Here is a 114,457-nt window from a genome sequence, read left to right as displayed (position 1 = left end):
CTTCTTGGTGTCGACCAACCGCTCCGCGAGCGACTTGGCCAGCGCCGACGAGGCGATCACCATGGCAGTCGACAACGCCGGTACGCCGAACACCGTCAGTGCTCCGGCCACCGCCGTCGTTGCCAGCGTCGGCGTGGTGTAGCGGACCAGGTAGTTGCTCCAATTGGTTGCCCTTGGCATCTTGACCAGTGCCGGCCGGACCGGCTCCGGACCGTCGAGCAGACCGTGGATGCCGGGGTAGTCGAATTCGCGCTGATCCCGTTCGGCGACGTACGCGGGCTTCTTGCCGGGCTGCTTCAGCGCATCCAGGTACCGCTCGGACAGCGAGCCGACGAAAGCGTTGACCATCGTCGGGATCGCGATCCCCAGGCCCACCAGCGGATTGCCGGTGAAGACGGCGGCCGCGGCTCCGATCACGACCGAGGACCACCCCGAGCTGAGGGCAGCCTTGACCAGATAGCCGCCCCGACTGACCTGGATGTCGTCCAGCGACTCGGCCCGGACCTCGGCCCGGTCGAGGACGTCGCGTTCCTGCTGGCTCAGCAGCGACCGCAGCAGCTCGGCGTTCGGCTGGCCGCTCACCACTCCCATCGCCAGAGCGAGTTTCTGGATCTCCGCCTTCACCATGGCCCGCCGATCGTGGTTCGTTGCGGACAACTGGCCTTGAACGGAGCCGCGTTGCCGAAGTTCGGCCTGATCCGCGAGGTCTGCCGGCGTTCGAACGGCGTCGACTTCAGGTGATCCGTCAGGCCGGAAGACCTGCGGACCGTCCACCTCGCCGCCGCGGATGATCGCCACCGATTCGGCCAGTAGACGGGCCAGCATCGGTGCGATCTCGTCCTGCGTCAGCCGGTCCGACAGTGTCAGCTCGACGACGGGCGTTCCATCCAGCTGGACGGAGTACTCCAGAAGGATCTCCGGCTGGAGTGGGCCGACTCGCTTCACCAGCCGGAAAATTTCACCGGACCAGGTCCGGATCTTGTAGACGCCGTTGCCTTCGTGAGCGATCGACGCGAGGTCGGCCGGGAGCATGGGGGCCTCGGCACCGCCTGGGCCGTCGGCGCGTCCGAGTTGCTCTCCGAAACTCTCCAGCAACTTGCTGGACTGGAAGCTGACCAGTACCCAGCCGGGAACGAACCGCTCGACTCGTGGGCCGGTCGGCGGATCGGTGGGTGGTTCGAAGAGGTTGTCGGTGCCCGGCGCGAACGTTCCGATCTTGCCGGCGTCCGTAGTCGCAGGAGTTGATCGTGGAGCCGAACTGACTTCGAGTTCGACCGAATCGAGCTCCTGTCCGGGGACCAGCACGCGCCTCGCGGTGATGACCACCTCGTTGCCGGCTGCGATCTCGGCGAGCCATTGCTGTTCCAGCCGGCCGTAGGTCGCGGCATCGAGAACCGTCCCGGGCGGGAGCAACTGAGCAGTTCCACCAGGCCCCAACGGCCGATGCCCCAGAACGTTGCCTTCAGCATCAGCCGGTACGCCGTACCGTCGCGCCATCACCGGCCCGACCGCGGCAGCCAGCTGATTGACCCGCGGGGCGGCGTCGCGGATCACCGTGACGACGGTGTCCACGGCCCCGCTTTGGCCGACCGTTCGGGTGAACTGGTTGGCACCGACCTTGGTGGTGCCAACCGACTCCACGGCGTTCAGTGCCTGGGCGGCCACAAAACCGAGGAACCTCTGCTGCCCGGCGTTGACGAACGTCCGGCCACCGCTCCAGACGACCTGCTCTTGCGCGGTGCGCGTGTCGACGACGGTGTAGCTGACGGTGAGCTCGTCAGGCCTGGCGTTTCCCGGGCGCGGAGTGATGACGACCGCCACTTCGTAGCCGGCGTCGACCCAGGCCGCCCACTCGTTCTCCACCTCGCGGTAGGCGTTGTTGTTGAAGTCCTGGTTCTGGGCGAAGAGATTGCCGGCGCTGTCGTCGTCGAAGAACCGCTTGGCGAGGTAGTGGCCGCCATTGTCGACGCCCGGAGTGCCGTCCCTCCTGGTGACGGCCTGGCGCTCAGTTCTTCCCTGGTCGCCACGACCTTCCTTGAAGTCCTCGCGAAGGCGAGCCATGATCCGGCGTACGCGACCGTCCTCGCCGACGGCGAGCGTGGCTTCGTTGCGACCACGGGACAGGAACTTGGAGGCAGTGAGAGCTCCCGGCTTGCCAGATTCGACCGGGCCGAAGGGAACCGAGGCGTCGAACCACGGGTTCCTCGTCGGCGCTGGCTCCGGGCCTGGTTCGCTCGGAGGATCGGCCGGTCCCCGAGGACCGACCGGCCCGCTCGGATCGACCGGAACGACCGGAACGACCGGAACGACCGGATCGACCGGATCTTCAGGCGTCAGACCGGGCTGATCAACACCGTCCCCGCGACGATCGGTGCCGCGTCCGCCCGCTCGATCACCAGCGTCACCTTGCTGGTGGCCGGCGTCGATCCTGCGGAAGAGGGGAACTCCAGTCCCAGGATCCGGACCGGCTGGTCCGTGTCCTCGATCCGCAGCGTCGTCCCGCCCTGGATCACGCCCGTCAGCAACCGCCCCGGCACCAGGATCCCGCCCCGGCCCGGCAGGTCGAACGTCGTCTCGACCTCGAACCTCACCGCTGTCATGTGCCCTCAGCCTCTCCAGTGCGGGAATCTCACTCGCATACGCTGCCGCTTCCAGATCCTGAAGGATCTCGGTGTCCACGTCGATCCCCGACCGGAGCTGATCGACATGCACCTTCTCGTGAGCCAGTGTCGCCGCCAACGTCTCCCGATCGGTGAAACTCGCCGGACCGAGCCGGATCTGCCGCCCACCGAGCTCCCCCGGCGTACAGGCACAGGCACCTTGGTAGTCCAGATAGCTGATCTCGTCCTGCTCCGTCACGATGACGACCTCGACGCCGCTCAGATCAACTCCCGCCGCGGCCGCCACCTCAGCAACCACCTCCGCCGTCAACGGCAGACCATCGCCGGCCTCCAAAGCCTCCCGGTTGGTCCGCGACGTCTCCCGCGAGAACAACTCAGGTCCCGACGAGTACGGTGTAGCCGCTGGCGCTCCCGGTGTGTACGCCGTGGTCGCACCCGGCCCTGGGAAGTGCGACTTGGTCTCCCCCGCTCCCGGCGAGTGCGACGTACTCCCTCCCGCCCCCGGCGAGGACGACATGCTCTCCCCCGCTCCCGGCGAGTGCGACGTACTCGCTCCCACCCCTGGCGAGTGCGACGTACTCCCTCCCACCCCTGGCGAGTACGACGTACTCCCTCCCACCCCTGGCGAGGGCGACGTGGTCTCTCCCGCCCCCGGCGAGTGCGAGGTGCTCCCTCCCGCTTCCGGCGAGGACGGCGTGCCATCTCCCATCCCTGGCGAGGACGACGTGGTCTCCCCCGCTCCCGGCGAGTACGACGTACTCCCTCCCGCTCCCGGCGAGGACGGCGTACCCCCTCCCGCTCCCGGCGAGTACGACGTACTCCCTCCCGCTCCCGGCGAGGACGGCGTACCCCCTCCCACCCCGGGCGAGTGCGACGTGGTCTCCCCCGCCTGCGGGGCGGCCGGCTGCTGTTCCGTCGACGCCGCAGAGGCCGTGGCGCCGGAACTCTTGGTGTGTGTTGGAGTTGCCGGTCGAGTGCCGCTCCCCTGCTGGCTGGCCGAGATCGTACGAGCCGAAGCAGCCTGGTCCGCAGCTGCCGCCAGAGTTCCAGCCGCTGCACCTGCCGCCAGAGGTCCCACGTTGCCGCCGACGGAGTTGGTCGAGCCGCTCCCGGCGCTAACCGGCGATCCGGCCTCACCTGTCGAGGTTCCGTCCGCAGCTACTGCGCTGCCGACGGAACCGCTGCCTGCAGGCGCATCGTTGTCGCCGAGAACAACGTCGCCTGCCGCACGGTCGCCGGTACCAGCGCCGGCGTTGGCGTCGGCGGGCGCGACGCTGGTACCCACGTTGGTGTCGGCGGGCGCGACGCTGGTACCCACGTTGGTGTCGGCAGGCGCGACGCTGCTGCCCGCACTGGCGTCGGCGGATGCATCGTCGGTACCCGCGTTCGTGCCGCCTGGTGCACGGTCGCCCGTACCCGTCCCCTTACCCGCGCCAGCGGGCGCGATGCTGGTGCTCACGCTGATGTCGATGGGCGCGGCGCTGGTGTCCGCGTTGAAGTTGGCGAGTGCGCCGTCGGCGGGCGTGACGCTGGCGTCGGTGGGTGCGTCGTCGGTGTCCGCGTTGGTGTCGCTTACCGCATGGTGACCGGTAGCCGTGCTGGTATCGGTTGCCGCTTCGCTGGCATTCGCGTCGTTGGCAGGCGCGACGGTTGTATCCGCGTTGGTGTCGGTCAGTGCGTCGTCAGTAGCAGAATTCTGGCTGGTGGGGTTCGTGGCTCGATCGCCGCGTGCTGGGCCTGACTGTGTCGTGTTCTGAGCGGGTGGGCCGACGGAGTTTTGAGGAGAAGCCGGCTGCGGCGTGGAGCTGGTTTGGGTTGTGGCGGAGGACTGTGCAGGCGCGCCGGGCGCTGTGCCAGTAGCCGAATGAGCAGCCGTTGTCTGGGGAGCGACTGCGACCGACTGGCTGTTCACCGAGCCGCTCTGGGTGGCAATCGGCGTACCGGCGGGCTGAGCGGACGAGGTCTCGGTGTGGGTCGCGGTGGGATCGACCGCGGAGGACGATGGGGCATGAGAGATCGCAGTACCCGCGCCCGCGCCGGGCGCACCTAGCGGCGGGCCAACGGACTCCGAGCCGTGCGCGTCATCGCTGGTATCCGTGAAGCCGCTGGCATCCGCGACGTCACCGCTCGAACCAGTCACACCGCCGTTTGTGCCTGCCGGGCTGCCGCTCGTGCTCGCCGCGCCGTCGTTCGTACCTGCCGCGCTGTTGTTCGTGCCCGCCGCGCCATCGTTCGCATCTATCGCACTGCTGCTCGTGCTCGCCGCGCTGTCGTTCGCATCTGTCGCACTGCTGCTCGTGCTCGCTGCGCTGTCGTTCGCATCTGTTGCACCGCTGCTCGTGCTGGCCGTGCCGTCGTTCGTGTCCGTCGCCCTGCTGCTCGTGCTTGCCGTGCCGTCGTTCGTGCCCGCCGTGCTGCCGTTCGTGCTCGCCATGCCGTCGTTCATGCTCGCCGCGTCGTTGGTGGTGGCTGTTGCGTTGGTATCGCCGTCCGCCGCGTTGTCACCGACCGGGCTCTGCCGGCCAGCCCCGGCATCGCCCTGCTGGTCGGACGCGCCGACTCTTGCGATCTCATCCGCGGCGTCCTGCCGACCAGGTCCCTCGACCTGACCACCTTGATCGACCCGACCACCTTGGTTGTTCTGCCCGCCTTGGCCGCCGTTCTGACCACCTTGGCCGTTCTGACCACCTTGGCCGCCGTTCTGACCACCTTGCCCGTTCTGCCCAGCAACCCTCTCCGCTGGACGATCCCGGCCCACCCCCGGATCCGCCCGCTGCTCGGCACCCGGCTGCTGACTCCCGCCCCGCTCTCCACCCCCGACCGGCTGCCCACCCTTCGTCGCACCAGGCTGCCCGCCCGACTGATCAGGCCCGACCACCTGTTCACCCGACTGATCGACACCACCGTCACCCAGCACAGGCGGCCTACCAGCCGGATCAGTCCCAAGCAGCGAGTTCAGGCTGGGCACCGGCCGACCGCCGAGAGCCTCGATCCGGGAAGCCGTGGCGGCGCCCAGCGCCTGACCAGCGTGGACCGACGGCGATCGCGTCGCGCCGAGCGCGCCAGAGAGCGCTCCCTGGTCGACCAGCGCCTTGCCGAACGTTCCCCAGGTCAGCTCGCCCAGTCTGCCGTCGGCCGTGGCCTGCGCCAGCACACCCGCTACCGGCGACGTGATGCCGTTGACGACGAAGGCGTGGCCCATCTCGTTGAGGACGGCGCGCGGCCGGCCTCGGTCGCTCAGGCGGAGAGCGTCGGCCAGCCGGTTGGCGGGGGCCGAACCGATCCTTCCGACCGGCGCTATCCCCCGGGCCATCCCGGCGCCGATCACCTCGGCGCCCGCTGAGACCCACATGCGCTGGGTGTCGTAGCCGTTGCGATAGCCCTGCAAGTTGCTGAGCGTCTGCGAGATGTACTCCGACCCGAGTCCTTCGGCACCTTCCCGAAGCCCACCGATCAGCCCCCGGCCGGTAGCGCCGCCGGCTCTCAGCAGACCGGCCGGGATCGTGGCCGTTGCCCGGCCCGACAGCGAGGTCATGGCCCGGCCGACGAGGGCACCGAGCCGAGTAGCCATCCCGGCGAAGATCCGGGCCTGCCAGAAAAGTGCCACACCGGCCGGGAAAGCCAGCGTGGCGGCGAAAAACACCGCGTTGAGCGCCAACTCGGCGTAGATCCCGTTGCGGACGTCGGCGATCGTCTGGGCGTAGTCGAAACACAGCTTCGCCATGTCGTGATACACCTGGATCGCGCTCCGCAGCTCGGTCACGGTGGTGCCCAGGTTGGTGGTGAAGATCCCGCCGACGGCGTCCCGCCAGTACTGCGGGATCTCCTGGTTGGTCCGCTCCGCCTCGTCGACCACCGCCTGCAACTGGTGGCCGAGGTCCTGCCACCCCTCGCCCATCGCCTTGATCATCGCTTCGTCGGTCGACGGCCAGATGTTCTGGTCCCACCACGCCCGAAAGGCCAGCCACAAGGGGTCCGACGGTTCGGGGATGCTCACTCGAGTCGGCGCAGTCGCTCGACATCCCGCTGGGAGTGCGCCACGTACTCCGAGACGATCTGGTTGCCGTTGGCACCGGCTCCTTCGAAGATCTTCGCCACCTGCGACGACAGCTCGTTGATCTGGTCGACACTGGCGTTGTAGTTGGCGCGGAACGTCTTGGCCAGCTCGCTGTAGTCGGTGCGCGCCTCCTCCTCACCGGCGGCGATGATGGGGTTGTTCCTGGCCAGACCCTCGCTGAAGGGTTCCGGCGCGGCGGTCAGTCTGCGCATCAGCCCTCCGGTCTGCTCCGGGAACATGTCGACGTCCCCGACGTTGCCGAAGTTGATCGGACCCTGGCTCATCGCGCGGCCGCCTTTCCTGCCTTGGAGATCTCCGCGAGCATCGGACCGAAAGCGATCTCCGAGGGATCGCCGGTACCGTCCGGGAACAGCGCGGACAACTGCCGGACCGCGGCTTGCTGCGCTTCGCGAGCCGCCTCGTTGAGAACGTCGCGGAGGCGCTCTCCCAGCGCGCCGGCGTCGGCATCGCGATAGATCCGCGGGTCGAGCGTCAGCTCCCTGACATCGCCGTACAGGCCGACGGTGACCGTGATGAGACCGTCGTCGGACTCCGCGGACCCGGTCGTCTCGGCGCTCATCGCCTGGTACCGGCGCAACTGACGGCCGGCGTGCTCCAGCTCGGTCGCCCACAACTGGCCTCCGGGAAAGTCGCCGCCGGACATCATGCCGCCTCCCTCGGTCGCTGGTCCTCGACCACTATTCCCGTCGGGTAGCGGCCGGACGGAGGGCTGACCGCTTCCGGCCACCCTGCCCCTCCGGCCGCCGCTGTCCGTGAACCTCGGAGTGTGAAGAAGAGGTGGTGGCGAGTACCCGTCCTGATGCTGTCGATCGCCGGCGTGGCCGCCGGCTGGTCACCCGCGTCCGCCTCGGCTGCGCCGCCTCGTGGCGCGTGCTCCAACCCCGAGCCCGCCAGGCCCGTGGAGCGATTGTTGCCCTGGGCCCAGGAACTGCTCAAACCGCAGCGGGCGTGGCCGTTCAGTACCGGAAGCGGCGTCACCGTTGCCGTGGTGGACTCCGGTGTCGACGCGGACCATCCTCAACTCCGGCGTACCGGCAAAGTGCTGGCAGGCCGTGACTTCTATCTGGTCGGCTCGCTGCCAGGCAACTTCGACTGCGTCTCCCACGGCACCGGAGTGGCCGGCATCATCGCGGCCGACCAAGCCACCGGGATCGGCTTCCAGGGCGTCGCGCCCGGCGCCCGGATCCTGCCCGTCCGGGTGAGCGAACGAGAAACCGGACGAACCGGACAGGCCGAGCGGATCGACCCTCAGATCCTTGCCCGAGGCATCCGGTACGCCGTCGACCAGGGCGCGCGGGTGATCAACCTGTCGATGGCCGGTGACCAGGACCAGCCGGCGGTGCGGGCCGCGGTCGCCTACGCGGTCCGCAAGGACATCGTGGTGATCGCCGCGGTGGGCAACCGGCAGGGCGACTCCCCCGTCAGTTTGCCGTCCTATCCGGCCCAGTACCCGGGCGTCGTCGGCGTCGGCGCGATCGACAACCTTGGCGCCAGATTGTCCGCGTCGCAGTACGGGCCGTACGTCGATCTGGTGGCACCGGGCGGATCGGTGCTCACGGCGAGCCGGCAGGCCGGTCACGTCTATTCCGACGGCACGAGCTTCGCGGTCCCCTTCGTCACCGCCAGCGCCGCACTGGTCCGGGCGGCGTACCCGCAGCTGACGGCGGCCCAGGTTGTCCAACGCCTCAAGGCGACCGCGACCCCGGCCCGCGGCGGCGCGGACAGCCTGCAGTACGGCGCCGGCATCGTCGACCCCTACCGGGCGGTGACCGAGGGAATGATCGGTACGGCGGCCCACGAACTGCCCTCGATGCAGGCTCCGCCACCGGACCAGCACGCGCTGGCGCTCGCCGCGTGGTGGCGCGCTGCTGGTTCCGACGCACGCTGGATGACCGGCCTCGCCGCCGGGGCAACCGCTCTGACCGTGCTGCTCAGCGCCCTGTTGATCGCCGGCCGTCGGCGGCGCTGGGCCGCAGGCAGGACGACCATCGTTCGCCGGCGGGATACACCACCGGCTGAACTCCTGCCGGAACGCCTCTTCGCCGGAGTCGACTGAGCTCCGTCTCAACCTTCGATGCCTGCAGCAACGAACGGGAGGGCCCACAGAAGAGGCCCTGGCCGGATCGCTCCGGCCAGGGCCTCCTCTTCTGAGGGGTGTCGCGGCTACAGACTGGCGGCGATTCCCCGGCAGGTCGCCAGCGTGCTGGCACCGTCGGCGGAACACTGGTTCCAGGCCGTCGACTGACGCTGTGCGTGGTCGGCGGCCTCCAGGGTTCCGTTGACCTCCTGGTGGGTGACCGCGAAGTGCTGGTCCGACGCGCTGTCCATCCACTCGCCGCTGGCCAGGTTGCTCGCCGCTCGCAACTCGTCCTCGGCCATCATGGTCCGGTCCGTCGAGACGCCGCGCAGGGCCTGCGACGACATGTCCATACCGCTGAATGCCTGGTAGATCTCCGGCATCGGGACTGCTCCTTCCTCTGGCTGGCTCGGACGCTCAGGCGGTCAAGGCACCGACGCTGTTGACCGTCTGAACGTTGTTGGAGATGTTGTTGTCGTACTGCGAGCCGATGTTCGAGACGCCGGCCGACCGGTTCTCCACCCGCGCGTGGTGCGGACGGACACCGCCCTGCCAGCCGTCACCGACGGCGGCCGCCGCGATGTACCCCGGTCCACGCCACGAACCGTTCAGATCCAGCGTGGTGGCTGCCGCCCGGCCCGCGTTGCCGGTCAGGTCCTGGCCGTAGGCACCGGTCCGCATGGCGTGCTGGGCCATGCTCTCGGTGAAACCCTGGATGAAGTCACTCATCCCCTGCTCCTTCCTGGTGGTGGAACGTCCACCTCAACGTAGGGAGCGCCGGGGCTGTCCCGGTCCGGACGGCACGTTCCTGCCACCAGCGGCCGACGCTGCGCGAGGCGCGTGATGATCGAGCGAACCGGATCGAATCCCGAGGAGGCCGCGATGGCGACAGTGGTGGTGCGCCGCCCGATGCGGCGGCCGGCTCCCGAGCTGCCCGGCGGCGAATTGTTGCTGGAGGCACCGCCCGAGGTCCCCGAGCCCGCCGGGCGTCAGTGGGCCCAGATGCTGATGGTGCTGCCGATGGTGGCGATGATGGGCGCGATGATGCTGATGTTCTCCGGCAGCATCGCCAGCAGCCTGCGGTACGTGATCTTCGGCCTCTTCGGTCTGGCCATGATCGGGATGATCATCGCCGGACTCTTCACCCGCAACGGCGGCGGCAAGACCGAGATGGGTCAGGCCCGGCGGACCTATCTGCGGCACCTGGCCCAGCAGCGGCTGCGACTCAGCCGCTCGGTCAGCCGGCAACGAGAGACTCTGCACTACCTGCACCCCGACCCGAGCTCGCTGTGGGCACTCGCCGGCAGCTACCGCCTCTGGGAGCGACGTCAGGACGATCCGGACTTCGGGGTGACCCGGATCGGCGTCGGCAAGCAGGTGCCCGCGACGACGATCGTTCCGCCGGACACCCAGCCGCTGGAGCGGTTGGAGCCCTTGTCCGCGCTGGCGCTGCGCCGGTTCGTCTCGACGTACTCCACGGTGTCCAACCTGCCGTTGGCGATCGCCGTCACCGGCTTCGCCCGGATCTACCTGCCGGGCGACGTACGACGCTCGCAAGCACTCGCCCGGGCCATGGTCGCCCAGCTCGTCAGCCTGCACGCCCCGGACAACGTCCGCATCGCCATCTGTGTCAGCGACGATCGCCGGGAGGACTGGGACTGGGCCAAGTGGCTGCCGCACGTGCTGCACCCGGAGCGTAGTGACGCCCTGGGACCGATCCGGCTGATCGCGCCCTCGATCACCGCACTGGAAGCGATGCTCGACGACCTGCTCACGAACCGGCCGCGGTTCGACCCCGACGCCGCCGGCGCGGTCAGCGGCCCTCACCTGGTGGTCGTCCTCGACGGTGGCGACGCGGACGGCTCCGATCACCTGCTGGTGGGTCCCGGTCTGGAGGGCGTCACCGTTCTCGATCTCACCTTCTCGCCGCCGCGAGCGATCGACACCACCGCGATCAGCCTGGACCTCGAAGCCGACGGCACCCTCCACGCGGAGACGATGGAAGGCTCGGAGCGGATCGGCCGAGCGGATGCTCTGGATCAGCTCACCGCCGAGGGCCTGGCCCGCCAGCTGGCTCCGCTGCGCCTGACCGCCGGGGCACAGGGTGAGCAACCCCTGAGCGCCGACCTGGGTCTGGCGGATCTCCTCGACCTCGGCGACCCCTTCGACTTCGACCCCGACGAAACCTGGCTGCCGCGGCCGAGCCGCGACCGGCTCCGCGTCAGGTTCGGGCTACGGCCGGACGGCCAGCCGATCGAGCTGGACCTGAAGGAGTCCGCGCAGGAGGGAATGGGGCCGCACGGTCTGCTGATCGGCGCCACCGGTTCGGGCAAGAGCGAACTGCTGCGCACCCTCGTACTGGCGCTGGCCATCACGCACCCACCCCGGTCACTGAACTTCGCGCTGGTGGACTTCAAGGGCGGTGCGACCTTCACCCGGCTGGACAAGCTGCCGCACACCAGCGCGGTGATCACCAACCTGGCCGAGGAGCTCCACCTGGTCGACCGGATGGCCGACGCGATCAACGGTGAGCTGCTGCGCCGCCAGGAACTGTTACGGGCCGCAGGCAACTTTTCCTCCCTGCGGGACTACGAGAAGGCCAGGGCAGCGGGCGCGCCGCTGGACGAAGTACCGACGCTGCTGGTCATCTGCGACGAGTTCAGCGAACTGCTGACCGCCCGCCCGGACTTCATCGACATGTTCGTCCAGATCGGCCGGGTCGGGCGATCGCTCGGGGTGCACCTGCTGCTGGCCAGCCAGCGGCTGGAAGAGGGCCGGCTCCGCGGCCTGGAGACGCACCTGTCGTACCGGATCGGTCTGCGCACCTTCTCCGACATCGACAGCCGCACGGTGCTCGGCGTGAACGACGCGTTCCATCTGCCGCGCGCACCGGGGCACGGGTACCTGCGGGTGGGAACAGAGCAGATGGACCGGTTCCGGTCGGCGTACGTCTCCGGTGTGCATCGGCGTCCGATCCCGGGGGCCATGCCGGCGGTGAGCGGCCGAACGGTGGAGCTGCTCGACTACTCCAGCAGCTATGTGGCACCGGCGGTCGAAGGCGACGAGGAGGAGACTCCCGCCGATGCCGACGGCGCGTTCGACGAGGCGGTCGGCGAATCCTTGATGGACGTCCTGGTCGACCGGTTCGAGGGGAAGGGCACGGCGGCACACCAGATCTGGCTGCCCCCACTGGACCAGGCTCCCGCCCTCGGCACGGTGCTGCCCAACGGGCCCTCGGAGTACCTGAACGGACAGTTCCGGCCCGGGCGGCTGCAGACCGTCGCCGGCATCGTGGACCGTCCCCTCGAGCAGCGGCGCGACCCGCTGCTGCTCGATCTGTCGGCCGGCGGTGGACATGTCGCGGTCGCCGGTTCGGTGCAGAGCGGCAAGAGCACGACCCTGGTCACCCTGATCACCGGTCTGGCACTGACACACTCGCCGCGCGAGGTGCAGTTTTACTGCCTCGACTTCGGCGGTGGGGTGCTGACCGGCGTCCGCGATCTGCCGCACGTCGGCTCGGTGGCCGGCCGGCAGGACGTCAACGCCGTACGGCGCAGCGTGATCGAGGTGCTCGGCATCGTGGCCGAACGTGAGAAGAGTTTCGCCCAGCTCGGCATCGACAGCATGGAGACCTATCGGGAACGCCGTCGCCAAGGCGACCTTGCCGACCTCCCGTACGGCGACGTGTTCCTGGTCGTCGACGGCTGGGCGACGATCCGCAACGACTTCGAGGACCTGGAGCAACTGCTCGCCGACATCGCGACCCGGGGTCTGGCGTACGGCGTGCACCTGATGGTCAGTGTGGCGCGCTGGTTCGATCTGCGGACCAACGTCCGCGACCTGTGCGGGACCAAGCTGGAGCTACGGATCGGCGACCCGATCGACTCCATGGTCGACCGCCGGGCGGCGGCGCTGGTTCCGGAACGTGCGCCGGGGCGCGGGATCTTCACCGGCCGGCACCACTTCCTGATCGCGGCGCCGCGGCTGACCGAACCCGACGGCGACGAGCGGGTCTCGGCCGGGCTGGCGGAACTGGTGCGGACGGTGACCGCGGCCTGGCCTGGAACGGCAGCGCCGGAGGTCCGCCTGCTGCCGGCCGACGTACCGTACGAGGCCGGCAACGGCGCGAGCTCGAAGGAAGCCGGTCTGGCGGTCGGCGTGGCCGAGCGCAGCCTCGAGCCGGTGCTGCTGGACCCGAACGCCAACCCGACCTTCATCCTGCTCGGTGACACCGGATCGGGAAAGACCGGCTTCCTGCGGACGTTGTGCCGGCGGATCTCGGAGACCTACTCCCCCGCCGAGGCCTGTGTGCTGGTCGTCGACCATCGCCGCGGCCTGCTCGGGTCGGTCGAAGGCGACAACCTGCTGGGCTACGGCACCGGGCACCAGGTCACCGAGAACCTGATCAACCGGCTCGTCCAGGTGCTGGAGGAGCGGTTGCCCGGACCCGACGTGACCCCGCAGCAGTTGCGGGACCGGTCCTGGTGGCAAGGCCCGGACGTGTTCGTCCTGATCGACGACTACGACCTGGTCGCCACCGGCGAAGGGCATCCGTTGATGCCGCTGCTGCCCTACATCCCGCAGGCCGCCGACCTCGGGTTGCGGATCTACGTCGCCCGGCGGACAGGCGGCGCGATGCGCGGTCTGTTCGAGCCGGTGCTGGCCAAGATCCGCGCGGTCGGGTCGCCTGGTCTGCAGCTGTCCGGCAGCCGGGACGAGGGCATCCTGCTGGGCGGGCTGAGAGCGCAGCCGCTCCCGGCCGGCCGCGGCTTCCTGGTCAACCGCCAGGGCAACAGCCAGTTGATTCAGCTGACGCACCCGCCGTCGGACGAGCATCCCGCCGAATGAACTCAGTTCCAGGTGCGGCAGCGGCCGTACCTCGTCAGAAGGAGGATCGATGGCAGCAGGTCCAGGTGATCTCGATGCCCAGACCGAGGGGTTCGCGTACTTCAGTACGCAGATGGGTGGTGTGGTCGCGGATTTCGACGACAAGTTGCGAACGTCCGCGGACAGTTCCGCGGTCGCCCCGAGCGACGGGCTGATGCAGGAGGGCGACGAGTTCATGCTGGCCGAGCGCGGCGCCCGCGACCAGCTCGGCCAGGTGATGGCCAACGCCTCCCGTGGACTGAAGGGGTACCAGGGCGCGGTCGGTGAGATCGGCGTCCAGTACGACGAGGTGATCGTGCGCAACAGCGCGACCATGCGGGCGCTGCTCAGGACGGACACCTCACCGGCGGCCGTCGATCCGGCGTACGCGCGGCCGGGCGTTCTTCCGCCGACCGAAGGAGGGATCTGATGCCAGGAACGGACTACAACGCCGAGGCCGGTGTGACCACGGCGACCACGCTGGCCCAGCTCGAGTTCGCGCTCGGCCGGCTGGTCGTGATCGCGATGACCGAACAGAACCGGATCGGCCCGCTGGAAACGGCGATGACCATGTGGACCAGCGCGGGTCAGGCGGTCGGTACGGCGGCGGAAGGGCTGAACCGGACCTCGTCCGAACTCGTGTCGGCGTCCTGGCGCAGTCCGTCGGACTCGTCGCTGTTCGAGGCCGCCAGCCAGCGCTCGGTCAACTCGTTGCGGGACGCGGAAGGAAGGATCTCCGGTGGTACGGGCTTCGGCGGTCAGGGAGGAGGTGTCACCACGCTGCTGGCGCCGGTGATCGGCAACATCCGGACGGCCATGACAGACATCGAGCAGATCAAGGCGGAGGCCGAGGCGCAGATCCAGAGCGCGCGGTCGATCGCGAGCAGTCTCTTCCTGGATGCCCAGCTGTCAGGCGTGCCGCCGCAGCAGAGCGAGGCCGAGATCGCCGACCAGTACACCGACCAGATCAGGCCGACCGTGGCCCGGGCCGGTCAGGAGCTGAATCTGCTCGCTGCGATCTATCAATCGATCGGTCCGCGGATCACGGCCGCGGCGCAGGGCATGAGGTGGGACGGTCCGGGAGGTGAGAACGCCGGAAGCCCCGGTGGACCGGGAGCGGCAGCTGCCGCACCAGGCGGCGCTCCTGCGGGAGCGCCTGCCGGTGGCCCGGCTGGAGGTCTGGCGGGTGGTCCGGCTGGAGGTCCGGTGGACGCGGCCGCGGCGCTTGCCGGCAGTCCGGCCGGCTCGCTGGCCGACGGTGCTCCCGGTGCTCTCGCCGGAGCGCCTGGCGGCCTAGGAGGTCTGCCGGGCGGGCCGGGCGGTGCGCCCGGAGGTTTGCCGGGTGGCGCGGGTGAAGGTTTGCCGGGCGGTGCGCCTGGTGGTGTTGGTGGTCTACCCGGTGGCACTGGAGGCTTGCCCGGTGGGCCAGGCGGTGGGCCCGGAGGCCTCGGAGGTTCGCCCGGCGGGCCAGGCGGTCTGCCTGGTGGCCTCGGAGGTTTGCCCGGCGGGCCAGGCGGTCTGCCCGGTCTGCCTGGGGACCTGGCCGGCGGCACAGAGCTGTCCCGCATCTCTCCGGGAGGGCTCCCCGCTCTCCCGGTTCCGCCCGGCGGGATTCCGACCCCACCCCCGCTTCCGAACACCGGGCTTCCGGTACCACCACCGGCCGGCCTGCCACCCCTCTTGCCCATCAACGCGGGCACAAGTCAACCGAACCCGATCACCAACCGGCCAGGCTTACCGCCGGGCTCGCTGCCTCCGCTGGGCAAGAACGGCCTCGGCCTCCCCAGCCGTGGCGGTCTCGACTCCGGCCTGATCAACAGCCTCGGAAGGGGCGGCGATCTCGACCTCGGCAAGATCACCGGGAGCCAGCAGACGACGCCGCGGCTCGGTGATCAGCTGATCCCGCGCGTCGGTGACCAGACAGTCGCCCCGAATCAGGCGGGCGTGGGCCGGCCCCCGGCGACCCCGTCCTCACCGTTCGGGACGACGGCAGCCGGCACCGGACCAGGCGGTGCCGGCGCCCCGCCGATGATGCCACCGATGGCCGGCGCTGGTGCCGGTGCCGGCGGCGGTCGTGGCACCAAGCCGGGCGCCGCAAGCATCCGGCCGGTGAATCGCCGGCGCAAGGGACAGAACGACGAAACCCCGGGGGTACCGGTCGGACTGCGCGGCAAGGCCGGGCGAGACCTGCCGGGCGCGTTCCCGATGGTCCCGTCGGCGAGCCGGCGTCGCAGGAACGACCGCGACCAGCCGGTCGAGACACTGCAGCTCCTGGACGAGGAGCTGTGGAAGGTCGAGGAGGCTGAGGCCGCCAAGGCCAAGAAGCAGGTCGGCCGCCTGGCCACCTGAAACAAGAAAGGCCCGGACCTCCCTTGGAGGTCCGGGCCTTTCGTTGTGCAGCCGGGGCGGTCAGACGACCGGCCGTACCGCGGCGGCGAGGTCGAGGCCACTGCCTTGCGGGATCCGGGCGACCAACTGCGCCGGGATGCGGATCGGTACGACGCCCTTGTATCCCAGGGTTTCCAGCAACTGCGGGTCGGCCAGCGGGTAGGCGCGGCCGAGGTCGGTGATCACCAGCACGGTGCCGGCCCGAGCCTGGTCCGACGGCATGGCTTCGACGATCGCGGCAGCGCCGGGCTCGACCAGGATCCGGTCGGCCAGGGCCGTGCCGAGTTTGCCGCGCTTGACCGTCATGGCGGCCTGGTCGCGGGCGGGCATCGCGGCGTCGATCGAGATCGCCGGGACCGCGCTCCCCGGCTGGTACGCCGCACAGACCGTCCCCCGTCCGTTGCGAGGGGCAACGAACTGGGGCAGCGTACGCGGCGCCTGTCCCTCGTCGGCACGGGTCGACGGCGCCTCGGCGCGACCCAGGCTCACCAGGCCGAGAGGAAGCGCGGTCGGCGCTCTCCCGCCGTACGCCGCGGTGATCGGCCGGTACAGCGACTGGATGCCGTACTGCAGTTCCGTGATCGGCCGGAGCCGGTCCTTGAGCGCGACGTAGTACTGCCGGGACCCGCTGGGGGTGGTGACCACGAACAGTTGCCCGATGAGTGTCCCCTTGCGCCCCGGCACCGCCGTCGACGGCTTCCCGAGGCCCGGAGTGATGATCGGCGCGATGGGATCACCGTCCGGCAGTGCCGCGACGAAGGCCGCTCCGACCCGGGCCCACGGTTCCGGCCCGAGCAGTGGGCCGAAATCGATGGCTGCGGATCGCTGGAGCCGGTGCCGGTAGCCCTTCCAGATGAGGTACTGCTCACCGGTGTTCAGTACCTCCACCAGCATCGCGTCGTCCAGCATCTGCTGGTCCCGCGCGGGCCGGGAACCCACCATCAGAACGGATTCGCTGACGGCCGCGCCGCTGACGTCCAGCGCGGGCTCGGAGCACAGCGTCCACGCTCCGGTCAGCAGCCGCTTGCGGTCCGGGAGGGCGTCGGGGGCATCGTTGATGCCGATCAGCGGGCCGCGGGGAATCGACGCCAGGGAGCGGCGTGAGACCCGCTTCGACTCCCCATACTTGCCCAGGGCAAGCAAGGCGGAGGAGTAGTTGGTGACCGGGTGCAGATGGCCGTCGACGTACACGAAGCGGGTGCCTGTCTCCTTCTCGACCACCACCACGTCGCCGCTGCGGCCGACCTTGCTGCCGCCGGGAGCGACCATGCCGTAGACACCGGCCACCACCAGGGCGAGTGCCAGGATCGCGATACTGCCGAACGCGGCGGCCAGCGGCCTCTTGAACGGCGGCTGTTCCGGGTCGGTCTCCCGGGTCACCAGCGCCGAAGTCATCCGCTGGACGGAGAACTGATGGGCCTGGAGTTGATCTTTCCTGGTCGCCATCTCAGCCTCCCCAGCCCCGGACCGCGCCGTACAGACCGAGCACGGCGGCCGCCACCGGGATCAGCGCCAAGGCCACCATCAGTTCCAGGATCTCGGCGTACCGGCTGAGGTACGGGCTGGGCCGGCGATCGCTGTACCGCAGTCCGAAGAAGACGGCCAGCGCGGCGAGCAACAGCACGACCGGCACGATCACCTGCACCGGCTCGGTGAGCCGGCGACTCACCGGACCCAGGATCAGCCCGGCCGTGCCGACCACACCGGGGATCAGCAGCAACAGACGTTGCTTCACGATCGGGTACAGCCGGGTGCGCAGGAACGCGCCGGCGCTCAGCAGGCAGACCAGGATCGTGGCGGATCGCGTCTCGGCCAGCACCAGCAGAACCTGGCAGGCCGACAACACGAGCATCAGCCCGACCAGCATTCCGGTGAGGAGACCGTCAGCACGGACCACCAGGCCGTACACGTGGTTGCGCGGCGGCAACGGATCGTCCCGGACCAGGTCGGCGGTCGTCCTCGGCAGGATCGGCATCGGCAGCCGACCGAGCCGAAGTGCCAGCGAGGCGAGCAACGGCGAGAAGCCGAGCAGGGCGGGTGCCAGGATCGCGGCGACCTCCGAGCCGCCGAGCGAGTCGGAGATGCCGATCCAGCCGCCGATGATGCCCAGGACGCCGACGCTGGTAGCACCGACGAAGAGGACCGCGCCGTCCACGACGCCGAGATGGCAGGCGGCGCCCGCCAGAATCAGGGCCGCGCTGGCGGCGAGGATCTGCGGCGCGCCGACAGCCGGCCAGCTCGCCGTACCGGCCAGGAGCAGGCCGCCGCCGAGTACCGCGCAGGGAAGCGCCGTACCTCCGATCATGACACCAGCTCCCGAGTCCCCCACCACTCTGGCCAGAGTGACAGCACCGGCGACCAGCAACAGAGCCGTGATCAGCAACCATCCTGCCGGTCCCTGCCAGGGCGCTCCCAGCCGAAGGATCGAGGTGATGACCACCAGCAAGGCAACTGCCGCACAAGCCAGGCCGGCCAGTCTCGTGTGCCAGGGAGACCAGGCGGCGCCGAGCCGGCCGGAACCGGACGCGACCGCGTCGACCAGGTCGTCGTACTCGAGCTCGGGCCACTCGAGCCGGCGCGGGACGAGGTGCAGGATCTCCCCGTCGCGGATCCGGTGCGAACCGAGCGTGCGGCCGAGCAGGAGTTCGGTGCCGTCGTCCCGGCGCAGTACCCAACCGCCGCCCGGCGCACCCTCGTCGGCGAGGTGCTCGCCGGCCTTGGTCAGCACGCCGGGCAGCACCTCGGCGACCGAGGACTGCTCCGGCAGCGCGAGGTCGAGCCGGCGCTGCGGCGTGGCAATGGTGACGCGGAGGAGACCGGTGATGTTCATGGCGCCCTTCTTTTCTTGCTGTGGAGGCCGGTGAAGGCACTGCCAGCTTCCGTCCTCGGCCGGTACGACGGACCGCCCTGGCCGTTTGCGGCCATCGCGTCCGCACCGGTCCGGGCCGGTGCTGAACTCGACCCGAGACGAAGGAGTTGCCGTGGAGACGACGAACCCGCTGCTGGTGCCGGTCGGCCACGACGTCGGCGCGTTGCACGGACGGCAGGGCGGCCGATGTCAGCAGATCCGCGCGGGAACGTCGCTGGTCGAACTGTCCGGGCCGGAGTACGTGGTCTGGTTGCTTGCCCACGGCAATGATGACGCCGAGCGGCCGACCCACACCTCGGTGCTGGCGGTGGCCGAGCAGGCCGGGCTGAGCATCGAGGACGCCGCGACGATCATCGATCAGCTGATCTCGGACGGCCTGCTGGCCGAGGTCGCGCCCGAGGCCTCGTCGGCGGTCGAGTTCGCGCAGCGGCATCAGCTGGTGCCGTTGATGATGGGGCTCGGCCCCGATCAGGACGAGCCCGGGCTGCAGACCGTCGGCCTGCTCGGCCGGCCGATCGCGCAGGTCTCCGGCGCGGTGTACGACGTCTGGGCCTGGGCCCATCTCACCCCGCAACTCTGGGTGGCGTGCCAGGACGCCGCGGAGGTTGCCCGGCGGGTCGGAGTGACCGCGCCCGAGGAGACGGAAGCCCGGAACGTACTGACCGGGATCCTGCGGTCGCTGCACGGCCTGCTGTGCGTCCGCGCCGCGTACGTCGATCGCCGGGGTCTGGCCTGATGAGCGCGACGATCTTCCCGGTCGGGCACTACACCGGTCTCCGCAGCAGCGACGACGGGCCGGCCCACACGGTCCGGATCGGCTGGCGTCAGCACCGGCTGGACGAGAACGCCTTCGGCACGTGGGTGCTGGCGCACGGACTGCCGGCCAACGGCAAGGCGGCCTGGGCCGAGGCCGACCTCCGAGCGCAGGCGGGCGACTCGCTTGACGTCACCGCGGCGCTGCGAAAGCTGGCCGGGGAAGACCTGATCACGACTGTCGACGGCGATGCCGAGACGTTCGCGCGAACCCACCGCCTCGGGATCTACTTCGTCGGCCTGGGCAACAGCCCGCAGGAGCCGGACCAGTTCGCGATCGGGCTGCCCGGCCTGGGGACCGCCGCCACAGTGGACTCCGACTCCTACGAGCTGTGGCAGTGGGGCTCCATCGCCCCGACGCTCTGGCACAGCTGCGAGCTTCGCGCCTCGGTGACCAGCCGGGACGACCGGACAGTGTCCGCCCACGACGCGGCCGGCGAGATCCTCGGCGACCTCCGGCTGCTGGTCGCGAGCGGGTGCGCCTACCTCGACGCGGTCGTCTCCGATTGACCGGAATGCGATGATGACCGCGATGGCCGAGATCTCCCTCCAGTCGCTGGTCCCGCACGCCGAGGGACCGGTCGCGTCGCTGTACCTGGTGGCGCCACCGGCCGGCGGGCGGACCGCAGTACTGAAGGTCTACCCGCAGCCACTCGACCGGCGGACGTACAACGCCGTCGAGGCCGAGCAGGCCCGGCTTGCCGGACTGCGTACCGCGAGTTCCGTCGTACTGGTGGACTCGCTCGACGACCTGCCCGACGGCCGGACCGGACTGCGAACGGAGTTCTGCCCGCAGTCGCTGCCCGGCCTCGTCGCCGAGGGTCCGTTGCCGATCGGGGACGTCGTCATCCTCGGCCAGATTCTCGCCTCGGTACTTTCCGATGCCCACGAGATCGGTCTGGTGCACGGCGGAATCACGCCGGCCAACGTGCTGGAACGCGCTTCCGGGCAACCGGCGCTGAGCGACTTCGGTGTCGCGCTGCGGCTGCGCTTCCCCCGCGACCTGATGGGCGATGCGGCGTACACGGCGCCCGAGGTCCTGCGAAACGGCGAGCTCTCCGAACAGGCCGATGTCTACGGGCTCGGAGCTGTACTGCAACTCGCCTTGACCGCCCGCTCGCCCTTCCCGGCCAGGACCGGGGAGACCGCGGACGACGTCGTACTGCGGGTCCTGCGCGAGCCGGTGCCGCCGGTCTCCGGCCGCGACGTACCGTCGGCGCTGACCAGCTTGCTGCAACGCATGATGGCCAAGGAGCCGGCCGATCGGCCCGAAGCCGCGGAGGTGGTCCGAGAACTGGAGGCGCTGATCCAGGCGCCCGATCCGGCGTCGGACGACGACCTCGACTTCGACGACTTCCGCGACGAGCTGGCGTCCGCTCGCATCACCCCGGCTTCGGCCCCACCCACGCCGCTCGCCAAACCCGTTCGTAAGCCGAGCCGGAAGTGGAAGAAGCCCTCCAAGTCGGTGGTGATCGTTGCCGCGGCCGTAGTCTCGTTGCTGGCTGTCGTGCCGGTGATGATGCAGCCCGGCCACCAGCGATCGGCACCGAAGGCCAGCCCTCCGGCATCCGTGCCACCTGTCCCGGCCCCCACCCAGCCTTCGGTGGCACCCGCCGTCCAGCTGGAACTCAAGCCACCGAAGGACAACGGAACGTCGGTGCTGCTCGAGTGGACCAGCTCGAAACCGCTGATCTTCGCGGTCTACCTGGCCGAGCAGGGCGGCAAGGGAGCGCAGACGACGTACCGGGGTCGCGGGACGTCGATGACGGTCAAGGTCACTCCTGGCCTGAAGTACTGCTTCGAGGTCCAGGGCACCGACGCCACCGCCATCTACGTCAGCAAGCCGCAACCCATCCGCGGCGCGACCTGCGACAACTGATCGGCGTCTAGATCAGGCTGCGGAGCTCCAGGGCGGCGAAGAGGCGGTCCTGCCAAGGGCGCGACCGCAGGCCACGACGAAGTTCCCGTACGCCGGTCCACGCCGTCCGCCCCAACTCGTCACTGGCCGGGCCGCCCGACCACAGCGCCTGGTCGACCGCTGCCGCGACCACACCCAGCCCTTGCCGAGCCCGCTCGTCGGTCACGTCCGCCGAGGCCGAGGCCAGGTCTCGCACCGTCATCCCCGAGGTCACCGGGACACCGTGTGCTCGCAGGCGATCCCGCGCCTCCGCCCAGGCTCCGACGACCGCCGCGCTCCCCGTACGACGCCTGCGCCGCCACGCTCTGGCGAGCTTCAGCAGCGGCACCCCGACCACCCACAGCACCAGCAAGGACGCGGCGACCACGAGAATCTCCAGGAACGGAATCCGGAAGCCGCCCCAGCTCCGGTCCGCGGACGACTCCGCGGCAGGCGGCGGGACGACGGGGTCCTCGATCTCGTTGATCGGCGGCACCTCGGCCCGTGCCTGATCGGTGACGTCGGTGTCGCTGCCCGGGACGACGGGCTTCCCCACCTGCGCCTGGCCGGCCGGATCCAGCGGCCACCAGCCGACGCCTTCCACCGCGACCTCCGGCCAGGCCAGTGCATCGCCGTTGCGAACCGTGTACCAGCCGTCCGCATCGGGTTTCACCGGTGCCCGGAAGCCGACGACCAGGCGGGCCGGGATGCCGCTGAGGCGGGCCAGGGCGACGTACCCGGCGGCGAACTGTTCGCTGGTCCCCGGCACCTTATCCTCCAGGAACCGCCGCAGCCGCGGCCAGCCGTGTCCGGTCGGCAGGGGTTCACCGACCGCGAGCTTGTACTCCTTGCGCATAAAGCTTTCCAGCGCGAGTGCCGTGGCGAAGGTCGCGCGCCGGTCGGCGAGCGCCTGCCCCGCCAGCGCTGAGACCTCGTTGGGCACCGCCCCCAGATCGCCCAGTCCGCCGGGTGCGTCCGGGTCGACCCCGGCCCGCAACAGGAACTTGGCGTCCACGACGGGTTTGGACCAGGTCAGCCCGTAGCTGCCGGGAAGCTCGGCCACTGCCAGCGTTCCGCCGATCGGCTCGACCTTCGGTTCGTCCACCCCGCTCACCGACGACGGCAGCAGTTGTCCCGGCAACCACGGGCCGGAGAGCCCGGCCAGCTCGACCTCGGCCTGGCTGGTCTCGACCGGAACCGTCACCTCGGGTCCGGGTGGCAACTTCGACCCGAGCCGGAGGAACGGGTGGCTCGTGTTCCAGTTGGCACCGTCGAAGTCGTCGAGCGAGACCTGGCGCCAGCGTCCGACCGATCCCGACGAGCGGTAGCGGAAGACCACCTTCTCGCTGTTGGCCCGGCTGAGCCGTCCCGCCAGCTCGTCCAACGGGTTGGCCGGCCGGTTCCTGGGCGCGGCCGCGCTCTGCTCCTGCTGCAACGTGTACGGCGTACTGTCAGCGAGGTTGAGCGCGCTGACGGCGAAACTGCCCAGGACCGCGATCACCGTCACGATCGCCCCGGCCGCCAACGGCGTCAACGCCCCGGTACTGCGGGCCTTGTCCGAAGCCGCAGCGCGATCCGGCAACAGCAACCCGGCGACCACCACGCCGTACCCGAGGGCGACCGCCACTGCCGGAAAACCCGAAAGCGCGATGTACAGCTGGCTGACTCCGAGCACCGCCAAGCCGGGAAGCATCGCTGCCAGCGGTGGCAACCGGTCCAGAAGCTCCAACCCCAGCAGGCAGGCCAGTAGGACCAGCAGAGGAACGAAGAGCACCAGATCGGGGTCGGGTCTGGCCGGCCAGGTGGACTCGAGCGTCAACTGCCAGGAGGTCAGTCCCCGGCCGAGTGCACCGATCGAATCGGCAGTCGGCAGACCCACGACCGTCGTCTCCCGCAGGACGGCTTCGATGATCGCCACGAGGCCCGCGACGACCACCAGAATCGGACGCCAGGCCAGCAGGGCAGGGACTGCACGGCACAGCTCGGTGATCAGGTAGCTGACCAGGCATACCGCCGCGACCGGCACCAACAGTGATCTGACACCGAACACAGGCCCGAAGCAGAGCCCGGCGATCAGAGCCGAGCCCAGCACGGCCGCAGTACGGCGACGAGTGCTCACTCGATCACCCCACTCCACTGCTTCAGCGCTTCGGCCGCATCGGAGGCCAAGATGACCCGGGCACCGAGAATCGGGGCGATGCCGTGAACCGGACCCAGGCCGAGCACCGTCACCGAGCTGTAGCGCACCAGCAGCGGCGCGAGGTCACTGGCGGTGCCACGGACTCCGGTCACCACGACGATCGCGCCACCGCTCGACGGTCCGGTGGTCAGCGAAGCCGGTAGCAGCCCCGCGCGATCGTCCGTCCGCTGGGCGATGCAGAGCTCGTCCAGGAACTGCCGGGAGGCCAGCGCGCCTCCGGGCGCGGCCAGGTCGGCACCGGCCGAGGTCAGCAGCCGGCAGCGGTGCCCCGCCATCGAGGCCGCGAACAGAATCGACGCGGCCACCTCGGCCGCCTCCTCAAAAGGTGCCTCCGGCAACGACTCGGCGCGGGTGTCCAGCAGGACGGTCAACCGGGGCTGGTCGGGGTCGACGAAGTCGCGGACCATCAACTGCCCGGTCCGGGCGGTGGCCTTCCAGTGCAGGTGCCGCACCTCGTCGCCGACGACGTACGGGCGGACGTCGCGCAGGTCGGCCGAGCCGCGCAGCGAGTCGTCCGCCGTCCTGCCGATGTGATGGTGACGGGGCCGGCCGGCCACGACCGTGCGGGTCGGGTGCCGCTTGGGGTGCACCCACAGCGTCGCCGTCTCGCCGGTGGGCAGCCGGTTCACCGCCAGGCCGAGCGGGTCGGTGCGTTCCAGGGTGAGCGGTCCGACCTGGATCCGTCCGCGCCGCGCAGTGGGCAGTTCGTACCGGTACGTCGCTTCGCCGGCCGGCGCGATCCGGCGGATCCGGACCAGTTGGCGTTCGTCGCCGGCGGAGTCGTGAGCACTGAACGCCGGTTGCCACCGGGCGCCGGTGTTGCGGACCCGGAGAGTGGCGAGCGCGGGTCGTCCACGCTCCACCCGGTCAGGAGTGAGCCCGCGCCGGACCGACACGTGGGGCTGCCGAACCGTCAACAGGGTCGCGGCGATCAACGCGCCCAAGCCGATCCCGGCCAGGGCACGGAAGACGGCGTAGCCGCCCAACTCGCCCAGCACATAGGCGGCAATCGATGCCAGCAGCACCGCGACACCGCGTCCTGTCAGTCGCATCGCAGCCTCACCAGTCCATCGCCGTCGAGGCTGATTGCCTCGCCGGCCGCTCGACGCGGCCGAGCGGTGATCTCGATCATGACGTTCAAAGTAGAGCCCAGGTGTCCAGCTCGGATCCGGAACCGGTCCAGGCCTAGGCCAGTCCGACGCTTGCGGTCGGCGCCGGAGTCGCCGCGAGCACCTCGTCCACCACCGACGAAGGTGGACGCTGGCTCAGCTCGGCGTCCGGGGTGAGGACCAGCCGGTGGGCGAGCACTGCCATGGCCACCTCCTTGACGTCGTCCGGTGTGGTGAAGGCCCGGCCGTCGGTCGCGGCGAAGGCCCGGGCAGCCCGGACGAGCGCGATGCTGCCTCGCGGGCTGGCGCCGTACCGGACGGCCGTGTGCTCCCGCGTCGCCGCCGCGAGCTTCACGGCGTACGAGCTGATCGCGGGGTCGACATGGACCGAACGGACGGCCGCGATCGCGTTGCGCAGCGCCGGGGTGTCGATCACCGGGCCGAGCGAGTCGGGTCCGATCCGGCCGGTGTCGCCGAGCACGATCCGTACTTCGGCGTCGTGGTCGGGGTAGCCGATCTCGATCCGCATCAGGAACCGGTCCAGCTGCGCCTCGGGCAGCCGGTAGGTGCCCTCCATCTCGATCGGGTTCTGGGTGCCGATCACCAGGAACGGGTCGGGCACGGCCCGGGTGATCGAGTCGACCGTCACCCGGCGCTCGGCCATCACCTCGAGCAGCGCGGACTGCGTCTTCGGCGTACCGCGGTTGATCTCGTCGGCGACCACCACGTTGGCGAAGATGCCGCCCGGGTGGAACTCGAACGACTCGTTGCCCTGGTGGTAGACCATCACGCCGGTGATGTCACCGGGCAGCAGGTCGGGGGTGAACTGGATCCGGTTCCAGGTCGCGTCGATGCTGCGGGCGATGCAGCGGGCCAGCGTCGTCTTGCCCAGCCCCGGCACGTCCTCGATCAGCAGGTGCCCCTCGGCGAACAACGCGGTCAGCGCGAGCCGGACCACCTCGGGCTTGCCGTGGATCACCTTCTGCAGGTTGTCCGCGACCAGCCGGTAGGCCTCGCCGGGGGGAATCGTCGCGCTCATGAGCTTCTCCAGGTGAACTTGTTGGACGTGACCGTCGGCTCGCCGTCGGCGGTGGCGACCACCCACACCTCTTGCCCCGGCGCGTCGGTCGCGAACCGGTCGTCGATCTCGATGTTGCCGGCGGAGTCGGTGGTGAGGTCCGCTCCGCCGTTGGACGGTTGCCATCTGGTCGTGAACGGTTCGAAGTGGTACGTGGTGTTCGGTTTCAGGCCGCGGCCGACGATCCTGATGAACGCGCACCCCGGCGGATCGCAACTGCGTTCGCCACTGCCGTGAGTGGTGTCCGCTCCGCGGGAAGCCGTCAACGTGGCGTCCGAGCCACCGCCACCGCCTCCGACCTGGATGGTCCTGCTCGCGGTCCTCCCGAGCACCAGCCGGCCCTGAGCATCGGTGACGACAGCGCGGACCGTCACCCGGTACGTCGCTCCGTTGGTCAGCCCGGTGAAGGTCCAGGACGTCGCCGTCGCCGTGCCGGCCTTGCTGGTGCCGCTGCCGCCCGTCACGTTGGCGGCCACGTCGTAACCGCGCAGCGTTCCGCCCTTCAGGTCAGGCCGCGCCCAGGTCATCGTCACCCTGCCGGTGCCGGCTCGCACAGTGAAGTTCCCCGGCGCGTCAGGAGCGCCACCGTTGGGCACCAGCCGGCCCGTGCTGCTGCCTGGTCCCGCACCGACCCGGTTGACCGCTCGGACGGTGAACGTGTACGCGGTGCCGTTGGCCAGACCGGTGATGTTGATGGTTCGCACGGTCGCACCGACGTCTCGCCGGCCGCCGGTCCAGCTGATCTGGTACCCCGTGACGGCTGCGCCGTTGGGCGTGGCAGCGTCCCAGTTGATCACCGCCGAGCCGACTCCGGCCTTTCCGGAGACGCTTCGCGGCGCGCCCGGACGGCTCGCCTGAACCGGCGGTCTGGGATTCGCCTTGGGCGGTGCGGGCGGTACGGGCGGCTCCGTCGTCCGGGGCGGGCGGGTACTGGGTCTTTCGCTGGTCTGCTTCTCGGTCGGTCTTGCCGTCGGCCGGTCCGGCTTGCTGGTCGGTCTGGTCGTCCGGGGGTTCTGCGGCTTCCGCGGCTCGGGCGGCTTCGTCTGCTGCTCGGTCGGCTGCTGCGGCAGAGGCTGAGTCGGCTCTTGGCTCGGCTGCTGAGTGGGACGCTGGCGCGGCTGCGGCTGCTGCGGTGGCTGGGATGGGCGCTGCGTCGGCTTGCCGGTCGGCTTCGACTCCGGCTTCTTCGGCTTCTCGGGCAGCGGCGTACCGGTGTCGACCGACGTCACCTGGCCGGTCTCGTCGACGACCATCACCTGCTCGCCCGACCGGCTCGCGACATAGAGACGCGTGTCGCCGCCGCGGTACAGGCCGGAGCGATCGCTCTTGCCGACCGTCGCCTTCTTGGACGGGGCGGGGATCTGGCGCTTGGTCTTCTCCCGGCCGTCGCGGTCCACCGTGACCAGGGTGTCGGTGCTGTCGTCGATCAACCCGAGACTGTTGCCGGACGAGGCGATGCGCTCGTACCGGCCCTTGCTCAGAGTGGTCTCGATCGGCGCCGCGTCCGACTTGCCGCCGGTCAGCTGCGCGGTGTCGACCAGGTGCAGCACGCTGCGCTGGGGATCGACGATCGCGACCCGGCCACCCACGTCGTTCTGGGCGATCACGGCTGTCGTGGGAAGCTGCCGGACCGGCAGGTCGACCTGGCGTCCGAGTCCGTCGTCGCCGACGGTGGACATCACCCGGCCGGTGGTGTCGACGAAGACGACCTGGTCGTCACCGATCACAGTCAGCGCGCCCGCGTGCCCGAGCGGAGCCCGCGCAGGGCAGGAGAGCCGCTCGGCGTCGATCGGCAACTGACACAGCTGGCCGCTGTCGGGCCGGTGCACCCACAGCGTCCCGGTGGAGGTCACGACCGGCGGACCGAGCGGTACGCCGGGATTCGCGACGGCCGGCCGGTCGCCCAGCCGGACGATACTGCCGGCCTGCCGGTAGACCGCGAAGACGGCGGCTCCGGCCGACAACCCGACAGCCTGCTCGCCGGCCGGCGCCGGTCGCGGATCGAGCACCCGCAGATCCGACTTGCCGAACTCGTGGATCCGGCCCTGGGCCAGCGCGAATCCGCTCTTGTCGGACTCGACGATCTGCGTGCCCGGGCCGGCGCCCGGCAACGGGACCTGGTTGTCGACGTTCTTGGTCGAACCGTTGACGTGGAAGATCGTGCCGAGGGTGCTGTTGTAGATCCACTGGCCCTGCTGGGCGAACGACAGCCCCGGCGAGGCGTTCCCCGCGCCCGCGACCGCCAGACCGGTGACCACCATGCAGACGGCCACCACGGCAGCCAGGGCGGCCCGGGGACGCCAGCCTTCGGACCGCCCACGCTGCCCGCCCGGAACGCGTCCCGGACCACGCAACGTGAAGCGCCGGCTCGGTGCGGTGAGCGGCTTCACACGACGAGGCTAGATCACCGGAGGTACATAGCCCATCCAGATCCGGTCCAGATCTTCACCCGTCGGCGGCGACCGGGATCCGGAACTCGAAGATGGCACCGCCCTCGTCGGCGTTGTGGACCTTCAGATCGCCTCCGTGGGACAGCGCGACCCAGCGGACGATCGACAAGCCGAGACCGGACGATCCCCCACCGCTGCTGAACCGCTCGAAGACGTCCTCGCCGATCGCCGGGTCCACGCCGGGGCCCTGGTCGGCGACCGTCACCCGGCCGTCGGCGACGGTGACCGTGACGATCGCCTGCGCCGCGCCGGGTGCCCGGCCGTGCCGCATCGCGTTGTCCAGCAGGTTTCCGATGGCCCGCTGCAGCAGGACCGGGTCCGCCCGGACCTTCGTGGGTGCCGTGACCACCGAGATCCGCGCCGCGCCGGCCGGGGTGTCCTCCACCACGCCTGCCACCAGCTGATCCAGCCAGACCGGCTGCATGGTCAACTGCTCGACGCCTGCCGCCAGCCGGGCCCGTACGAGCAGCCCGTCGATGATGTCGCCCATCCGGCCTGCCAGGCGCACGGTTCGTGGCAGCAGCTCGGCTCGCTGGGTCGGGTCCTGGGCTGCCGTCTCCGCGAGCGCTCGCAGCGCCGCGACCGGCGTACGGAGGTCGTGGGCGGTTTCGGCGAGCAGAACCTCCTGCTGCTCGAGAGCAGCCAGCGCAGGGCGGATCGCTCGACCCGAAAGCCAGTAGCCGATCAGAGCGGCAGCTCCGAGCAGTACGGCGCAGCTGGCCAGGACCGCCAGTACCAGACGGTTGTGATCGTCGTTCTGCTGCTTGAGATCGGTCCAGGCCAGTACTGCGCCCGCGTACTTGTTACCGCCCGCCGCGAGGAACGGCTCGGCGAGCACCCGGACCGGGTCGCCGTTGATCGCGACGCTGTCGACCACCCTGCGCTGCCCGCTCGACACCGCGTCGGTGGCGATCGCCGCCAGCTCGGAGTCGGCCATCGGCGTGCACTTCTTGCGGCTCATGATCGCGGCGAACGGGGTCGCTCCGCCCGGCAGGACGGCGAACTCCGGACACTCGTTGGCCAGGGTGTCGTTGTTGACCCGGTCGGAGTTGATCGCGCCGGTGTCGGTGAGCAACCGCAGTACCGGCGCGGTGACAACCCGGAGCTCGTTGTCGGCGGCGTCGGTACGCCGGTTGCCGTCGATGATGATCACCAACGGGGCCAGCACGATCAGCCCGATCGTGTTCATCACCGTGAAGATCGCGGTCAGCCGCCAGCGGAGCCGCCGCAGCCGCTCGACGGACGGGCCTCTCATCCGGCGTCACCGGCCGCGGTGGTCAGCCGGTAGCCCTGACCGCGAACGGCCTGGATGAGTTCGGGCTGGCGGAGCTTGTTGCGCAGGCGCCGGATGGTGACGTCGACGATGTTCGACACCGGGTCGGCCGCCGCGTCCCAGCAGTGTTCGATCAGGGTGGTGCGGGAAACGGCTTGTTCGGGCCGGACCATCAGGAACTCCAGCACGGAGAACTCCTTCGCAGTCAGGGTCAGCAGTACGCCGGACCGGCGGACCTCGCGGCGACCGGTGTCCATCTCGACATCCGCGTACCGCAGAACGGACGGGCGGCCGGTCGCGGCGCGCCGGCACAGACTCAGCACCCGGGCGGTCAGCTCCGCCACCGCGAAGGGTTTGACCAGGTAGTCGTCGCCGCCGTGCTCGAACCCGTCGACCCGGTCGGCCAGGCTGTCCCGGGCGGTCAGGAAGAGCACCGGCACCGCCCAGCCCTCCTGCCGTCGACGATGAACGTAGAGGATCGAGTCACCGTCGGGCAAGGTCCGGTCGAACACCACGCAGTCGTAGGAGTTCACCCACAGAGCTTCGTCCGCCGAGGCGATGTCGCCCACGCTGTCCACCGCGAGCGCGGCCGTCCGCAAACTCGCCGAGACCCCGATCCGCAGGTCCTCGTCGTCCTCTACCACCAGTACGCGCACGTTCGGCCTCGTGTGTCATCGAAATGTCATCGTCCATCCGGATCGTATGTGTCATGAACGGTCACGCAGCGCTCACTCCGGCCCGGATCGCCTTCCGGGTGCTGGGCCCGCTCGAGGTCGAGGGCCCCGGTGGCACCCCGATCGACGTCTGCGGCGGCAAACCCGCCACCATGCTCACCCTGCTTCTGCTGCACCGGAACGCCTGGGTGAGCACGGACCAGTTGATCGACGCGGTGTGGGCCGACGCCGAACCACCGGCCTCGGCACAACGCAACCTGAAGACGTACGTCTGGCAGTTGCGCCGGGCTCTTCCGGACGAACGCATCGAGAGCCGTTCCGGCGCCTATCGGGTGAACGTGTTCCCCGGAGAGCTGGACGCGGACGTCGCGGCAGCGCTGTCCGACGAGGCTCGGCGGTTGCTGGCCGCCGGCTCGGCGCGCGAGGCCACGACCGTGGTCCAGCATGCGCTCGGGCTCTGGCGCGGTTGCCCGTACGACGGTCTGACCGGTGACGCCTCCTCAGCCGTGGAACGCCTGACCGAACTCCACCGCTCCCTGCGCGAGGACCTGGCCGACGCCCAACTGGCGCTGGGCCGCCCGGCGGACGCGATCGCACTGCTCCGCGCTCTGACCGACGAGGAGCCGCTTCGCGAGCACGCCTGGGCGAGGCTGATCAGCACCTTGCGCCGGACGGGCCGCCGCCATGACGCGCTGGCGGCGTACCAGCGGGCCCGCGCCACGCTGGTCCGCGAACTGGGGATCGAGCCGGGTGCCGAGTTGGTGACGCTGCACCAGGAAATCCTGAACGAGGATGCACCCCTTGTGGTGGTCACCGAGTCTGCCTCGCCGGTCCACTCCGACCTGCCGGCCCGCTCGCCAGGGTTCGTGGGCCGGGCCGTGGAGCTCGCGGCACTCCGGGCAGCCGTCGAAGAAGGGCGGACGCGGTCCGATGGCGGCGTGGCGGTGGTCAGCGTCGACGGCATGGCCGGCATCGGGAAGACCGCGTTCGCTCTCGAAGCCGCAGCGCGGTTCGGAACGCTGGATCGCCAGCTCTACTTGAACTTGCGGACTCATCGCGGCGAGCCGCTCGACACGAATAATGCTCTGGGCAACTTGTTGCGCCGTGCCGGCTTTCGCGATGTGCTGCCTGGTCAGCAGGACGAGCTGGCCGCGTTGTGGCGAGCCGTGGCACCGAAGATGCTGCTGGTGCTGGACGACGTGGCGGACGCCGCGCAGGCAAAGCAATTGTTGCCCAACGCATCGGGTTGCGTCGTGCTGCTGACCAGCCGGAAGCGACTTGCCGGACTGGATCAGGCAGCGGCCGTCAGCCTTCGGCCACTGAGCGAAGACGAAACGAGAGGCCTGGCCGACGACGAGATCCTGCGGTGTTGCGCCGGACACCCCGCGGCGATCCGGGAGCTGAGTGATCGCGTGCGGGACCGGCAACCGTGGACGACCGCGAGACTCCTGGCCCGCTTGACCGATCGAGCCACTCGCGCTCGCGAACTGGCTGGGACTCTCGCGCGGTTCGACCCGACGTACCGGGCGCTTCCGGTTCCTGTTCGCCGGCTCTATCGGCTGCTGAGCCTCACTCCGCAGTTCGACATCCGCCGAGCAGCGCGTCTGGCCGGTGCGGACCAGGCGCAGGTGGAGCCGATGATCGACGACCTGCTCGATCATCACCTGGTGTCCGAGTCCTCCCCCGGGCGCTTCCACCTTCATCCGGTCGTTCGCGACCACGCCTCCGCGACGCTGCTGGCCACCGAGTCCGAGGCTGAGCTGACGGCTGCGGCCGGCCGCGCCCGGCTCGGCGGCCAGGCTGACCTCGAGCTGGTCTCCCCCAAGAATCCGAGGGTGGCATGAGGCCCTCGGCCGCGGCCGAGCCTGTCGCGGGGCAAGAGGTTGCCTACGCTCCCGCGCCGGCCGCAGTACCGACGGCAACCTCGATCGGTACGCCGGTCGCCCGCGGCGCCGTACGGGCGCAACGCTCCACGCCTCCCGCGACAGCCGCCGTGGTCGCGGCTGCCCAGCCGTCGTACCTGGTCGATCCGCCACCGGCACCCGAACCGGCAACCGACGAGGTGGAGTCGCCGGAGCACACGATCCGGATAGGCCAGATCGTGTGTTGGCAGGTCGCACTGGTTGCGATAGGTGCGGCGACCACAGCATCCCGGCTGGTGCTGATACTGACTGCGCTGGCGGCCGTCTCGCTGTTGCTTCTGACCGCGGTACGCATCCGCGGCCTCTGGCTCTACCGCTGGGCCGGAATCCTGGTCGGCTACCTGGTTCGGCGCCGTCAGGTGGACCTCGCCGACGACCCCGCCATGAATCTCATCAGCTTGTTCTGCGGCCGCACTTCGGCCACCGAACTGACGGTCCGGGAGCAGGAGTACGGCATGCTCAGCAGGCCCGCTGGAGCCAGCGTGGCGCTACGCGTCGGTGCCGATGCGCATCATCAGCTACTTCCTGGCCTGCGTTCTCTGGCCGACTGCGCCGACGAACAGCCGATCGGTGTCTCCGTACAGCTCGTGGTGCACACAGGCACCAAACAGCACCAGTTCACGCGCGCCTGGATCGCGGTGGCCGCGTGCCGGACGCCGGACATCGCCACTGACGAACAGGTCGCGCAGGTTCTCGCCAACACCGTCCGGCGCCTCGTACGCCGCTTCGACCGCGAGCAGGTCGCGAGCATGCCGCTCGACGAGTCCGACCTGCTGGCTTCGATCGGCGCACTGGCTCACGCCAACGCAGGCAGAGGACTGATCCGGGAACGCTGGTCCGCCTGGGCCGCAGGTCCGGTGGTGCAGGTCTGCATCCGGCTCAACGGATTCGCAAGCCTTCCCCGGCCGACTGCCCAGGCACTTGTCGACACGTTGCTGGGCACCGGTACGGGGAGCGCGCAAACCCTCGCGATCACCGTGACGGCACCCGCCGGAGACCACAAACCCGCCCTGCACGACGCCGTACTGCGGGTCGCCGCGGCCCACGCGGCCACGCTCGACACCACGGTCACCGTTCTGACCACCCTGGCCCGCTCGTTCGGAGTGGAGCCGGAACGCCTCGACGGGCGGCACACCGCCGGCGTCGCCGCCACGCTACCTCTGGGGGTCCCCTTCTCATGACTGTCACAGTGCTGAACCGCCCGACGGGCTTTCACCAGATCCCTGCCCACGACGGCATCCTCTCCTTGCTGGCCGAAGCCCAGGACTCCGTGATCGCGATGAGCAGCCTGTCGCAGAACGGGCTCGCCTTCGGTCCGCGGGACGTCCGCCCGGGCATCCGCTACCGCGCCATCTACCCGGACAACGCCCGGACGGCACCGACACTGTGCCGGCATCTCGGCGCGATGTCGCTGGCCGGCGTGGCCGTTCGGACGGTCGCGATGGTGCCGATGAACGCTCTGGTCATCGACAACTCGATCGCGGTCCTGCCGGCCGACACGACGAACGGCAGCGTCGCAGTACTGCGGCTGAGCAGCGTGGTGACCACCGCGATCGAGCTGTTCGAGCGGGTCTGGCCCGACGCCGTACCGCTGGCCGACCGCGACGCGCCGATCGGCACCGACCTGTCGCTGCGGGAGAAGGACCTGTTGCGGCTGCTCGCGCTCGGGGCCACCGACGAGGTCGCCGCCGCGCAACTGGGAATCTCCGTGCGGACGGTTCGCCGGATGGTCTCGCACATCATGAACCGGCTCGGTGCACGGAGCCGTTTCCAGGCCGGGGTGAAGGCTGCCGATCGTGGCTGGCTGCTGGACCGGGCGAGCTGATGGCGATCCCCGTCACGACCGGCCGGGTTCTCACCGTCGCCGCCGACCGGCCAGGCGCCTATCCGACGATCGGCGCCGCGCTGCTCGAAGCTCCCGACGGCTCCACCGTCGCGATCGCCGGCGGAACCTACGCCGAGACCCTCGAGCTGAACGGTCGCTCGATCACCTTGCAGGCCGAGGCCGGGGCGACTGTCGTCCTGGACGGAGACGGTGCCGACTGGCCGACCCTGCGAGCGGTGGACGGGGACCTGACGCTGCGGCGGCTCGAAGTACGGGCCGGCGACAATCTGGCGGTGTCGGTCGACCGGACCGTGCTGACCGTCGAGCAATGCACGGTCAGCAGCCGAACCCGGCCGGCCGTCTCGGTGCATGCGAGCAGTACCTTCAGCGTCGACCGGTGCACGGTCAAGGGCGCCGAGACCGGCATCGTGGTCGAGGGCGCGAGCGGCCGGATCATCGACACCGTGGTCACCGAGATCACCGGTGACGGAATAGTCGTTGCCTTGGGCTCCGATCCGCTGATCCGTGGTTGCACCATCGGCGTCTGTGGCGGCCGGGGAGTCTACGTCTACCAGTACAGCCGGCCGGAGGTCACCGACACCCAGATCTCCTCGACCGGCGCCGAAGGCGTCGCAGTGGCCCACGGCAGTACGCCGACGATCCGCCGGGTGACCGTCCACGACACCCGCGGGGCGGCGTTCACCTTCGCGCCCGGTTGCGGCGGAACGGTCGAGGGCTGCCGCACCGACAACACCGGTCAGCCGGCCATCTCGATCGCGGCCGGCGCGACGGTCGAGGTGATCGAACGCGCGGCGGCCCGGCCCGCCGAAACAGGTGGACCGCTGGACGAACTGCTCGGCACCCTGGACGAGATGGTCGGCCTGCCCGGGGTGAAAGCGGAAGTGCACGCGCTGGTGGACGAGATCCAGGTGAACGAGTGGCGGCGTACGGCGGGGCTGACCGTCGGCGGGGTCAGCCATCACCTCATCTTCGCGGGAGCCCCTGGTACCGGGAAGACGACGGTCGCCCGCCTCTACGGCAAACTCCTGAAGGCCCTGGGGGTGCTTCCCCACGGCGGCTTCACCGAGGTCTCGCGCCGCGACCTGGTCGGCCAGTACATCGGTCACACCGCGGAGAAGACCGCACAGGTCTTCGAGAAGTCCCTGGGTGGCGTCCTGTTCATCGACGAGGCGTACACGCTGTCGCGCTCGGCCGGCAACGGCGGCGACTTCGGCCAGGAGGCGATCGACGCCCTGGTGAAGTTGATGGAGGACCATCGCGACGAGATCGCCATCATCGTGGCCGGCTACACCACCGAGATGAACGACTTCCTCGACGCCAACCCCGGGCTGGCCTCCCGCTTCTCCAAGACCATCGAGTTCGAGAACTACTCGGCCGAGGAACTCCTGCTGATCACCGACCGGATGGTCACCAGCGGCGACTACCTCCTGGACCCGGCCGCCGGCCCGCCGCTGACGGCGTACTTCGACCGCATCGCGCACGGCATCAACTTCGGCAACGCCCGCGAGGCCCGCCGGCTGGTGGAAGCCATCCGCAAAGCCCAGTCTCAGCGCCTGCGCCAGCTGGGCAGAATGCCCACCACTGAAGAACTGCGCCACCTCACCGCAGCAGACGTGATCACGGCCGCAACCTGAGCCGATGCCGCTTCACCGAGGCGGCGACGAGCAACGACCAGAGGTCAGCCGGCGACGGCCGTGGCGGTCGCCGGCTGGCCGGTGAGCAGTTGTCCGTCCTGGCGCCTGGTGATCGCCCGAACGGTGACCCGGTAGCCGGTCCCGCTCGACAGGCCGGTGAAGACGTGGCCGGCCCTAGTAGCGGTCGCCTCGACCACCGCGGTGTTCGTCACCACCGCCCGGTCGATGGAGAAGGCCGGCTCTCCGTCGTCGACCCGGCGAGGGTTGACCTGGTTCGTCATGGTCACCACCAGGGTGTGGCTGCCCGCCGGCAGTTGCGCCGACGTGAAGAACAAGCTGTTCTCCTGCCGGGAGGATCGGTACTGGTCGAGCTGCACGGTCCGGCCGTCCACGGCGATCGACGCGATCCCGTGGTGGTCGTCGAGTACGCCGTACAGCTGTATCCGGGTGCCCGAGAACCGCAGGGTCGCGGTGGCGCCGACATCTCTGGTGTGGGTGTCCGGAGCGGCCGCGCTCCAGCTGCCGCTGAACACCCACGGCTGGCCGGATTCGGCTTGATAGGTGGTGTTTCCGGAGGCAGCCAAGGAAAGCCGATAGTTCGAGAGCGCTCCACCACGGAGGTTCGGCTGGGCCCATCCCACGGTGAGAGAGTCCGAACCAGGAGTGGCACGAAGAGCAGTGGGCGCATCCGCCGCGCGTGCCGGAGTCACTGCGGCGGTGGAGACACCGGGGCCTTCACCGATCCGGTTCACTGCTCGTACGGCGAATCTGTACGCCGTACCGTCGACGAGTCCGGTGAGCTCGATCGATCGGGCCGACCCCGCGGCCCTCGCGGAACCGCCGGCCCAGGTCACCAGGTACTGGGTGATCGTCGCACCGTTCGCGGGAGCGGCCGCCCAGCTGACGCGGGCGGATGCAGTTCCGGCCTCGGCCGTGAGACCGCGCGGTGCTCCAGGCCTCCCTGCGCGTGCGGTCACAGGTGGCTTCTGGGACGGAGGCGGTTCTGTACTCGGTGGCGGATCGGCCGGGCGGGTGGGTGGCCGCTCCGATCGAGTGGTCGTCGGCCGTCCGGAGGGCCGATTCGTGGGCTCGGTACGCCGGGCGGTCGGTGACGTCTCTTGCGTGGTCGGCGCGGTGGGTGGTGTTCGAGCCGGTACCGATGGTGGCGGTGGAGTCCGTACCGGCGGTGGGGTCGGCGAGGTTCGTACCGGCGGCGGTGAGGCCGGTGGGTTCTTGGGCTCGTTCGATTCGGCCTTCCCCGTCTCGACCGAGGTGATCTCGCCGCCGTCGTCCATCACCATGACGTGCTCGCCGGTCGGACCGTCCACGTAGATGCGGGAATCCCCTCCTCGGAACAGGACGGGCGACTCTCGACGCTGCACCGGGTCCGAAGGCGCCGGCAGCTTGCGCACGTTCTTCTGATTGCCCTCACGGTCCATCGTCAGCAGAGTGCTGCTGCTCTCGTCGAACAGCGCGAGGCTGGTGCCGGACGAGGCCACCTGGCGGTACGTTCCCGGCCTGAGCTGCCGCTGGACCGTCGCTTTGCCTTGCCGATCACCGAACAGCCCTGCCGGGTCGACCAGATGAAGTCGACGTTGCTCGGGATCGACGATCGCCACTCGGCCGTCGACATCGTTGGCAGCCACGACCGCCGTACCGGTCAGCCCGAGACCAGCCAGTCCGATCGATCGGCCGAAGCCGTCCTGGTCGACCACCCGCATCACATCCGCGGTGGTGTCGACGAACACGACCCGATCTCCGACGGTGGTGAGCGAGCCGGTGTGACCGGCAGGTGCGGTGGCCGGACAGGAGAGTCGCTCGGCCTCCACCGCCAGCTGACACAGCTCGCCGCTGCCGAGCTTGTGGACCCACAAGGCTCCCGATCGCGTCACCACCGGCTGTCCGACCGGGCCACCGACAGCCTCGAGCGTCGCCTTCGAACCGGAGCGCCAGATCCGCCCGGCTTTCGGATAGACGGCGTACGCGAGACCGGCTGCCTCCAGCCCGATCGGTTGCTCGGACACCGGAACCGGCAGCGGATCCACCACCTCCAGATCGGACTTGCCGAACTCGGTGATACCGCCTCGCCCCAGCACGTACCCGCTGGTGTCGGACTGGACGACAACCGACCCCGGCGCCGCCCCGGCCACCGGAAACCCGGTATCAGCCGTTTTGGTCCCACCGTCGATGTGGAAGATCTTCCCCACAGTGCTGTTGTAGATGTAGTGCCCGGACTCGGCGAACCGCAGCCCCGACGCCGAGCTACCTCCGCCGGTGACGGCGATCGACGTGGCAGCCATACAAGCCGCCACGACGGCAGCGAGCGCAACCTTCGGTCGCCACCCCGCCGCCTCGCGAGCTTCCCCGGTCCTGGAGCCCGACGCCGGGCCGCTGAGCCGCTTCCACGCCATCCGAGCCCGCAACGTCGCCAAGGATCGCATTGCACGAGAGTACGGGCTCGAGGTCCAGACCCGGTACAGAACCGGACCACGCACCGACGCTTTGGCACAGAAGTAACCAACTTCTGCAAGTGCCCGAAGAATATTGACCTGAACCGGTCGCGGTCAGCTATGGGTGACGCTGCGAATCCAGAGTGTGAGGAACAGATTCAGTGCTGACTCAGAAAGGTGTTGATCATGCGCAAGCTTCTCCTCGCAGGACTCACGACGGCCGCCGCGGCCGGGACTTTGCTAGCCGGCAGCGGACCGGCCACGGCAGCTCCGGTCTCGGCATCGACGACCCCGGCCGGCTCGTTCGGAACCAACGCCTACGTCTACCACGACTGGTACTTCACGTTCTCCAACTGCGAGAGCGCCGGGGCAGCCCTCCAGGTCCGCGGCAACATCCGCAACTACTACTGCCAGTTCAGCCCCTACCTCACCTACTACCTGTACGTCGACCGCGTCTGACCGTCCGCGGTCAGTCGGCTGCCCGGTCGATACGAGAAGCTGTATCGACCGGGCAGTACGTCGGTACAAGCTGCCGCAATGCCCTGTCTACACAGGCGAACGCTATCCGTCGGCGCGCGCGGCCAACGCACGCAGGCGGTCACGGATCGCCGTCGCCACTTCTCCCAGCAGATCGTTGACCTGGCTCCACAGTGCCCGGCCGGCGCTGGCTACCGTCGGCGGCAGGCCGGGCTGTGCGGCCGCTTCGCCGGCCTGCTGGGCGAGTACCGGCAACTCGGCGTAGGCCGCGGCCAGATCGAGGACCTTCAGGTCAGCCGCCGCCTCGTCGGCCAGGTCTCGTCCGGTCGCGTAGTAGTGCTCAGCCAGAAACGGTGCCAGCGCGCAGGCGGTTCGGATCTTCTCTTCGTCAGTCGTCGTCACGGTGATTCCCCGCTTTGAGCCTTCCGCACATGGTGGGCCACTGCTCGACCCGCGCAGATACCCGGTTGAAGCGACCGGGAGTAGTGATCGCGGAGATGGCCACACCTGCTCGTGGGTGTCCCGTCCAGCTTGCCGACGTGGCCATCTCCGCTGACCCCGTGATCGCCGGTTCCCGTCCTGCCCTCGTCGAAGCGAAGCGAAGTTATGCAATCAGGCCAGTCGGCGGAGAGTCCGTACGTCCGGCGTACGGCACCGAGCCTTTCGATCGCTCACTTGCAACGTCCACGAGTGGGTACCGGCCCCGACATGAAGATGCCTGACCCGGGCGACCAGGCTGCGAGGCGCTGAATGGCGGTCTGGTTGCAGGCCGGTCTGTGGGGGCTGCTGGCCGGCGGCGCGCTGGTGATCGGCGCCGCAGTCGCCTGGTTCGCCAACGTTCCCAGGTCGGTCGTCGCCGGCATCATGGCCTTCGGCGCCGGAGTCCTGATCTCCGCGCTGGCCTTCGACCTGGTCGACGAAGCAGAGTCGACCGGCGGGTTGCAGCCCACGGTGACCGGGTTCCTCGCCGGAGCAGCCGTGTACGTCGCCGTCAACGTCGTACTGTCCCGGCGCGGAGCGCGGCATCGCAAGCGATCGGAGGACCAGCAACCGTCGGAGGAGCAGCAGAACGGCAGCGGCGTCGCGATCGCCGTCGGCGCGCTGCTGGACGGAATCCCGGAATCAGTGGTCCTCGGGGTCTCTCTGCTCAGCGGAGAAGGCGTCGGCGTCGCCGTGCTGACCGCCATCTTCATCTCCAACCTGCCCGAAGGACTGTCCAGCGCGGCGGGAATGAAGCGGGGTGGCCGGTCCCCCGGCTACGTCTTCGGCGTGTGGGGAGGAATCGCGATCGCCAGTGGCACGGCAGGTCTGCTGGGAGCGCTTCTGCTCGACGGCGCTTCGCCGGCCACCATCGCCGTCATCACCGCCGTCGCCGCGGGCGCGATCCTCGCCATGGTCGCGGACACGATGATTCCCGAGGCGTTCGAACGCACCCACCTCTACACCGGGTTGATCGCCACGATCGGCTTCATCACCGCCTTCACGATCGAGCGGCTGGGATAGCAGCGCCGACGGCTGCCGCCACCGTCGGTCTCACGCGAGTACGGCACCGGGGTACCGGCTGCCGCACACGGGTCGGGCGGCTGGTCAGCCGACCAGTACTTCGCGCCGCCAACCGTCCATCGCGAGGGTCGGTTTCATGCCGGCCGACAGGTACAGACCGAGCGCCGGGGTCGGGTTGTTGGTGTCGACATTCAGGATCGTTCCCGTCCGGCCGGCCGCCGCGTCGAGGGCGAAGGCGTCGGACAGCAGGAACTTCGCCAGACCCCGGCCGCGGTACTCCTCGAGCACCCCGAGGCGGCCCAGGTAGCCACAGGACACGATCGAACTGCGGTCGACGAACTCGACCCACTCCTGGTGCGGCCGCGGGACGAAGCCGAACTGTCCCCGGAACGCGGCGAGAATGACCTCGTGCGCCGCCCACTGGGTGGCCTCGTCGAAGGTCCCACGGCGTACCGCGACCCCGGCGGGCGGGCGCGGGGCGGCGACCCGTCCGGTGTGCTCGATCCGCATCTGGTGGTACGTCGTTCTGACAGTGAATCCATGGTCGGCGAGCAGCGCGCCCACCGGCGCGTCGTGATAGGCGCACGAGTCGACGGTGATCTCCGCATGGCCGCCTTCGCGCCCCATCTCCAGAGCGCGCCGCATCGCCTGCTCGTAGAGCCAGGCAGCGACCTGCGGGTCCTGCGAGGTCACCTCGATCTCGATCATCTCGAGGCCCGCCTTACCGAACGTGGTCGCGTAGCCGGCCGGCCGGCCCTCGGCGGAGAGGACGAGGAAGCCGTCGGTACGGCGATCGAAACCGGGCTCGACGAGGCGGTCGGCGATATCGCTCAGGCTGGAGTCGACGAGGCCGGCGACGGCGAGGTTGTGGGCCGAGACGAGCTCGAAGATCCCTTCGGCGTCGGCCGGTTCGGGAGCGCGGACGGTGTAGCCACGCGGGAGTACGGCGATGGTGGTCATCATTCGCCGTTCAGCGGGTCGTCGAGGCTCGGCACGCCCCACCGGAAGTAGACCGGGGAGTGAAACCGGTGGTCCTTGATCAGGCCGATGCTCTGGATCACCGTGCTGCTGCCGGTGGCATGGCCGACGGCGTACAGGTATCCGGTCAACACGCCGGCGACGGTGTTCGCGAGGAACGTGTCGTAGGTGGCCGTCTTGCTGATCAGCGCCAGCGACTTCACCCCCGTGAGACCGGAGTACGTCGCTCGGTTGAGCCACCTGCCGTCTTTGTCGATGGTCCAGCGGGACAGTACGCCGTCGTCGCGGAGGCCGTAGGCGTTCACGCGCCCAGAGGTGGATCCCGCGTACTGCGAGCCCTCGAAGGCGGTGTAGCTGCTCCAGCCGCTGCCTACTCTGGTCAAGGTGGTGGGAAGGCTGGTGTCGTGCTCGCCGGACGGCTTCTTGTAGTAGGTGCTCGAGTACATGACGTCCCCGAGCGTCAGGTAGCCGAGGACCTGGCTCTCGTTGGCGTCCCGCAGGTTGATGAAGGACGCAAGACGCGCTTGCCCTGGCGGATAGAAAGCGCGCGGCCCCTGCTTGTACGCCGTCTGGGTCCTGACGAGTTCTCTGTTGTTTTCATACCTGCACGATGCGGCCGGGACCGCGAAGGTTGCGGAAACCGCCGGCCGCCTCAGGCGGCCGGCACGAAGTTGGCGTACTCCTCGATGCGGGTGATGAGCTCACCGTCGAAGCGGAAGTACACCGCGGCGTGTACCTCGCCACGCATGCCGTCCGTCGTGGCGACGTGCACCACGTGCTGCTGCAGGACTTCGCCGGTCTGCGCCAACTGCCGGAGGATGTCGTAGCGCATCGACTCGATGGTGCCGATCTGCGCTTTCATCCCGTCGATGTTCTCGTCGATCGTCTGGTCCCCCGTACCGTCGTTGTGCCAGACGGTCGCCGTCAGTGAGCACATGGCGCGCGCGGCCTCCCAGTCGCGCTGCTCCAGATTCCGCAGGTAGCTCGTTGCCCTGTCCTTCAGGTGGTGACTCATGGTGTCGCCGCCCTCTGCTGGTGTCTGGCTGTAGGTCAGGGCGCGTTCGCCGACCTCGATACGCATCGGCAGGTGGTTGCCGGGAGGCGCGAGCGGGCAGGTGAAGACGGTGGGCTGCAAGTGGTGAAAGGAAAGCGCCGCCTGGTTGAAGTCGACCGTCAGAGTGCTGCCGGGTTCCAGTTGCGGCAGCACGAGCCAACGACCGATGTCTGGCGTCTCGCTCCCGTTGGTCTCGTCGGTGAAGACCACCAGACGCTGCCCGGGCTGCTCTTCCAGAACGGCCAGCAGGTACTCCGTGCCGTTGATGGTGACGGCGAGATCGACGGGCGCCAGAATGGTATCCGGACTGCGCGGCGAGGTGAGCCGATCTACCGCGATCCGGCGCCCTGCAGGTGCCTCGCGGTACTGCCCCTCGAAAACCCAGTCAGGGTTATAGGGGTAGGTGTCGATCCCGGTCAGCCCGGTGCGAGCGATTTCCTGGTGATCCATCACGACCACGCCGTACTCGCCGTCCGATCCGCCGGCGAAGCCGACACGACCGCCGGAGAACTCAAGAGGACTTCCGGAAGGCACCTCGACCTTGCCTTCGACCACTGCGCCGCCGAGCTTCAGTCCGTCGGTAGAAGCGGCGGTCACAGTCAGGGCACCCGCCTCATCGGTGCTCCACTGGCCGGGGATGGCCGGCAGTGTCTGCGCGCCCGGACCGGAAATCATGCCCTTGGCAACGACTTTCGCCTTGCCGCTCGGGCCGGCGATCTCCTCCCACCGGCGTTGGCGCCATACCTCGTACTCAGCCGGTACCGCGGTGGATCGCGAACTGCCGGATCGAACCGTCACCATGAACTGTTCCTTCCTCTACGTCGTGAAACCACCGTAGAGGCGGGTGCGCGAAAAGCATAAGGTCATGCGTATAACGCATACAGCGAAGCGCCGTTGTTGCCGTCGAGGCAACAACGGGCCTGGCCGCAAGGCCTGCTGAGGTTCCGTTCCGGTCAGATTCGGGGGTCGCGCGGGTCGCGGACGTCGCGGCGTTCCTCGACCACCGTGGTCTGGGCGGTGCGGCCGCGCTGGCCGTTGAGGAGGAGGACCAGAGCGATGCCGAGGGCGCCCGCTCCCATCAGGATGTAGCCGACCATGGTCAGGTCCACGCCGCTGATCCGGTCCGTGACGGCGAACGCGAGCACGCCACCGAGGGCGAGCAGAAAGATTCCAGCGCCGATACCCATCAGATACCTCCAGGTTTCACTGCACCGCTGCCCGAGCGGCAGATGGCGCCCGTAACGCGTACCCGGGGGTGGGAACGGCAAACGAGGGCGAGATCAATCGGCGCGGCCGTCGATGCCCTGATAGAAGGTCAGGAGCGCGTCGGCGAGCCGGTGAGGTGCTTCCATCCCGACGAAGTGCCCGATGCCGTCGAGTGCGACCGCGGTGACGTCGGCGGCGACCTGAGCCATCGTGTTCGGCGTGAAGTGTCCCGATGATCCACCGATGGCGAGCACCGGCAGGTCAAGCTTCCTGGCTGCGAGGGCCTTGATTTCTTCACCTTCGGACAGCAGCGAGCGATACAACCCGACCGCCCCGGCCCACGCGTTCGGCCGTGAGTACGAACGCAGCAGCTCCTCGAGATCGTCGCTGGTGAAGGCATCGGGGGTGCCGTTCATCGTCGGGATCGCGTAGTCGGCGAAGAAGGCCCGTTCGCGGCCGGGCAACAGCATGTCGGCGATCCCCGGCGCCGCCAGTACGCCGAGGTGCCACGCTCCGCCGCGCGTGACATCGCCCAGCACCTCGACCCCGAAGCCGGGCAGACCGGTCTCGATCGCGGTGAAGCTCTTGACCAGCGTAGGATCCGCCGCGGCGACACGGAAGGTGGTCGCGCCGGCCACGTCCTGCCCGGTCAGGTGCACCGGTCCCACCTCGAGCGCGGCGATGAACTCTCGCAGATCCGCCGCGGCGATCGAACTGCTGTGGTCGTCCCCCGCGATCGCGGAGTCGCCGAATCCGCGCAGGTCGACGGCGAAGACGCGGTGTTGGCGACTGAGCAGCGGGATGAGCTTGTGGAACACCCACCAGGTCTCCGGGAAACCGTGGACCAGGACCACCGGTGACCCGGCGTCCCCGGAGGAGACGTAGTGCAGCGTTGTTCCGTTCACGTCCACGTTGTGGTGAGTGACGCCAGGTACGGTGGCGCCGGAGGGTGCGATGGCCATACGGACAGCTCCTTGTTAGACAATCATGTTGTCTAATAAGAATAGCCAACAATGTTGTCGATCTCCAGCGATCACTGCAGCACTGGCAATCTCGGTCGCCACGGCAGGCGTCGCGACAGTCACCCCGGCGAACGCTCAGGTGCCGGCCGGCCTCGGTCACCTCAACGGCGTCGGTGAGCACGACGACGTCTGCCGCGACCAAGGGCCCGGAGTACAGCTCCAAGGCCATCGTCTCCCAGTGGGAAACGGCCTGGACGGAGAAGCAGCCCGCCAAGATGGCAGCCCTGTTCACCCGCGACGCCGTCTACACCGACCTCGCCTTCGGCGCCGAGTGGCACGGCCGGACCGAGATCGCCGGCTGGCAACCTCGCCGACCTCCTCAAGCAGTCCGGCCTCCCGTCAACTGGCCCGCCGCCAACTGACAGCTCAACTGCCGGACGAGCGGCGCGAGGTCAACCGGCGCTGCCCTGTCCTCGGGCGAACCAGCCAGGAGTGTCGAGCCGGACAGGTTGTGCGCCGACAAGTTCGGTCAGCAGCGACTCGAGTTCAGCCAGCTTCGCGGCGCCGATCCGCTGCTTCCACTGGTCGCGCAGTTCATCGAAGATCGCTTCACCGTCACGCAGTAGCGCGAGTCCCCGGTCGGTGACCTGGAGGCGCATCCGACGAGCATCGGCCGGATCCACCGCGCGACCGACATAACCACGCTCTTCCAGAGTGCTGACAGTTCTGGCCGCGGCTTGCTTCGTCACCGACAGCTGCCGGCCGAGTTCAGACGTACTGTCGGCACCGGCCGCGACAGCTCGCAGCGCGAAGTCGTGAACCGGGCGGATGTCTTCGTAGCCACGTGCAGCCAACTCCGCCGTCGCCCCGTCGACCAGCGAACGAAAGCCACCGAGCATCAGCAGCGCGAGGTCGGCACCAGATCTAGGCATGAACTCACCCTAGGCGTTCGCGCCGGCTCGCCGGGCCGGATCGGTCAGCCGGTGCATCATGGTGACGATCGTCCGCCGGGGAGCCAGGCGCCCGAGGCTCGCCGCCACCCGGTTCGAGCGGCCGTCGATGACGCTCGGGCCGGGATTGCGGCTCTCGAGGTGGGACAACGCCGTCGCGACGACGTCGGCGGGGGTCCGCATCCTGGCGCCCGCGGTGGCGTCGTCGGTGCCGACGACGGCGTTGAACTCGGTGCTCGTCGCCCCCGGAGACAAGGCGAAAACAGTGACTCCGGTACCACGGAGCTCGGCCCAGAGTGACTCGGTGAAGCTGAGGACGAACGCCTTGGTCGCGCCGTAGACGGCCATTCGCGGAGTCGGCGTGTAGGCGGCCATGCTGGCGACGTTGATGAGGAAGCCGCGCGCCGCGATGATGTCCGGCAGGAACGCGGAGCTCAGCTGCACCGGGGCGACGACGTCCACCGCGATCTCCTGGGACAGGCGGGCCGGGTCTTCGTCGACGAACTCGCCGAAGGTGCCGAACCCGGCATTGTTGATCAGGCTGGTCGCCTCGAGGCCGGCATCGACCACTGCCTTCTTCAGCTCCACGCCGACGTGCGGCGAGGTGAGGTCGAGCGCTATCGCCGTCGCGGTGATCTGATACCTCTGTTCGAGCTCCCCGGCCAGCTGCTGGAGACGGTCGAACCGGCGCGCCACCAGGATCAAGTTGGCGCCCCGGGCGGCGAGAGCCTGGGCGAAAGAGGCCCCGATTCCGGAACTGGCTCCGGTGATGATGACGGTCTGAGCGCGGTAGTTCTGTCGCTGCATCAGTTCTCCAAGACTAGTCGCAAGTAATTCACCGTATGCCTGTCTGGCACTCCGATCGCGGCAGCAGGCGTACGCGGAGGTCACCCGCGTCGCCATGACGCTGTTTCTCGATCAAGGGTTCGACGATGGATCAGATCGCCGCGACCGCCGGCATCTCCAACCGTTCGTTCGCTGACCTGCTCCGCCTGCTGGACCCCCGCTTCGTACGCCGCTGGAGCGCGGCTGGTGTCCATGACGTCGGCGCCCCATCCGCTGATGTCGAGGAAGCGCTGACTGGGCTCGATCACGGTGACCTTCGCGCCCTGCCTGCGTAGTTCGCCGATCTCGGCAAGGCGTTGTTGAGCGCCGGGGTCGACGATGCCTGCCGGCAGACTGAGCGCGAAGCAGGACACCACGACGACCTCGTCGTATCCGGCGGCGAGCGGCACGTTCAGCGGGCTGAGCATTCCCCCGTCGAGGTAGCGGGCACCTCCTACCGTGATGGGCGGGAAAAGCCCCGGTACGGCGCAACTGGCGGCCAGCGCGCTCGGCAGGTCGTAGCCATCCGCCGCGTCCCAGACGCGAAGTCGACCTGTCTTGGCGTCGATGCCGGTACAACGAAACGCAGCCGGCCAAGCGGTGGCGGCGAAAGACGCGAACACCTCGCTGCCGACGTAGCCGGACTCGTCGACGGTCGCGGCGGCGAGGGCATACTGTCCGATCCTTGCCATCGCCTCCTCGGCCGTTGCCGTGGTCGCGACCGCGTCGGCTGTGAGCGCTTGCAGCGCTGGGATGTCCGCGGTTGTGCCGGCTGGTGTCGGGAGCGAGCCGGTAACTTGCTGAGCCAGTGCGGCCAGGTCGCCGTCGGTGGCGAGGGCTGCTCCGACGACTGATCCTGCTGAGGTACCCAAGATGAGGTCGGCGTCGGCGAAGGTGATTCCGAGATGCTGAAGTCGGCCGAGCAGTCCGGCCTGCCACGCGATGCCCAGTGGACCTCCCCCGCCGAGAACCAGAGCGCGGCTCATCGGCCTGCTCATGCGAGGCGGGTGGCGGTGATGCCGCCGTCGACGTGGAGGGTCGCGCCGTGGATCATCCGGGCCTCGTCAGAGGCGAGGAACGCGACGGCGTACGCGATGTCGTCGGGGCTGATCGGCCCACCGGCCGGGGTGGTCGCGGTCATCTGCTCGACCACCGTGACTTCTGCTTCGTTGCCGGGTGTCAGAGTGACGCCGGGAGCGACGGTGTTGACCCGTACTCCGCGTGGACCGAACTCGGCAGCCCAGGCACGGGTCAACTGATGGTCGGCTGCTTTGGTGGCGGTGTACATGGCGGCGAACGGGCTGCCCACCGACGCCATCCAGGACCCGATCGTCACGATCACGCCGCTGCCACGATCCGCCATCCCGGGCGCGAGCTGCGCGACCAGTACATGTGGCGCGCGAACGTTGACCGCCAGCATCGCATCGAGAGCGACGTCGGGAAGATCCGGTGTGAGCGTCGCAGGGTAGGTGCCCGCGTTGTTGACGAGAATGTCGATCCGCCCTCCTGCGACGGCGATCGCGCGAGTAGCGAACTCGCGGACGGAGCCGGCGTCTCCGGCCAGATCCGCGGCGACGAAGTCGGCTTTGCCGCCGGCAGCCCGAATGGTCGTGACGATGTCATCGCCTCGGGCGTCGTCGCGGCCGCTGACGATGACGTGGGCGCCGCGGGCCGCGAGCAGGTGAGCTGTCGCGGCGCCGATCCCGCTGGTCGATCCCGTGACGAGTGCCGTCCGTCCAGCGAAGGGGGTGGAGTGGTGGTCGAGTTCACTGCTCGATGTGGTCATGCACCCATTCAGGCGCCCCCACAGATCCGGCACCAGTGCCGGTTCAACCTAGGCATGACATGCCTACATAGGGTCGGCAGGACGCACCTACGATGAGTCCATGAGTCACGACCGGTCCGCCCTGGGCGCCTTTCTCCGCTCCCGCCGTGACCGCATCACCCCGGCGCAAGCGGGCGTCGAGCCCTTCCCCGGACCGCGCCGCGTACCAGGCCTGCGGCGGGAAGAACTCGCTGTGGCCGCGGGGCTCAGCACCGACTACTACAGCCGGGTCGAACAAGGACGGCAACCGAACATCTCCGACTCCGTCCTTGCCGCAATCAGCCGAGTACTACGCCTCGACGAGGTCGAAATCGCACATCTGCGCGATCTGGCGATCTCCCACACCCACTCGTCCCGCGGAGACACTGCTCGGCCACAGGTCCCCGACGCTGGCCTGCTACGCCTCGCCGCCAACCTCGATCACGTCCCCGTACTGCTGCTGGGACAACGCGCAGAAGTCCTTTTCTACAACGAGCTTCTGAGCATCATCCTCGGTCGCACCCTTCCCACCGGGGTGTCGATCGTCGAGTACCTGTTCCATGACCCCTTGGCCAAGGAACGCTTCGCCGACTGGCCCTTGTTCGCCGCCCGAGCGGTCGCGGGCATGCGCCGCGAAGCGGCGCGACGCCCCCATGACACCCTCCTGATCGAAGGAATCGCAGAACTCCGCCGAACCGACCCCGATATCGAGCGCTGGTGGCACGACCACGCGGTCCACGACTACGCACCAACGCGGCAGAGCATCCTCCACCCGGCCGGTGTCCTCGAGTTCACCCTCGAATCCATCACGGCGCCCGCCGCACCGGACCAGCACCTGATGGTCTACACCGTCGAGGTCGGCTCCCCCACCGCCGAGCTGCTGCCAACCCTGTAAGGAATCCCCGAGGCGTCACCCCTGATGCTGCGACGATGGCGTTTCGGCCGAGGTGAAGGCGAGGAGGACCTTGCTGGAGCGGGAGGTGTCGGCGGCTTCGTGGAAGGCTGCTTCGGCGTCGTCGAGCGGGAAGATCGCGGTGACGACGGGCGAGATGAGGTCAGTGTGCTCGGCAATGATCGCTAGCGCGTCCGGCAGTTCGGAGTAGAAGCGGCTTGAGCCGGTCACGGTCAGTTCCCTGGTCACCGTGAGGTGCAGCGAGGCGGTGACGCCCTGGGGCGGCAGGTGGCCGACGTTGACGATCGCGCCTCCGGGGCGCAACGCCTCGAGCGCCATCGCGACCGCCGCCGGCGATCCGGACGACTCGACCACCAGGTCGACGGCGGGCACCGGGTAGGCCTTGTCGGCCCGGACGGTTCGGGTCGCGCCGATGCGCAGCGCGAGCTCCAGCGGCTGGTCCTGAAGGTCCGTGACGGTGACGGTCCGCGCGTTGGCGGCGTGCGTGAGGGCAACTGCGAGCAGTCCGATCGGACCGGCTCCGGTGATCAGTACGTCGCGGCCTTCGATCCGCTGCCCCAGCCTTTCGAGCCGCCGTAATCCGTGCAGCACAACGGATGCAGGCTCAGCGAGGGCTGCCGTCCTCAGGTCGATGCCGCGGCTCGAGCCGGTGACCAGCGCGAGCTGCCCGGACAGGTCGAACATCATCGCTGCTCTTCCGGCCCGAGGACCTCGACTCGCGATGCCCGGACCAGAGCGGTCGCCGCGGCCTCCGCCGCCTTCGAGCCCCGAGCCGCGATCACCTCGACGACCCGCTCATGCCGTTGCAGAGAAGCGGGAGTGTCGCTGGTGAAGAGCTGGTGGTGGTCGGAGTACCGCGCATGCAGGGTCGCCAGCAGCGTCTGCACCAGCTGGCTCAGTACTGCGTCCGCCTCCCAGTCGCCCCTGAAGGTCGTCGAGATCGACGTCTGGGCGGCGCTCTGTCGACCCCGCTCGGCGAAGAAAGCGCCTTCAGCTACCGCGACACCCGCCGGAAGCTCGCCCAACTCGCGGAGCGCGACGACCCCAACCGGATCCTGGTAACAGCCGGCTGGCTGACCGACTGAGGAAATAGCCGGCGCACGTCGTCAGAGCACCACGAGGGCTATTCCGGTGAGGGTCAGGCCGACTCCAACGGCCTGGTACCGGTTGACGCGTTCGCGCAGCAGCACCAGCGCTAGGAGGACGACCACCACCGGGTCCAGGGAGCCCAGCGGGCCTACCAGGGTGAGCGGACCGTTGCTGGTCGCAACGGTGAGCAGCAGGTCCGCGCCCAGGTCCAGTACGCCGATGGATGCCGCGAGCAGGAGTAGACGAGAAGTAGGCCGCAAGCATTTCAGGGTGTGTCTGGAGGCCGCCAGCATCGTCACTGCGAAGGCGCCGATCTGGATCCCTATGCCTACCAGGAGAACCTCGTCCGTGCCGCCGCCACCCGCCGCCCGTGTCGCCCGGTCGAGCAGGACGAAGAAGCCGCCGAATCCGACCGCGGCACCGACCGCCAGCAGAACAGCGGCCGGCCCCGGCCTTCGGTGGGGCACGGGTCCGCAGCCATCACTCACCGGCACCGGATGCGCTCGGCCCGGCGTGAACTTGGCGTGCCAGGGCGGAGCATCCTCCTGGCTCGTCGCCTTGGCTCCGGACGCCAGCGAAACGGTGAGTACGCCCGCGACAGTCGCGATCAACCCGAGAACGGCGAGCGTACCGACTCGTTCTCCCGTCGCTGAACCGATGACGAGAGGGACGACGACACCTGCCCCCGCGACGGGCGCCACGATGGTGATGGGTCCGTTCTGCAGCGCGGTATAGAAGGCAAGCACTGCCAGCGAACCCAGCGCACCGGCCGCCGCGGCCCAGCTCAGCCCGGGAAGTTCCAGATCCGGACGGCGAACCACGACAGCCGCACCGATCAGCACCAGCCCGGTCAACTGCGCCCACAACGCGACCGCGGCAGCCGTGTGCCGGCGTACCACCACTCCGGACACCACGTCGCTGATCCCGTATGCCACGCTCGCGGTCAAGGCCAGGGCCACCGCCGTGCCCACGACATCTGCGGTCACTGGCCTCTCGATCCTGTCCGGGGAGCTACCTCCTGATGTGGCTGCTATAGGTGGCAGCCACCCGGGATCGGCTTACGTGAGTGCGACCGCAAACTCCCGAGACGCTGTGGGAGGTAAGCCGGCCACCACATCGTGCCACCTACTCCCGACGCGGTGCCGCGATTCAACGCCAAGGGAGACGAGCACAGGATGAGCGTGATCAGCAGAGGCTTCGGCGGTCGGCGAGGGGAATCCGACCCGAGGGTCCCACCCGGTCAGTACCTCACCGACAGCTTCCCGGTCCTGTCCGCGGGACCGACTCCCCAGGTCGAGCTCGACGACTGGCGCCTGGACATCACCGACGTCGACGGAACTCGGTCCGCGGTCACCTGGCCACAGCTCATGGGCCTGCCGAGCGAAGAGATCACCGTCGACATCCACTGCGTCACCACCTGGAGCAAGCTCGACACGGTCTGGCGCGGGGTCTCCGTCGACACTCTTCTCGCGGGCGCCGGGTCCGAGGCCGACTTCGCCATGGTCCGCAGCTACGGCGGCTACAGCACGAACCTTCCACTCGAGGATCTGCTCGACGGCAAGGCCTGGGTCGCTTTCGAGTACGACGGTGACGAGCTCGATCCGGCGCACGGTGGTCCCGCCCGGCTTCTGGTCCCCCATCTGTACCTGTGGAAGTCGGCGAAGTGGATCAACGGCATCGAGTTGCGTGTCGACGACGAACCCGGCTTCTGGGAGACTCTCGGGTACCACGAATACGGGGACCCGTGGCTGGAGCAGCGCTACTCGGGCGACTGAGGGTGCGGAAGCCGACCATGACCACCACACCCGTCACCGAACCGTCCCCGCGGCGTCGACGATCGATCCAGTGGCATCGCGCGCGCCTCCAGGACAGCTGGATGGAGACCCGGACCGCGAGAACGCTGGTCTTCGACGTCCCCGGCTGGCCCGGGCACGACGCCGGGCAGCACGTGGACGTCAAGCTCACCGCCGACGACGGGTACTCCGCGCAGCGCAGCTACTCGATCGCGTCGGTCCCGAACTCGAGCCGGGTCGAGCTGACTGTTCAGGCAGCCTCCGGTGGAGAGGTCTCGCCCTACCTGGTCCACGACATGCGGCCGGGAGACGAGCTCGCGTTGAGAGGACCCATCGGTGGCTGGCTCCGGTGGATCGCGGACCTCGAGGAGCCGGTGCTCCTGGTGGCCGGCGGCGCTGGGATCGTCCCGCTGATGGCGATGCTCCGCCAGCGAAACCACGCGGGCTCCTCCGCTCCCTTCCACCTGGTGTACTCCGCCCGCACACCCGACCACTTGTTCTATGCCAATGAGCTGCACAGCATCGGCCAGAACGTCAGCGGCGTCATCATCGATCGGCTCTACAGCCGATCAGGCTTGCCCGACGACCCGCGGCCGGCCGGGCACCTGAGGCCCGCAGACATCCCCGAAGCCAACTCCACGGCGCACGGCGCCCCCCGTGTCTACGTCTGCGGCCCGAGCGAGTTCGTCGAGCACGCAACCCAGATTCTCGCCGGCCGAGGTCATCTGCCGGCAGCCGTCCGGACCGAGCGATTCGGACCTTCAGGAGGATGAATGCACCCCATCGACGACCTGGCGGTCGACGGCAACGCCCTGGCCGGCCGACTGGCCGAGATCTTCGCCGACGACATGACCTCGGCGTTCGTCACGTGTGAAAGCTGTGGCAGCTCGAAGCCGCTGGCACACCACAGGGCGTACGTCCGGGGGCCGGGAGCGGTCCTGCGCTGTGCGGACTGCTGGTCGATCCTCGGCCGCCTCGTCAGGACACCCGACGCCTACTGGCTCGACTTGCGCGGAGCCGCCTCCCTGCGCATCCCGATGACCTCCTGAGCAGGCCCACCGCTATGCGCAGTGGTCGTCCAGGTAACCGGCCTCGATCAGGGCCTGGCGCAGCTTACGGCGCGCGTCGAACATCGTCTTGTAGACAGCGTTCGGATTCGAGCCGAGGTCCTCGGCGACCTCCCGGATCGGGAGGCCGCGCACGGCGACGGCATCGAACGTTCGCTGCTGCCGGTCGGTGAGATCGTCCCGGATGACGCGCTTGACGGCTTCGATCAGGTCCCGGCTCTCGGCTCGGGCCTCGGGAGCCTCGGCGAGGTCGGAGGCCAGCAGCGCCCAGTCGTTCTCGTCGATGGAGACCGCGCCGCGCTGCCAGAAGTGGCGGTTGACCTTGGACGAGACGTCGAACGTCACGAAGCGGTAGGCCCAGGTGGTGAAGCGGCAGTCGCCCCGGAACGTCGTGACCTTGCGGCAGATGGTGACGGTGGCGTCAGCCGCGGCCTGGTGGGCGATGTCGTCGAGTTCGGGCCCTGACAGGTGCAGCCGGCTGCCCTTTCGCTTGGCGTCGGAGTACGCGATCTTCACCAGGACGCGGTACAGCCTCGCGACAGTCTCCTCGTACTCCGCGCCTCCGGCGGTCAGCCCGCGCACCCACATCGCGTTGTCCTCGGCAACCTGCTCGTCGACCTTGCCTCGGGTGACGCCGCCGGACGGCCGGTCCTCATCCTCTGCTAGAGCCATGTCAGCGATCTCCTCGGAAGCGGGCCGTGGCGGGACATCGCGGGGCACAGCGACAAACTACTTGGACCCAAAGGTCCAAAACAAGTTCAATGATCCAGCATCGACACGGCTCCCGTTCTATCAGTTTTTGGACTTCGGAGTACCAGATCTCCGTGATAAACTTCCGCCAAGTAATCTGAGTACCGTGACGCAGCCAGAGAGTGCGGAGGCCGGACCTCGCCTGACTGCGCGCGGATTGGCCACGAGAGCACGCATTCTCGACGCCGCCGACGACCTGATGTACGCGAAGGGCGTCGCGCAGACGACGCTCGCCGACGTCAGGGCGGCCAGCGGGACGAGCAAGTCGCAGCTCTACCAACACTTCGTCGATAAGGATGCTTTGGTGCGCGAGGTCATCTCGCAGCGAACCCAGCGCCTGTTGGAGCATCAGCAGAAGCGGCTCCGCCGACTGGACTCCCTCCGGGGGCTGGAGCTCTGGGCGGACTCCCTGGTCCAGCGCAACTCGCTGCACGACGGCGCCTACGGTTGCCCACTCGGCTCGATGGCCAGCGAGCTGGCCGACCAGGACGAGGACGCCCGCCGAGTGCTCGCGGCCGCCTTCCAGGCTTGGCAGGCGCTACTGGTCGACGGCCTCGAGCGCATGCGCGAGAACGGAACGCTCCGCCCTGACGCCGACCCCAAGCGGTTGGCGGCCGGCCTGATGGCGGCCTTGCAAGGCGGGTACCTGCTGGCTCAGACCACTCGCGACGTGGAGCCGATGCGCGTCGCACTCGACATGGCGATCTCCCACGTCCGCACCTTCGGAAGCGCCTAGCTCACGCCCCTGCGTCACTGGACTCCTCTGATGCCGGGGCGGCGCCCTCGGCGATCTTCAAGCGGGTCCAGATGTTCATGTTGATCACCACTGCCGCCAGCTCCACGATCTGCTCGTCGTCGAAGTACCTCGTCACCGCGTCGTGCGCGTCCTGGAAGGCCGTCCGCGCGGTGGTGTCGCCGACCCTGGTCAACGCCTCCGCGTAGCTCAGAGCGGCCTGCTCGGCATCGGTGAACAAGCGGGTCTCCCACCACGCGGTCAGCGTCTCCACCTTCACCTCCTCGATGTCGGCGGCTCGGGCCGCGGCGTGATGGACCGACAGGCAGTAGGTGCAGTTGTTGATCTGCGCGACCCGCAGCCGGACCAGTTGGGCCAACTGCCGGTCGAGCCTGAGCTCCGCGGTGTACCCGAACGCCACTGCTCCCGCCCTGGCCAGTGCCATCAACTGCTCGTTGACGGTGGCATCGAGCCGGCCGTTCTCGATCTTTCTCGGTGTCACGACGCTTCTCCCTCGGGACGACGCGGAATCCGTGCCGTCCGGTGGTCTCCGCTTCACCACGTCTGCCTCCGCCGAGGGCCACGTTCTTACCGATCCGCGGCCCTTCTCGATCCGGGAAGCAGAAAGGTTGGCCCCGCTGGAGGACACCAACGGTCACCAGAACCCCCACGAAACGAAAGGAGGCCCGGCGTCCGGCCGGCGATCGCCGGTCCGTGCCGGAACCACCGTTGACGATCTGCAGCGACATCGCTTCCTACGGAAGCCTGGCCCGTGATGGTCTCCTGCCTGCCCAGGCAGCGATCGACCTTGCCGACCACGTTCGTTCATGCCCGAGCTGTGCGACCTATCTCCAGCAGCTGGCGACCACGGAGGCGCTGCTCGCGGCGCGAGCGGTCAGCGAGCCCACTGCCGGGCGCAGTCAACGACAGTTGATGGCGCTGGCCCGTGCCGCAGATCCGGCGCATGCTGACGATCTGGTGCAGGAGACCTGGGACCATTTCCTCAGCATCGCCCCCGAGCTTCCGACGCCAGAGCAGCTGGCCGCGTACCTGGATCAGAAACTCGGCCGGCACCTGGCTGACGACGACATCGAGCTGGAGGTCTGGGCCGACAGTCTCTTGTCCCATCATCGCCATCACCCTTCCGACCAGTTGGGTTCCGGCCTGCCTCCTGACCCGGGCGCCTCCCCGGACCTGCGGGAACTGGCCGATCTCGACGCGCTCGACGCCGACGCCGACCGGGCAGATCTGTACTTCCCCGACTTCTACGGCGACGGACCCGACCAGGGCCGATGGACCAGCCCGCCGACAGCCTGGCCATCGGTGACGCGGCTGCTGTCCCCCGATGACGAGGCGCAGACCAAGGAGCTGTACGCGATCGTCGATGCCGCGATCGAAGAACTGCCCGACGGAACCGGGGACCTGCTGTACCTCGTCGATCTGGAAGGCCACTCGCTCGAAGCGGCCACCAGCTTGGTCGAGCTCGAGCCATCGGTCGCGCGGCGCCGCCTGACCCTGGCCCGCAACCACGTACGCGGCCGCGTGGGCGACTACCTGGCCGGCAGCTGACCAGCCATCGTCGGTCACAACACAACGCTGCGTCGACGACCGAAGCATGGAGACAACGAATGACACCGAACGAGACAGCCGAGTACGACGTCGTAGTACTCGGTGCCGGGCCTGCAGGCGAGGACACAACGCTGGCACTCCTGCGTGCCGGCTTGTCGGTCGCACTCGTGGAGCCTGAACTCATCGGCGGCGACTGTTTCAACTGGGCGTGTGTCCCCAGCAAGGCACTGCTGCGGCCGGGTCACGCACACCGGGCCGCGGGCCGGCTCCCCGGCGTACTCGAATCGCCGAGCGCGCCCCTGGACGCGGCCGCGGTCCTGGCTCACCGCGACGAGGTCGTCCTCCATCACGACGACTCCGCCACGGTGCGGGAATTCGTGCAGGCCGGAGCTACCTTCATCCGGGGCTACGGGCGGCTGGATGGTGAGCGCCGCGTGGTGGTCGACACCCCGGGCGGGGCGGTTCAGATCACGGCCGATCAGGCGGTGATCCTGGCCACGGGGGCTGTCGCGGACCTCCCAGCGATCCCCGGCCTGTCGCAGTCGCGACCGTGGACGAATCGCGAAGGGACCTCGGCGAACAAGGCGCCACGACGGCTGGCCGTACTGGGCAGCGGGCCCGCCGGCCTCGAGCTCGCCCAGGCCTGGCGCAGTCTGGGCAGCGAGCAGGTCGTCGTCCTGAGTCGGCGCGAGACACTGTTGCCCGACTTCGAGCCGTACGTCGGCGAGCTGGTCCTCGAGGGGTTGCTGGAGTCCGGAGTGGAGGTTCGCTTCGGGGTGCAGGCCGTGGAAGTCACCCGGGACAACGCCGGAGAGGTCTCCGTCCAGCTTGATGACGACACGGTGGTGACCGCCGACGAACTACTTGTTGCCACCGGCAAGCGTGCCTTCACGGGAGAGATCGGGCTCGAGACCGTCGGCCTGCAAGGTGGAGGCTTTCTCGAGGTCGACGACACGATGGCGCTCGGTGGTACTACGTGGCTGTACGCGATCGGCGACGTCAACGGCCGGGCCTTGCTGACTCATCAAGCCAGCTACCACGCGCGCGTCGCCGCGGCGGCGATCGCGGCACGAAGCCGGGGCGAAGAACCGCGGGTGACGGCCGAGGCCGACGGCGTCGCCGTACCCCAGGTCCTGTTCACCGACCCGGAGGTGGCGGTGGTGGGCCTCACCCGGGCGCGCGCGGAGGCCGAAGGGTTGCGCACGCGCTATGTCGAGGCCGACCTCGGCGGTGTGCTCGGGGCGCAGCTGCACGCGCACAGGTATCGAGGACGCGTGAGCTGGGTGATCGACGAGGACGCGGGCACGGTCGTCGGCGCGACCTTCGTCGGTCAGGACGTCGCCGACATGGTGCACGCCGCCACGATGGCCGTGGTGGGGCGGATCCCGATCGAGCGCCTGCGCCACGTCGTCCCGAGCTTCCCGACGATGAGCGAGGTCTGGCTGAACCTCGTCGACGAGCTGACCTGATGACCGAGCATCGCGTTCCACTGCCACCGCCGCCCAGCGACGACAGTTCGGCGGCGCTGCGCGCCCAGCTCCTGGCGACCGAGCACTGGAGCCTGCTCGCGACGAGAGGCACTCTCTGGCAGGAGATCTTCAGCCGGACCGGTACCTTCCTCACCATCCTGTCGGCCACCATGGTGGCGCTCTCGCTGGTCGTGCAGGCCACCGGCTTCGAACAGACCTTCCGGATCGTCGCGTTGCTGGTCCTGCCGCTCGTCCTGCTCGTCGGTATCGCCACCTACATCCGGCTGGTCGAAGCAGATCTAGAGGACCTCTGGGTCGTCATCGGCATGAACCGGCTACGGCACGCGTACGCCGAGCTCTCGCCCGGCATCGAGCGCTACCTGGTGACCGGCCATCATGACGACGAAGCCGGGATCTTCCACACCTACAGCTTCCGCCGCCGAGTCGGCCTCGGTCATCTGCTCGCCGGATCGCCCGTCGTCGTCGGCATCATCGACGGGGTGCTCAGCGGAGTCCTGGCCGTCATCGTCTGCGGAACGCTCGGCGCCGGCACCTGGGTCCAGGTGCCGATCGGCCTCGTGGTGGCGATCGCGGTCGCGGGCTGCCTCGTCACGATGTTCATCCGCCGCGTCAACCGGTTCCGGCTCGACTACCAGCCGCGATTTCCCCGTCCCGGCGGCGACCGGTCGAGGGAGGCGCCGTAGGTCAGGTGCGACGGGCGGCCCAGACGGTGCGCTCGCTGCGCATCACAAGGTCGTCGCGGCGCAGGATGCTGTGCGGGCTGGTGGTGTCCAGGATCTGGTCGAGCTCCGCGAGGTCCGCGGCGGAGATCCGATCGGCGACGGCCGTGCGGAAGCGCTGCAGGCCGCCGAGGGCGTAGCGGCCGATGACTTCGTTGCTGGAGCCGGCGATGTTCACCGTGATGGTGCGTTCGCCCTCGACGGTGAATCCCGCGGCGGTGAGCATGGGGCCCCAGTCGGCACCGCGGTGGGGCATCTGTTCGGTCTGCCGGCGGTTGGCTTCAGCGTGGAGCCGTTCTTCCAGACTGGGTTGGTCTTTGCTGGGACCCTCGGGGAGGAAGAGGGGGAAGCCGGCCAGTTCGATGACGGCGAACAGGCCGCCGGGGGCGAGCAGGTCGTGGACGGCGCGCAGTACCAGGTCGGGGTTGGTCATGTGATGCATGGAGGCCGAGGCCCAGACCAGCTCCGGCGTACCGAGGTCCGGCCACGCGGCACCGTCCAGGTCGGCCTGCAGCGTGTGCACGCGATCCTCGACGCCACGGTCGCAGGCGTTCGCTCGCAGGCGTTGCAGATGTTCGACCGACGCGTCCACGGCAGTGACGTGGGAATCGGGGAACCGGTCGAGAAGAGCGAAGGTCCCCGCCCCGGTGCCGGAGCCCAGATCCACGATCTGCCGCGGGGCGGTGCTCAGCGGGAGCCACTCCGTGACGGCGGCCGTGTGCTCGGCGAGGATCTCGGCGTCGAGGTCGAGGAGGTCGGCCTGACCGCCGGCTTGGTGGTGGTGGTGGTCATGGGAATCACCATGATCGTGGGTCGGTACATGAGCTGCCATGCCTTCACGATAGACCGAACATGCGCTTGCCGCATAAGATCATGCGAAATACGCAAGAACATCGACGGGTCCGCTGCCAGGCGCGCAAGATTCGCGGTCTGCCGTCAGCCGGCGGGCTCCTACGCCCCGGGCTCCTCATCGCCGTTTCGATGACCGCGACCGGCGTCGCGATCGAAGATCCCGATGATCTCGCAAGGCCCACCTTCGGCGCCGATGGCGTGCGGCATCATCGTGGGGAACTCGGCGGACTGATTCGTCTCGATCCGGAAGCGGCGATGGCCGAGCATCAGGATCGCGGTGCCGGACAGAACCATGAGCCACTCGCGTCCCGGATGGGCCCGCATCCGAGCCGGGTTGTCCGGCGGCGGTTCGGTGATGCGCTGGCGGACGACACTCATCCCAGGGTCGGCCTTGATGGTCCAGCGCAGCTGCCCGTGAGCGTGACCGACGGCCGGACTGCTGACCACGTCGTCCGCCGCCGTCTCGACCAACTGGTCGAGCGTCGTATCCAGCGCCCGGGCCAACGTGACGAGTTGATCCAGGGCCAAGCGACGTTGACCGTTCTCGATCCGGCTGAGCGAAGACTGACTGAGGTTGGCGCGCTGGGCCAACTCGTCGAGGGACCAGCCCTGCGCGACGCGTAAAGCGCGGATCCGCTTGCGTACGAGGCTGTCCAGATCATCAGTTTGTTGCGTCATGAGCAACATCCTATGCCTTATGAGCAAATTCTCTCTAGTGTCGACGGCAAGCCCGATCGAAAGGAAACGATGACTACCACCCAGCCCGCTACAGGGGGCTCCGACCAGACCGGAAGCGACGGTACGCCGGACGCGCGGAAACTGCGAACGATCCTGATTGCCGTCTCGATCGCGCTGATGGCGGTGATCGCATCAGTAACCGGGCTGAACGTCGCGCAGACCCATATGGCGGTCGAGTTCAGCGCCTCGCAGAGCACGATCCTGTGGATCATCAACATCTACACGCTCACCCTGGCCGCGTTGCTGCTGCCGCTCGGCGCGATCGCTGACCGGCTCGGCCGCAAGCCGATGCTGGTCGCCGGCCTGGGAGTGTTCGGCATCGCGAACCTCGTCGCCGGTCTGGCGCCGACGGCGGAGGTCATGCTCGCCGCGCGCGTAGCCGCCGGGGTCGGCGCGGCGATGATCATGCCGATCACGCTCGCTGTCATCACGTCCACCTTCCCTGTGGACCAGCGCAGCAAGGCGATCGGCGTCTGGACCGGCGTCGCCGGCGGTGGCGGCATCCTGGGCATGTTCCTGTCCGCACTCCTCGTCGACGTCGCCGACTGGCGCTGGCTGTTCGCGCTGCCGGTGGCTCTGGTGCTGGTGGCCCTGGCCATGACGCTGACCTCGGTTCCCAACTCCCACGAGAAGTCCGTCCACCGCTTCGACACTGTCGGGGCGCTGGTGTCGACGGTCGCCGTGATCAGCTTGATCTTCATGCTGCAGGAGGGGCCCGAGCGCGGCTGGACCGACCCGGCCACGGTGGTCAGCCTCGTGGTCGGCCTCCTCACCGCGGCCGGCTTCGTGATCTGGGAACTGCGCCGGCGCGACGCCGCGCTGCTGGACGTGCGGTTGTTCCGGGAGGGCAGTCTCGCCGGAGGGTCGATCACCCTGCTGGTGGTCTTCGGTGTGCAGGCCGGGATCTCCGTGGTCATGTTCCCCTTCTTCCAGGCCGTTCTGGGCTGGTCGGGTCTGCTGTCCACGGTCGCGATGATGCCGATGGCCGGCATCATGATGCTCTCCTCGGGGCTGGCTCCCCTGCTCGCCGCCCGGGTCGGTGTCCGCTCGACGATGGCCACCGGCATCGCGATCGCCGGTCTCGGCATGGCGCTGATGGCACTGTTCGTCTCCGTCGACGGCGGGTTCCTGTCGATCCTGCCCGGGATGCTTGCCATGGGCATCGGTATGGGCCTGTCGATGACGCCGTCCACGGAGGCGATCACCGCCTCGCTGCCCCGCGAGAAACAAGGCGTCGCCTCGGCACTCAACGACGTCACCCGCGAGTTCGGTACCGCGCTCGGTATCGCCCTGCTCGGTGCACTGGTGTCCGCCGGCTACAGGAGCGCCATCGAGGACCGGCTCGGCGGCATCCCGGAGGCCGCCGCGGAGACCGCGCGCGAAGGCATCGCCAACGCCACCTCGGTAGCACCCAGCACCGGCCCGTACGCCGAAGATCTGGTCCGTGCCGCACAGCAGTCGTTCGTCGACGGTTGGCAGCAGGCGATGTGGGCGGGCACCGCCGTCATGGGCGTGCTGTTCATTTACATCGCCCTTCGCGGCCCGAAGACCATGCCCCGGTCCGGCAATGAGGAGACGGTGGCCGCCGAACTGGCCGCCGCCCCGTGACCCGGCCGCTGACTACCATCGGCGCTTCGCGGAGATCCCCGCAGACTGCCAATTGGAGGCGTCGTGTCCCGTGGACGGGTGATCATGTTGCCGGCGGTGACCGTGGCAATCCTTCTACCGGCGTGCGTACTGGCTTGGTGGGATCCGTTCAACCTTCGGTACGCGGGTTTCTTTGCCGCCGCGACGACCGGTCTGACGGCAGTAGCGGCGGCCATTGTCGCGGTCCTGATCTGGCGTCGCCGGGCCGTCACGATCGCCGCGGTCGTGCTCGGCGTTCTGGGAGTGGTGTTCGCCGGCGGTACGGCGTGGGCGTCCGCCGAACTGTCGCCACGAGGGCCGGATCGCGACCGGGTGGTGTCATCGGATGGCCGCTACGAACTCGTGCGAGTGTGGGGCGTCGCCGGATCCGAGGTGCGCCTGCGGCGTGACCGCGGTCTGCTGTCGCAGGAGACCGTTGTCTGGTACGACGACGGCAGCAGCCCCGACGGCCGCGACAGCGGAACCGTCGTACCGGAGTTCCGGTTCGTCGATGCGCGGTCTTTCGAGGTGACCTCCGGCGGCTGCAGCCACCGCTCTGCCTTCGACCCCACGACGTTACTGCCGAAAGCAGACGTACGGCGGTTCCCGGCCGGCAGCTGCTGACTCCCGGCCGGCCAGAGTCATACGGTCGTCCTCGCAGCGGTGTAGCGCCGGTCAGAGTAGCCCGGCGTCGCGGACGCGGTTCGCGATCTGTACGCGGTTGGTGGCGTCGAGCTTGACCATGATGCGGGAGACATGAGCCTTGATCGTGGCCATGCTCAGGTAGAGCTCCTGGGCGATCTCCGCGTTGACCTTGCCCTCGCCGACCGCGACGGCCACCTCCCGTTCGCGGTCGGTGAGGGTTCCGGTCAGCGACTGCGCGTCCAGCACCCGTTGAGGTTCCGGCGTACCGTCGCCCAAACGGGCGATCAGTTGGGCGGTCACGCTGGGAGAAAGCATGTGGTCGCCCGCCGCGACCTTGTGGACCGCCTCGACGATCTGTGCCGGTGGGGTGTGTTTGAGCAGGAACCCACTGGCTCCGTCGCGGAGCGCCCGCAGTACGTGGTCGTCGGCGTCGAACGTGGTCAAGACGATCACCTTGGGCGGTGCAGGCTTCGCCCTCAACCGGGACAGGGCTTCCAGACCGTCCAGTCGCGGCATCCGGATGTCCATCAGTACGACGTCGGGCGCGACCCGCTCGATCAGTTCGAGCCCTGCCTCGCCGTCGGCCGCCTCGCCGGCCAGCTCGATCGCGCTGTCGTCGCGCAGGATCATCGCGAGCGCGGTCCGGACGAGCGCGTCGTCGTCGACGATCACGACGCGGATCGAGTCTCCGGCCGGGCCGCTCATGCCGGCCACGGCAGCCAGGCGCGGACCACGAAGTTGCCGTCGGAGCTCACGTGTTCGAGCCGGCCGCCCATCAGTTCGGCGCGCTCGGTCAGCCCCAGCAGCCCGAGACCTGAGCCGGGTGTCGTACTGGCGGCACCCAGCCGAAGCGGGTTCCGTACCTCCAGCAGCAGTTGGGTCCCGGGCCGCCCGCTCAAGGTGACGTCGACGGCGGTGTTCGGCGCGTGCTTGCGAGCGTTCGTGAGGCCTTCCTGCACCATCCGGTACGCGTTCCGCCCGATCGTGTCCGGTGCCGCTGCCAGGTTGTCGATCTGGTTGTGCAGCTGCACCTTGGTACCAGCCTCGACGGCCTCCTGGATCAGTGCCGGAAGGTCGGCCAGCGTCGGTTGCGGACGCTCCGGTGGCGCGTCGGTCTCGAGCGCTCGCAGTACGCCGAGGATCTCGTGCAGGTCCGCCAGCGCATCGTGGGCGCTCTGCCGAGTGACAGCGGCCGCGGCCGCCACTTCCTCGCCGCTCAGTCGCTGGCAGTACTCCAACGCACCCGCGTGCAACGCCACCAAGGAAAGCCGGTGCGCCAGGGCGTCGTGCATCTCGCGGGCGATTCGAGCGCGCTCGGTGACCTGCGCCTGCTCGATTCGGCGGCCCTGCTCGCGTTCCGCGCGATCAGCCCGTTCGCGCAACGAGGCCAGCAGATCCCGGCGTGCGCCGAGGTACATGCCGGTGGCAATGATCGCGGTGACGAAGACCGCCGTGAACAGCACCGTGAAGACCAGCGGGGCCCGTTCGGGCTGGATCTGGAAGTAGACGACGGAGGCGACGATGTTGACCACCGCCAGCGGCACGATCTCTCGCCACTTCCGTCGGGTGGCCAGCGACACCGCGGCGATGACCACGGCTCCCGACGCGGCCGCTGCGATACCTCCGACGCCGCAGACAAAGAGGGCGACGGCCAGCGGGTACCGGCGACGCCAGCGCAGCAGCACCAGGCAGACGACGCCGATCAGGAGATCGACGACCAGGAACGGACGGAGGTTCCAGTCGCCGGCACCGTAGAAGGCCGCCATCCAGAAACCGCCACCGCAGCCGATGGCCGCCAAGTAGCGCCACATCGACTGCCGGCGGGTCAGTGGAGGTGGTGGCGCAGCTTGGGTGGCGTCCACATGCTTACGGTACGGGAGCGCCGCGGTTCCGGGCAGAGACCGCGGTAGGGGCTATCCCCCTACCGTGGTCCGGCGAGATGCACCCTCGCGGCTCGCGGACCTAGCACCGGGACCGATGTGCCGAGGTACTGCGCGGGCGCAGGCTCGACACATGATCACAGTCGAAGAACTCAGCAAGCGGTACGGCGCCCACCGGTCCGTCGACCACGTGTCCTTCCAGGCACTGCCGGGATCGGTCACCGGTTTCCTCGGGCCCAACGGCGCCGGCAAGTCGACCACCATGCGGATGATGACCGGCCTCACGCCGCCGTCGGCGGGGCGCAGCACGATCCTCGGTGTCCCGTACGCCGAACTGCCCAACCCCGGCCGGCACGTCGGTGTCCTGCTCGACGCCTCCGCGCAGCACAACGGGCGGACCGGACGCGAGATCCTCCGTCTCGGCGCGACCCTGATGGGACTTCGCCGCGACCGCGTGGACGAGATGCTGGAGGTCGTCGGTCTGTCCGGCGACGAAGGAGATCGCCGGGTCGGCAACTACTCCCTCGGCATGCGGCAGCGGCTCGGCATCGCGCACGCTCTGCTCGGCGATCCGCAGGTGCTGATCCTGGACGAGCCCGCCAACGGTCTCGACCCGGCGGGCATCCACTGGATGCGCGGCCTGCTCAAGACGTTCGCCGACCGCGGCGGAACGGTACTGCTGTCCTCACATCTACTCCACGAGATCGAGGTCGTCGCCGACCATCTGGTCGTCATCGGCCGCGGTGTCATCGTTGCCGACGGCAGCAAAGCCGAACTGCTGAACGCCGTCGGCACACTGGTCCGCGGTCTCGATTCAGCGGCCTTGGCCCGCTGTCTCGACGCCGCCGGCTTCCACTACCGGCCCACCACGGACGGCGCGTACGTCGTCGACGCGACTCGTGAGCAGCTCGGCATCGCCACCGCGCGCGCCGGCGTCGTCGTCACCGAGTTGCGCGGCGCGGACGGCGCCGGACTCGAGGAAATGTTCCTGCAACTCACCGCCGACGACGCACGAGACAAGGTCACCGCATGAGCACCACGACGCACCAAACACCGTTCGAGCTGCGAGGCTCGCCGAACCCTGACGTCACCGCCGTACCCTTCACCCGGCTGTTGCGGGTCGAGCTGCGCAAGCTCGTCGACACCCGCGCCGGCTTCTGGCTGCTCACCGCGATCGGCCTCATCACGGTCGCCGCCGTGGCCGTGTTCCTGTTCGTCGCGGACCCGGACCAACTCACGTTCCACAGTCTGGTCGGCGTGACCGCGACGCCGCAGAGCATCCTGCTCCCGGTGCTCGGCATCCTGGCCGTCACCGCCGAGTGGAGTCAGCGCACCGGCCTGGTCACCTTCACCCTCGAACCGAGCCGGGCCCGCGTCGCCGTCGCCAAGCTGGTCGCCGTCACCCTGGTCGGCCTGCTCGCCGTGGTGGTGGCGCTCGGCGTCGCGGCCCTCAGCAACCTGGCCGGTACGGCGTTCCTGGACGGCTCCGGCAGCTGGACCTTCGAAGCCGCGAACGTCCGCGACTTCTTCGCGGTCCAGCTGATCGGCATCCTGCAGGGCTTCGCCTTCGGCATGCTGCTGATGAACACCGCCGCCGCCATCGTCCTGTACTACGTCCTCCCGATCGTCTGGAGCGTGCTCTTCGCGATGGTCAGCTCACTGGAGAACGCGGCCCCCTGGCTAGACCTCAACACCGCCATGGCCCCGGCCTTCGAACAGCAGACCTTCCAGGCCGCGGACTGGGCCCACATCGCGGTGGCCGGCACCATCTGGGTACTCCTGCCACTCGCCTTCGGCCTGGTCCGGTTGCTTCGCCGCGAAGTGAAGTCCGCCTGACCGCGGATACCTGAGTCCGTCATCAGAGCCCATCAGGTCGCGGCCTTCGTCTGACCGGCTGCGGCCTCGGTGATCGCGGCTGCCATCCCCCGGACGGTGGGATTGGTGAACAACCGCTGCACCGGGAAAGGCACGCCGAACTCGGCCCGGACCCGGTAGACCAGCCGCACCGCCATCAGAGAGTCGCCGCCGAGCCGGAAAAACGACTCGTCCAGGCCCAGTTCGGTCTGTCCCAGTTGGTCCGACCACAGCTCGTGGACTCGGCGCAGTACCGGGTCGGTCGGCTCGGGCGAGACACCGCCGGACCGTCCTGGCTCAGGCGGTAGCAGTGCCGAGCGATCGAGCTTCCCGCTCGTGGTCATCGGGAGCGCGGTCAACCACTGGTACGCCCGCGGCACCATGTAGTCGGGCAGCTGGGCTGCCAGCGCTGAGGCAATGCTGTCGGTGCTTCGACGATCAGGATCGGACGCCACCAGGTAGGCCGCGAGATACGGCTCGCCCGCATCGTCGCGGTGGACGACCACCGTGGCGTCGGCGATCTCGGGCAGCTCAGCTGCCACCGATGCCACCTCGCCAGGCTCCACCCGGAAGCCGCGGATCTTCACCTGGTCGTCGACGCGGCCGGCGAACTCGAGCAGCCCGTCGGGGCGCCAGCGGGCGAGGTCGCCGGTGCGGTACCAGCGCTCGCCGTCGGGATGCTCGGTGAAGGCCGCCGCGTTCTGGTCCGGCCGGTTCAGGTAGCCGTCGGCCAGTGGTACCCCACCCAGGTACAGCTCACCGACCACGCCGACCGGCACCGGCCGGAGCTCCGCGTCGAGTAGCCGAATAGTTGCCCCAGGCATCGGTCGGCCGATCGGCGGTGCGGTCGGGCCAGCGGGGTCCACCACGTGGTGGGTGACGATGCAGGACGCCTCGGTCGGCCCGTACTCGTTGATGAGCCGGCAGTCGGAGTGCTTGGTCAGGAACGCCTGCAGCCGCGCAGTGACCGTCACCGGCTCGCCGCAACTGACCAGCTCCCGTAGCTCCGGAGCGCCACCGGCCTCGGTGAGCGCGTCCACCAGGTACTTGAGCGGTGTGAACGGCATGAAGATCCGCTCCACCCGCTCCTCGATGATCAGCTCGGTCAGAGCAGCCGGGTCGTAGCGCAACTCGTCCTCGATGAGCACGAGGGTGCCGCCGCCGGTCAGGGTCGAGAAGATCTCCTCCACACTGATGTCGAAGGCAACCGACGTCCAGGCCAGGGTCCGCAGTGGCGGCCGGGATCTGGTCAGCCAGCCGGCCAGGTTGGCCGGTCCACGGTGCGGCACCAGCACACCCTTCGGCCGGCCGGTGGACCCGGAGGTGTAGATGCAGTACGCGAGGTCCTCGCCGCGGACCTCGACCGGCGGCGAATCAGTGCGCGGGCCGGTCGGCCACGGCGAGTCGATCACCAGTCCGGCGCCGGAGTCCTCGACCATGAACGCTCGCCGGTGCTCGATCGTCGCCGGGTCGAGCGGCAGGTACGCGGCCCCGGACTTGAGTACGCCGAGCAGGCTGACGATCAAGTCGATGCCGCGCGGCAACTGAACACCGACGATGCTGCCCGGTCCGACCCCGCGCTCGGTCAGCGCCCAGGCCAGCCCGTTGGCGCGGGCGTCGAGTTCTTGGTAGCTGAGCTCGGTGGAGCCGTGCCGCAGCGCCACCGCGTCCGGCGTACGTCGAGCCTGCTCGGCGAACAGTTCGTGCAGCACGCCGGATGGGGCGACCGCAGGCCCTCCCGTCGACCATTCGGCGATCCGGTCTGCGTCCGCGGCCGTGAGCTCGGTCAGCTGTGACAACCGGTACGCCGGCGTCGCGGTCGCGGCGGCAAGGATCTGCTCGAGATAGTCGAGCAGCCGCCGGACGCTGGACTCGGCGAACAACGTGACGTCGTACTCCAGATGGCAGCGGATCTCGTCGGTTCCGCTGATCAGGTAGAGATTGAGGTCGAACGGAGCCTTGCGGGCATCGACATCCCGCATCGCCACGTCGATGCCCTCGGCGAAGTACGGCGGCGATTCCTGCTCGAAGTCCACCATGATCGAGAACAGCGGGGTCCTGCTCGGGTCCCGCGGCGGGTTGATCGTGGCCACCAGCTCGTCGAACGGGACCGTGCTGTGGGAGTACCCGTCCAGCGCGCGGTCGCGGACCTGAGCCACCAGCGCGGCGAAGGTGGGATCTCCGGTCAGGTCCAGTCGCAGCGGCACGGTGTCGAGATAGAAGCCGACCAGGTCGGCGGCGCCGGCCGGACGGTTCGACACCGGGATCCCGATGATCAGGTCGGACTGCCCGGTGAACAGGCGCAGTGTCGCCGCGACCCCGGCCATCAGGGTCATGAAGGTGGTCGACCGGGCCTCGGCGCTGAACGCCTGGACGGCGCGGGACAGTCCCGTGTCGAACCGATGCGTGACGGTGCCGCCCTCCGGAGCGCGCACTGCGGGCCGGGGCCGGTCGGTGGGCAGCGCCAGCACCGGCAGCTCACCGGCCAGCGTCTCGGTCCAGTAGCGCAGGTCTTCGGGGTCGGTGCCGGGTTCTACCCGAGGGGCGGCCGGCAGCGGCTCCAGTGCGGCGGCCTGCCCTGTCAGCGCCGCGGTGTAGTACGCGCCGAGATCGCGCAGGAAGGTCGCGGTGGACAGCGAGTCGAAGACGATGTGGTGCACGATCATCATCAGCACGTGCTGCTCCGGGCCGAACCGCAGCAGCCGCAGCCGGAACAGCGGCCCGCCGGCCAGGTCGAACGGGGTCAACCCGTCCAACTCCATCGCCTTGGACACTCCGTCCGTTTCCGGCAGCCCGGTGCAGTCCATTACCGGACACTCGATGGGCACCGAGGCGTGCACGGTCCGGATCAGCTCGCCGTCGTTCTCGCCGAACGTGCTGCGGAGCGCGGCATGACGGCGTACGACGTCCGTCAACGCGCTGCGCAAGGCGTCGACGTCCAGAGCGCCGTCCAGCCGGATCGCTTTGGGTTCGTGGTAGGAGTTCGTGCCCGGCGTCAGCTGCTCGAAGAGCCAGATCCGGCGCTGGCCGGCCGACACGGTGTCGCTGGCCTGATCGGTGTCGATCGCCTTGTCGGTGTCGCTGGTCTGATCGGTGTCGCTCGCCTTGCCGGCGCCGACGTACCGGCCGCGGAGCTGGTCGACCACGGGCATGCTCGCGGCGACCTGGCCGGCGGAGACTCCGAAGTCCACGAAGCAGGCGATCTCGTTCACCCCGGCGGCGAGCAGCTCCTCCACGATGGGTGCACTCGAGTCGACGGTGCCGATCAGCGCGCGCGATTCGCAGTACCGCGTGTAGGCCTGTTCGAGCAGGAAACGCAGGTCGTCGGCCGGGGTGTTGTCGAAGTCGATCGAGAAGCCGAGGCTGTTGGTGACCTGACCGAACAGCGACATCGACGAGCGCATGTAGCGGCAGAACGGTTCGAACCCAGCTGCCCGGGTGGCGGCGAGGTCCGTGCCGAGATAGGTGTGCAGCAAGGCGACCACTCGGCCGGCGTCCGGATCCAGTCCGCACTCGGCCCGCCGGGCCCGGTACTCCGCGATCCGCTCGGCCAGCTGCGCCGGAGTCTGGGTCATCAGGTTGGTGACCACACCGAGGTCCCGCTCGGCCGCGGCCCGGTAACTGGCCGGATTGCCGACCACCGCGGTGAACAGCGGCGGCATCGCCTGCACAGGTTGCGGATGCAGCGCGACCTGGATGTCCTTGCCGTCGCCGGAGCGGGCCGGCACTGTCTCGCCGCGCCACAAGGCCTGCACGACGTCCAGGTGCTCGAACATCACGTCTTTGTGCCGGCCGAAGTTCTCCGGCGCCAGGGCGAAGTCGTTGGCATGCCAACCGCTGGCCACGCACAACCCGACCCGGCCGCCGGACAGGTTGTCGATCACCGACCATTCCTCGGCAACCCGGATCGGGTGGTGCAGCGGCAGCACGACGGAGCCTGCGTGCAAACGGATCTGCCGCGTGTGGGTCGCGAGTGCCGCTGCCAGCACCGACGGGCTGGGGAACAGGCCGCCGAAAGAGTGGAAGTGCCGTTCGGGCAACCACACCGCGTGGAAGTCGTGCTCGTCGGCGAATCGCGCGGTGTCGAGCACGACGCGGTACTTGTCGGTGCCGACGGCCTCTTGCGGGTAGTCGCCGAAGAAGTAGACGGAGAAGTCGCAGGCGGTGGCTTTCGGTGCAGCGGGTTTGGTGCTCGCCAACTGCGTTGTCGTACTGGCCCGAGGCGGGGCGGTGGCGGGTGTGGTGCTCGTTGTCTGGGTTGTTCTACTGGCCCGAGGCGGGGCGGTGGCGGGTGTGGTGCTCGTTGTCTGGGTTGTTCTACTGGCCCGAGGCGGGGCGGCGGCAGGGGCGGTGATGGATGGTGTCGCGGCGGCGGCGATCTGCGGTGCTACTGCAGGCGCGGGCAGTGCTTGGGCTAGCGGCGCTGCTGTAGACGCAGGCAGTGCTTGCGTCGGCGGCGCTGCCGTGGGCGCGGGCGGCGCGGCCATCAATGCCAGCTGCTGGGTCATCACGTGGGAGAACTGGTTCATCACCTGGAGCTGGGCGTTGATCAGCTCCTGGACGCCGGTGCCGCCTACTGGTTCGCCCTGCACCGGCGCGGTTGCTGCCGGTGCGGCATGTACGGCGGGTGCCAGTGCGGCTGGTGCTGATGCGGCTGATGCGGCTGATGCGGCTGATGCGGCTGATGCGGCTGCGGCCAGTGTCGGTTCGGTTGGTGCAGCCAGTGCCGGTGCGACCGCTGCCGGTGCGGCATGTACGGCGGGTGCCAGTGCGGCTGCGTCTGCTGCGGCTGCGGCTGATGCGGCCAGTGTCGGTGCGGCTGGTACGGCCGGGCTCGGTGCAGACGGTGCCGGTGCAACCGGCAGCGTGCCTGGTGCCACCTCGGCTGCTGGCGGGGCGACCGGGGGCATTGCAGGTGCCACCACGGCTGGTGGCGACACCTGCGACGTGGCTGGCGACGGTGCTGTGACAGCCGCAGGTGAGGTGCCGACTGGCGGCGGGCTGCCCGGCGGCGGGCCGGCCGGCAGCTTGGCGTGGACGGCGGCGGCCAGCTTCCGCGGGGTGTCTGCGGAGTCGAACAGTTCCCGCAGCGCAACTCGGACGCCGAGGGACTGCTCGACGTCGCGGGCCAACGCGACCAGGGCGAGCGAGTCCGCGCCGAGCTCGACGAACGGCGCGTCCGGATCGACCGTGGCGGCGGCCAGCCCCACCTGTGCGCCGACCAGTGCGAGCACCTGGTCGAGCGGGATCGGCGTGGAGACCGGGTCGTCTGTGGTGGGCATGTTGTGCTGCTCCCTCGGCTCGACCCAGCAGCGGGTGCGCTGGAATGGATAGGTAGGCAACGGGATTCGTCGACCTGGGTGATCGGAGACGAGCGCCGCCCAGTTCAGGTCGGTTCCGGATTCGTACAGCCGTGCCGCGGTTTCGAGCAGCACCCGCCCGTCGCCGTTGTCCCGCCGCTGACTCGCGAGCCATCGCAGCGGGGCGAACTGCCGTCGACCGATCCCGGTCAGTACTGCGTCCGGCCCGACCTCGATGACGGTGTCGCATCCGGCTTCCATCAACCGGCCAACCGCGAGGTCGTAGCGAACCGGCTCGCGGGCGTGCCGGCGCAGATGCTCCGCGTCGGGAATCCAACCCGCTGGCAGCAGCGTCCCGTCCAGCGCGTCGGCCACCGGCAGCTGCAGCGGCTGGAAAGCTACCTCCGACGCCTGCCGAGTGAACTCGTCGAGCATGGGATCCAGAAGCCGACTGTGGAACGCACGGTCGACCGCGAGCCGCCGGGCCGGTACTCGGCGCCGCTCGGCAGCAGCCGCAACCGCCTCGATGGACGCCGGATCCCCGGCCAGCACGCACTCCCGTTCACCGTTGCGCCCGGCAAGTTCGACGCCCGGCACCTCGGCGATCAGCTCCTCGGCAACGCCCGGCTCCCCCAGTACGGCGAGCATCCCGCCGGGCTCGGTGCGCTGCATCAGCTGACCACGGGTCGCGGTCAATGCCAGCCCGTCGGCCAGCGTCAAGCCGCCGGCAAGACACAGTGCGGCGTAGTGGCCGACGCTGTGCCCAACGACGACTTCCGGCCGTACTCCGAGCGCGTCCCACAGCCGGCCGAGCGCCACCTGGTAGGCGAACAGTGCCGGTTGAGCTATGTCTGTCGGCAGTGCGACGGCTGGCTCAGGGTCGGCGAGCAGTACGTCGACCAGTTCCGGTGCGCATTCGCCAATGGTGTCGGCGAAAACCCGGAACCGGGTCGCCAGAGCCACCGCCATCCCCGGATAGGCCGCACCTTGGCCGGTATAGGCGAAACCCAACCGCGCGGAGGCGCCCAGAGCGTCGACCGGCCGACTCAAAGCGGCGACCGGCTGGCGCACGGCGGCGGGCGGCTGGCTGGACGTGGCGACTGGCTGGCCCAAAGCAGTGACCAGCTGGCCCGAAGCGGCGGCCGGCTGGCGCAGGGCGGCGACCAGCTCGGTCGAGTTGGTGCCGACGACAGCCCGCCGATGCCGGCGATGCACTCGACCGGTCGCGAGCGTGAACGCGACGTCGTCGACCACCGTGCCGGGTCGCGCTTCCAGGTCGCCGGCCAGTCGGCTGCACAGCTCCTCCAAGGCCGCCGGCGACTGCGCCGACACCGGCACCAGTACAGGACGCAGTACCGGCTGGGGCCGCTCCGGCGCCGGTGGCGGTTCCTCCAGAACGACATGGGCGTTGGTCCCGCCGACCCCCAACGCACTCACCCCGGCGCGGCGTGGACTCTCGCCGTCCAGCCAGTCGGCGGCCTCGGTGCGCAGTACGAACGGGCTGGCAGCCAAGGCCAGCTCGGGATTGACCTGGCGCAGGTTGATCTGCGGTGGGTACTGGCGGTGGCGGAGCACCAGCGCCGCCTTGATCAGCCCGGCCATTCCGGCGCAGCTGTCCAAGTGACCGAGGTTCGCCTTCACCGAGCCCAACGTGCAGAATCCGGCCCGGTCGGTGTCCATCCGGAACGCCCGGCGCAGCGCCTCCACCTCGATCGGATCACCCAGCCGGGTACCGGTGCCGTGGGCCTCCAGGTAGCCGATCGACTCGGCGGACACGCCCGCGGCCTGCAGCGCGTCGCGAACCACCCTCACCTGCCCCGCGACGCCGGGCGCGGTGAACGCAGCTTTGCCGGCGCCGTCGTTGTTCATCGCGGAGCCGAGGATCACCGAGTAGATGGTGTCGCCGTCGGCGAGTGCCGCCGCGAGCGGTTTGAGCAGCACCGCAGCCACTCCGCTGCCTCCGACCGTGCCGTCGGCCTCGGCGTCGAACGGGTGGCATTCACCGCGCGCGGACAGGATCGATCCCTCGGTGTGCTGGTATCCGGTGAGCTGCGGAACGTGGACCGCCGCCGCACCGGCGATCGCCAGCTCGGCCTCACCCGCGCGCAAGGCCTGACAGGCCAGGTGAACCGCGACCAGCGAAGTGGAACAGGCCGTCTGCACCGACAGGGCCGGTCCGGTGAGCCCGAGCCGGTAGGCCACCCGAGTCGCCAGGAAGTCCGGCTGGTTGCCGATCGCGGTCTGCATCGCGGTGACCGGGTCGTCCTGGCCGGATCCAGCCGCGAGGTTGTTCTGGAAGTAGCTGTGCCGCGGGTAGAGGTTCATCCCGGACCCGGCGTACACGCCGATCCGGTGACCGGCCGACGGTGCCGCGTAGCCACCCTGCTCGAGCGCCTCGTGGCAGCACTCCAGGAACAGCCGGTGGGCCGGGTCCGTCAGCGCGGCCTCCTTCGCGCTCAGCTGGAACAAGCCGGTGTCGAAACCGGCGATGTCGCTGAGCACTCCGGCGGCGGGGACCAGGTCTCCGCTCAGCCCGGCTTCCGCCAGCTCGTCGGAGGTGAAACGCCGCACGCTGTGGACGCCCGCCGACAGGTTGGCCCAGAACTGGCCGACCGAGTCGGCGCCGGGAAACCGGACCGCCATACCGACGATCGCGATCCTCTGGTCGAGATCGGGTCTACCCGACGGGCGATCGAGCGGGCCCTCCCGTACGCCGACCGGTCCACCGCCACTGTGCTCGGCCACCGGCGCGGACTCCCCCGCTATCGCTGTCGACGGCGTGGCGGTGCCCAGGTACTCGGCCAGCGCCGCGACCGAGGGATGCTCGAACATCGCCGTCTGCGGAAAATCGGTACCGAGCTCACGGCGAAGCCTGGTGTACAGGCGGATCAGCTGCACGGAGCTCATGCCCTGCTCGTACAGCGGCCGATCGCGGTCCACCGGTACGCCGAGCAACTCGGTGGCCGCCGCCATCACCCGCTCGGCAACGTCCGTTCCCGTATCCGTCGGTCGACTTCCCAACGAGTGAACGGCGTCCTCGCTCAGCCTGTCTGCGAATCTCGTGATGAGCGCTGACCGCTGGATCTTGCCGCTGGTGGTCCGCGGGAAGTCGGCCGCTTGGATCGTCATCACGGCGGCGGCGGTCAGCTGCAACCGCTGGGCCAGAGCACGGCGGATGGCGGCAGAGACCACACTCTCGTCGCTGTCACCGGTGAGGCAATAGCAGATGCCGAGGCTCTCGGTACCGGCTGCCGCGTCCGGGATCGCGCAGGCCGCGACATGTCCGGCCAGTACGCCGGGCACCTCGGCGACGACCTGCTCGATCTCGTGGCAGTAGTGGTTGTGGCCGGCGATGATGATCAGGTCCTTCTCCCGGCCGGTGATGGTGAGCGCTCCGCGGGACAGCAGTCCCAGGTCACCGGTACGCAGCCAGCCGTCGTGGGAGACGTCCGCCTCACCGTCCCCGACGTACCCCGGGGTGATCCGTGCCGAGCGGACCTGCAGCCGCCCGACCTCGCCCTCGGTGAGGGGTTCGTCGTGCTCATCGACGATCCGCAGACTGGCGCCGGGCGACGGCCTGCCGACGCTGACGAAGGTCCGCTCCTCGCCACCGGTACTGCGAATCCGGTGCAGCCCGGCGGCCTCGTCAAAGCTCGCATAGGTGATCGCGGTGGTGGTCTCCGCCATCCCCCAGCACGGCGTGAACACGTCCGGCGTGACTCCGAAGCGGGCGGTGGCGGCCAGAAACTCCCGCACCACCGGCCAGGTGATCTGCTCGCCACCGCTGACCAGCGTGCGCAGCCCAGACAGATCCCAGTACCGGTCGGGGGCACCGACGAGTGCTTCGGTGAGCTGGCGGTAGCCGAAGTTCGGCGCCCACGAATGAGTCACCTGGTGCTCGACCAACAGGTCCAGCCACCGCAGTGGCTGATCGAGGATGAGCTCGACCGGCGCGTGCCAGTTCGTCGTACCGAGCAGCACTTCGGTGACGTGGTAGAGCAAGAACGCGCCGCTGTGGTCCAACGGAAGCCAGTTCAAGGTGACGTCACCGGCATCGATGCCCGGCAGCGTCTGCCGCGCGCCGGCAGCGAGCTCGACCAAGCCTCGGTGGGTTATCTCAACCAGTTTGGCCCGTCCGGTGCTACCCGACGACAGCATCAGCAGCGCCACGTCGGACGGCTGCGCGGTGACTGTCGCGGTGGGCGGCGCCGCGCTCCCGCAGTCGGCGATCGAGGTCAGCCGTAGCGCGTCGACGCCGTAGTACTGGGTGAGGCGGGTCAGTCCGGCCAGTTGACTGTCGCTGGTCAGGATCAATGGCTCGCCCAGCAGCCGCCACGCGTCGATGAGCTTGTCCGCGGTGGCGGTCGGGCCGGAGTAGCCGGGCGGGCGGGCCACCGTGACCGGCCGGATTCCGCCGAGCAGGCACCCCCAGTACGCCGGGAAGAAGTCGGCCAGGTCGGCACCGGCCACCAGCACTGAGTCGCCGGTACGAACGCCACGTTCGATCAGGCCACCGAGCACCCGTTGAGCCTGGTCCAGCAGTTCTGAATAGCTGATCAACCGGTCCGGCTCGGTACCGGTGATCACTCCGACGCCGGAGTCGGGGTGAGCCTTTGCGGCCAGGTGCAAAGCAGCAGGCAGGGTGGTCGGCAGGTCATCCAGCCGCAGGGCCGGACCCTGCGCGACGGCTGGGGAAGGCGTTTCGGTCATGCCGTGGTACTCCGGCTTCTTCTGGCTCGTCGGAACAGGTACAACCCGTAGAGCAGAGCCATCAGCACCGGAAGACCATGGAAGGCGCCCACCACGACGGCCACCGGACTGACCGCGAGCAGTACGCCGGAGGCCAGCATTCCGAGCCCGAGACCGGATGTTTCGGCCATCGCACTGAACCCGAACAGGTACCCACGCTGCGGATCCGGCGCCGCCTGCAAGCGCGAGTTGTAGGCGATGTCGTTGAACCCGTCGGCCACCCCGGCGAAGAGTGCGCACGCCAAGGTCAGCGGGAGCGGCAGGCCGAGGAAGACCGCGACGAAGAAGGCCGACATCGGGAAGATGCTGATCACGAACGCCCGCTCGCCGAGCTCGGTGCCGCGGAGCAGCCGGGTGGTGAGCTGGTGAGCGGCCGCCATCCCGAGCGCCCAGGCCGCCCAGAACCAGCCGACGAACTCCGCCGCGTTGTCCGGGCTGAGCTGGGTGGCGTAGACGGGCAGCGCGACGTTGTGGGAGGCGGACCCCAGTGCGTCGCTCTCCCGCACGATGAGCAGGCCCAGCAGCACTGGGGTGAGCCGTAGCAGCACCCCTGCTTCACGCACCGACGCGACCCAACCGGGCTTCGCGGCACCGGCCTCAGCGTCCTGCGAGGCAGTCCGGGTCCGGAGTGGCAGCACGACGAGGGTGAGCGCGGAGATCGTGAACGCGGCCGCGTTGATGCCGAACGCCGCGGTGTATCCGCCCCAGGCAACGATGATGCCCGCCGAGGAGAGCCCGACGACCGTGGCCACCGACCGGGCCAGTACGAGCGAACCGTTCGCCGCCACTCGCCGGTCCGGTCCGACCAGTTCCGGGATCGAAGTACGCAACGCCACCTGGAAGATCGTGTTTCCGGCGCCGATCACGACCGTGATCAGGTAGACGATCAGCAGCACCGCGTCCGGCGGCGCGGCCACCAGACCCGCCAGCGCCACGGCCGGCACCAACTGCGAGGAGATCATCAGCAGTTTCCGGTCGTAACGGGCCACCAGGCTGCCGGCGAAGAACCCCGCGACGAAGCTGGCGCCGAGCCGGGTCACCATCACGATCGAAAGCTGAACCGCGCTGCCGGTCAGCTGGTACACGTACAGGTTCAGCACCACGAGACTGAGGAAACTGCCCGCATGGGAGATCGCGTAACCGGCGACCACACCACGGAAATAGCGCAACTGAGCTCGCTCGACCGCTGGTGCTGTCGTCATCTAACCTCCGGCGCGGCACCTCTACCCGTCTGATGGGTCGTTAGTGTGTCCGATCGCACCGGTCGAAGAAAGCCCCTCGCACAGTTGATACGCCCTGTGACGCAGCGAAATCAGAGCGTTATCGCGCGGATGTCGGCCGCACCCTGCCGATGGCCTGGACGTTGCCGGTCGGCAACGTGACTATTGGCGAATGGCTGTGACGCGAAGCAACAGGGAGTTGGCCCGGCTCTTGCGGACCGGTCCGTTCGAGGACGCGCTCGACTCGGCGATCGCGGCGTCCGGTTTGTCGCTGGGGGCGTTGTCCGAGCGGCTGGCGGCCGACGGCGTCTCGGTGAGCCGGACGGCGCTGTCGTACTGGCGCCGAGGTCGTAGCCGGCCCGAGCGCACCGAATCCCTGAAGGCGGTGGCCAGGCTGGAGGAGATCCTCGGCCTGCCCTCGTCGGCGCTGCTCACCTTGCTCGGTGCCCGCCGGCCGAGAGGCCGCTGGATCGGGCACCCCGCGGGTGCCGTCGACCGCTGGAAGCTCTGGCCGTCGTCCGAGCCACTGCTCGCTGCCCTGCACGCGCCGCCCGACGGGCAACTGGCCTTCCTGAGCATCAGCGATCTGCTGGTCGTGGACGAGGACAGCGACGTACGGCGGCAACGCGTCCGGCTGGTCGCCGAGGCGTTGACCGATCGGGTCGACCGGTGCATGGTCTACCACGAGATCGTCGACGACCCGAAGAACCTGGTGCCGGAGCTGGTCGGGGTGGCGTTCGCGCGCCGCGGCAGGGTCCGTTGCGACCTGGCCTCCCGTCAGTTCGTCGCCGAGTTCCTCTTCGACCGGCCGCTGATGGCCGGCGAGCGTGCCGTCGTCGAGTACGAGTTGCGGCTGCCGCTCAGTGAACCGATGGACAACTTCTACCGCCGGTTCACCCGGCCGGGCCCGCTGTACACCCTGCAACTGAGGTTCGTCGGCCGGCAACCCGCGTGGGTACGCCGCTACGATCGGTCCGGGTCCGGCGATCTCGACCGGCACATCGAGGACCTGTGGCTCGGCGGCTCGGGCACCACCTCGCTCGTCGTTCCGCAAGTGGAGGCCGGCACGGTCGGCGCCCGGTGGGTGTGGTGACGTCGCGGCCGTAACATCACCGCGAATACCCGGTAAAACTGTGAACAGAAACCGCCGCTGACCTGCACGAACGCGGTCCCGGATGCATCCGGTTGGGAATGCGGAAATTGCGCTCACCCAGCGGATTCGCGTAGCTACCTTGCTGCTGTTCATGGGTGCCGGCGAGGCCGGGACCCCTCCGCCCCAAGGAGGTAGCACGCATGCGCTTGTTGCGAAGATCCGCACCGTTCATGGTCGCGGCGCTGGCCGCGTTCGCCGTCACCGCGGCGACGGCATCGGCCGGGTCGGCCGCGCCGGAGCCCGAAGGCCGCGTCGTCAGCGTCGCCGAGAAGCCGGTCGCCGGGACGTATCTGGTCACACTGACACCGAACCGCCAAGCGGTGGCGTCGGCCGCGGCGACCGAGAAGGCGGCCGGCGCCCTGGCCGATCGGTACGACGGACGCCTGGGCACTGTCTTGACCAAGACGATGCGCGGCTTCGTCGTCCGCGATCTGTCCGAGCAGCAGGCGCGCCGGCTCGCGGCGCACCCGGACGTCGCTGAGGTCCGGCAGAGTGGAACGGCCCGGCTCGGAACCGCCAACGGGCCGGGCGGCACCCAGAGCAACCCGCAGAACTGGGGCCTGGATCGCATCGACCAGCGTGACCGGCCGCTCGACAGCAAGTTCACCTACCCCAACGACGGGGCCGGTGTGACGGCGTACATCGTCGACACCGGGATCCGCTACAGCCACCAGGAGTTCGAGGGCCGGGCCAAGCTCGGCGTCGACCTGTTCGCCACCCCGAACGGTGGCAACGACTGCAACAACCACGGCACCCACGTGGCCGGCATCGTCGCCGGCAGCACCCGGGGCGTGGCGAAGAAAGCGAACCTGGTCTCGGTCCGGGTCCTCGGCTGTGACGGACAAGGCGAGGACGTCGTCGTGGCCGAGGCCGCGGAGTGGCTCGCGAAGAACGCCGTCAAGCCGGCCGTGGCGAACCTGAGCGTGTACACCGGTGACCCGGACATCGCGGTGAACGCGATCCGCGGTTCGATCGCCGCCGGCGTCCAGTGGGCGCTGATCACCGGCAACAACGGTGGCAACGCCTGCAGCTACGGCCCTGGCGGTCAGATGACCGAAGCCCTCACGGTTGCCAACGCGACCAGCAGCGACACTCGGGCCGGCGACTCCAACGCGGGCAGCTGCATGGACCTGTGGGCCCCCGGCTCCGGGATCAGCTCGGCCTTCCGCGGCAGCGACTCGGCGTACGGGAACTTGAGCGGTACGTCGATGGCGGCACCTCACGTCGCCGGGGCGATGGCATTGCGGCTGCACGACGCGCCGAGCAGCACCCCGGCGCAACTGCACCAGTGGGTGATGGACAACGCCAGCACCGGCAAGATGTCGGGAATCCCGTCGGGCTCCCCGAACAAGCTCCTGTATGTGCCGAACACGCCGCCGGCCACTGACGACTTCTCGATGGCCGCCAACCCCGCCGCGGTCAGCGTCGACCCCGGTAGCTCGGTGACCACCACGATCGCCACCACGGTGACCCGCGGCGCGGCGCAGACCGTGCAGTTGTCCGCCAGCGGTTTGCCGTCCGGCGTCACCGCGTCGTTCGACCCGGCATCGGTCACCGCCGGCAACTCGTCGCGGCTCACCCTCACCGCCGCCGCCTCAGCCAGTCCGACCCGGGCTACGGTCACGGTGACCGGCACGGGCGCGGTGACCCGTACGACGACCGTCGGCCTCACCGTGAACGGCGACGTCGCCGACGACTTCTCGCTGAGCGCCGACCCGTCCTCCGGATCGGTGACGCCCGGCAACTCGGTGACCACCACGGTGCGGGCGACCGCCACGAGCGTGGCCCCCGTCACCACCGGTCAGTCGAAGACCGCGATGCGGGAGCAGAGCAGCGCCGGACCGGGCTCCGGTGCAGGAGTCGTCGGTGGCACGTTGACGACTGTCGGCAAGTACCCGTTCATCATCTCCCAGCACCGCGTCGGCGGTGCCCGTCCGACCGAGCAGTCGTGCACCGGCACGGTGGTCGCGCCCCGCAAGGTGCTGATCGCGGCGCACTGCAAGTTCGCGGCGGGTGAGAAGTACCTGGTCTACGGCCGCGACGACCTGGCCGACACCAGCAAGGGCGTCCGGATCGGGATCCAGGAGTACCTGACCCACCCGAGCTACGACGCGAACGACGGCTGGCGGAACGGCTTCGACGTCGCCGTGATCACCACGACGGCCGACATCCCGACCCCGGCCGGCATGGCCTACCCGTCGGTCGCCAAGTCCGGCGACACCCTGGCCCTCGGCACTCGCGGTACGGCGGTCGGGTACGGCAAGAGCGACTCGCAGGACGCTCAGCGCAACACCAAGCTGTACGAGGCCGTGCTGCCGACTGTCGACGGTCAGAACTGCGGCTCCTACGCCGGGCACTTCGACGACCGGTACATGATGTGCAGCGGCTTCGCCAGCGGCGGCCCGAGCCTCTGCCAGGGCGACAGCGGCGGTCCGTACCTTCACAACGGCAAGATCTACGGCGTCTTCTCCTGGCTGCGCACCGACTGCGCGACCTACCAGGCCCACGGCAAGCTGTGGGGCGTGATGGGCGACTGGGCCAACGAGCAGCTCGGCACGACCGAGCCGCCGGCCGGTGAGGTCACACTGACCGCCAGCGGCCTGCCGAGTGGCGCCACCGCGTCCTTCAACCCGTCGAAGATCGACCTCGGTGGCAGCTCGCAGCTCACCATCAGCACCTCGGCCTCCACCCCGGCCGGGGACTACACGATCACCGTGAGCGGCAGCCGCGACTCGGTGACCCGGCAGGCGACGTACCGGCTGACCGTCACCGGAGGGTCGACCACTCTCTCGCTGGCCGACCCCGGCGTCCAGACCTCCGTCAAGGGCCGCCCGGTCAGCCTTCAACTGAGAGCTTCCGGTGGCAGCGGCGGGAACCGCTTCACTGCCACTGGGCTGCCGGCCGGACTGTCCGTCAACCAGTCCACCGGTCTGATCAGCGGAACCCCGACGGTCACGACCAACTACCGCCCGGCAGTCCGAGTCACCGACAGCTCCGGCGCCACGGCGTCGGCCAACTTCTACTGGTTCATCTTCCCGTACTGATAGTGGACATGTCCCGAGCCGGTGCCACACCGGCTCGGGACATCGGCTGGAAACCCGGTTCGGGTCTCGCAATCGGGGTACCGACTCCTCCTCGACCGAGAGGAGCTTGAAGATGGAACCCACCACTGGGCACCCGGACAGCAGCGAGAACGAACAGGAATCGGCTGAGCCGACCGAGTTCGGTACGCCGGCGGCGGGCACCGGCCGGACCGGCGATGAGCGGCTCGTCTATCCCAAGGCGGCCGGTGAGCGCGACCCCGACCTGGCAGCCGATCCAACGGTCGCAGGGGACGCGCCGATGGGACAGCCCACCACGGATCCGGACTCACCCACACCCTGACAGGCGTTTCGGTACGCCTGGCGAGCTTGTTGCTCGAGGCAATCGGACACTCGCGGGAGATGGTGAACCGGCTATTACTCGGGGGCGCGCTGGGTACTGGCAGTCATGCGTCTGGGTGTTCTCGACCTCGGTTCCAATTCCGCGCAGTTGCAGATCGTGGATGTGGCTGCGGGTGCGCCGCTGTTGCCCGCGCTGGCGGTGAAGAAGCCGACGTTGCTCGGCGAGGAGATCACCGCCGACGGAGCCCTCAGCCCGGAGGGAGTCAGCCGGGTGGTCGAGGCTGTGGTCCAGTCGATAAGGCGCTGAACGTCGAAGAGGTCGAGCTGTGTCCCTGGGCGCTGCGGGAGGGGATCATCCTGCGCCATCTGGAGCGCACCACCGGCCAGACCGAGCTCTCGCTGCAACCAGTGGTTCCCCGCGTTGGGCACAAAGCCACCGTGACGCCCCTCAGACCATCCGACCCCGCGCGCCCCTGACCGGCTGACCTGTAAGTGCACTTGGCGTTGCCCGCCCGTACCGCGGTCTGGGCAATCGGTGGGCAACCTGATGCCAGGGGTTGCCGGGGACGGCTGCGGCCTCGATGGTGAGGCGGTCATCTCCACCGCCCCAGGAGGAAGCGCCATGAAACACGTTCTGACCGGCGGACTGCTCGCCACCCTGATCCTCACACCGGCGGCCGCGGCGGCCGCACCTCAGCCGACGCCGACCGACGCCCAGCCCGCGGCGCAGAGCTACCAGGCTCAGCGCGCGACTGTCTCCGCCGAGCGCAAGGCCGCTGCACAGGCCGCGGCCGACTTCGACACGATGGCCGGAGTCCGGCCGGTACTGCGGGTGCCGTTCCGTTGCGGTGAAAACTGGTCCGGTGCCAGCCGCGGCGGCCACAGCCCGTCGTACTGGTCGCTGGACTTCAACTGGGGTGCCGGCGACGCCGATCTGGGCAAGCCGGTGAAGACCAGCAAGGCCGGCACGGTGGTCCGGTCGGCGTTCGACGCCGGCGGGTACGGCAACTACATCGAGATCGCACACGGCGAAGGCTGGCACACGCTCTACGCGCACCTGCAGAACCGGGCCGTCGGCGTCGGAGCCCGGGTCAGTGACAGTGCGCAGATCGGCCGGGTCGGCGGCACCGGAAACGTGACCGGGCCACACCTGCACTACGAGCAGATCCGCGACGGCGTGGTCGTCGAGGCCCGCTTCGGCCAGTCGACCTGGGCGCAGTACCCCGGCCCGGCGACGTACAGCCGCGGCTCCGACTGCTGACCATCGCGCCAGGCTCCCGGGAGGCCGCCACAGGCCGTCCCGGGAGTGCGCGATCCGGTCACCGTTCTTCCTGCGCAGGCCGGATTCCGACGGAGTACGGTGGAGTCGCCGGTGGCCTTTCGTTCCCAGCAATCAGCTGAGGCATCCTTCGGTTCTCACGAGCGCAGCCTGCCGTATCGCGGCCGTGGCTGGGATCGGACCGAAGCGATGGAGCTTCCAGAACTCGTCGCCGTGATGGACCGGGTCGCGCTGTCGCTGCGGTTTCCGATGGACCTCGCGGTCCGCAGCGACGAGCTGCAGTACGAACTCGGCGAAGGACCCTGCCTGGACGCCGTACTGGAGGAGCCGATCGTGCAGGTCGACGACGTCCGAACGGACCCGCGCTGGCCGCTCTACGGGCCTCGCGCGGCGAACGAGTTCGGCCAGTTGGCGGGCGGTGGTGAGTATCGGCGCGCAGCTCGCGTTCCAGTTCCGTGCCGAACCGGATGTGCGCGGCGGCTTCAACCTCTACTCCGAACGAGCCCACGGGTTCAGCGCTGAAGACCGGCAGTTGGCTCTGCTGTTCGCGAACCTCGCCGCCACCGCTCTTGGCTGGAGTCGCCAGGACCGAACGATGCATCAGGCGCTGGACAGCCGGACCATGATCGGCCAGGCGGTCGGTATCGTCGTCGAGCGCTACCAGCTCGATTCCGAGCGCGCCTTCGCCTTCCTGATCCGGACCTCCCAAGCAGGCAACATCAAACTCCACGAAGTCGCGAGTGGCATCGTCTCCGAGGCTGTGGCCAAAGCGCGGCAGTAGCGAAGCGGTCGGGCAAGCCTTGATCCGGCCGGCGGCCGGAGAGTTGTGTCAGGAGCGGACGCCCTTGTTGCCGATCCAGACGCACGCCGCGACCAGGGCTCCCATCCCGGCCAGCCAGCCCCACGCGCCCTCGGCGAACGGGCCGATCCGCCCGAGCCCGAACCCGCCGTAGTCCGGCTGCTGCTCGAGGCTCTCGATGTACGCGATGATGTCGCGCTTGTCCTGCGGCTGGAGTACCTGTTCGGAGAACACCGGCATCTGCTGCGGACCGGTCAGCATCGCCTCGTAGATGTGCCGCGGGGAGCTGTCCATCAGCGACGGCGCGTACCGGCCGTTCGGCAGTGCCCCACCGCGGCCGGCGAAGTTGTGGCACGCCGTGCAGTTGGTCCGGAACAGTTCCCCACCGCGCGCCACCTCTTCCTGAGTGATGTTGTCGATGTTGTACGCCGACTCCGCGGGAACCGCCGGCCCCTGCCCGAGGGACGCGACGTACGCCGCGAGCGCCTCGACTTCCTCGTCCTCGTACGTAGGCGGCTTCTGCGGGATCTGCGCGCCCGGTTGCACCGCAGGCATCCGGCCCGTGCCGACCTGGAAGTCCACCGCCGCGGCACCGACCCCGATCAGTGACGGCCCGGCCAGCCGGCCTTCACCGTTGTTCGCTCCCTCACCGTTCAGTCCGTGGCAGCTCGAACACCCCACGGCGAACAGCCTCCGGCCCTCCTCGATCTGCTGTGACTGCGCGGGGGTCGGGTCGGCCGCGACGGCCGACTGGTCCGGTACCAGCGCGGAGTAGCCCGCGCCCACGACCAGCAAGCCGGCAAACACGACCACGAGACCTGCCGCGCGTCCGCGCCGCCATCCAGCCAATCGCCCCATCGCTCCTCCTCGCCCGACCGGTTGCCAGCGCGTGGTTCCCCGGCGGATCGCTTGCAAACCCGGTCGAGGTCGAGGCGCTTTCGACCCGGTTGACGGGAGGTGTCGGCGGTGTGGCCCGGGGTACAGGCGTCGTCCGGTCGTACTCCGCTGACCCGCATGAAAGGCAGGCTGATCATGGAGCTGCCGTACCTGCTCGAGGTGATGGAAGACGTTTCCACGTCCTTGCGGTTCCCGATGGATCTCGACGACACGTTGGGCGTGATCACCGCCGGTGCCGCCGAGTCGGTGCCCGGAGTGGACTTCGTCAGCATCTCGATCACCGGGAAGGACGGCCGGATCCACACCCTCGCCCCGACCGACGAACTGGCGCTGCGCGGGGACGAGTTGCAGTACCAGTTGGGCGAAGGCCCGTGCCTGGACGTCGTCCTCGACACCCCGGTGGTCGAGGTCGAGGACATCGCCACCGATCTGCGCTGGCCGACGTACGGACCGCGGGCCGCGAAGGAGCTCGGCATCGGATCACAACTCGGCTTCCAGTTCCACGCCGAACCGCACGCCCGTGGCGGCGTCAACCTCTACTCAACGCGATCCCACGAGCTGACAGTCGAGTCCCGCCTGCTGGGCGGACTGTTCGCCAACCTGGTAGCGGTCGCCCTGAGCTGGAGCCGCGAGCACGCGTCGCTCAACGAAGCGCTCACCAGCCGCGCCCGGATCGGGCAGGCGATCGGCGTCGTGATGGAGCGCCACCGCCTGGACAGCGACCGAGCCTTCGCCTACCTGGTGCGCACCTCGCAGACCGGCAACATCAAACTGCGTCAGGTCGCCGACGGCATCGTCGAAGACGCGAGCCGGGCAGCCCGGTAGCGCGTACGAAGGGGTTGTCCGTGCAGCCACGGTGGCAGACACCGAGCACAGCGACCACCTCGGCGTATTGCGCTTCGACTTCGGATCTGGTGTCGAGATCACGTTCTGCCAGACGAGTTTCAGGACCGCGTTCGACGTCAGACTTCCGACGATCACGTTGGTCGTTCGCCTCGGCAGAGAGACGACAACCTCGACCGCGCCTGCTCGACTTGGCTGGGCAGCGGAGAGTCAACATCTGTCGGCGCTTGCAGTTATGGTTTGCATCCTCACCAAGGGAGATTCATGAGCGACGCAGACACCCAGCCCGTGCCCGTTTGGACGCTGGCCACAGCCGGCACCTCCAGTATTCCGGCGTTGGCAGACGAGGGCATGCTCACTCCGGAGCGTCTGACCGAGCTTCGTACGGCGCTCGCCGCCTTCTCGTCGGTTCCTTTGGTAACCCTGGAGGCCCATCCGTTGACGAAGAGACGCGGTCGAGCGGCGGGTTTGCCGCTCGACGCCATCAGCCCTCTCGCGCAGGAGCTCTCGCGCCTGGTGGCAGCGAATGCGAAGAACGTGTCTGCGGTCGCGAAGGTCGCGGAATCCGGTGAGGTCCTCTACCGGATGGTGGTGCCGGCAAAGGTAGCCGCACAGCTCGGCAAAGGCCTCGTGAAGCCAATGGCGTCCAAGGCTGTCGCGAACGGGGTGTACGGCACCATCGTTGATGCCACCACCAACGTAGCGGTCGCGAAGGCAACCATGATCCCCGTCGGAAAGGCAGCCACCGGCACCGCGGTCGCCGGCACCGCCGCAGGAGGTGTCGCTGCGGGAACTGCGTTCACTGTCGCCGCGCCTTTGGTTTTGATGGCGATCGCGGTCGCGGCGAGCGCGTACGCCGATCAGCAGCGGCAGAAGGCGATCGAGCACATCGCCGACCTGCTGGAGAAGCTGAACGACGACAGATTGGAGCAGGAGCGCAGCGAGCTCGATGGTTGCCGCGACGCCATCGACAAGGCCACCGCGCTGCTGCTGGATCGGGGAAAGGTAGGAGCGTCACTCGGCCTCGACTCGGCTGTCCACGCGATCAGCACGGCGACGGAGAAGGCCGCCCGCCGAGTGCAGAAGTGGGAGGACGCGCTCGGCGCCATCGTCGACAACCGCGTAGAGATCTCCGATCTGGAGGCTGTGTTTGCCGGCATCAGCAAAGACGGCGGGGAGTTCCGTACCCATATCGAACTGGCGGCCCTCGCCATCGCGCTGAAGCGCCGGGTAGTTGTCCTACAGGGTGTGGAGGCCGGTCAGAGCGATCCTGACAACCCGTTCGAGAACTTCGTCCGAAGCCTCCGGGTCGACCATCAGCGGATCGACGAGTTGGAAGCACGCATCGACAACGTCCTGCTACGGCTTTCGGCTCTCGAGTTGCGGCCTCCCCAGGGCCTGATCGACAAGGTCATGACTCGAGGGCAGGTCGATGGCTTGCTCGGGACGTCCTATCGACTCAGAACCCTCGGTGACGGAGTTGCCGCAGCAGCCCCGACGGCAGAAGTCGTGATCGAGATCGAGAAGCACAGCGACGGGACGCTCCTGGTCCTTCCGGCTCACACCGCCTGACGGCAACCCCACGTCCCAGTTTCGGTGATGGTCATCGACGTGATTCGCGCGCCAGGTGCCGGCATTGAATTCGCTAAGCAGCGTTTGCCATCATGAGGATCGCTTGCGGCTCAGGGTCGGCACCCGCGTTCCACCACGGTGCCCCACCGAAGCGCTCGAACTTCTCGCCGGCCGCCTGCAGGACCGCCGGTGCAGCCTGGGTGACTTGGGCGATCCACTGCAGCAAGGAGTCTGTTGTCTGGAAGTAGTCCCAATGCATCTTGGTTGCCCAGAAGAGCTGCCAGTCATGGTCGGTTTGGCCCGGCACGAGCCAGAAGTAGCCAGCGACGAAGGTTTTGTTCAGATCTGCTACCGCCTCGACCAGTTCAGGCGACAACTGGAGCCCGCTACGGATTCCAGCCGAGAGACGTGCGACCGATCCGCCGTACGTGAACACCACACCAGGTGGGCACCACGTGAGGTTTCCGAATCCCAAGGTTCCCCATTGCCCCGGTTCCGGGTACAACTGTCGCAGTACGGCGTGCAGGTACGATTCGAAGACATCTTTCATTGCTCTCCTTCAGCGAGGCATGCAGGCCGGTGAACTCAGGGCCTGCATGCCTCTGTTGTCGTCGTCCGAGTACTCCGCTGATTCGGTCCACGATCACAGATTCTCCTTCTACGGCGTGGACCGATCAGAACCGCGTACGGTGGCCTCTATCTCCCTTGCGACGTCTCACTCGCACGACGCCTGGACTCGGCGATCAGCGCTTTCTTTCGCTCTTCTTCTGCCCTGGCGCGAAGCCGTTCCTGCTCGCGCGCGTACTTGTTCAGTTGAGCCTGATCGGCTTGGCGGCCCGGCAAACGCTGACGGCTGACGGCTGACGAAGCGCTTGCGTCACTTGCTTTGTGGGCACTTCGGAATCTGTGAGCAGCGGTGGTCGGAAAAGTTGTTGGTACGAGCTTCCTTGCACCAGGCGCACTGACACGTACAGGCCATGATTGACTCCCAAGTTTGCTGAGACGATCTCTTCAGAGTTGCCACGAGGACACCGCCGAACTTCAGCAATAGTTCGTGACACTGGTACCTGACGGACAGACGTCCAGTGCGACCGGACGGCCTTTGCGGTCAGTTCAGCACCATTTCCCTCCGCAACAGGCCTGTGTGGCGGTGACCGCACATTACGAGAGGTCGATTCCCTTGTTACCGTCCTGGCGGCTTTCACGGTGAGCGAGGGCGCGTTGCTGTCGTTGACGAGGCGGCGACCCGGTGGGCGGCTACCTCGGGGAGCACGAAGGGTTTCCGTGCGGCGCAACCCGTCCGGACGAATTTACCGGCGGTGCAAGCCGCGATCCGGGGTACAGGGCGGTCCGACCCGAACGTGAGAGGAGCAGGAGATGCCCGAGCAAGCCGGGAACCAGACACCCGACACCCCTGACGTGAGCGAGACCGAGCTGCGGGACCTGAAGGTCGACCAGCTCCGGCAGGAAGCGAAGGACGCCGGTGTCGCCAACAGCTCGACCTTGCGCAAGGACGAACTCGTCCGCGAGGTGGCCAAGGTCCGTGGCGGCGCAGGCGAGGGCGCCGAGACGGAAGAAGACGCGGGCCCGGACGGCGGGCGGCTCAGGACAGGCGACCAGACGTCCCGGTCGCTGAAGTACTCCCAGAACGTCACTTCCCCGGACGACGAGCCCGAGCGACCCGGACGGAGCCTCGCCACCACCCACCATCAGGTCATCAGGCAATGGGCCGAGCAGCGCGGCGCCAGTCCTGCCACGGTGGCAGGCACCGAGCACGGCGACCACCTCGGCGTACTGCGCTTCGACTTCGGCTCCGCCGGCGACGACCTGCGCCAGGTCTCCTGGGACGAGTGGTTCGCCACGTTCGACGAGCGACGGCTGAACTTCATCTACCAGGAGGAGACCAGCGACGGAACCCAGAGCAACTTCTTCCGGCTGGAGAGCCCCGACCGCGAAGACGCCTGAGTCCGCACCAGCCGGCCGGACGGTGCGGGCCGGGCATCCGCATCCACCCCGGGCTCCTGCAGTTACGCCAGCGGGGCTGCGGAGGTGTCGACGCAGATGATTCCCTTGTTGCCGTCCTGGTCGGCGATCACGGTGAGCGAGGGCGCGTTGCTGTCGTCGACGACTGTTCCGCCTGCGGCGACGGCGGCGGCGACTCGTTGGGCGGCTACCTCGGGGGGCACGTAGACCTCGAGGTGGAAACGCTGGCCGGGGGTGTCCTCGTCGTTGGCGTCGCCGAACCACAGGTTCGGTACGCGGCCGGTGGCGTCCCGGATCTCGTCGCTGGGGGTTCCGCGGCCCTGGGCGTCGGCGTCTCCGGTCAGGAGCGCGGCCCAGACGGGGGCGATGGTGGCGGAGTGTGCTGTGTCGAGGCCGAGTTCGATGACGCTGACCGAGGCCGGCGCCGCGCCGAGTTTGTGGTCGGCGGCGAGGTCGGTGATCCGGCGCGCGAGATCGATGTCCTGCTGGGTCACCCATTCGACGACGTACTCGGTGCCGTCGTCGTCGCGGTAGATGGCGTCGTCGGTGCTCAGTTTGAGATCGACGTACCCGTTGCCGATCGACACCCGCGGGTGGTGGCCGAGGGTGTCGCCGGCCTCGGCCACCGCGGCGACGAATCGGGCGCCGGTGCTGAAGTCGTCGATCTCGTAGCGGGCGTGCAGGCCTTGGGCCAACTTGCGCCAGTCGGTCAGGTTGGCCTCGGCGATCTTCTCGCCCTTCAGCATGTCCATAGCCGCGGAGCGTATCTCTGATTCGGCCGCGGCGCAGTGGGCCGACCTTCAACAGACAACCCGCTGTTGATCGAGCAACAATCTGGGGGCAGATCAGGTCTGCGGACGTAGATCGTCCGCTTCTGCTGCTTACGATCGGCGGCATGACGACAGGTGACCACTCGATTCAGCCGTTGACCGCTCGTACCTGGGACGCGTTCGCCGGGCTGGTGGAGCGGCACAACGGGATCTTCGGTGGATGCTGGTGCATCTACTTCCAGCCCGACTGTGCCGAGCGGGGGCAGGGGTACGAGGGCAACCGGGCGCTGAAGAAGCAGTTGGTGGAGGCCGGGCAGGCTCACGCGGCGCTGGTGATGGTCGGTGACGAGGCGATCGCGTGGGCGGAGTACGGGACTCCGGACGAGCTCCCGAACATCCATCACCGCAAGCAGTACGACGCCGAGGCCGACCTCGTTCCCGACTACCGCATCACTTGCATCTTCGTCGACAAGCGCCACCGCAGGCAGGGCTACGCCAAGGTGGCGCTGGCCGGTGCGCTGGACCTGATCGGAGCGCAGGGTGGCGGGGTGGTCGAGGGATATCCGCACGAGATCGGCGAGAAGAGGATGAGCAACTCCTTCGTCTACAACGGCACCCGCACGATGTACGAGGAGGCCGGCTTCGAGTTCGTCCGCGCCAAGGGGATGAAGAACACGGTCATGCGCCGTACGGTTCAGCCGGGCAAGGTTGCCGCGAGTTGAGCGAAACGGTCCGACTACGCTGACTCGGCCTTCAGACAGGTTGCGATCGCAGCAGCCAGGTCGGCGGCTTCCCAGCTGTGCTCGGAGCCGGGGAGCTCGACCACCTCGGCGTCGGTGAGGCTCGTGGCGATCGAGCTCGCGGCCTCGCGGAAGAAGTCGAATGCTTCGCGTCCGAGCAGCACCGTCGTCGGTACGTCGATGCTCGCCCACAAGCGATCGCGAGGACTTGACTGGGTCCAGGCCAGGGCTTCCGCGTCTCCGACGAGCGTCGGCGCCATTTGCGCATAGGCCGGCCAGTCGGGCCCGTTGCGAATGCCGTCGTACCACTGCGGTGGCATTCCTTCCATGAAAGTCGCCACGATCCGCTCCGCGTCGTCGGTCCCCACCGCGGAGCGGAGACGCTCGAGGAACTCGGCGCCGTCCGTGCCTGACTCAGGTCCCAGTGGCGGCTCCCAGAGAACAAGATCGGTGATGCCGGGCACGGATGTAGCCGCCGCGAGGGCGATCGCGGCGCCAGAAGAGCTGCCGTACAGAGCGCCGGCGCCGCCGACCTGCTCGACCAGGGCTCTGACCGCTTCGATCTCCGCATCGAGCCCGAACGCCCCCGCCCCGGTGCTCTGCCCGCGGCCAGGGCGGTCGTAGTTGACGGCCGTGAGCCCTCGCCGGGACAACTCGTCGGTCAGGGCCCGCGTCGGCTCATCGACGGCGCGGAACTGCATCGCGCCCCCGATCAAGATCACCGGGTGCCCCTCGCCTGCTCGCTCGTAAGCGATCCGCCCAGCGGTGCCGGTACTGAGAAACTCGGTCACGGTGATTCCTCTCGTCGCTCCTACGTACGCCGGTACGTCGGTGCCGATCTTCTCCTCGCGACATCAGCGCAGGACTCGACCACAAGTCAGCGCGCAGTGCGCTACCGCGGAACGATCTCGCTGCGCCCTTGCCATGAGCCGTGCTCGGAGAGCGGCCGGAAGCGCAGGGTGGCGAACTCGTGGTGGAAGTCTTTGCGCCGGCGCTCGGCCATCGCCACGGCATGACGATCGGGCGCCGCGACGGAGCTGTGGCCATGCACCATCTCTTCCATCTCCCGTACGGACCGCCAGACCGAGAACGTGGAAATCGTCCGTGGCGGGCGCATCGCGGCGAGTGCCAGCGTGGTTCCCGGGTGGTCGCGGACCAGGCGTTCGACCGGCTTTCCCCATTTGAGGAACCGCGGCACTTCGAGCAGGCGCATCCGGGCCAGCGTGACCGCGACGACGGGTTCGGCAGGGTCCCACTCCCCCGCTCTCGCCGGCAGGTCGGGCAGCGCCGCCAGCCGCGACCAGCGGCGCAGGAACTGCATCCGCACGTGCCAGCCCGCTGCCAACTGGCGGCCCAGCGGGTCGTCCGCCAGGAAGGTCTCGATCGCCGCCTCGTCCTCCCACCGCGCGAACATCGCCATCCGGCGCAACTGCATCCGGGCCGGCGAGATGGTCGCGGCTCCGAGGCGCATCAGCGCCAGGCATTCGGCGTACCGCAGACCGGGCGTGGCAGCTCCGGTCGGCGCCTTCCACAGTGCCCCCGCCGTCGTCGTCGGACGGAGCTCCGCGAGGTGGAACGTGAAGATCGTCATCGTCGGGCAACTGTGCCACGCGAGAGGTTCGGGGGAAGACCGCCCGAACTGCCCTCGGTACGGCGGCCCGGTGTCCCTGTCGATCGCGGTCAGCAGCGTGCTTCGGCCGCCGCACTTGTCCGCGACCAGGTGCTCGAAGCCTTGCCAGGTCCGGCCGCGGACCTGTGCGGCCCGGTCGAGTGCTGGACGGTCGGAAGTCCTCTCGCGAAGGGTAGGTCTCTCTGAACTCGATACGGTTCCGGCCGGGAAAGTTGTCGGAAACCTAGTGAGCGGTTCGTAGCAGGTGTGAGAGGCCGGTGACGGGCCGGTTCGAAACGAGGAGTACTGCGGTGGAGAACGTGGCGCGGCGGCTCAAGGATCTGTTCGTACCGATCCACGAAGTCGCCTACATGTCCGATGAGCCGACCGAGGAGTTGCAGGCACTCGGGTACGAGGGCTTCTGGCCGTTGTACTTCGCCTCGCGGTCGGCGCCGCTCGGACGGGTGCCGGCCGAGGTGGTGGACGCCTTGTTCTACAACTTCGCGCCGGGCGAGGTCGCCGCGTGTATCCCGAGCGTGTGGGAGGTCGCCACGCCGGACGCCGTCCTCGCTGCCCGGCAGCGCGGCTGCGTCGCGGCGCTCCGCGGGATCCTGGGCGAACTGGCCGACAGCCCGGTGATCGCGCGCGCCGCCGAGCTCGCCACCAGAGCGGCGTACCACGCACCGATCGAGGGCAGACTCCTGTACGCCGGGCTGCGTTCGCTGCCGATCCCCGAAGAACCGCTCCCCCGTCTCTGGCACGCGGCCACCCTGCTGCGCGAGCACCGCGGCGACGGTCACCTGACCGCTCTGGTTGCGGCCGGCATCAACGGGCAGGAATCGCACGTGCTGCAGGCGCTCTACTGGGACATGAAGCCGCGAGACTTCGGCCGGCTCGATCCGCTCACCGACGACCAACTGGACGCCGTGGTCGACGGTCTCCGGTTGCGCGGGCTGGTCGACGGCGAAGGCTGGTTCACGCCGGCCGGACGCAAGCTCAGGGTCGAGATCGAGGAGCTCACCGACAGGCTGGCCGCACCGGCGTACACGTGTCTGGAGCCGCACGAGGTCGAAGAACTCGTCACCGGCCTCGGCCCGATGGTCGCGAAGATCAACGCCGCCCGGCCGTTCTAGCCGAGCAGCACCAGCAGGCAACCGTCGTACCAGTCACGGCATTCCAGCGGGAACGGGTTCACATTGCGGAGTACGACACCGGGTCGTCGCGGTTGCCCTGACCACATCGGCCGGCTTCCGGCGGGAATGCACGGCGGACGGCTGGGTACCGAGCGGGTGCCTCCTCGGTGGGGCGCGGCAGCTGATGGTGTCGAAGAAGCGGACCGTGGTGGCTGTCGTTCAACGGCAAGGACGGTGTGTGACCGTGTCCTTCTTTCCCAACCTGAACCTGGGCCGAAAGCCCGCTGGTGAACAACTGACGGGCGTTCCCGTGCTTTCGCCGGGACGCCATCGCAGCGCCGCCAACGGCGCGTGCTTCATGGAGTTCGCGTCGTTCCTGGCGGGTGAGCGGTGGTCCGATCATCCGGCTTGTACGCATCCGCTGCTCGCCGCGCTGGCCCGGGAGGTCAACGACTGCACGACCGACGAGGGGCGCGGTGCGCTGGTTCCGTTGATTCCGTCGGTGGTCGGTCTGACCAGCGAGGATCCGCGGTTGGTGCCGGCGCTGGTGGTGCGGTGCGTGGGCACGGCGATGGAGTCGGCCTCCGCGGCGGATCAGTTCGTTCTCGTGGTCGCGTTGGTTCGGGCCGAGCAGGTGCTGGCGGAGCTGGAGCAGGCGGCCGGCGGGGACTCGCGCCCGCCGGAGGTTGCCGTGCCGTCGGAGGTTCGGCGCCGGGCGGCGGCCTTCCTCGGGTCGCGCCCGCATCCGCGGCGCACGGCGTACGAGAACCGGGCAGCGCCGCGTTCGATCGCCGCCGCGGTTCGGGCGATCGTCCGGTCCGGTTCGTCGCGGACCGACGCTTTGCTGCGGCGGCTGCTGACCGAGGCGATCGACGAATGCCTGCGGTGGCAGGACAAGCTGGAGCCGGATCGGCGTACACGAGTGGCCGGAGCAGCTGCAGACGCCGCGTGCGGTGACAGCAGCGGGCGCGTGCCCGGCGCTGTCACCGCACGGTGAGGTCAGCCGGCCGGGAGGAAGACCGAGCGGATGTTCCCGTCGGTCTTGTCCTTGAACATCTGGTACCCCTTCGGGCCGTCGGTCAGCGGCATCGTGTGGGTGGCCAGGTGTTCGGTGACCAGCTCGCCGCGGGCCATCCGCTCCAGCAGCATCGGGATGTAGCGCTGCCCGTGCATCTGCGCGCCGCGGACGGTCAGGCCCTTGTTCATCATCGCGCCGAGCGGGAACTTGTCCACGAAACCCGCGAAGACGCCCAGGACGAAGACCGTTCCGCCCTTGCGGCAGTTGTAGATCGCCTGCCGTACCGCGGTCGGGCGGTCGGTCTGCAGCCGCAACTGCTGCTTCACCTGGTCGTAGCCGAAGGACAGCCCAGGACTGTGGGCCTCCATCCCGACCGCCTCGATGCAGACGTCGGGCCCACGGCCACCGCTGCGCTCCTTGAGGTCGGCCGTGACGTCGGTCTGCTCGTAGTTCAGCGTCTCGCAGCCGATCTGCCGGCGAGCTGACTGCAGCCGGTAGTCGAAGCGGTCGATGATGATCACCTGCTCCGCGCCGAGCAGCATGGCGGCCCGGGCGGCCATCTGGCCGACCGCGCCGGCTCCCCAGACCGCGACGACATCACCGCCCTTGACGTTGCCCAGGTCGGCCCCCATCCAGCCGGTCGGGGCGGAGTCGGAGGCGAACAGGGCGCGCTCGTCGCTGACCTCGTCGGGCACCTTGAAGGCACCGATGTCGGCGAACGGCACCCGGATGTACTCCGCGTGGCTGCCGGCGTTGCCACCCATCGCGTGGGAGTAGCCGAAGCAACCACCGGGGTTGGCGCCCCACAGCAGGTCGGTGATCCCGGGATTCGTGTTGCCGTTGTCGCAGCAGGAGTACAGCTCGTTCTTGCAGTACCAGCACTTGCCGCAGGAGATGAACGAGCACACGACGACCCGGTCGCCGACCTGATGGCGGCGTACCTCGGATCCCACCTCGACGACCTCGCCGACGAACTCGTGACCGAGCACGTCGCCCTTCTCCATGAACGGGATGTACCCGCCGAGCAGGTGCAAGTCGGAGCCACAGGTGACCGTCCGGCTCACCTTGACGACGACGTCACCCGGGTTCTGGATCTGCGGGTCGGGGACCTCTTCCACGCTGGTCTCGTTGACACCGGTCCACAGCAGCGCCTTCACAGCCGCCCCTCCCCACGAGCACCGGCAGTCGCCTTGCGCAGCCCGGCGTTCAGCCCGGTGGGCTGGGTGGTGGAGTTGCGGTCCGGCTCCAGTACGTACCCGACCTCGAGCAGTTGCTTGGCCTCCCGCAGCGCGCGCCGAAGGTCTTCCACCGACGGCTCGTTCCTGCCGGTACGCCGAAGCCGCGCCGCCACCTCGGTGCCCTTGTCGCCCGGCGCGGTCGTCAGCCGAATCTCGACCGCGTCGCCGAGCTCGGCCAGCGGTTCGGGAAGCGCCGGCTCGATCTCCTCGATCGGCCGGTAGACCGTCACCACCCGCCAGCGCTCCGGGTCGACCGTCGGCGTGCCCGGCCAGCCGCTGGGTGCCCGCTCGAGCACCTTCCGTACCGCGACAGCACCGGTCGCAGCCACCACCATGGCCGTGTTCCTGATCCGTGAGTTCATCCGCGAAGCCCTCCGCATCGTTCCTCGCCGCCCCTCCTGGCGGCGAGAAACGGGCCGGTACCCCGCCCCTCCCGCTATGGACCGGAGCAGCGTCGATCGGCCGGAAATCGGACGCGCCCGTGCCGGAAATCCCGGCGCCGGCGGCCGGGAGTCAGCCCTTCAGACCGGTGAGGTGGTGGTAGGCGTTGGTCCACTGGAGTTCGCGCTGGAACCCCCGCACGGTGGTCGAGGAGTCGATGACGGCCAGCTCGACCGACAGCATGTCGGCGAAGTCCTCGTAGACCTCGCGGTCGAGCGCTGTCGTCAGGACCGTGTGGTGAGGTGCGCCGGCCACCAGCCATGACTCGGCCGCGGTGGCCAGCGACGGTTCCGGCTTCCAGACCGCACACGCGACCGGGAGCCGCGGCAGGTCCTCGTCGGGCTCCACGACCTGCACGACGTTCGCCGTGAGCCGGAAGCGGCTGCCCAGATCGGCCAGACCGACCACGATCCCGGCGGCGGCATCGGCGGTGAAGCGCAGGCGGACCGGGTCCTCGCGGTCGCCGATGGAGAGCGGATGGATCTCCAGCGCCGGGCGGGTCGAGGTGAGGGAGGGACAGACCTCCAGCATGTGGGCGCCGAGGATCTTCTCCTCCCCCGGCACCAGGTGGTACGTGTAGTCCTCCATGAACGAGGTGCCACCCGGCAGCCCTTCGGCCATCGCCTTACTGCCTCGCAGCACCATCGACGTCTTCCAGTCGCCCTCGCCACCGAAACCGTAGCCGTCGGCCATCAGCCGTTGCACGGCCAGCCCTGGCAACTGGCGTAGTCCGCCCAGATCCTCGAAGTTCGAGGTGAACGCGCCGAACCCACCGGCGGTCAGGAAGGACCGGAGTCCCAGTTCGATCCGTGCGCCGTACCGTAGCGACTCGTGGCGGGCGCCGTCCGGCAGCAACTCGGGCGCGACGGCGTAGGTGTCGGCGTACTCCTCCACCAGCGTTGAGATCTCGGCATCGGTGACCTCGTCGACCACGGTGACGAGATCGTTGACGCTGTAGGTGTTGACCGAGACGCCGAACCTCAGCTGGGCCTCGACCTTGTCCCCCTCGGTCACCGCGACGTCGCGCATGTTGTCACCGAACCGGGCGACCTTGAGCGACCGGAGCTCGGCGACCCCGATCGCGGCGCGAGCCCAGTGCCCTACCCGCTCCTGCACCGACGGCGACTCGACGTGTCCGGCCACGGTCTTGCGCGGCACCTGCAACCGGGACTGGATGTAGCCGAACTCCCGGTCACCATGGGCGGCCTGGTTGAGGTTCATGAAGTCCATGTCGATCGTGGACCACGGCAGCGCGACGTTGGCCTGCGTGTGCAGGTGCAGCAGCGGTTTGCGCAGCGCGTCGAGGCCGGCGATCCACATCTTGGCCGGCGAGAACGTGTGCATCCACGCGATCACGCCGACGCACTCCGGCGTACTGTTTGCCTGCAGCAACAACCGGTGGATCGCGCCGGCGTCCAGCAGCACCGGCTTCCAGACGATCTGGGCCGGCAGCTCGGCGTCGGCGAGCCGCTTGGCCACCACCTGGGACTGTTCGGCGACCTGCTGGAGAGTGCCGGGACCGTAGAGGCCCTGGCTGCCGGTGAGGAACCAGATCTCTCGGGCCGTCTCGCTGGTGTTCACGGGCATGCGGTCCTTCCAGGAGCTGCTGCGGAGAGCTGTCATCGTTGGCCGTACACGTGCTGGTACCGGTCGAAGAGACTGTCGACGGCGGACTGGTCGATCGGGATCGGCCGGCCGAGCTGCCGGGACAGGTGCACCGTCCGGGCGACGTCCTCGCACATCACCGCTGCCTTGACCGCCGCCTTGGCGGTCGGGCCGATGCTGAAGACACCGTGGTTCTGCATCAGCACCGCCGGTGAGCGCGAGTCGCGGAGGGTCTCGACGATGCCGCGGCCGATCGAGTCGTCCCCGATCATCGCGAACGGCCCGACCGGGATCGGGCCGCCGAACTCGTCGGCGCACATCGTCGTGACGCAGGGAACCGGCTCGCCGCGCGCGGCCCAGGCGACGGCGTACGGCGAATGGGTGTGCACCACACCGCCGACCTGCGGCAGCTCGCGGTACACGTAGGCCTGCGCCGCGGTGTCCGAGGACGGCGCGTGCTCACCATCGACGACCCGGCCGTCGAGATCGCAGACCACCATGTTGCCGGGGGTCAGCTCGGAGTAGAGGACTCCACTCGGCTTGATCACCATCAGCTCGTGGCCAGGCACCCGGGCGGACACGTTGCCCGCCGTCCACACCACCAGCCCGTACGCCGGCAGGTGCGCGTGCAGCTCGCTCACCTCTGCCCGAAGCCGCGTAAGAGTCTCTGCGACCGCTGCGACGGCTCTCACTGACTCTCCTCCTTCTGAGGTGCTCCGGCCACAGCAGCCCGGCGAATGGATTTCAGCTTCCGCATCAGCTTGGTCCGGCGGCCGAAGTGCTCGTGCAGTTCGAGGTACAGACCGAACAGCTCGTCGTACGCCGTGGCCCGCGCCTCGTCGGGCAGCTGGACGCCGCGCCTGACCTTGCCCATGCTCTTGGCCGCCGTCGGGACGTCGGGGTAGGCACCGGCGGCCACGGCGGCATGAATGCCCGAACCCAGCGCCGGACCCTGCTCCGAGTCGATGATCGACAGTGGAAGCCTGGTGACATCGGCGTAGATCTGCATCAGCAGTGCGTTCTTGGCCAGCCCGCCGGCGATGATCAGCTCGCGCACCGGTACGCCGCTCTCGGCGAACGTCTCGACGATGACGCGGGTCCCGAACGCGGTCGCCTCGAGCAGGGCGCGATAACAGTCCTCGGGACGCGTGGCCAGCGACTGGCCGACGAGCAGCCCGGACAGTTCGTGGTCGACGAGCACCGACCGGTTGCCGCTGTGCCAGTCGAGCGCGACCAGCCCGTGTTCGGCGACTGCCTGCCCGGCCGCGAGCCGCGTGAGGTGCTCGTGCACCGACTCCCCCGCCGCGGCCGCCGCTTCGTGGTACGACGGCGGTACGGCGTTGTCGACGAACCAGCCGAAGATGTCACCGACCCCGCTCTGGCCTGCTTCGTAACCCCATCGGCCCGCGACGATGCCGCCCTCGACCACCCCACACATGCCCGGCACCTCGCGCAGCGCGTCGGCGCTCATCACGTGGCACGTCGACGTGCCCATGATGGCGACCATCTGTCCGGCGTCCACGGCCTGGGCCGCCGGCGCGGTGACATGTGCGTCCACGTTCCCGACGGCGACCGCTATCCCTTCCGGCAGCCCGGTCCACGCCGAGGCCTCGGCGGTCAGCCGGCCGGCCGCCGACCCGAGCTGACCGATCGGGTGTTCCAGCTTGTCGGCGACGAAACCGCCGAAGCCCGGCGACAGGTGTTCGAGGAAGTCCGTCGACGGATAGCGCCCGTCCTGCAGGATGCCCTTGTAGCCGGCGGTGCAGGCGTTGCGGACGTACTGCCCGCACAACTGCCAGACGATCCAGTCGGCTGCCTCGACCCATCGGTCCATCCGGTCGTAGAGCCGGCGGTCCTCCTCGAACAACTGCAGAGCCTTGGCGAACTCCCACTCCGACGAGATCAGTCCGCCGTACCGCGGCAGCCACTCCTCGCCTCGCTGCCTGGCAAGCTCGTTGATCCGGTCAGCCTGCGGCTGTGCGGCGTGGTGCTTCCACAGCTTGACGTAGGCGTGCGGCCTGTCGGCGAACTCGCCGACCTCGTTCAGCGGCGTACCGTCGGCCAGGCACGGGACCATCGTGCAGGCGGTGAAGTCAGTGGCGATTCCGATCACCGAAGCAGGATCGATGTCTGCCGCGGCGATCGCCGCGGGGACTGCGGTGCCGAGGACCTGACGGTAGTCGTCCGGCACCTGCAGGGCCCATTCCGGTGGCAGCCGCCGGCCGGTTCCCGGCAGCCGGTCATCGATCACGGCATGCGCGTACTCGTGCACTCCCGTGCCGAGTTCGGCTCCGTCGGAGACCCGGACGACGACGGCGCGGCCGGACAGCGTGCCGAAGTCGACTCCGACGACGTAGCGCAGCTCGGAGCTCATCCACAGTCCTTCCTGGTTGCGCCGGACGATCCTTGAGCCAAAGTGTGAGCGTTAACATTGATCACTGTCAAGAACGGCATCCGCGCTGTCTAGGTAGTTGTTAGCGCTAACGAAATCGCCGCTAGCGTCGAGCGGGCCCGGTCTTGGGAGCAGCCGTGGAGTCACGGACGACGAGCGCGGGACGGATCAGCCGGGTCGAGGAACCGGTCTCCCCCTCCAGCGCCCTCAAGGTCAGTTCGACGGCCCGGCGGCCGAGCAGCGAGAACTCCTGGTCGACCGTCGTCAGCGCCGGCCAGAGGTACCGCGCCTCGGGCACGTTGTCGAAGCCGACGACGCTGATCTCGCCGGGAACCTCGCGCCCCTTCTCGTGCAGCGCGTACATCAGCCCCATCGCCATCCCGTCGTTGGCCACGAAGACCGCCGTCACGTCCGGGTCCTCGGCGATCCGCAGTCCTGCCTGGTAGCCACTCTCCGGCGACCAGTCACCGGCGAGCTCAGGCCCGGGCAGAACGTGCCGATCCTCGTGCGCGCGCTGCCACCCGGTCCGCCGCTGGCCGGCCTCGACCCACTCCAGCGGACCGGTCACGTGGGCGACATGCCGATGCCCCAGGTCGAGCAGGTGCTCCACCGCCAGCCGGGCGCCGGCCTCCTGGTCGATGCCCACCGCCATCGGCTGCCCCTCGCTCACCCCCTGGACGACGATCATCGGCACGGGCAGCTCGATCGACACCACCTGTTCGAGCGCCTCGCGATGGGCGACCGCCACCACGATCGCCTCGACCGCCTCGTCCAGCAGGCGGTCCACGGCGTTGCGCAGCGACTGCGCCGAGAAGTCCTCGACCGCGACCAGTGAGACGTCGTACCCCGCTTTGTGGCCGGCGTCCTGGACCGACACCGCGATCATGCTCGGTCCGTGCAGCACCAGATGGGCCGAGATCATCCCGATCCGGTGCGATCTGTTCGTCACCAGCAGCCGGGCGGCGTTGTTGCGCCGGTACCCCAGCTCCGCGATCGCCGCCAGCACGCGGGTCCGGGTCTCGGTCCGGACCAGCTCGGAGCCGTTCAGCACCCGGGAGACGGTCTGGTGCGAGACACCGGCCGCCGCGGCCACATCCGCCATACTCGGTGCCCGGCCCTGTGTCCCGTTGTGTCCCGTGCCCGTTCTCACCATGGGGAAATAGTAAGGAGGTCCACCGGCTGAGCCCCGTTCCTGCGTCGCGGGTCGGCTCGGCGGCCGCCTCAGCGGTCGGCACCGGCGCGGCGTTTGTTGTAGATGTCGAAGGCAACCGCGAGCAGCAGCACCAGGCCCTTCACGACCGACTGGGTCGACTGGTCGATGCCCATCAGCTGCATCCCGTTGCTCATCACCGCCATGATCAGGCCACCGACCATCGCCCCGACCACGGTGCCGACACCGCCCGCGACCGCGGCGCCGCCGATGAAGGCCGCCGCAATGGCGTCCAGCTCGAACATGTTGCCGGCCGCCGGCTGGGCGCCGTTGGACCGGGACGAGTAGATGACGCCCGCGACCCCGGCCAGGAATCCCATGTTGACGAAGATCCAGAAGTTGACCTTGCGGACCTTGACCCCGGACAGCATCGCGGCCGACAGGTTGCCGCCGATCGCGTAGACCTGACGGCCCAGGACGGTGCTCTTGGTCACCAGTCCGTAGACGATCACCAGCACGGCCAGCACGATCAGCACGATCGGCAGTCCCCGGGCGTGAGCGAGCTGCCAGGCGAAGTACATGACGATCGCGGCGACCACCAGCACGCGGGTGACGAACAGCGGGAACGACTCCACCGGCTGCTCGTACCGGATCCGCGCCAGCCGGGTGCGGAACACGCTCACCGCGTACCCCGCGACGGCGATCGCGGCGATCAGCAGGGTGAACGCGTCGTAGCCCTGACCGCCGAGCAGGCCGTTCAGGAAGCCGCTCGCGACCTTCTGGTACTCCGCCGGGAACGGTGACAGCGAGACGTTGTCCAGCACCTGCAGCGTCAGGCCCCGGAACAGCAGCATCCCGGCCAGGGTGACGATGAACGCGGGCATCCCGACGTACGCGACCCAGAAACCGTGCCAGGCACCGACCGCCGTACCGACCGCGACGGCCGCCAGTACGCCGACCCACCACGGCTGGTCGTGCTGGATCACCAGCACGGCCGAGACGCCACCTGTCAGCGCGACGATCGACCCGACCGACAGGTCGATGTGACCGGCGATGATCAGGATCACCATCCCGATCGCGAGCACCAGGATGTAGGAGTACTGCAGGACGATGTTGGTGATGTTGCCCGGGCTGAGCAGCACGCCGTCGGTCAGGAAGGCGAACAGCGCCACGATCACGACGAAGGCGATGTAGATGCCGCTCTGCCGCAGGTTGCGCATGATCAGCGTGCGCGGATCACTGGTTCCGACGTGCAGGGCGACGGCGGGCGCACCGCCGGCCATCGCCTCCTCGGCCGGTACGGACGGTTTCGTGCTGGTCATCCGGCGAGCTCCCTCTCCCTCGTCATGAGCGCCATCAGGCTTTCCTGGGTGGCCTGGCCGGCCGGCAGCTCACCGGTGATCCGCCCGGCCGACAGCGTGTAGATCCGGTCGCAGATCCCGAGCAGCTCCGGAAGCTCGGAGGAGATCACGACGACCGCCTTGCCGCGCGCCACCAGCCGGTTGATGATCGTGTAGATCTCGAACTTGGCGCCGACGTCGATCCCGCGGGTCGGCTCGTCGAGGATCAGCACGTCCGGATCCGTGAACAGCCACTTGGACAGCACGACCTTCTGCTGGTTGCCGCCGGACAGCGTGCCGACCACGTCCATCACGGTGCGGGTCTTGATGTTCATCTCCCGCCGGCCCTCCTCGGCGACCTTGATCTCCTCGTTGCCGTTGACCCAGCCGGCCCGGGCCAGCTTGCCCAGCCCGGCCGCGGAGACGTTGACACGGACATCGGCGATCAGGTTGAGGCCGTACCGTTTGCGGTCCTCGGTGGCGTAGGCGATTCCGTTCTCGATCGCTTCGGCCACCGTCCGCGCCCGCACCTGCTTTCCGTGCAGGAAGAGGCGCCCGCTGATGTTGCGTCCGTACGAGCGCCCGAAGATGCTCATCGCCAGCTCGGTGCGTCCCGCGCCCATCAGGCCGGCGATGCCGACGACCTCACCGGCCCGGACGTCGAAGGCGGCACCGTCGACGACCTTGCGCGCCTGGACCGGGTGCCACACGGTCCAGTCCTCGACCCGGAGCACCTCCGGTCCCGGGGTGGAGTCCCGCTCCGGGTAGAACGTCGCGAGATCGCGGCCGACCATGCCGCGGATGATCCGCTCCTGGGTCGCCTCGCCGGAGCGCATGTCCAGCGTCTCGACGGTACGGCCGTCGCGGATCACCGTGGTGGAGTCGGCGATCGCGGTGATCTCGCTCAGCTTGTGCGAGATCATGATGCAGGTGATGCCGCGGTCCCGCAGCCGGCGGAGCAGTTCGAGCAGGTGGGCCGAGTCGACGTCGTTGAGGGCGGCGGTCGGCTCGTCGAGGATCAGCAACCGCACCTCCTTCGACAGGGCCTTGGCGATCTCGACCAGCTGCTGCTTGCCGACGCCGAGCTCGATCACGGGCGAGACCGGGTTCTCGTCCAGCCCGACGGACGCCAGCAGCTCACGGGCCTCCGCATTGGTCCGGTTCCAGTCGATCAGGCCGCCCCGGCCGCGGCGCTCGTTGCCGAGAAAGATGTTCTCCGCGATCGACAGGAAGGGCACCAGCGCGAGCTCCTGGTGGATGATGACGATCCCGACGGCCTCGCTGTCCCGGATGCCGCCGAACCGCACGGTCCGGCCGTCGAAACCGATCTCGCCGTCGTAGCTGCCGGCCGGATAGACGCCGGACAGCACCTTCATCAGCGTCGACTTGCCGGCGCCGTTCTCCCCGCAGATCGCGTGGATCTCGCCCCGCCGGACGGCGAGCGAGACCTCCGTCAGCGCCTTCACGCCGGGAAAACTCTTGCTGATACCGCGCATCTCGAGCAGTACGTCGTCCATTCGTCCTCCATCCCCTCGGTCCACCGGTGCGAGCGGCCGGGGCCCGGCGGTTCCGCGCCGGGCCCCGGCGCCGTCATTTGGCCTGACCGGCGGCCACCTCGGCGGCCGTGTAGTAGCCGGAGTCGACGAGCTCCTTCTTGATGTCTTCCTTGAAGACGGTCCGGATCGGCAGCAGGTAGGCCGGGACCACCTTGGCGCCGTTCTGGTAGGACTTGGTGTCGTTGGCCTCCGGCGTCTTCTTCTGCAGGAACGCCTCGGCCGCGTTGACGGCCTGATCGGCCAGCAGCCGGGTGTCCTTGAAGACGGTGGAGCTCTGCACCCCGTCCTCGATCAGCTTGATCGACGCGATCTCCGCGTCCTGGCCGGTGATCGCCGGGAGGGCGCCGGCCGTCTTGCCGTAGCCCGCGTTCTGCAGCGCGGTGAGAATGCCGCGGGAGATGCCGTCGTACGGCGAGAGCACGCCACCGACCTTGCTGCCGTCGTTGTAGCTCGACGTCAGCAGGTTCTCCATCCGCTTCTGCGCCGCCTCCTGCTGCCAGCGCAGGATCGCGATCTGCTCGAGCTTGGTCTGCTTGGACTTGACCACCAGCGAACCGTTGTCGAAGTACGGCTTCAGGGTGTCCATCGCGCCCCGGAAGAAGTACTGCGTGTTGTTGTCGTCCAGCGAACCGGCGAACAGCTCGATGTTGATCGGGCCGGTCTTGGCGCCCTTCGAGCCGTCGGCGTTCTCCAGCCCCAGCCCGCGCACCAACGCCTTGGCCTGGGCGACGCCGACCTTGTAGTTGTCGAAGCTGACGTAGAAGTCGACGTTCTGGCTGCCGCGGATCAGCCGGTCGTAGGAGATCACCGGGATCTTCTGGTCCGCCGCGGCCTGCAGCTGGCTGCTGAGCGCGGTGCCGTCGATCGCGGCGACCACCAGTACGTCGGCGCCGCGGGTGATCATCTGGTCGACCTGCTGCGACTGGGTCGGGATGTCATCGTTCGCGTACTGCAGATCGACCTTGTACCCCTTCGCTTCGAGCTTCTCCTTCACCGCCTTGCCGTCGGCGATCCAGCGCTCCGACGTCTGCGTCGGCATCGAGACGCCGATCGTCAGGTCACCGGGCTTCTGACTGGCGGTGTCGGTGGTCGCGCCCGCTCCCTGCCCGCCGCACGCAGCGAGGCCGAGCATCAGCAGTGCACCACCGAGGGTGGCCACGAACTTCTTCTTCACGAACTCTCCCCTTTCCGGACAGGTCCGTCCCGCAACGACGGGATTCGAGCCGAGTGTTAGCGCTCACATATTTGCCCTCAGGCGCCGATCGGTCAAGACATCGGCCAGCAATGCAAGCGTCACGGTCTCGTAACGTCGACGCCGACCAAAGGACCGAGCGGAGCTCAGCCGGCTGATTTGTGAACGTTCACACGCAGTAACTGTCAGCTCGAAGGCAGCGGCAGATCGAGTACGCCGGTACTGCCGTCCGCCCACTCGACCCGAACGGCCGTTCCTGCCACTTCCACCCGCGGAAGCGCCTCGGGCTGTCCACCGGCCAAGCTCACGATCGCCACGTAGCTGCGCCCTGGTGCAGCCGATCCGGTCAGCACCGGGATCGCGGTGTGACCGCCGACGGCGCTCGCGTCCTTCGCCCGTCTGACCTCGGCAGCCTCGAACCCGACGACCGCGGTGAGGCTCGAACCGAGCTCACCAGACCCGACTCGCACAGCCGATCGGTGCTCCGGCAAACTGTCGGCTGGCGGGCGATGACCGGACAGCGGCCAGCCGCTGAACTCGATCGACCACGCCGGGTCCAGGTCGGCATCCGGATCGATCAGGGCGGCTCGAACCTCGTGACTGCCCTTGAGAAGCGAACCCATCGCGACGGCTGGTCCGGCGACGACGCTGCCGGCCCGCCCTGAGCCGTGCCGCGGACTCTGGTCCTCGGTGGTCCGGACCCAGTGCGTCGCGGAGATCGACGTCTGGTCGCCACCTGCCGTGAACCCGTTGCGGTGCGAGGCGCCCAACTCGGGATGGACCACGGCGATGCTGTTCTCCAGGGCCCCGGCCCAGAACGCATCGCTCATCGGTGGCATCGTGTGGGTCGAGTAGGCAAGCCGGGCGTAGAGCGGAGAGTCGGCGCGCGTGTCCCCTGGCACGGAGTGGTCTGTTCCGTGGTTGGCGATGCGGACGATGCCGTCGGACCGAGTACCACTCGCGACCCAGCCGGGCTCGGCAAGCTCTAGGGTGAAGTCGCTTTCCTCCACCGGCAACGGCTCTTCCTTCGCGGTCCAGACGGCGTGATCGGCCGGGAGCATCAACCCGAGCATGCCTTTCACCGCCCAGTACGGTGAGCCCGGGCCGGAGTACGACTGGGCGATCGCCGGCCATTCGCCGTACCAGCCGAGGGTGAGCAGACCACGTTCGTCCGGTACGCCGCGATCGAGGAAGTGGCCGAGCATGCCGGCGGTGGTGCGACGCAACACACCGGGTGACAGATCGGTGGCACCGGTGATCGCGCCCATCCAGAACGGGGCCGCCGCGGCGAACCGGTAGGTCAGGCTCCGCCCTTGCAGCAAAGGCGATCCGTTGCCGCCGACCAGGTGCACGGCGGTCCGCAGGAAGGTGGCCAGCCGCTCTCGCCAGACCGCTTCGAGGCCGGCCGGGCAGAGACTGGGATCCATCGATGCCCAGAGCAACGGATAGACGTGCAGCGCCCAGCCGTTGTAGTGGTCGAAGGCGCGTTCGGGGCCGTCGGCGTACCAGCCGTGGTCACGGGCCAGGGACTCGTGCACCACCAGCCCGCTGTCGATGTCGGCCGGGGACCACGGACCGCCGACCGACTTGAGGAACGTCTCCACCACGATCTGGAACCACACCCAGTTGATCGGCGGATACTGCTCCCCCACCACCGTTGCCAGCCATCCGACGATCCGTTCCCGGTCACGCTCCTGCAGGCGGTCCCACAGCCAGGGCCGGGACAAGTGGAGGCCGAGAGCGATCGAGCAAGCCTCCACCTTCGCCTGACCGAGCTCGTCGGGTCGTGGCCACGCGTGCGGTGACGCCGGATCGGTCCCCGCGCGCAGACCGTCGGCGTACCACTCGGCGTGGCCGTGCGGATCTCTCCCGCCCTCCCCGTGCAGCCTGATGGCCGCGAGCAGGAAGGAGCGGGCGAAGGCCTCCAGCGAGTCGCTCTCAGGTCCGTAGGCGCTGGTTTGTCCCGGCAGATCGATCCGCGCGTGATCGGGAGAGGACCAAGGACGCAGCGACAGCAACAGCTGGTCGGCGACGCCCGCCCAGGAGTCGCGGGTCAGGCCGGTGTAGCTCGCTTCGGTCACTGGGCAGGCTCCTGGAATCTCGTCAGTGTCAACTCGAACTTCTGTGCGCTCGGCGAGGTTGTGAGAACCAGCCGGTGCACCATCGGTCCCCAGACAACGGCGAGCAACTCGTCGTCCACCTCGCGCTGCTCAAGTCTGCCCGGGCCGAGATCCTCGTCCCAGCTCAGCTGCGCGTGCCTCCCGCCGAGCGTCTCGACCACGAGGCGACCGGCGTCGTGAACGACCGGCTGTCCCGCGATCACCAGGTGCTCCACCACCGGGAGACTTCCCGTCCAGGTGTCGACCACCCGAATCATCGCCGCCTCGCGGTCGAGTGTCGCCGCCCGGTGCAGATTCCCGCCGGGGTAGGCCTCCGACAGGAACAGCTCCGCAAGCTCCGCGGCCGCGTCCCGCCGTACGACGAAGCCGGTGGCTCGATGTCGCGCACCCGGTTGCTGCTGATGTCCGCCGATCACCGGGACGTTGTGCCACTCGCTCCGGACCACCCACTGCTCGTAGCGCCGGTCCGAGAAGGAGACAGCGGTGTAGGTCGGCTGACCGAGATCGATGAGCACCGGAGTCCCGTCGAGCGCCGCGATGAACGAACCGACGTCGTTGTGATTGTGGTTCTCGTCGTTGTGTCCGCCCTTGATCGCCAAGGCCCAGCCTTCCGTGCTCGCGGCGAACTCGCGAGCAACCAGCAGTTCCACGTCGGGCAGCAGGGTCGAGCGGGGCAACGGCGGTGAGCCGGCGGTCGCCGCCCACCAGCCGTCGTCCGCCAGCGCCCACAGAGCCCGGCCGAGACCGAGCTCGATCGCCAAGGCCTCACCCCGGTACGCCGCCGCGTGGCTCATCACCTCCGGATCTTCGATCCGTCGGCCCCACTGATGCAGGACCTGCCAAGGCTGCCGGACGGCCGGGCGGCCGGAGCCGTCGCCGACGTTGACATACCAGCCGTCCCCGAGAGCCATCCGCTGCGGATAGCGCGCCAACTCGATGAGCGGAGCGCAGGACCACGGGCCGAAGCCTCCGCCGGTGATCCGGTCGAGGAGTTCGAGCGCCGACGCCAGCCGCGCCGGCCCATGCCACCAGTACGCGTATCCCTCGTCGCACCCACCATCCGCCGGCAGGGACCGCAGGTACCGGTCAAGACCCTCGACGACCAGTCCGAGCACCTGCGTCTGCACCACTGGGTCCGTCTCCAGAAACAACGCGGCAGCGAGCACCTGTCCGTGGATCCAGGGGTTCCAGTTGTGCACGTGACCGTCGAGACCGAGCCAGTGCCAGGTGCGGTCGGCGACGAACGGCCGCAGTACCCGGTGCCGTGCCTCTTCCCGCATCCGGCGACGCAGCCCCGGCACCCGCTCGTCGAGCGCCGGCGCCAGAACCAGGTCGGCCCACGCCAGAATCCCCACCGTCTCGGCGGCGCCCAGGTCCAGATACGGCTGGTCCGGTCTCGCCACCACCTCCCGCTTCGCGGTGGCGAAGGATTCGTGCGCGGCCCAGCACCAGGTCGTCTGCTCACACAGGAGCAGCAGGCCGTCGGCTGCGACGTCGACGTGCTGCTGCTCCCCCGTCAGCGCGGCGGCCAAGACAGCCGCGCTCGTCCGGCGCCGCAGTTCACCAGCCGGTCCCTCGTACGCCGTCCGTACCCCGTCGCGCCAGTAGCGGGCGTAGTCGGACACCAGCGTGTGCGGCCAAGGTCGGCCGCGATCAGCATCCGCTTCGGCAAGGATCGCCGCCCGAGCGACCGGGTCTCGTGACTCCCAGAACGAACGCTGCCGTACGTCGGGAACACCCGCGCGTTCCCTCGCCGACCGTACTGCGGCCTCCTGGTCAGCGCGGTCGATGGCCTGCCATCGGCGAACGAGCGACACCGCTGTCACCTCTCATCTCCTGGGGCAGTCGGGACAACTGGAATCTGGAGTTGACGAAGACCACCCACAGGGCGCAGCCGGGGACGGTCGCCAGGCCGGCCAGCGGAGCCTGACTGACGATCACCGCGGCACCCGCGACGACGGCGGCCGACAGCACACTGAGGTGCGGCCTCCGGACCGTCGCATAGAGCGCCAGCTGGAGGGCCTGCCTGATCGACAGCTCCGGTTCGGTTGCTGTCAGCATCAAAGCGGTCGGAGGTGCCGACACCACCAGCAACGTCACCATCACCAGCAGCGGGACGACGGCCGGTCCGGCCCGCGAACCGGCCAGAGCACGGATATCCGCCATCAGCACGAGGGTCAGCGCGACTGCCAGCATCGAGATGATCAACGCCTTCCGCCCCGAGGCTCGCAACGACCGGAGCAGAACTCCGGCCGAGGGCCGAGGGTCGTCGCTCGACAGGAACCCGAACGCGGCCGCGGCCGCCGGTCCCAGCGGGAGGGCGAGGACGCCGAAGAAGACCGGATAACGCCACGGCTCGGCGACCAGCCCCAGCGCCGCCATCAACGGCAGACCCGCGAGCGCGAGGCAGAGGTTGACCATCAGCGTCCGGTGCGCGAACGACCAGACCAGCTCCCAGGCATCCGGTCGCACGTTCAGGCGGGTGAGCGGGGACGTCATCACTTCAGCCCGCTGGTCGCGATGCCCTGCACGAAGTACTTCTGGCCCAGCAGGAAGATCACCAGGATCGGCAGCACGGACAGCACCGAACCGGTCATGATCATCGCGTACTCCGCGTCGTACAGGCCGACGAACGAGCGCAGTCCCAGCTGGATGGTCCACAGCTTGTTGTCGGTCAGGTAGATGAACGGCCCCATGTAGTCGTTCCAGGTGTTGACGAAGGTGAGCAGCGCCAGGCTGGCCAGGGCCGGCTTCGACAACGGCAGCACGATCCGCGCCCAGATCCCGTACTCGCTCAGACCGTCGAGCCTCGCCGCCTCGCTCAGCTCGTCGGGGATCGTCAGGTAGTACTGCCGCATCAGGAACACCCCGAACGCGCTGAACGCCTGCAGCAGGATCAGCGAGAGGTGCGTGTTCACCAGACCCGCCTTCTGCATGATCACGTACTGCGGCACCATGTAGGCCTGCCAGGGCACCGCGATGGTGGCGATGTAGGCCAGGAACAACGCGTCCCGGCCGGGGAACCGCACCTTGGCGAACCCGTACGCCGCGAAGCTGCCGGTCAGCACCTGCAGCGCGGTGATCGTCAGGCTGAGGAAGATCGAGTTCCGCAGATAGGTGAGCAGCGGGATCCGCTCCCAGATCCTGCCGAAGTTGTCCCAGTGGAACTCCGCCGGGATCCACTGGATCGGCACGCTGAACACCTCGGCGTCGAGTTTCAGCGACGACGAGACCATCCAGGCGAACGGGACCAGCACGGCCGCCGACAGGACGATCAGCAGCAGGTAGGCGAGCAGCCGCCGGACGGAGACCCGTTGCCGGCGACCCGGACCGGGCGGCGCGGGGGCCGGTGCCCGGACGGGAGCCTGGGGAGGCGCGGTCAGGGTCATCGTTCACTCCTTCGCTGCCACCGGAACTGGACCACCGTGATCGTCAGCACGATCACGAACAGCGCCATCGAGACCGCCGAGGAGTAGCCGAACCGGCCCTGGGTGATGCCCTCGCGGAAGATCACCTGCGACAGCACCAGGGTGGATCGGCCCGGTCCGCCCTCGGTCATCACCTGAACCAGGTCGAACACCTTGAAGCTGGAGATCGTCAGCATGATCAGCACGAAGAACGTGGTCGGCCGCAGTGACGGCACGGTGATGTGCCGGAATCGCTGCCAGCCGCTCGCGCCGTCCACCTGCGCGGCCTCGTAAAGCTCGGCCGGAATCGTCTGCAGACCGGCCAGGTAGAGGATCATGTAGTACCCGAGGTCGCGCCACACGCTGGCCAGGATGACGGCCGGCATCGCCCAGGTCGTCGAGGTCGTCCAGCCCGGCGGGCTGTCGATCCCGATCGCCCGCAGGAACTGGTTCACCGGCCCGACCTCCGGGCTGAGCAGCATGTTCCAGACCACCGCGACGGCGACCAGCGAGGTGATGTAGGGGAAGAACAACGCGGTCCGGAAGAACTGCACCGCGCGCAGCCGCTGGTTCAGCAGGACCGCGAAGCCCAGGGCCGCGCAGAGCGTCAGCGGGACGTGCCCGACGGCGTAGTACGTGGTGTTCTTCAGCGCCGTCCAGAAGGTCTCGTTGTGGATCATCCGGTCGAAGTTCTCCAGGCCGACCCACCGGGGGCTGCTGTAGGAGTCCCAGTCCAGGAAGGACAACGCGAGCGAGGCGATCACCGGCACCAGGGTCAGCGCGGCGAACCCGACGAAGTTCGGCAGGATGAAGCTCCAGCCGACCCAGGTGCTGCTCCGGCCGCGGCGTGGCCGGGCCGGAGCGGGCAGTGTGGCGGTCATCGGGTCAGCCGACCTCGTTCTTGACCCGCTTGGACATCTCGGCCACGCCGTCGTCGAGCGACTTCTCCCCCGTCATGACCAGTTCGTGCTCCTCGGTGAGGAGCTGGTCGACGTCCGAGGACTTGTCGCTGACCGGCATCTCCAGTGCCACCTGATCGGGTTTGAACGCCTTCTTCGCCACCTCGTCCTGCGGCACACCCGGCAGGGCGAAGTACGTGTCCAGGATCTTCTGGCTCTGCAGCGCGGGCGTCACTCCGGCCTGCGCGACCGCGGTCGCGCCTGCTTCGCTCGCTGCCCACTCGACGAACTTCTTCGCCGCGTCGGCGTTCTTGGAGTTCTTGTTCACGGCGAAGGCGGTCGGTGAACCGAACGTGGTGACCTTGCCGTCGGTGGCGCGCTGCGGCAGCGGCGCGACTCCCCACTCGACCTTGGTCTTGCCGGCCTTGGTGTCGGCCAGCAGCGTCGAGGCGTACCAGGTGCCCATCGGCATCAGCACGGCCTTGCCGGTGGAGAACATCGTGTTGTAGGTGACCTTCTGACTCGATGCCGTTGCCCAGGGCATCAATGCACCGTGCTGCTGGAGGTCCAGCGTGAGCTTGTACTGGTCCTTGAAGAACCCGTAGTCGCCGCCGAGCAGATCACTGCCCGTCTGGGCCGCCGCCGTCGCCTGCACCACCGACCGCCAGGTGTGCTGGTAGGCGCCGTACACCTTGCCCCCACCGCTGCCCTTGGTCAGGCTCTTGGCGAGCTCCGCGTAGCCGTCCCAGCTGAGGTTGTGCAGCTTGGACTCCGCGACTCCGGCCTGCTCGAGCAGCGCCTTGTTGTAGTAGAGCACCCAGAAGTCCTGGCGGTACGGCAGCGCGAAGTACTTGCCGTCCAGGTCGTACGCGTCCAGCCCGGAGTACTTCGCCGGGTCGAGCTTCTTCGCCTCGTCGGTGAGCGGCACCAGCTGGCCGCGGGTGCCGAACCGCGAGTAGTCGATGACGTTCTTCATCGTCAGCACGTCGGTGGAGTCGCCACCGGCCAGCATCGTGGTGACCTTCTCGGCGTAGTCGTCGGCCAGGATGTCGACCGGCTGGACGTCGATGCCGGGATTGGCCTGCTCGAACCCGTCGATGATCGCCTTGAACTCCGGGGTGGTCGCGTAGTTCCACAGCGCCAGCTTGATGGTCTGTCTGCCGTCGGCCGCCGGTTCGGGCGAGCCGCCACCACAAGCGGTGAGCAGGGCCAGTGCTGCCGCGGCAGCGAGGGTGGGAACGAGGTGTCGCTTCACGACGGTCTCCTTGTACTTCGGACTGCGGACGGGGTCAGGCGCTGAGTGGGAAGGCCTCGGCGGTGATCCGGCTGCGGAGCGGATCACCGGCCAGCCAGCGGGTCAGTTCGTCGAGCGTGTGATCGGTGAGCCGGTGGATCTCGGTGCCGAGCGAGCCGGCCAGGTGCGGGGTGATCATCACGTTCGGGGTGGAGCGCAACGGTGAGTCCGCGGGCAGCGGCTCGGGATCGGTGACGTCGAGGATCGCGAACAACCGGCCCGGCCGGCACTCGGCGGCGAGCGCGACCGAGTCGACCAGCGTGCCGCGGGCGGTGTTGACGACCGTTGCGTGGTCGGGCAGCCGGGCGAGTTCGGCGGCGCCGATCAGGTGGTGGGTGCTCGGCAGCTCCGGCGCGTGCAGCGAGAGCACGTCCACTCGCGGCAGCAAGTCGTCCAGCTCGACCAGTTCGGCTCCGGCCGCGGCGACCTCGGCCGGATCGGCGTACGGGTCGGCTACCAGGACGGTCGATCCCTCGAGGACCCGCAGCAGCTCGACCACCCGGCGGCCGATCCTGGAGAACCCGACGACACCGATCGTCCGCCGGAAGTTGGACAGGTCGCCGTAGCCGCGCGGAAGACTCCAGCCGCGGTAGGCCGTGGCCGCGTCGGCAGCCAGGAACGGCGCCTTCTTGCCGGCCAGGATGACCGCCGCCAGCGTGTACTCGGCCACCGGTACCGCGTTCGCGTCGGCGGCGCTGGTGACCACCAGGTCCCGCGACCAGAACTCGTCGTCGGCCATCGAGCGGACGCTGCCCGCGGCGTGGAAGACGGCTTTCAGCCGCGGCGCCACGGCCAGGCGATCCGCGGTGAGACGCGGTACGCCCCAGGAGGTGATCAGCAGTTCCGCCTCGGCCAGTCGCGCCCGGGCCTGCGGCGAGTCGAGCTCGTCGACCCAGACCGGCTCCGGGAGCCTGACCAGTTCGCGCAGCCGGCCGAGCCTCGGCTGGTCGAAGTGCGCCTGGAAGGCCTCCTGGCTCATCACCAGCAACGCCGGGCAAGCGGTTACCGTTGCGTTCATGTGAACATGAGATGTCTTGACCGATCACAACTTCTACAGCTCGTTCTCAATCGGTCGTAAACGTTCAGACTCGAACAGTGAGGCTCCCGATGTCCGACGAACGTCTCTTCGGGCTGCAACGCCACGAACGCCTGATGGACGAACTGCGCCGGCACGGCGCCGTCCGGGTGAAGGAGCTGGCCGCGCTGCTCGGCGTCAGCGAGCTGACGATCCGGCGTGACATCACCGCACTGGCGGCGCAGAACCTGCTGACCAAGGTCCACGGTGGAGCGACCCTGCCGACCGACCTGGCTCCGGCTTCGGCGCAGCGCCGGCACCGCGCCGCTCCCCGGTTCACCATCGGCATGGTCGTCCCCTCACTCGACTACTACTGGCCGCCGATCGTCGGCGGAGCCCGATCGGCGGCCGCCGCCCAGGGCGTCGCGATCCAGCTCCGCGGCTCGACCTACGACTGGGCCGAGGACCGCCGCCAGATCAGCCGGCTGATCGAGGCCCAGCAGGTCCAGGGCCTGCTGCTCGCGCCGAATCTGGAAGGGGACGGTGTCGGCGAGATGGTCCAGTGGATCGACAACCTGCCGGTCCCGGTGATCTTGGTCGAGCGCCAGCCGCCGCGCTGGACTCCGACCAAGCACCAG

The 114,457-nt window shown here is 68.9% G+C and carries 99 protein-coding genes and 1 pseudogene (2 of these 100 cut by a window edge); 42 read left to right on the top strand and 58 right to left on the bottom strand.

Annotated elements, in window-relative coordinates; genetic code table 11:
* Positions 1-2,061, bottom strand: partial view of a DNA/RNA non-specific endonuclease gene (locus OX958_RS16860; RefSeq protein ID WP_270138766.1) — the start only. 8,622 nt of this gene lie to the left of the window's left edge; 2,061 of the gene's 10,683 nt are visible here — the first part of the coding sequence; it begins with the start codon at positions 2,059-2,061; its stop codon lies beyond the left edge, outside the window.
* A 272-nt stretch (positions 2,062-2,333) separates the two neighbouring features.
* On the bottom strand, positions 2,334-2,600 hold the full coding sequence (locus OX958_RS16855; RefSeq protein WP_270138764.1) for a hypothetical protein: 267 nt from the start codon (positions 2,598-2,600) through the stop codon (positions 2,334-2,336).
* 260 nt (positions 2,601-2,860) lie between these two features.
* Between OX958_RS16855 and OX958_RS16850 the strand changes: the two genes are divergently transcribed.
* From OX958_RS16850 to OX958_RS16840, 3 genes are all read left to right on the top strand, one after another.
* Positions 2,861-4,207 (top strand): hypothetical protein, encoded by a 1,347-nt coding sequence (locus OX958_RS16850; protein WP_270138762.1) that lies wholly within the window; start codon positions 2,861-2,863, stop codon positions 4,205-4,207.
* Positions 4,208-4,717: 510 nt separating this feature from the next.
* Complete coding sequence (locus tag OX958_RS16845) at positions 4,718-5,230, top strand: hypothetical protein (RefSeq protein ID WP_270138760.1); 513 nt, start codon at positions 4,718-4,720, stop codon at positions 5,228-5,230.
* Between the two features lie 5 nt (positions 5,231-5,235).
* Positions 5,236-5,964 carry a hypothetical protein gene (locus OX958_RS16840; protein WP_270138758.1) on the top strand — a complete coding sequence of 243 codons (729 nt, stop codon included), beginning with the start codon at positions 5,236-5,238 and terminating at the stop codon, positions 5,962-5,964.
* Between the two features lie 273 nt (positions 5,965-6,237).
* On the opposite strand, the pseudogene OX958_RS35360 reads toward OX958_RS16840, so the two are convergent.
* The 3 genes and pseudogenes from OX958_RS35360 to OX958_RS16830 all read right to left on the bottom strand — a co-directional run.
* Positions 6,238-6,618 (bottom strand): annotated as a pseudogene (locus OX958_RS35360) (WXG100-like domain-containing protein); the annotation flags it as partial.
* Complete coding sequence (locus OX958_RS16835; RefSeq protein WP_270138757.1) at positions 6,615-6,962, bottom strand: hypothetical protein; 348 nt, start codon at positions 6,960-6,962, stop codon at positions 6,615-6,617. The pseudogene OX958_RS35360 and the gene OX958_RS16835, both read right to left, overlap by 4 nt.
* Positions 6,959-7,345, bottom strand: coding sequence for a YbaB/EbfC family nucleoid-associated protein (locus OX958_RS16830; RefSeq protein ID WP_270138755.1), 387 nt, complete (start codon positions 7,343-7,345; stop codon positions 6,959-6,961). Before OX958_RS16830 ends, OX958_RS16835 begins: the two co-directional genes overlap by 4 nt.
* Before the next feature lie 120 nt (positions 7,346-7,465).
* Between OX958_RS16830 and mycP the strand changes: the two genes are divergently transcribed.
* Positions 7,466-8,755: a type VII secretion-associated serine protease mycosin gene (mycP, locus tag OX958_RS16825; protein WP_270138753.1), complete on the top strand. Its 1,290-nt coding sequence runs from the start codon at positions 7,466-7,468 to the stop codon at positions 8,753-8,755.
* Positions 8,756-8,862: 107 nt separating this feature from the next.
* Here mycP and OX958_RS16820 read toward each other — a convergent pair whose 3' ends face one another.
* Complete coding sequence (locus OX958_RS16820) at positions 8,863-9,159, bottom strand: hypothetical protein (RefSeq protein ID WP_270138751.1); 297 nt, start codon at positions 9,157-9,159, stop codon at positions 8,863-8,865.
* A 34-nt stretch (positions 9,160-9,193) separates the two neighbouring features.
* On the bottom strand, positions 9,194-9,505 hold the full coding sequence (locus OX958_RS16815) for a hypothetical protein (protein ID WP_270138749.1): 312 nt from the start codon (positions 9,503-9,505) through the stop codon (positions 9,194-9,196).
* 153 nt (positions 9,506-9,658) lie between these two features.
* Between OX958_RS16815 and eccCa the strand changes: the two genes are divergently transcribed.
* From eccCa to OX958_RS16800, 3 genes are read left to right on the top strand one after another with little or no spacing between them, the layout of a single operon-like run.
* Positions 9,659-13,624 carry a type VII secretion protein EccCa gene (gene eccCa / locus OX958_RS16810; RefSeq protein WP_270138747.1) on the top strand — a complete coding sequence of 1,322 codons (3,966 nt, stop codon included), beginning with the start codon at positions 9,659-9,661 and terminating at the stop codon, positions 13,622-13,624.
* Positions 13,625-13,673: 49 nt separating this feature from the next.
* A complete protein-coding gene (locus tag OX958_RS16805; RefSeq protein WP_270138745.1) occupies positions 13,674-14,072 on the top strand; it encodes a hypothetical protein in 399 nt (132 codons plus the stop codon).
* Complete coding sequence (locus OX958_RS16800) at positions 14,072-15,991, top strand: hypothetical protein (protein WP_270138743.1); 1,920 nt, start codon at positions 14,072-14,074, stop codon at positions 15,989-15,991. The genes OX958_RS16805 and OX958_RS16800 overlap by 1 nt, the downstream gene beginning before the upstream one ends.
* Positions 15,992-16,051: 60 nt before the next feature.
* Here the strand turns inward: OX958_RS16800 and eccB are convergent, their stop codons facing one another.
* Together eccB and eccD are read right to left on the bottom strand one after the other, a co-directional pair.
* Complete coding sequence (gene eccB / locus OX958_RS16795; protein WP_270138741.1) at positions 16,052-17,476, bottom strand: type VII secretion protein EccB; 1,425 nt, start codon at positions 17,474-17,476, stop codon at positions 16,052-16,054.
* Position 17,477: 1 nt separating this feature from the next.
* A complete protein-coding gene (gene eccD, locus OX958_RS16790) occupies positions 17,478-18,860 on the bottom strand; it encodes a type VII secretion integral membrane protein EccD (RefSeq protein ID WP_270138739.1) in 1,383 nt (460 codons plus the stop codon).
* Between the two features lie 151 nt (positions 18,861-19,011).
* Between eccD and OX958_RS16785 the strand changes: the two genes are divergently transcribed.
* Genes OX958_RS16785 through OX958_RS16775 form a run of 3 tightly spaced genes read left to right on the top strand, consistent with a single transcriptional unit; the run spans position 19,012 to position 21,591 of the window.
* Entirely contained in the window at positions 19,012-19,635 is a 624-nt protein-coding gene (locus tag OX958_RS16785) for a hypothetical protein (RefSeq protein WP_270138738.1), read from the top strand.
* Positions 19,635-20,222: a hypothetical protein gene (locus OX958_RS16780; RefSeq protein WP_270138736.1), complete on the top strand. Its 588-nt coding sequence runs from the start codon at positions 19,635-19,637 to the stop codon at positions 20,220-20,222. The genes OX958_RS16785 and OX958_RS16780 overlap by 1 nt, the downstream gene beginning before the upstream one ends.
* Positions 20,223-20,244: 22 nt before the next feature.
* The gene (locus tag OX958_RS16775; RefSeq protein WP_270138734.1) at positions 20,245-21,591 is read left to right on the top strand and encodes a serine/threonine protein kinase; all 1,347 of its coding nucleotides are present in this window, start codon (positions 20,245-20,247) and stop codon (positions 21,589-21,591) included.
* Between the two features lie 7 nt (positions 21,592-21,598).
* Here the strand turns inward: OX958_RS16775 and OX958_RS16770 are convergent, their stop codons facing one another.
* From OX958_RS16770 to OX958_RS16745, 6 genes are all read right to left on the bottom strand, one after another.
* Entirely contained in the window at positions 21,599-23,728 is a 2,130-nt protein-coding gene (locus OX958_RS16770) for a transglutaminase family protein (RefSeq protein WP_270138733.1), read from the bottom strand.
* Positions 23,725-24,861 carry a DUF58 domain-containing protein gene (locus OX958_RS16765; protein WP_270138731.1) on the bottom strand — a complete coding sequence of 379 codons (1,137 nt, stop codon included), beginning with the start codon at positions 24,859-24,861 and terminating at the stop codon, positions 23,725-23,727. Before OX958_RS16765 ends, OX958_RS16770 begins: the two co-directional genes overlap by 4 nt.
* A gap of 133 nt (positions 24,862-24,994) precedes the next feature.
* Positions 24,995-25,957 carry an AAA family ATPase gene (locus OX958_RS16760; RefSeq protein ID WP_270138729.1) on the bottom strand — a complete coding sequence of 321 codons (963 nt, stop codon included), beginning with the start codon at positions 25,955-25,957 and terminating at the stop codon, positions 24,995-24,997.
* A complete protein-coding gene (locus OX958_RS16755; protein ID WP_270138727.1) occupies positions 25,954-28,386 on the bottom strand; it encodes a fibronectin type III domain-containing protein in 2,433 nt (810 codons plus the stop codon). The genes OX958_RS16760 and OX958_RS16755 overlap by 4 nt, the downstream gene beginning before the upstream one ends.
* 55 nt (positions 28,387-28,441) lie before the next feature.
* Positions 28,442-29,701 (bottom strand): sensor histidine kinase, encoded by a 1,260-nt coding sequence (locus tag OX958_RS16750; RefSeq protein ID WP_270138725.1) that lies wholly within the window; start codon positions 29,699-29,701, stop codon positions 28,442-28,444.
* Entirely contained in the window at positions 29,698-30,375 is a 678-nt protein-coding gene (locus tag OX958_RS16745; RefSeq protein ID WP_270138723.1) for a winged helix-turn-helix domain-containing protein, read from the bottom strand. The genes OX958_RS16750 and OX958_RS16745 overlap by 4 nt, the downstream gene beginning before the upstream one ends.
* Before the next feature lie 53 nt (positions 30,376-30,428).
* Here OX958_RS16745 and OX958_RS16740 point away from each other — a divergent pair, with 53 nt between their 5' ends.
* From OX958_RS16740 to OX958_RS16725, 4 genes are read left to right on the top strand one after another with little or no spacing between them, the layout of a single operon-like run.
* A complete protein-coding gene (locus OX958_RS16740; RefSeq protein WP_270138721.1) occupies positions 30,429-32,237 on the top strand; it encodes a BTAD domain-containing putative transcriptional regulator in 1,809 nt (602 codons plus the stop codon).
* Complete coding sequence (locus OX958_RS16735) at positions 32,234-33,496, top strand: type VII secretion protein EccE (protein ID WP_270138719.1); 1,263 nt, start codon at positions 32,234-32,236, stop codon at positions 33,494-33,496. Before OX958_RS16740 ends, OX958_RS16735 begins: the two co-directional genes overlap by 4 nt.
* Positions 33,493-34,140, top strand: a complete 648-nt coding sequence (locus OX958_RS16730) for a helix-turn-helix transcriptional regulator (RefSeq protein ID WP_270138717.1) — start codon at positions 33,493-33,495, stop codon at positions 34,138-34,140. Before OX958_RS16735 ends, OX958_RS16730 begins: the two co-directional genes overlap by 4 nt.
* On the top strand, positions 34,140-35,795 hold the full coding sequence (locus OX958_RS16725) for a right-handed parallel beta-helix repeat-containing protein (protein ID WP_270138715.1): 1,656 nt from the start codon (positions 34,140-34,142) through the stop codon (positions 35,793-35,795). The genes OX958_RS16730 and OX958_RS16725 overlap by 1 nt, the downstream gene beginning before the upstream one ends.
* A gap of 44 nt (positions 35,796-35,839) precedes the next feature.
* Here the strand turns inward: OX958_RS16725 and OX958_RS16720 are convergent, their stop codons facing one another.
* Positions 35,840-38,236 (bottom strand): fibronectin type III domain-containing protein, encoded by a 2,397-nt coding sequence (locus OX958_RS16720; protein WP_270138713.1) that lies wholly within the window; start codon positions 38,234-38,236, stop codon positions 35,840-35,842.
* Positions 38,237-38,431: 195 nt separating this feature from the next.
* Here OX958_RS16720 and OX958_RS16715 point away from each other — a divergent pair, with 195 nt between their 5' ends.
* Positions 38,432-38,704 (top strand): hypothetical protein, encoded by a 273-nt coding sequence (locus tag OX958_RS16715; protein ID WP_270138711.1) that lies wholly within the window; start codon positions 38,432-38,434, stop codon positions 38,702-38,704.
* A 102-nt stretch (positions 38,705-38,806) separates the two neighbouring features.
* Here the strand turns inward: OX958_RS16715 and OX958_RS16710 are convergent, their stop codons facing one another.
* A complete protein-coding gene (locus OX958_RS16710) occupies positions 38,807-39,124 on the bottom strand; it encodes a hypothetical protein (protein WP_270138709.1) in 318 nt (105 codons plus the stop codon).
* Positions 39,125-39,472: 348 nt separating this feature from the next.
* Between OX958_RS16710 and OX958_RS16705 the strand changes: the two genes are divergently transcribed.
* Positions 39,473-40,225 (top strand): ZIP family metal transporter, encoded by a 753-nt coding sequence (locus tag OX958_RS16705; RefSeq protein ID WP_270138707.1) that lies wholly within the window; start codon positions 39,473-39,475, stop codon positions 40,223-40,225.
* Positions 40,226-40,309: 84 nt separating this feature from the next.
* Here OX958_RS16705 and OX958_RS16700 read toward each other — a convergent pair whose 3' ends face one another.
* From OX958_RS16700 to OX958_RS16680, 5 genes are all read right to left on the bottom strand, one after another.
* Complete coding sequence (locus OX958_RS16700; protein WP_270138706.1) at positions 40,310-41,188, bottom strand: GNAT family N-acetyltransferase; 879 nt, start codon at positions 41,186-41,188, stop codon at positions 40,310-40,312.
* Positions 41,185-41,649: a hypothetical protein gene (locus tag OX958_RS16695; RefSeq protein ID WP_270138704.1), complete on the bottom strand. Its 465-nt coding sequence runs from the start codon at positions 41,647-41,649 to the stop codon at positions 41,185-41,187. Before OX958_RS16695 ends, OX958_RS16700 begins: the two co-directional genes overlap by 4 nt.
* A 206-nt stretch (positions 41,650-41,855) precedes the next feature.
* Entirely contained in the window at positions 41,856-42,932 is a 1,077-nt protein-coding gene (locus tag OX958_RS16690; protein WP_270138702.1) for a DUF1684 domain-containing protein, read from the bottom strand.
* Positions 42,933-43,210: 278 nt separating this feature from the next.
* Positions 43,211-43,444, bottom strand: a complete 234-nt coding sequence (locus tag OX958_RS16685) for a DUF6458 family protein (protein WP_270138700.1) — start codon at positions 43,442-43,444, stop codon at positions 43,211-43,213.
* A gap of 93 nt (positions 43,445-43,537) precedes the next feature.
* Entirely contained in the window at positions 43,538-44,425 is an 888-nt protein-coding gene (locus tag OX958_RS16680) for an alpha/beta fold hydrolase (RefSeq protein WP_270138698.1), read from the bottom strand.
* Positions 44,426-44,598: 173 nt separating this feature from the next.
* On the opposite strand from OX958_RS16680, the gene OX958_RS16675 reads away from it, so the two are divergent.
* Positions 44,599-44,847: a hypothetical protein gene (locus tag OX958_RS16675; RefSeq protein WP_270138697.1), complete on the top strand. Its 249-nt coding sequence runs from the start codon at positions 44,599-44,601 to the stop codon at positions 44,845-44,847.
* A 30-nt stretch (positions 44,848-44,877) separates the two neighbouring features.
* On the opposite strand, the gene OX958_RS16670 is transcribed toward OX958_RS16675, so the two are convergent.
* From OX958_RS16670 to OX958_RS16655, 4 genes are all read right to left on the bottom strand, one after another.
* A complete protein-coding gene (locus OX958_RS16670) occupies positions 44,878-45,357 on the bottom strand; it encodes a MarR family winged helix-turn-helix transcriptional regulator (protein WP_270138695.1) in 480 nt (159 codons plus the stop codon).
* Positions 45,358-45,366: 9 nt separating this feature from the next.
* Entirely contained in the window at positions 45,367-46,182 is an 816-nt protein-coding gene (locus OX958_RS16665; protein ID WP_270138693.1) for an SDR family NAD(P)-dependent oxidoreductase, read from the bottom strand.
* An 80-nt stretch (positions 46,183-46,262) separates the two neighbouring features.
* Positions 46,263-47,186: a patatin-like phospholipase family protein gene (locus tag OX958_RS16660; protein WP_270138691.1), complete on the bottom strand. Its 924-nt coding sequence runs from the start codon at positions 47,184-47,186 to the stop codon at positions 46,263-46,265.
* A gap of 8 nt (positions 47,187-47,194) precedes the next feature.
* Positions 47,195-47,986, bottom strand: coding sequence for an SDR family NAD(P)-dependent oxidoreductase (locus OX958_RS16655; RefSeq protein WP_270138689.1), 792 nt, complete (start codon positions 47,984-47,986; stop codon positions 47,195-47,197).
* 100 nt (positions 47,987-48,086) lie between these two features.
* On the opposite strand from OX958_RS16655, the gene OX958_RS16650 reads away from it, so the two are divergent.
* Positions 48,087-48,899: a helix-turn-helix transcriptional regulator gene (locus tag OX958_RS16650; RefSeq protein WP_270138687.1), complete on the top strand. Its 813-nt coding sequence runs from the start codon at positions 48,087-48,089 to the stop codon at positions 48,897-48,899.
* Between the two features lie 15 nt (positions 48,900-48,914).
* Here the strand turns inward: OX958_RS16650 and OX958_RS16645 are convergent, their stop codons facing one another.
* From OX958_RS16645 to OX958_RS16635, 3 genes are all read right to left on the bottom strand, one after another.
* Entirely contained in the window at positions 48,915-49,604 is a 690-nt protein-coding gene (locus OX958_RS16645; RefSeq protein ID WP_270138685.1) for a zinc-binding dehydrogenase, read from the bottom strand.
* Positions 49,601-49,942, bottom strand: a complete 342-nt coding sequence (locus OX958_RS16640) for a hypothetical protein (RefSeq protein ID WP_270138684.1) — start codon at positions 49,940-49,942, stop codon at positions 49,601-49,603. Before OX958_RS16640 ends, OX958_RS16645 begins: the two co-directional genes overlap by 4 nt.
* 81 nt (positions 49,943-50,023) lie before the next feature.
* A complete protein-coding gene (locus OX958_RS16635; RefSeq protein ID WP_270138682.1) occupies positions 50,024-50,992 on the bottom strand; it encodes an EamA family transporter in 969 nt (322 codons plus the stop codon).
* 189 nt (positions 50,993-51,181) lie between these two features.
* On the opposite strand from OX958_RS16635, the gene OX958_RS16630 reads away from it, so the two are divergent.
* Genes OX958_RS16630 through OX958_RS16620 form a run of 3 tightly spaced genes read left to right on the top strand, consistent with a single transcriptional unit; the run spans position 51,182 to position 52,848 of the window.
* Positions 51,182-51,781 (top strand): molybdopterin-dependent oxidoreductase, encoded by a 600-nt coding sequence (locus tag OX958_RS16630; RefSeq protein WP_270138680.1) that lies wholly within the window; start codon positions 51,182-51,184, stop codon positions 51,779-51,781.
* A 17-nt stretch (positions 51,782-51,798) separates the two neighbouring features.
* The gene (locus tag OX958_RS16625; protein ID WP_270138678.1) at positions 51,799-52,572 is read left to right on the top strand and encodes an FAD-binding oxidoreductase; all 774 of its coding nucleotides are present in this window, start codon (positions 51,799-51,801) and stop codon (positions 52,570-52,572) included.
* Positions 52,573-52,848 carry a DUF6510 family protein gene (locus tag OX958_RS16620; RefSeq protein WP_270138676.1) on the top strand — a complete coding sequence of 92 codons (276 nt, stop codon included), beginning with the start codon at positions 52,573-52,575 and terminating at the stop codon, positions 52,846-52,848.
* Between the two features lie 12 nt (positions 52,849-52,860).
* Here OX958_RS16620 and OX958_RS16615 read toward each other — a convergent pair whose 3' ends face one another.
* Entirely contained in the window at positions 52,861-53,538 is a 678-nt protein-coding gene (locus tag OX958_RS16615) for an RNA polymerase sigma factor (protein WP_270138674.1), read from the bottom strand.
* Positions 53,539-53,722: 184 nt separating this feature from the next.
* Here OX958_RS16615 and OX958_RS16610 point away from each other — a divergent pair, with 184 nt between their 5' ends.
* The gene (locus OX958_RS16610) at positions 53,723-54,352 is read left to right on the top strand and encodes a TetR/AcrR family transcriptional regulator (protein ID WP_270138672.1); all 630 of its coding nucleotides are present in this window, start codon (positions 53,723-53,725) and stop codon (positions 54,350-54,352) included.
* A 1-nt stretch (position 54,353) separates the two neighbouring features.
* Here the strand turns inward: OX958_RS16610 and OX958_RS16605 are convergent, their stop codons facing one another.
* Positions 54,354-54,851 (bottom strand): carboxymuconolactone decarboxylase family protein, encoded by a 498-nt coding sequence (locus OX958_RS16605; protein ID WP_270138671.1) that lies wholly within the window; start codon positions 54,849-54,851, stop codon positions 54,354-54,356.
* Positions 54,852-55,078: 227 nt separating this feature from the next.
* On the opposite strand from OX958_RS16605, the gene OX958_RS16600 reads away from it, so the two are divergent.
* Genes OX958_RS16600 through OX958_RS16590 form a run of 3 tightly spaced genes read left to right on the top strand, consistent with a single transcriptional unit; the run spans position 55,079 to position 58,091 of the window.
* Positions 55,079-55,918: an RNA polymerase sigma factor gene (locus OX958_RS16600; protein ID WP_270138669.1), complete on the top strand. Its 840-nt coding sequence runs from the start codon at positions 55,079-55,081 to the stop codon at positions 55,916-55,918.
* A gap of 59 nt (positions 55,919-55,977) precedes the next feature.
* A complete protein-coding gene (locus tag OX958_RS16595) occupies positions 55,978-57,387 on the top strand; it encodes a dihydrolipoyl dehydrogenase family protein (RefSeq protein ID WP_270138667.1) in 1,410 nt (469 codons plus the stop codon).
* Entirely contained in the window at positions 57,387-58,091 is a 705-nt protein-coding gene (locus OX958_RS16590; protein ID WP_270138665.1) for a hypothetical protein, read from the top strand. The genes OX958_RS16595 and OX958_RS16590 overlap by 1 nt, the downstream gene beginning before the upstream one ends.
* A gap of 1 nt (position 58,092) precedes the next feature.
* Here the strand turns inward: OX958_RS16590 and OX958_RS16585 are convergent, their stop codons facing one another.
* The gene (locus OX958_RS16585) at positions 58,093-58,959 is read right to left on the bottom strand and encodes a class I SAM-dependent methyltransferase (RefSeq protein WP_270138664.1); all 867 of its coding nucleotides are present in this window, start codon (positions 58,957-58,959) and stop codon (positions 58,093-58,095) included.
* 119 nt (positions 58,960-59,078) lie between these two features.
* Positions 59,079-59,657: a helix-turn-helix domain-containing protein gene (locus tag OX958_RS16580; protein ID WP_270138663.1), complete on the bottom strand. Its 579-nt coding sequence runs from the start codon at positions 59,655-59,657 to the stop codon at positions 59,079-59,081.
* A 69-nt stretch (positions 59,658-59,726) separates the two neighbouring features.
* Here OX958_RS16580 and OX958_RS16575 point away from each other — a divergent pair, with 69 nt between their 5' ends.
* Together OX958_RS16575 and OX958_RS16570 are read left to right on the top strand one after the other, a co-directional pair.
* Positions 59,727-61,325, top strand: coding sequence for an MFS transporter (locus tag OX958_RS16575; RefSeq protein ID WP_270138661.1), 1,599 nt, complete (start codon positions 59,727-59,729; stop codon positions 61,323-61,325).
* 63 nt (positions 61,326-61,388) lie between these two features.
* The gene (locus tag OX958_RS16570) at positions 61,389-61,967 is read left to right on the top strand and encodes a hypothetical protein (protein ID WP_270138659.1); all 579 of its coding nucleotides are present in this window, start codon (positions 61,389-61,391) and stop codon (positions 61,965-61,967) included.
* Positions 61,968-62,018: 51 nt separating this feature from the next.
* Here OX958_RS16570 and OX958_RS16565 read toward each other — a convergent pair whose 3' ends face one another.
* Both OX958_RS16565 and OX958_RS16560 read right to left on the bottom strand, forming a co-directional pair.
* Positions 62,019-62,693, bottom strand: coding sequence for a response regulator (locus OX958_RS16565; RefSeq protein WP_270138657.1), 675 nt, complete (start codon positions 62,691-62,693; stop codon positions 62,019-62,021).
* Positions 62,690-63,850: a sensor histidine kinase gene (locus OX958_RS16560; RefSeq protein ID WP_270138655.1), complete on the bottom strand. Its 1,161-nt coding sequence runs from the start codon at positions 63,848-63,850 to the stop codon at positions 62,690-62,692. Before OX958_RS16560 ends, OX958_RS16565 begins: the two co-directional genes overlap by 4 nt.
* A 151-nt stretch (positions 63,851-64,001) precedes the next feature.
* On the opposite strand from OX958_RS16560, the gene OX958_RS16555 reads away from it, so the two are divergent.
* Together OX958_RS16555 and OX958_RS16550 are read left to right on the top strand one after the other, a co-directional pair.
* Positions 64,002-64,901 carry an ABC transporter ATP-binding protein gene (locus OX958_RS16555; RefSeq protein ID WP_270138653.1) on the top strand — a complete coding sequence of 300 codons (900 nt, stop codon included), beginning with the start codon at positions 64,002-64,004 and terminating at the stop codon, positions 64,899-64,901.
* Positions 64,898-65,704 carry an ABC transporter permease gene (locus OX958_RS16550; RefSeq protein WP_270138651.1) on the top strand — a complete coding sequence of 269 codons (807 nt, stop codon included), beginning with the start codon at positions 64,898-64,900 and terminating at the stop codon, positions 65,702-65,704. The genes OX958_RS16555 and OX958_RS16550 overlap by 4 nt, the downstream gene beginning before the upstream one ends.
* 32 nt (positions 65,705-65,736) lie before the next feature.
* Here the strand turns inward: OX958_RS16550 and OX958_RS16545 are convergent, their stop codons facing one another.
* Positions 65,737-75,732, bottom strand: a complete 9,996-nt coding sequence (locus OX958_RS16545) for a non-ribosomal peptide synthetase/type I polyketide synthase (RefSeq protein ID WP_270138649.1) — start codon at positions 75,730-75,732, stop codon at positions 65,737-65,739.
* Positions 75,729-76,973 (bottom strand): MFS transporter, encoded by a 1,245-nt coding sequence (locus OX958_RS16540; RefSeq protein WP_270138647.1) that lies wholly within the window; start codon positions 76,971-76,973, stop codon positions 75,729-75,731. The genes OX958_RS16545 and OX958_RS16540 overlap by 4 nt, the downstream gene beginning before the upstream one ends.
* A 190-nt stretch (positions 76,974-77,163) precedes the next feature.
* Here OX958_RS16540 and OX958_RS16535 point away from each other — a divergent pair, with 190 nt between their 5' ends.
* The 6 genes from OX958_RS16535 to OX958_RS16510 all read left to right on the top strand — a co-directional run bounded on the left by OX958_RS16535 (position 77,164) and on the right by OX958_RS16510 (position 83,587).
* Positions 77,164-78,084: an XRE family transcriptional regulator gene (locus OX958_RS16535; protein WP_270138645.1), complete on the top strand. Its 921-nt coding sequence runs from the start codon at positions 77,164-77,166 to the stop codon at positions 78,082-78,084.
* A 200-nt stretch (positions 78,085-78,284) separates the two neighbouring features.
* Complete coding sequence (locus OX958_RS16530; protein ID WP_270138643.1) at positions 78,285-81,188, top strand: S8 family serine peptidase; 2,904 nt, start codon at positions 78,285-78,287, stop codon at positions 81,186-81,188.
* Between the two features lie 112 nt (positions 81,189-81,300).
* Positions 81,301-81,528, top strand: coding sequence for a hypothetical protein (locus tag OX958_RS16525; RefSeq protein ID WP_270138641.1), 228 nt, complete (start codon positions 81,301-81,303; stop codon positions 81,526-81,528).
* Positions 81,529-81,633: 105 nt separating this feature from the next.
* Positions 81,634-81,834, top strand: coding sequence for a hypothetical protein (locus tag OX958_RS16520; protein WP_270138639.1), 201 nt, complete (start codon positions 81,634-81,636; stop codon positions 81,832-81,834).
* Between the two features lie 315 nt (positions 81,835-82,149).
* Positions 82,150-82,788 carry a M23 family metallopeptidase gene (locus OX958_RS16515; protein WP_270138637.1) on the top strand — a complete coding sequence of 213 codons (639 nt, stop codon included), beginning with the start codon at positions 82,150-82,152 and terminating at the stop codon, positions 82,786-82,788.
* A gap of 439 nt (positions 82,789-83,227) precedes the next feature.
* Positions 83,228-83,587 carry an ANTAR domain-containing protein gene (locus OX958_RS16510; protein ID WP_270138636.1) on the top strand — a complete coding sequence of 120 codons (360 nt, stop codon included), beginning with the start codon at positions 83,228-83,230 and terminating at the stop codon, positions 83,585-83,587.
* Positions 83,588-83,635: 48 nt separating this feature from the next.
* On the opposite strand, the gene qcrC is transcribed toward OX958_RS16510, so the two are convergent.
* Positions 83,636-84,463, bottom strand: a complete 828-nt coding sequence (gene qcrC / locus OX958_RS16505; protein ID WP_270138634.1) for a cytochrome bc1 complex diheme cytochrome c subunit — start codon at positions 84,461-84,463, stop codon at positions 83,636-83,638.
* 156 nt (positions 84,464-84,619) lie between these two features.
* Here qcrC and OX958_RS16500 point away from each other — a divergent pair, with 156 nt between their 5' ends.
* On the top strand, positions 84,620-85,327 hold the full coding sequence (locus tag OX958_RS16500; protein ID WP_270138632.1) for a GAF and ANTAR domain-containing protein: 708 nt from the start codon (positions 84,620-84,622) through the stop codon (positions 85,325-85,327).
* 282 nt (positions 85,328-85,609) lie between these two features.
* On the top strand, positions 85,610-86,917 hold the full coding sequence (locus OX958_RS16495) for a hypothetical protein (protein WP_270138630.1): 1,308 nt from the start codon (positions 85,610-85,612) through the stop codon (positions 86,915-86,917).
* 73 nt (positions 86,918-86,990) lie between these two features.
* Here the strand turns inward: OX958_RS16495 and OX958_RS16490 are convergent, their stop codons facing one another.
* Complete coding sequence (locus tag OX958_RS16490; protein WP_270138628.1) at positions 86,991-87,467, bottom strand: hypothetical protein; 477 nt, start codon at positions 87,465-87,467, stop codon at positions 86,991-86,993.
* An 827-nt stretch (positions 87,468-88,294) separates the two neighbouring features.
* Here OX958_RS16490 and OX958_RS16485 point away from each other — a divergent pair.
* Positions 88,295-88,882, top strand: a complete 588-nt coding sequence (locus OX958_RS16485; protein ID WP_270138626.1) for a Rho termination factor N-terminal domain-containing protein — start codon at positions 88,295-88,297, stop codon at positions 88,880-88,882.
* 62 nt (positions 88,883-88,944) lie between these two features.
* Here OX958_RS16485 and OX958_RS16480 read toward each other — a convergent pair whose 3' ends face one another.
* On the bottom strand, positions 88,945-89,652 hold the full coding sequence (locus OX958_RS16480) for a 4a-hydroxytetrahydrobiopterin dehydratase (RefSeq protein ID WP_270138624.1): 708 nt from the start codon (positions 89,650-89,652) through the stop codon (positions 88,945-88,947).
* Positions 89,653-89,795: 143 nt separating this feature from the next.
* Here OX958_RS16480 and OX958_RS16475 point away from each other — a divergent pair, with 143 nt between their 5' ends.
* Positions 89,796-90,392: a GNAT family N-acetyltransferase gene (locus OX958_RS16475; RefSeq protein WP_270138622.1), complete on the top strand. Its 597-nt coding sequence runs from the start codon at positions 89,796-89,798 to the stop codon at positions 90,390-90,392.
* 14 nt (positions 90,393-90,406) lie between these two features.
* Here the strand turns inward: OX958_RS16475 and OX958_RS16470 are convergent, their stop codons facing one another.
* Entirely contained in the window at positions 90,407-91,201 is a 795-nt protein-coding gene (locus OX958_RS16470; protein ID WP_270138620.1) for an alpha/beta fold hydrolase, read from the bottom strand.
* A gap of 101 nt (positions 91,202-91,302) precedes the next feature.
* Entirely contained in the window at positions 91,303-92,001 is a 699-nt protein-coding gene (locus OX958_RS16465) for a hypothetical protein (RefSeq protein WP_270138619.1), read from the bottom strand.
* A gap of 329 nt (positions 92,002-92,330) precedes the next feature.
* On the opposite strand from OX958_RS16465, the gene OX958_RS16460 reads away from it, so the two are divergent.
* Both OX958_RS16460 and OX958_RS16455 read left to right on the top strand, forming a co-directional pair.
* The gene (locus tag OX958_RS16460) at positions 92,331-93,152 is read left to right on the top strand and encodes an SCO6745 family protein (RefSeq protein ID WP_270138617.1); all 822 of its coding nucleotides are present in this window, start codon (positions 92,331-92,333) and stop codon (positions 93,150-93,152) included.
* A gap of 238 nt (positions 93,153-93,390) precedes the next feature.
* The gene (locus tag OX958_RS16455) at positions 93,391-94,149 is read left to right on the top strand and encodes a hypothetical protein (protein WP_270138615.1); all 759 of its coding nucleotides are present in this window, start codon (positions 93,391-93,393) and stop codon (positions 94,147-94,149) included.
* Between the two features lie 2 nt (positions 94,150-94,151).
* Here the strand turns inward: OX958_RS16455 and OX958_RS16450 are convergent, their stop codons facing one another.
* The 16 genes from OX958_RS16450 to OX958_RS16375 all read right to left on the bottom strand — a co-directional run bounded on the left by OX958_RS16450 (position 94,152) and on the right by OX958_RS16375 (position 113,822).
* Entirely contained in the window at positions 94,152-95,327 is a 1,176-nt protein-coding gene (locus tag OX958_RS16450) for a zinc-dependent alcohol dehydrogenase (protein WP_270138613.1), read from the bottom strand.
* On the bottom strand, positions 95,324-95,770 hold the full coding sequence (locus OX958_RS16445; RefSeq protein ID WP_270138611.1) for a hypothetical protein: 447 nt from the start codon (positions 95,768-95,770) through the stop codon (positions 95,324-95,326). Before OX958_RS16445 ends, OX958_RS16450 begins: the two co-directional genes overlap by 4 nt.
* 151 nt (positions 95,771-95,921) lie before the next feature.
* Positions 95,922-97,436 (bottom strand): L-arabinose isomerase, encoded by a 1,515-nt coding sequence (araA, locus tag OX958_RS16440; RefSeq protein WP_270138609.1) that lies wholly within the window; start codon positions 97,434-97,436, stop codon positions 95,922-95,924.
* A gap of 32 nt (positions 97,437-97,468) precedes the next feature.
* On the bottom strand, positions 97,469-98,146 hold the full coding sequence (locus tag OX958_RS16435; protein WP_270138607.1) for an L-ribulose-5-phosphate 4-epimerase: 678 nt from the start codon (positions 98,144-98,146) through the stop codon (positions 97,469-97,471).
* Positions 98,143-99,828 (bottom strand): ribulokinase, encoded by a 1,686-nt coding sequence (gene araB / locus OX958_RS16430; protein ID WP_270138605.1) that lies wholly within the window; start codon positions 99,826-99,828, stop codon positions 98,143-98,145. Before araB ends, OX958_RS16435 begins: the two co-directional genes overlap by 4 nt.
* Before the next feature lie 121 nt (positions 99,829-99,949).
* Complete coding sequence (locus tag OX958_RS16425) at positions 99,950-100,999, bottom strand: LacI family DNA-binding transcriptional regulator (RefSeq protein ID WP_270138603.1); 1,050 nt, start codon at positions 100,997-100,999, stop codon at positions 99,950-99,952.
* A gap of 68 nt (positions 101,000-101,067) precedes the next feature.
* On the bottom strand, positions 101,068-102,318 hold the full coding sequence (gene mmsB / locus OX958_RS16420; RefSeq protein ID WP_270138601.1) for a multiple monosaccharide ABC transporter permease: 1,251 nt from the start codon (positions 102,316-102,318) through the stop codon (positions 101,068-101,070).
* Positions 102,315-103,853, bottom strand: a complete 1,539-nt coding sequence (mmsA, locus tag OX958_RS16415) for a multiple monosaccharide ABC transporter ATP-binding protein (RefSeq protein ID WP_270138599.1) — start codon at positions 103,851-103,853, stop codon at positions 102,315-102,317. The genes mmsB and mmsA overlap by 4 nt, the downstream gene beginning before the upstream one ends.
* 73 nt (positions 103,854-103,926) lie before the next feature.
* Entirely contained in the window at positions 103,927-105,066 is a 1,140-nt protein-coding gene (gene chvE / locus OX958_RS16410) for a multiple monosaccharide ABC transporter substrate-binding protein (RefSeq protein ID WP_270138597.1), read from the bottom strand.
* 203 nt (positions 105,067-105,269) lie between these two features.
* A complete protein-coding gene (locus tag OX958_RS16405; protein WP_270138595.1) occupies positions 105,270-107,165 on the bottom strand; it encodes a DUF2264 domain-containing protein in 1,896 nt (631 codons plus the stop codon).
* Positions 107,162-109,021: a heparinase II/III domain-containing protein gene (locus OX958_RS16400; RefSeq protein WP_270138593.1), complete on the bottom strand. Its 1,860-nt coding sequence runs from the start codon at positions 109,019-109,021 to the stop codon at positions 107,162-107,164. Before OX958_RS16400 ends, OX958_RS16405 begins: the two co-directional genes overlap by 4 nt.
* Positions 108,981-109,703 carry a hypothetical protein gene (locus tag OX958_RS16395; protein ID WP_270138591.1) on the bottom strand — a complete coding sequence of 241 codons (723 nt, stop codon included), beginning with the start codon at positions 109,701-109,703 and terminating at the stop codon, positions 108,981-108,983. Before OX958_RS16395 ends, OX958_RS16400 begins: the two co-directional genes overlap by 41 nt.
* Positions 109,703-110,593, bottom strand: a complete 891-nt coding sequence (locus OX958_RS16390) for a carbohydrate ABC transporter permease (RefSeq protein WP_270138589.1) — start codon at positions 110,591-110,593, stop codon at positions 109,703-109,705. Before OX958_RS16390 ends, OX958_RS16395 begins: the two co-directional genes overlap by 1 nt.
* On the bottom strand, positions 110,590-111,492 hold the full coding sequence (locus tag OX958_RS16385) for a carbohydrate ABC transporter permease (protein ID WP_270138588.1): 903 nt from the start codon (positions 111,490-111,492) through the stop codon (positions 110,590-110,592). Before OX958_RS16385 ends, OX958_RS16390 begins: the two co-directional genes overlap by 4 nt.
* Before the next feature lie 4 nt (positions 111,493-111,496).
* A complete protein-coding gene (locus OX958_RS16380) occupies positions 111,497-112,765 on the bottom strand; it encodes an ABC transporter substrate-binding protein (RefSeq protein ID WP_270138586.1) in 1,269 nt (422 codons plus the stop codon).
* Between the two features lie 34 nt (positions 112,766-112,799).
* On the bottom strand, positions 112,800-113,822 hold the full coding sequence (locus tag OX958_RS16375) for a hydroxyacid dehydrogenase (protein ID WP_270138584.1): 1,023 nt from the start codon (positions 113,820-113,822) through the stop codon (positions 112,800-112,802).
* Between the two features lie 89 nt (positions 113,823-113,911).
* On the opposite strand from OX958_RS16375, the gene OX958_RS16370 reads away from it, so the two are divergent.
* On the top strand, positions 113,912-114,457 hold the start of the coding sequence (locus OX958_RS16370; RefSeq protein WP_270138582.1) for a substrate-binding domain-containing protein. It continues 567 nt past the right edge of the window; only the first 546 of its 1,113 coding nucleotides appear in the window; it begins with the start codon at positions 113,912-113,914; the stop codon falls past the right edge of the window.

It is taken from the genome of Kribbella sp. CA-293567, from assembly GCF_027627575.1.
In the GTDB taxonomy this organism is placed as follows: domain Bacteria; phylum Actinomycetota; class Actinomycetes; order Propionibacteriales; family Kribbellaceae; genus Kribbella.
The sequence above is the reverse complement of the archived record's forward strand: the minus strand, read 5'-3'. Positions and strand labels throughout refer to the sequence as shown.

What these genes read in the sequence shown, in the direction of transcription:
- OX958_RS16765 (WP_270138731.1), bottom strand. Translation starts at nt 24,861, where the DNA reads ATGCGACTGACAGGACGCGGTGTCGCGGTGCTGCTGGCATCGATTGCC.
- OX958_RS16740 (WP_270138721.1), top strand. Translation starts at nt 30,429, where the DNA reads ATGAACGGTCACGCAGCGCTCACTCCGGCCCGGATCGCCTTCCGGGTG.
- OX958_RS16705 (WP_270138707.1), top strand. Translation starts at nt 39,473, where the DNA reads ATGGCGGTCTGGTTGCAGGCCGGTCTGTGGGGGCTGCTGGCCGGCGGC.
- OX958_RS16665 (WP_270138693.1), bottom strand. Translation starts at nt 46,182, where the DNA reads ATGCAGCGACAGAACTACCGCGCTCAGACCGTCATCATCACCGGAGCC.
- eccB (WP_270138741.1), bottom strand. Translation starts at nt 17,476, where the DNA reads ATGGCGACCAGGAAAGATCAACTCCAGGCCCATCAGTTCTCCGTCCAG.
- mmsB (WP_270138601.1), bottom strand. Translation starts at nt 102,318, where the DNA reads ATGACCAGCACGAAACCGTCCGTACCGGCCGAGGAGGCGATGGCCGGC.
- OX958_RS16385 (WP_270138588.1), bottom strand. Translation starts at nt 111,492, where the DNA reads ATGACCGCCACACTGCCCGCTCCGGCCCGGCCACGCCGCGGCCGGAGC.
- OX958_RS16465 (WP_270138619.1), bottom strand. Translation starts at nt 92,001, where the DNA reads ATGACGATCTTCACGTTCCACCTCGCGGAGCTCCGTCCGACGACGACG.
- OX958_RS16830 (WP_270138755.1), bottom strand. Translation starts at nt 7,345, where the DNA reads ATGATGTCCGGCGGCGACTTTCCCGGAGGCCAGTTGTGGGCGACCGAG.
- eccD (WP_270138739.1), bottom strand. Translation starts at nt 18,860, where the DNA reads ATGAACATCACCGGTCTCCTCCGCGTCACCATTGCCACGCCGCAGCGC.
- OX958_RS16645 (WP_270138685.1), bottom strand. Translation starts at nt 49,604, where the DNA reads ATGATGTTCGACCTGTCCGGGCAGCTCGCGCTGGTCACCGGCTCGAGC.
- OX958_RS16375 (WP_270138584.1), bottom strand. Translation starts at nt 113,822, where the DNA reads ATGAACGCAACGGTAACCGCTTGCCCGGCGTTGCTGGTGATGAGCCAG.
- OX958_RS16760 (WP_270138729.1), bottom strand. Translation starts at nt 25,957, where the DNA reads ATGAGCGCGACGATTCCCCCCGGCGAGGCCTACCGGCTGGTCGCGGAC.
- mmsA (WP_270138599.1), bottom strand. Translation starts at nt 103,853, where the DNA reads ATGGACGACGTACTGCTCGAGATGCGCGGTATCAGCAAGAGTTTTCCC.
- OX958_RS16480 (WP_270138624.1), bottom strand. Translation starts at nt 89,652, where the DNA reads ATGGACATGCTGAAGGGCGAGAAGATCGCCGAGGCCAACCTGACCGAC.
- OX958_RS16715 (WP_270138711.1), top strand. Translation starts at nt 38,432, where the DNA reads ATGCGCAAGCTTCTCCTCGCAGGACTCACGACGGCCGCCGCGGCCGGG.
- OX958_RS16565 (WP_270138657.1), bottom strand. Translation starts at nt 62,693, where the DNA reads ATGAGCGGCCCGGCCGGAGACTCGATCCGCGTCGTGATCGTCGACGAC.
- OX958_RS16545 (WP_270138649.1), bottom strand. Translation starts at nt 75,732, where the DNA reads ATGACCGAAACGCCTTCCCCAGCCGTCGCGCAGGGTCCGGCCCTGCGG.
- OX958_RS16730 (WP_270138717.1), top strand. Translation starts at nt 33,493, where the DNA reads ATGACTGTCACAGTGCTGAACCGCCCGACGGGCTTTCACCAGATCCCT.
- OX958_RS16490 (WP_270138628.1), bottom strand. Translation starts at nt 87,467, where the DNA reads ATGAAAGATGTCTTCGAATCGTACCTGCACGCCGTACTGCGACAGTTG.
- OX958_RS16595 (WP_270138667.1), top strand. Translation starts at nt 55,978, where the DNA reads ATGACACCGAACGAGACAGCCGAGTACGACGTCGTAGTACTCGGTGCC.
- OX958_RS16590 (WP_270138665.1), top strand. Translation starts at nt 57,387, where the DNA reads ATGACCGAGCATCGCGTTCCACTGCCACCGCCGCCCAGCGACGACAGT.
- OX958_RS16525 (WP_270138641.1), top strand. Translation starts at nt 81,301, where the DNA reads ATGGAACCCACCACTGGGCACCCGGACAGCAGCGAGAACGAACAGGAA.
- OX958_RS16390 (WP_270138589.1), bottom strand. Translation starts at nt 110,593, where the DNA reads ATGACCCTGACCGCGCCTCCCCAGGCTCCCGTCCGGGCACCGGCCCCC.
- OX958_RS16690 (WP_270138702.1), bottom strand. Translation starts at nt 42,932, where the DNA reads ATGATTTCCGGTCCGGGCGCGCAGACACTGCCGGCCATCCCCGGCCAG.
- OX958_RS16580 (WP_270138663.1), bottom strand. Translation starts at nt 59,657, where the DNA reads ATGACGCAACAAACTGATGATCTGGACAGCCTCGTACGCAAGCGGATC.
- OX958_RS16725 (WP_270138715.1), top strand. Translation starts at nt 34,140, where the DNA reads ATGGCGATCCCCGTCACGACCGGCCGGGTTCTCACCGTCGCCGCCGAC.
- OX958_RS16495 (WP_270138630.1), top strand. Translation starts at nt 85,610, where the DNA reads ATGAGCGACGCAGACACCCAGCCCGTGCCCGTTTGGACGCTGGCCACA.
- OX958_RS16550 (WP_270138651.1), top strand. Translation starts at nt 64,898, where the DNA reads ATGAGCACCACGACGCACCAAACACCGTTCGAGCTGCGAGGCTCGCCG.
- OX958_RS16540 (WP_270138647.1), bottom strand. Translation starts at nt 76,973, where the DNA reads ATGACGACAGCACCAGCGGTCGAGCGAGCTCAGTTGCGCTATTTCCGT.
- OX958_RS16735 (WP_270138719.1), top strand. Translation starts at nt 32,234, where the DNA reads ATGAGGCCCTCGGCCGCGGCCGAGCCTGTCGCGGGGCAAGAGGTTGCC.
- OX958_RS16395 (WP_270138591.1), bottom strand. Translation starts at nt 109,703, where the DNA reads ATGACGTCCCCGCTCACCCGCCTGAACGTGCGACCGGATGCCTGGGAG.
- OX958_RS16685 (WP_270138700.1), bottom strand. Translation starts at nt 43,444, where the DNA reads ATGGGTATCGGCGCTGGAATCTTTCTGCTCGCCCTCGGTGGCGTGCTC.
- OX958_RS16695 (WP_270138704.1), bottom strand. Translation starts at nt 41,649, where the DNA reads ATGTACTCGAGCACCTACTACAAGAAGCCGTCCGGCGAGCACGACACC.
- OX958_RS16650 (WP_270138687.1), top strand. Translation starts at nt 48,087, where the DNA reads ATGAGTCACGACCGGTCCGCCCTGGGCGCCTTTCTCCGCTCCCGCCGT.
- OX958_RS16535 (WP_270138645.1), top strand. Translation starts at nt 77,164, where the DNA reads ATGGCTGTGACGCGAAGCAACAGGGAGTTGGCCCGGCTCTTGCGGACC.
- OX958_RS16805 (WP_270138745.1), top strand. Translation starts at nt 13,674, where the DNA reads ATGGCAGCAGGTCCAGGTGATCTCGATGCCCAGACCGAGGGGTTCGCG.
- OX958_RS16855 (WP_270138764.1), bottom strand. Translation starts at nt 2,600, where the DNA reads ATGACAGCGGTGAGGTTCGAGGTCGAGACGACGTTCGACCTGCCGGGC.
- OX958_RS16670 (WP_270138695.1), bottom strand. Translation starts at nt 45,357, where the DNA reads ATGCCTAGATCTGGTGCCGACCTCGCGCTGCTGATGCTCGGTGGCTTT.
- OX958_RS16475 (WP_270138622.1), top strand. Translation starts at nt 89,796, where the DNA reads ATGACGACAGGTGACCACTCGATTCAGCCGTTGACCGCTCGTACCTGG.
- OX958_RS16520 (WP_270138639.1), top strand. Translation starts at nt 81,634, where the DNA reads ATGCGTCTGGGTGTTCTCGACCTCGGTTCCAATTCCGCGCAGTTGCAG.
- OX958_RS16575 (WP_270138661.1), top strand. Translation starts at nt 59,727, where the DNA reads ATGACTACCACCCAGCCCGCTACAGGGGGCTCCGACCAGACCGGAAGC.
- OX958_RS16655 (WP_270138689.1), bottom strand. Translation starts at nt 47,986, where the DNA reads ATGACCACATCGAGCAGTGAACTCGACCACCACTCCACCCCCTTCGCT.
- OX958_RS16815 (WP_270138749.1), bottom strand. Translation starts at nt 9,505, where the DNA reads ATGAGTGACTTCATCCAGGGTTTCACCGAGAGCATGGCCCAGCACGCC.
- OX958_RS16775 (WP_270138734.1), top strand. Translation starts at nt 20,245, where the DNA reads ATGGCCGAGATCTCCCTCCAGTCGCTGGTCCCGCACGCCGAGGGACCG.
- OX958_RS16620 (WP_270138676.1), top strand. Translation starts at nt 52,573, where the DNA reads ATGCACCCCATCGACGACCTGGCGGTCGACGGCAACGCCCTGGCCGGC.
- qcrC (WP_270138634.1), bottom strand. Translation starts at nt 84,463, where the DNA reads ATGGGGCGATTGGCTGGATGGCGGCGCGGACGCGCGGCAGGTCTCGTG.
- OX958_RS16625 (WP_270138678.1), top strand. Translation starts at nt 51,799, where the DNA reads ATGACCACCACACCCGTCACCGAACCGTCCCCGCGGCGTCGACGATCG.
- OX958_RS16850 (WP_270138762.1), top strand. Translation starts at nt 2,861, where the DNA reads ATGACGACCTCGACGCCGCTCAGATCAACTCCCGCCGCGGCCGCCACC.
- OX958_RS16720 (WP_270138713.1), bottom strand. Translation starts at nt 38,236, where the DNA reads ATGCGATCCTTGGCGACGTTGCGGGCTCGGATGGCGTGGAAGCGGCTC.
- OX958_RS16700 (WP_270138706.1), bottom strand. Translation starts at nt 41,188, where the DNA reads ATGATGACCACCATCGCCGTACTCCCGCGTGGCTACACCGTCCGCGCT.
- OX958_RS16660 (WP_270138691.1), bottom strand. Translation starts at nt 47,186, where the DNA reads ATGAGCCGCGCTCTGGTTCTCGGCGGGGGAGGTCCACTGGGCATCGCG.
- OX958_RS16445 (WP_270138611.1), bottom strand. Translation starts at nt 95,770, where the DNA reads ATGAACTCACGGATCAGGAACACGGCCATGGTGGTGGCTGCGACCGGT.
- eccCa (WP_270138747.1), top strand. Translation starts at nt 9,659, where the DNA reads ATGGCGACAGTGGTGGTGCGCCGCCCGATGCGGCGGCCGGCTCCCGAG.
- OX958_RS16425 (WP_270138603.1), bottom strand. Translation starts at nt 100,999, where the DNA reads ATGGTGAGAACGGGCACGGGACACAACGGGACACAGGGCCGGGCACCG.
- OX958_RS16680 (WP_270138698.1), bottom strand. Translation starts at nt 44,425, where the DNA reads ATGGCCATCGCACCCTCCGGCGCCACCGTACCTGGCGTCACTCACCAC.
- araB (WP_270138605.1), bottom strand. Translation starts at nt 99,828, where the DNA reads ATGAGCTCCGAGCTGCGCTACGTCGTCGGAGTCGACTTCGGCACGCTG.
- OX958_RS16630 (WP_270138680.1), top strand. Translation starts at nt 51,182, where the DNA reads ATGAGCGTGATCAGCAGAGGCTTCGGCGGTCGGCGAGGGGAATCCGAC.
- OX958_RS16555 (WP_270138653.1), top strand. Translation starts at nt 64,002, where the DNA reads ATGATCACAGTCGAAGAACTCAGCAAGCGGTACGGCGCCCACCGGTCC.
- OX958_RS16585 (WP_270138664.1), bottom strand. Translation starts at nt 58,959, where the DNA reads ATGGCAGCTCATGTACCGACCCACGATCATGGTGATTCCCATGACCAC.
- OX958_RS16780 (WP_270138736.1), top strand. Translation starts at nt 19,635, where the DNA reads ATGAGCGCGACGATCTTCCCGGTCGGGCACTACACCGGTCTCCGCAGC.
- OX958_RS16485 (WP_270138626.1), top strand. Translation starts at nt 88,295, where the DNA reads ATGCCCGAGCAAGCCGGGAACCAGACACCCGACACCCCTGACGTGAGC.
- OX958_RS16530 (WP_270138643.1), top strand. Translation starts at nt 78,285, where the DNA reads ATGCGCTTGTTGCGAAGATCCGCACCGTTCATGGTCGCGGCGCTGGCC.
- OX958_RS16515 (WP_270138637.1), top strand. Translation starts at nt 82,150, where the DNA reads ATGAAACACGTTCTGACCGGCGGACTGCTCGCCACCCTGATCCTCACA.
- OX958_RS16820 (WP_270138751.1), bottom strand. Translation starts at nt 9,159, where the DNA reads ATGCCGGAGATCTACCAGGCATTCAGCGGTATGGACATGTCGTCGCAG.
- OX958_RS16835 (WP_270138757.1), bottom strand. Translation starts at nt 6,962, where the DNA reads ATGAGCCAGGGTCCGATCAACTTCGGCAACGTCGGGGACGTCGACATG.
- OX958_RS16615 (WP_270138674.1), bottom strand. Translation starts at nt 53,538, where the DNA reads ATGGCTCTAGCAGAGGATGAGGACCGGCCGTCCGGCGGCGTCACCCGA.
- OX958_RS16500 (WP_270138632.1), top strand. Translation starts at nt 84,620, where the DNA reads ATGAAAGGCAGGCTGATCATGGAGCTGCCGTACCTGCTCGAGGTGATG.
- araA (WP_270138609.1), bottom strand. Translation starts at nt 97,436, where the DNA reads ATGCCCGTGAACACCAGCGAGACGGCCCGAGAGATCTGGTTCCTCACC.
- OX958_RS16800 (WP_270138743.1), top strand. Translation starts at nt 14,072, where the DNA reads ATGCCAGGAACGGACTACAACGCCGAGGCCGGTGTGACCACGGCGACC.
- OX958_RS16750 (WP_270138725.1), bottom strand. Translation starts at nt 29,701, where the DNA reads ATGAGAGGCCCGTCCGTCGAGCGGCTGCGGCGGCTCCGCTGGCGGCTG.